The sequence below is a fragment of the Brevundimonas sp. FV1ye4L genome (assembly GCF_058681255.1).
The window spans coordinates 1,189,480-1,296,196 of the sequence record NZ_CM178734.1; the positions used below are offsets into that span (position 1 = coordinate 1,189,480).

Below are 106,717 nucleotides of genomic sequence, written 5' to 3' on the forward strand. Positions count from 1 at the left end.
CGTACAGGGCGATGGCCGGCTTCAGGGCGCTGTTGGTCTCGAGATACAGATGCATCGCCTCCGCCTCGCGGGCCGCCGCTTCGCAGGCCTCCAGCAGACGCCGCGCCAGGCCCAGACCGCGCGCGGCCGGGGTCACCGTCATCTTCGACACTTCGAAGCCGTCGGGAATACGGATCAGGGCGCAGCAGCCGACCGCCTCCCCGTCCCGTTCGGCGATGAAGATCCGTCCGCCGCCGGCGATGAAGACCCCGCGCGGATCGTCGATGGAGCGCCGATCCTTGGCCTCGACGGCGAACCCGCCCTCGGCCAGCCAGGCCTCGTTCAACCGAGCCCAAGCGGCGGCGTGGTCAGGGCGGTAATCGACGATGAGAGCGGACATCCGCGCCTCTTGCCCCATGTCCGGTCAAAGCAAAAGGGCGGCCGGATCGCTCCGGCCGCCCTTTCGAACATCAGTCTCGTCAGAGACGCGAGGCTTAAGCCTCGTCGTCGCCTTCGAAGGCCAGGACCGGACCGGAGTCCTTGCCCTTGGCTTCGACGTCGCGATCGACGAACTCGATCACGGCCATCGGGGCGTTGTCGCCGTGGCGGAAGCCCGCCTTCATGATGCGGATATAGCCGCCGTTACGCTCGCTGTAGCGCGGGCCGAGCGTTTCGAACAGCTTGCCGACTTGCGGCACGTCGCGAACCTGGCTGATGGCCTGACGACGAGCGTGCAGATCGCCCTTCTTGGCCAGGGTGACCAGCTTCTCGACGAAGGGACGCAGTTCCTTCGCCTTGGGCAGGGTCGTGGTGATTTGCTCGTGCTTGATCAGCGAGGCGGCCATGTTCGCGAACATGGCGGTGCGGTGGCTGGTCGTGCGACCGAGTTTACGATGGGCGGCGCCGTGGCGCATCTGGGTCTCTCCTACTCCGAGCCCGGTATCTCCTGGGGAGACCTAGGCTCGTAATCTTCTAACCGCCCCGTCATTCTCCCCGAGAGGAGACGGGCGGAGGGTTGAACTTAGATCTGGTCGTCGAACTTCTTGGCCAGGTCTTCGATGTTTTCGGGCGGCCAGTTCGGCACGTCCATGCCGAGGCTGAGGCCCATCGTCGCGAGAACTTCCTTGATCTCGTTCAGCGACTTGCGGCCAAAGTTCGGGGTGCGAAGCATTTCGCCCTCGGTCTTCTGGATCAGGTCGCCGATGTAGACGATGTTGTCGTTCTTCAGGCAGTTGGCCGAACGGACCGACAGCTCCAGCTCGTCCACCTTCTTCAGCAGCGCCGGGTTGAAGGGCAGGTCGGGCTTGCCGTCCGACTGCTCGACAGCCTTCTTGGGCTCTTCGAAGGTGATGAAGATCTGCAGCTGGTCTTGCAGGATGCGCGCGGCATAGGCCACAGCGTCAACCGGCGTGACCGCACCGTTGGTTTCGACTTCCAGCAGCAGCTTGTCGTAATCCAGCGACTGGCCCTGACGGGTCGGCTCGACGCGATAGGCGACGCGCTTGACCGGCGAATACAGGGCGTCGACGGCGATCAGGCCGATCGGCGCATCTTCCGGACGGTTCAGCTCGGCGGCCACATAGCCCTTGCCGTTCTGGACGGTCAGTTCCATGCGGACCGACGCGCCGTCGTCCAGGGTGCAGATGACGTGATCGGGGTTCAGAACCTCGATGTCCGCCGGCACGTCGATCTGGCCGGCGGTCACGACGCCGGGGCCCGTGGCGCGCAGGGTCATGCGCTTGGGGCCTTCAGCGTGCATGCGCAGCGCCAGTTGCTTGATGTTCAGGACGATGTCGACCACGTCTTCCCGAACGCCTTCCAGCGACGAGAATTCATGAACAACGCCGTCGATCTGGATGGCGGTGACAGCCGCGCCTTGCAGCGAGGACAGCAGAACGCGACGGAGCGCGTTGCCGAGCGTCACGCCGAAGCCACGCTCGAGGGGTTCGGCCACCAGGCGCGCCTTGCGCTGGGCGTCGGAACCGATCTCGATCTGCGGCTTCTCGGGACGGATCAGCTCTTGCCAGTTTCTTTCGATCATTTTGTCCCTCGAACGGGTTTCGTCGGCTCCGGCCTTGTCGACGAGGCCATGGTGGAGCCGACGGAGATGGGGGTGCTTTAGGCGGTGTCGCTTAGACGCGACGACGCTTGGGCGGACGGCAACCGTTGTGCGGCATCGGGGTGACGTCGCGGATGGTCGTGATCGTCAGACCGACCGACTGCAGCGCGCGCAGGGCCGATTCACGGCCGGAACCCGGACCCGAGACGTTCACTTCCAGCGTCTTCACGCCGTGTTCCTGCGCCTTCTTGCCTGCGTCTTCAGCAGCCATCTGAGCCGCATACGGGGTCGACTTACGCGAGCCCTTGAAGCCCATGTGACCGGCCGACGACCAGGAAATCGCATTTCCCTGCGCGTCGGTGATGGTCACCATGGTGTTGTTGAAGCTGGCGTTCACGTGGGCGACGCCCGAGGTGATGTTCTTGCGCTCGCGCTTCTTTACGCGACCCGGTTCCTTGGCCATGTGTCTGTCTTACTTCTTCTTGCCGGCGATCGGCTTGGCGGGGCCCTTGCGGGTGCGGGCGTTGGTGTGCGTGCGCTGACCGCGGACCGGCAGGCCCTTACGGTGACGCAGGCCGCGGTAGCAAGCCAGGTCCATCAGGCGCTTGATGTTCATCGACGTCTCACGGCGCAGGTCGCCCTCGACGGTGTGATCCTTGTCGATGGTTTCACGGATCGACAGGACTTCGGCGTCCGTCAGCTGGTTCACCCGGCGAGCCGGCTCGATGCCGACCTTTTCGGTGATGTCCTTGGCGGCGGCGGGGCCGATGCCATGGATGTACTGAAGCGCGATTTCAACGCGCTTGTTGGTCGGGATGTTGACGCCAGCAATACGGGCCACGAAATTCTCCAGATACGCGTTAGTCAGACGCAACAAACGCTCCGGTTAACAAACCAGGAGCGTGGCGCCCTTCGCGGGAAGGCGCCCTTATACAGATGATTCACATCGCGTCAACGCCTGGGTGGATCGAAGACAAGCGAAGGCCGCTGCGACTTGAATGCCCGGTGTGCGCGAGGACGTCAACGCGGCCGATTGCCGAAGTCGATACCCACCACCAGCCTCTGGCCCTCCACCGGACGGCCGCCCTCGGTCGGCGGCTGGACGCGGAACTGATCGACCAGCCGCAGGGCCGCCTCGCCGAAGCCCAGACCCGCCGGGGTCTCGCTGATCACCCGGCAGTCTTCCAGCCGCTGGTCCAGGCGAACGACGCAGGACAGGGCCGCATTGCCGTATCGGCTGCGCGCCGCCCGCGGGTGGTTGGCGCGGATTTCCGACACAGGCGGAGAGCGGAGCACCCGCGCCCGGGTCGAGCCGGCGCCCGGCCCTGATCCCGATCCCACGCCGGATCCGCTGCCGCTGCCCTGCCCGCCCTGGCCGAAACCGGGCGCAGGCGATGGCGCGGGCGCAATCCCGACGACCGGGGCGGGCTCGGGCGCCTGTTTGGGCGGGGCGGGTAGTTCGACAGGACGCGGCTGTTTCGGCGGCGGGGGCGTGTGAATGCGCGAGGGCGCCGCCGGGGCGCCCCCGCCCGTCTCCGGCAAGGGCGGCTCAAACGAGATCGGCGGCGGCGGCTGATAGAGCAGGACATCGACCGGTCGGGGCTGCGTCCCCAAGGTCTGGGGCGCCCTGCCCTTCACCTGGCCCAGCAGGAGGGCTAGGCCCAGCTCGGCTCCCGCTACGCCGACGAAAACGGCGAAGGCGCGCCAGCGTTTGCGGGCGCGCCTTCGGTCATGCTGGAGTTCCGCGTCGGGCATCGGTCGTCTAACGCCCGACGTCCGGTTTGGTCACGCTAGGGCTTCGTCGATCGCCTTGGCGACGGACTCGATCGAGCCCATGCCGTCCGCCTCGGTCAGCTTGCCCTGGGCTTCGTAATAGGGAAGCAGCGGGGCGGTGTTGCGGTTGTAGGCGTCCAGACGCACCACGAAGGTGTCGGGATTGTCGTCGGGACGGCCCTGTTCGGCATAGCGTTTGGCGATCCGCTCCAGCAGGGCCGAGTCGTCGACCTTCAGCCGCACGACGGCGTCGATCTGGGCGCCGCGCTTGGCCAGCATCGCGTCCAGGGCCTCGGCCTGGGCCACAGTGCGGGGGAAGCCGTCGAAGATGGCGCCGCCGGCGGCCTCGGCCTCGGGCAGGCGGTCCTCGATCAGGGCGATGACGATCTCGTCCGTGACCAGATCGCCGCGCGCCAGCACGTCCTTGACCTTGAGCCCTAGTTCCGAGCCCGAGGCGATGGCGGCCCGCAGCATGTCGCCGGTCGAGAGCTGGACCATGCCCCGCTCTTCGACCAGCCGCTTGGCCTGTGTCCCCTTGCCCGCCGCCGGCGGTCCGAACAGGATCAAGTTCACGCTTCAGCCCTCCCCTTAGGCTTTGTTCTTGGACTTAGCGACGAACGGGCGTGGGCGCGCCACGACCGCCGCGACCGCGCAGCTTGGCCTTCTTGATCAGGCCCTCGTACTGGTGCGCCAGCAGTTGGGACTGGATCTGGGCCACAGTGTCCATCGTCACCGACACCACGATCAAGATAGACGTTCCGCCGAAGTACAGGCTGTTGCCCATCTGGGCGACCATGAACTCGGGCAGCAGGCAGACGGCGGTGATATAGGCCGCGCCGATCACCGTCAGACGGGTCAGGACATAGTCCAGATACTCGGCCGTGCGCTTGCCCGGACGGATGCCCGGAAGGAAGCCGCCGTATTTCCGCAGGTTCTCGGCCGTGTCCTCCGGGTTGAAGGTGATCGAGGTGTAGAAGAAGCAGAAGAAGATGATCAGGGCCGCATACAGGGCCATGAACAGCGGCTGCCCGTGGGTCAGCTGCGCCGTCAACAGCGGCAGCCAGCTCAGATAGCCGGGCAGGTCCGCATTGGCGGTCAGGCTGGCCACCGTCGTCGGCAGCATCAGCAGCGACGAGGCGAAGATCGGCGGGATGACCCCGGCGGTGTTCACCTTGAGCGGCAGGAACGAACGTTCGCCCCCGGCCATGCGGTTGCCTTCCTGGCGCTTCGGATACTGGATCAGCAGACGACGCTGGGCCCGTTCCATGAAGACGATGAAGACCACGGTCGCCACGGCCAGAACGGCGATGAAGAACAGGGCGAAGGCGGACATCTGACCCTGCTGGGCTAGGCCCAGCATCCGGGCGATGGTGGACGGCAGAACCGCCACGATGCCGGCGAAGATGATCAGCGAGATGCCGTTGCCGACGCCGCGCGCCGTCACCTGCTCACCCAGCCACATCAGGAACATGGTGCCGCCCGTCAGGGTCACGACGGTCGAGACCAGGAAGAAGATCCCCGGATTGTCGACCAGACCCGGCTGGGCGTTCAGGCCCGCCGCGATGCCCAGCGACTGGGCCAGGGCCAGGAACACCGTCAGATAGCGGGTGTACTGGTTCAGCTGCTTGCGGCCGCTCTCGCCGCCTTCCTTCTTCAGCTTCTCCCAGGGCGGATACACGGTGCCCATCAGCTGCACGATGATCGACGCCGAGATATAGGGCGCGACGTTCAGCGCGAAGATGGCCATCCGCTCGACCGCGCCGCCCGAGAACATGTTGAACATGTCCAGGATGCCGCGCTGACCCGACGGGTCTTGGAAGAACTGCAGGAAGGCCTGCGAATTGATGCCCGGGATCGGCACATAGGTGCCGATGCGATAAACCAGCAAGGCGCCCAGCGTGAACAGCAGGCGCTTGTGCAGCTCGGTCGCTTTCGCGAACGAGCCCATGTTCATATTGGCGGCGAGTTGTTCTGCGGCCGAAGCCATTATGCGTCCCCACGACTGACTGAGTCGTCAGATAGGCGGAAAGCGGCCCTCATGCGAGGGCCGCTTCCGTTGTTTCGTCGTCGCAGGTGTAATCAGGCCACGGCCTAGTCCAGCCGCGACGACGCGTTGCTTAGGCCTTGGCGGCGGCGCGCTTGGTGCGGGCCGAGATCTTGTTCTCGTCGCCGCGCGGGGCCTTCGGAGCCGGAGCCTTGCCCTTGGCGGCGTTGCGCTTCTCGACGCGCGCAGCGGCCTTGGCTTCGGCTTCGATACGTTGTTCCAGCACGGTGCCGCCAGCGGCTTCGATGGCCTTCTTGGCGCCGGCGGTGGCCGACCAGACGACCAGGTTCAGGGCTTGCTTGACTTCACCGGTGCCCAGCAGACGCACGCCGTCCTTGACGCGACGGATCACGCCGGCGGCGACCAGGGCGTCGCCCTTCAGTTCCGACTTGGCGTCCAGCTTGCCGGCGTCGATGGCGTCTTGCAGGCGCCACAGGTTCACTTCGGCCAGCTTCAGGGCGTTCGGGTTGTTGAAGCCGCGCTTGGGCATACGCATGTACAGCGGCATCTGGCCGCCTTCGAAGCCCAGCAGGCTGACGCCGGTACGCGACTTCTGACCCTTGACGCCGCGGCCCGAGGTCTTGCCCTTGCCCGAACCGGGGCCACGGCCGACACGCATGCGCTTCTTGTGCGCGCCTTCGTTGTCGCGGATTTCGTTCAGTTTCATATGCCTGATCCTTTCGGGTGCTAGCGCCCGGACAATCGTCCGGACTCGGCGGTGAAAAAATGAAGGGCCGCTTCTAGGCGGCCCCTCGGGTATTCGCAAGTGCAGAAACGCCCTCCCCCGGGTTCGGGAGAGGGCGAAACGGCTTACTTTTCGACGATCTCGGTCAGGTGGGCGACCTTGGCGATCATCCCACGAACCGAAGGCGTGTCTTCCAGGGTCGATTCACGACCCAGGCGGTTCAGACCCAGGCCCACCAGGGTGGCGCGCTGGTCGTTCTTGCGGCGGATCGGCGAACCGGTCTGCTTGACGGTGACGGTCTTTTGCTCGGCCATGATTAGGACTCCACAGCTTCGGGCGCCGAGGCGCCGTCGTTGCGACGGCCCATCAGATCCGCGACCTTCTTGCCGCGCTTGGACGCGACTTGACGGGGCGAGGACTGGACCTTCAGCGCTTCGAACGTCGCGCGGATCATGTTGTAGGGGTTCGACGAGCCGGTCGACTTGCCCACGACGTCCTGGACGCCGAGGGTTTCGAGCACGGCGCGCATCGGACCGCCCGCGATGACGCCGGTCCCGGGAGGGGCGGCGCGCATCATGATCTTGCCGGCGCCCCAACGACCGTTGCCGTCGTGGTGCAGGGTGCGGTTCTCGCGCAGCGGAACGCGGATCATCGTCTTCTTGGCTTCTTCGGTCGCCTTGCGGATGGCTTCCGGCACTTCGCGCGCCTTGCCGTGACCGAAGCCGACGCGGCCCTTGCCGTCGCCGACGACCATCAGGGCTGCGAACGAGAACCGGCGACCGCCTTTGACGGTGGCGGCGACGCGGTTGATGTGGACCAGCTTCTCGACGATGTCGGAATCCGGACCATCGACAGCGGGACCGTTGCGGTTGTCACGACGGTTGCGATCGTTGCCGCCGCCGCCGCGCTGGGGTTGATGCGCCATGCTTCGCGTCCCTTAGAAGTTCAGGCCGGCTTCGCGCGCGGCTTCCGCCAGCGCCTTGACCCGGCCGTGATAGATGTACTCGCCACGGTCGAAGACGACGTCCTTGACGCCCTTCTCGATGGCGCGTTCGGCGATCAGCTTGCCGATTGCGGCGGCCGCAGCCGTGTCCGAACCGCGCTTGCCCTTGCCGCCTTCCAGCGACGAGGCCGACGCGACGGTCACGCCTTGGGCGTCGTCGATGATCTGGGCCGAGATGTTCTTGTCCGAACGGTACACCGACAGGCGCAGACGGCCGTTGGCGACGGCCTTCAGGCGGCGACGGGTGCGCTCCGAGCGGCGCTTGGCTTGTTGTCGAAGAGAAAGAGCCATGACTTACTTCTTCTTGCCTTCCTTGCGACGGACCTTTTCGCCCGCGTAACGGACGCCCTTGCCCTTGTAGGGCTCAGGCGGACGCAGCTTGCGGATGACCGCGGCGATCTGACCAACGGCTTGCTTGTCCGAACCGAGGATCTTGATCTCGGTTTGCTTCGGAACCGCGAAGCTGACGCCGGCCGGCGGATCGATGTCGACTTCGTGCGAGAAGCCGAGCTGCAGCGACAGGGCGTTGCCCTTCATCGCGGCGCGGTAACCCACGCCGACCAGCTCAAGCGACTTCTCGAAGCCGGTGGTGACGCCGGTGACCATGTTGTCGACCAGGGTGCGCGACAGGCCCCACATCGCGCGACCGCGTTGCGTGTCCGTGCGCAGGCCCAGCGACAGCTCGTCGCCTTCTTGCGTGACTTCGATTTCCTCGGCGACGGTCCAGGAGCTCTCGCCCTTGGGGCCCTTCACGGAGACGGTCTGACCGTTGAGCGTGACAGTCACGCCCTTCGGCACAGCGATGGTTTTCTTGCCAATACGGGACATATCAGTAGACCCTGCAGAGGACTTCGCCGCCGACGTTAGCGTCGCGAGCGGCGGCGTCGGACATGACGCCCTTCGAAGTCGAAAGGATCGAGATGCCGAGGCCGTTCTTGACCGGCTTCAGATCGCCGATCGCCGAATAGACGCGGCGGCCCGGCTTGGACACGCGTGCGATCTCGGCGATGACGGGCTGACCGTCGAAGTACTTCAGCTCGATCTCGAACTGCGGAAACTCACCCGGGTTCTGAACCAGGTTGTAGCCGCGGATGTAGCCTTCGTCCTGCAGCACGTCGAGGACGCGCTGACGCAGACGGGAAGCGGGGGTCAGCACCTTGGAACGCTTGCGAGTCGCCGCGTTCTTGATGCGAGCGATCATGTCGCTCAGGGGATCGTTGATCATCATGTCTGTTCGCTCCCCTTACCAGCTGGACTTGGTCAGGCCAGGGATCTGGCCCTGGTTGCCGAGTTCACGCAGCGCAATCCGGCTCATCTTGAGCTTGCGATAGAACGCACGCGGACGACCGGTGACTTCGCAACGGTTGCGAATACGGGTCGGCGCGGAGTTGCGCGGCAGTTCAGCCAGCTTCAGGCGCGCGTCGAAACGCTCCTCAAGCGGCAGGTTTTCATCGTTGGCGGTCGCCTTCAGGGCGGCCCGCTTCGCGGCATACTTCGCAACCAGGGCCTTGACGGCTTCGTTGCGGTTTACGGCGCTCTTCTTAGCCATTGTTCTCTTCCCTTCCCGCTCAGTTCTTCACGAACGGGAACTTGAACTCGGTGAGGAGAGCCTTGGCTTCCTCATCGGTCTTGGCCGTGGTGCAGACGACAATGTCCATGCCCCACATCTGGTCGATCTGGTCGTAGTTGATTTCCGGGAACACGATGTGTTCCTTCAGACCGGTGGCGTAGTTGCCGCGACCGTCAAACGACGTGCCCTTCAGACCACGGAAATCCTTCACGCGCGGCAGCGCGATCGTGATGAACCGGTCCAGGAACTCGTACATCTGGTCGCCGCGCAGGGTGACCTTGCCGCCGATGACCATGCCTTCACGCAGCTTGAAGCCGGCGATGGAGTTACGGGCCTTGGTGGCGACGGCCTTCTGACCGGCGATGGCCGTCAGATCCTTGAGGGCGGCGTTCGCCTTCTTGGAGTCAGCAACGGCTTCGCCGATGCCCATGTTCAGGACGATCTTGTCCAGCTTGGGCACCTGCATTTCGTTCGTGTAGCCGAACTTTTCCTTCAGCACCTGGCGGATACGCGCCTGGTACTCGCCCTTGAGGCGCGGAGTGTACTTCTCGGTAGCCATCAGATGACGTCTCCCGTCGTCTTGGCGATGCGGACCTTGGTGTCCCCATCGATCTTGAAGCCGACGCGGGTCGCCTTGCCGTTGGCGTCGGCGATCGCGACGTTCGACAGGTGAAGCGAGGCTTCCTTGTTCTTGATGCCGCCCTGCGGGTCAGCCTGGCTCGGGCGCGTGTGGCGCTGAACCATGTTGACGCCTTCGACGAGGACGCGGTTTTCGGTAGGCAGGACCTTCAGCACGTTGCCCGTGCGGCCCTTGTCCTTGCCGGTGAGGACGACGACGCGGTCGCCCTTCTTGATCTTGGCGGCCATGTTACAGGACCTCCGGAGCCAGCGAGATGATCTTCATGTGGTTCTTGGCGCGCAGTTCGCGGGGAACCGGGCCGAAGATCCGCGTGCCGACAGGCTCGTTCTGCTTGTTGACGATGACGGCGGCCGACTTGTCAAAACGAATGACCGAGCCGTCCTTGCGTTGGATGTCCTTGGCGGTGCGCACGACGATGGCGCGAACAACGTCGCCCTTCTTCACGCGGCCACGCGGGATGGCTTCCTTCACGGAGGCGACGATTGTGTCGCCGATCGAGGCGTAGCGGCGCTTGGAGCCGCCCAACACCTTGATGCACATGACCCGGCGGGCGCCCGAATTATCGGCCACTTCCAGGTTAGTTTGCATCTGGATCATAAGATCAGATCCTTCTGATTACGAGGCGGAGGCGTTGGAAAGGACTTCCCAGCGCTTCAACTTGGACTTCGGGGCGCACTCGACGATGCGAGCAATGTCGCCGACTTTGAGCGCGTTGGCTTCGTCGTGGGCGTGATACTTCTTCGAAAGACGAACGATCTTCTTCAGAACCGGGTGCAGCAGCGTGCGCTCCACCTTCACGACGACGGTCTTGTCGCCCTTGTCGGACACGACCACGCCTTCAAGAATTCGCTTGGGCATATTCGTTTCCTTACGAGGCCGCACGCTTCTCGCGCAGAAGCGTCGAGATGCGGGCGATGTCTTTGCGGACTTCACCAACGCGGTGAGTCTTTTCCATTTGGCCGGTGGCCGCCTGGAAGCGCAGGTTGAACTGTTCCTTCTTGAGCTTCAGCAGCTCGTCGGACAGTTGGTCGGTCGTTTGCGACCGCAGATCGGCGATCTTGGTCATTAGGCGGCTACCTCGACATGGGCGATGCCGGCGTCGATGCGGGTCACGACCTTGGTGCGGACCGGCAGCTTGGCGGCGCCGAGACGGAGGGCTTCACGGGCGACTTCGTCCGTGACACCGTCGATTTCAAACAGGATGCGGCCCGGGTGGCAGCGCGCGGCCCAGTGGTCCACGGCGCCCTTGCCCTTACCCATCCGGACTTCGGCCGGCTTGCCCGTGACGGGCAGGTCGGGGAAGACGCGGATCCAGACGCGGCCCTGGCGCTTCATCTGGCGGGTGATCGCGCGGCGAGCCGCTTCGATCTGACGCGCCGTGATGCGTTCCGGCTCCAGCGTCTTCAGGCCGTACGACCCGAAGTTCAGCGAGAAGCCGCCCTTGGCCGAGCCGTGGATGCGGCCCTTGAAGGCCTTGCGGTACTTGGTCTTCTTCGGTTGCAACATGACTTAGTTCTCACGTCCCCGGTCGCGACGCGGACCGCGGTCGCCACGGGGGCCGCCGCGTTCGCGGCCTTCGTTCGAGGACGGACCCGACGCTTCCTGGGCCCAACGCTTGTCCTGGGCCATCGGATCGTGCTCGAGCACTTCACCCTTAAACACCCAGACCTTCACGCCGATGATGCCGTAGGTCGTCTTGGCTTCGTAGAAGCCATAGTCGATATCGGCCCGCAGGGTGTGAAGCGGCACGCGACCTTCGCGATACCATTCCATCCGCGCGATTTCGGCGCCGCCCAGACGACCCGAGACATTCATCCGAATGCCCTTGGCGCCCAACCGCATCGCCGACTGCATCGACCGCTTCATTGCGCGGCGGAATGCAACACGACGTTCCAGCTGCTGCGCGATGTTCTCGGCGATCAGCTGCGCATCGGTTTCCGGCTTGCGGACTTCGATGATGTTCAGGTGAACTTCACCTTCGGTGCGCGCCGAGATGTCCTTGCGGAGCTTCTCGATGTCAGCGCCCTTCTTACCGATCACGACACCCGGACGGGCGGCGTAGATGGTGATGCGGCACTTCTTGTGAGGGCGCTCGATGATGATGCGCGACACGCCGGCGGCGGCCAGACGTTCCCGCAGCCACTCGCGCAGCTTCAGGTCCTGGTGCAACAGGCGGGAGTAGTCGGCGCCGGCGGCGAACCAACGGCTGTCCCACGTACGGTTCACGCCGAGGCGCAGACCGATCGGATTGATTTTCTGACCCATCAGGCGGCCTCGCCGGCTTCACGGACCACGATGGTGATCTCGCTGAACGGTTTCAGGATGCGCGACGAACGGCCACGAGCACGGCTCGCGAAACGCTTCATCACCAGGTTCTTGCCCACGAAGGCCTCGGCGACGACGAGGTTGTCGATGTCGAGGTTGTGGTTGTTCTCAGCGTTCGAGATCGCCGAATACAGGACCTTGCGGACGTCAGTCGCGATACGCTTACGGCTGAATTCCAGCTCGTTCAGCGCCTTCTGAACCGGCATGCCGCGAATCGATGCGGCGACCAGGTTCAGCTTTTGCGGGCTGATGCGCACGTTGACCAGCTTGGCGCGGGCCTCGGTCGGGGCGACCCGACGAATGTTCTTGGTCTGGGCCATCAGTTACTTCCTTTTGGCCTTCTTGTCCGCCGCGTGACCCGGGAAGTTCCGGGTCGGGGCGAACTCGCCGAGCTTCATGCCGACCATCTCTTCCGAGACCGACACGGGCACGTGCTTCTGACCGTTATGGACGCCGAACGTCAGACCGACGAACTGCGGCAGGATGGTGGAGCGGCGCGACCAGGTCTTGATCACGTCCTTGCGGCCCGACGTTTGAACGGCGTCGGCCTTCTTGAGCAGATACCCGTCGACAAACGGGCCTTTCCAGGAGGAGCGGGCCATTCTTAGCGAGCCTTCTTAACGTGGCGGGTACGGATGATGTACTTGTCCGTAGCCTTGTTCTTGCGGGTACGGGTGCCCTTGGTGTCCTTACCCCACGGCGTGACGGGGGTGCGACCACCAGAGGTCCGGCCTTCACCACCACCGTGCGGGTGGTCGATCGGGTTCATGGCGACGCCGCGGACGTGCGGGCGGAAGCCCATGTGACGCTTGCGACCAGCCTTGCCGAGGTTCTGGTTCATGTGGTCGGGGTTCGAAACCGCGCCCACAGTGGCCATGCAGCCGTCCAGAACCATGCGCAGCTCGCCCGAGCCGAGGCGGATCTGGGCGTAGCCCTGGTCGCGACCCACCAGCTGGGCGTAGGCGCCGGCCGAGCGGGCCAGCTGAGCGCCCTTGCCCGGCTTCATCTCGATGTTGTGGATGATCGTACCCACCGGCATCGAACGAAGCGGCATGGCGTTGCCCGGCTTCACGTCGGTCTTTTCGCCCGCGATCACCACGTCGCCGGCCTTAAGGCGTTGCGGCGCGATGATGTAGGTCTTCTCGCCGTCTTCGTAGGTCACGAGGGCGATGAAGGCCGTGCGGTTCGGATCGTATTCCAGACGCTCGACCGTGCCGACCATGTCCCACTTGCGACGCTTGAAGTCGATCTTGCGGTACAGGGTCTTGGCGCCGCCGCCGCGGAAGCGGACCGCGATGCGACCGCCCTGCCCGCGTCCGCCCGACTTGGTCAGGCCTTCGGTCAGCGACTTTTCCGGACGGCCCTTGTGGAGCTCCGAACGGTCGACCAGCACGAGGGCGCGACGGCCCGGCGAGGTCGGATTGTAATGTTTCAAGGCCATCTGATCAGAGCCCCGTGGTCACGTCGATCGACTGGCCGTCGGCCAGGGTCACGATTGCTTTTTTGATGTCCACGCGACGGCCCAGGATACCCCGGAAGCGCTTGGTCTTGCCCTTTTGAACCAGGGTGTTGACCTTCAGGACGTTGACTTTGAACAGGCTTTCGACCGCCGCGGCGATCTCGTCCTTGGTCGCCGTGTCGGCGACGCGGAAGACGACCTTGTTCTGCTCGGACAGGATCGTGGCCTTTTCGGTGATCACCGGAGCCAGGATGGTGTCGTAGTGCTTGGCGGTAGGTTGAGCGGCCATTACGCGGCTTCCTTATCGCTGAAGCGGGCTTCGATCGCCTCGATGGCGGCCTTGGTCAGCACCAGCTTGTCAGCCCGCAGGATGTCATAGACGTTCAGGCCGGCGTTCGGCAGCACGTCGATGTGCGGGATGTTGCGTGCGGCCAGGCCGAAGTTCGTGTCGACTTCCGGACCCGCGATGATGAGAGCCTTGGTCCAGCCCAGCTTGCCGAGCGTCTCACGCAGCGAGGCGGTCTTGGCTTCCTTGACCGAGACGGTGTCGACGACGATCAGGTCGCCCGACTTCACCTTGGAGGACAGGGCGTGACGCAGAGCAAGCGCGCGGATTTTCTTCGGCAGTGAGAAGCCGTGGTCGCGAACGACCGGACCGAAGGCGCGCGAACCGCCGACAAACTGCGGTGCACGGCGCGAACCGTGACGAGCGCCGCCGGTGCCCTTTTGCTTGTACATCTTCTTGCCCGTACGAGAATTCTCGTTGCGGGTTTGAACCTTGTGCGTACCGGCGCGGCGCTTGGCCAGTTGCCAGTTGACGGTGCGGGCCAAGATGTCGCCGCGGATGTCGGAGATGCCGAAGACGGCGTCCGACAGCTCCACGTCGCCAGCGGCCTTGCCGTCGAGTTGGATGACAGAGAGTTTCATTACGCTTCACCGCCTTCGGTCGCTTCGACGGGGACTTCTTCAGCCGGGGTCGAGGCGGGTTGAGCAGCAGACTTGCTCGACTTCAGCGCACCGGGGAACGGAGCGTCAGCCGGGCGAGCCTTCTTGATGGCGTCGCGAACCTTGACGTAGCTGCCGTCATGACCAGGGACAGCGCCCTTGATCAGGATCAGGCCACGCTCGGCGTCCACGCGGACGACGGTCAGGTTCTGGGTGGTGACGGTTTCGGTCCCGTAGTGACCGGCCATCTTCTTGCCAGGGAAGGTGCGACCCGGGTCCTGACGGTTACCCGTCGAACCGTGCGAACGGTGCGAGACCGAAACGCCGTGGGTGGCGCGAAGGCCGCCGAAGTTCCAGCGCTTCATGGCGCCGGCGAAACCCTTACCGATGGTCTCGCCCTGGATGTCGACCTTCTGGCCCACCAGGAAGTGTTCAGCCGACAGTTCGGCGCCCACGTCCAGCAGACCGTCCGCATCGACGCGGAACTCGGTCACATAGGCTTTCGGTTCGACTTCCGCCTTGGCGAAGGTCTCGCGTTGAGCCTTGTTGGTGTTCTTAGCCTTCTTCGTGCCAGCGCCCAGCTGGAGAGCGACGTAACCGTCACGCTCCTGGGTACGTTGGCCGACGACCTGGCAGCCGTCGAGCTGCAGCACAGTGACCGGTACGTGCGCGCCGTCATCGGCGAACACGCGGGTCATGCCCAGCTTCTTGGCGATCACGCCCGTGCGCATCGGATCCCGCCTCTTTCTACTTTAAATCTTGATCTCGACGTCCACACCGGCGGACAGGTCGAGCTTCATGAGCGCGTCCACGGTCTGCGGGGTGGGGTCGATGATGTCGAGCACGCGTTTGTGCGTGCGGATTTCAAACTGCTCACGCGACTTCTTATCGACGTGCGGCGAGCGGTTCACGGTGAACTTCTCGATCAGGGTCGGCAGCGGAATCGGACCGCGAACGGTCGCGCCGGTGCGCTTGGCGGTATTAACGATCTCGCGCGTCGAGAAATCGAGGACGCGGTGATCAAAGGCCTTGAGCCTGATGCGGATGCTTTGATCCATATCGGTGCTTACTTCCAATGCGGTCGGAGGACCGCGTCCCTGTGAACCATTTCAAAGACCGAAGGCCTTCGGGCAAAAAGCCCTCAGGGAACGCAAATCCGCAAAAACGATCGGCCCACGCAGTCGCCCGCGAAGGCCGTTGAAATCCCAAGAAGCTGCAAAGAACAGTGACTTAGGTCGTTCCTGCGGACCGCGTTTGCAGCGAACTGCACAGCCGGTCCAACAAGAGTGGTGGCTTATGCCTATCGATTCTGATTTCGTCAAGCGCGCAAACCCCGGCTGAGACAGGATTTCGTCACGCGGGTTCCAGCGCCGGCGACGCCCCGGAAATCGCCCGGGGGCGCCCGGCTTCATCGACCGCCACCATGACGAACTCCGCCGCTGCAGACCGCCGCCGGTCGCCCGTCAGCAGGCCCTCGGCCCACAGTTCAACCTCTATAGTGACGGAGGAACGGCCGACCCGCGTCGCGCGCGACGCCAGCTCGATCATGTCGCCTTCTCTTATGGGAGAAGAGAAATCGATGCGGTTCGACGCCGCCATGACCATGACGGCCCTGGCCTTGCGTGTGGCGCAGACGAAGGCCGCCTTGCCCATCAGCTTCAGGGCGTCGCCGCCGTAGAGGGTGCCGTAGTGATTGGTCCAGGTCGGGAAGACCATCTCCACCGCCCGCAGCCAGCCGTCGTCCCGAGGCGTGCCCTCCATCAGAGGCGGCAGGTCGCCCTGCCCTTCCTCTCGCGGCGCCACCATGTTGAAGACGCCCCGCGTGCACAGCCGCCGCTCCCCGCTGACCGGCGCCTCAGCCCAGAGCTCGACCTCGACACCCATCGAGGTGCGCCCCACACGTACAATCTGACCCCTCGCCTCGACCATCTCGCCGATCCGGGCGGGGGCGGCGAAGTCGATCCGTTCGCATCCGGCCGTCACGGTCGGCCGCCGCGCATGACGCGCAGCGGCCAGGAAGGCGACCTTGTCTAGGTGCGCCAGTCCGACGCCCCCGAACAATGTCCCGTGGTGATTGGCATCCCCCGGGAACACCATATCTATAAGCGTGACGCTCACGCCGCGATGGCCTCCAGACGCGCGGCCTTGGCGGCCGACACCATATTGGCCAGCGCCGCCTTGGTTTCCGGCCAAGCGCGGGTCTTCAGGCCGCAGTCCGGGTTCACCCACAGCCGATCCGCCGGCAGCTTGCCCGTCGCCGCCGTCAACAAGGCCGCCATCTCATCCACCGACGGCACGCGCGGCGAGTGGATGTCATAGACGCCCGGTCCGATCTCGGCCGGATAGCGATAGTCGGAGAAGGCGTCGAGCAGCTCCATCCTGGACCGCGAGGTCTCGATGGAGATGACGTCCGCATCCATGGCCCCGATGGACTGGATGATGTCGTTGAACTCGGAGTAGCACATGTGGGTGTGGATCTGGGTCTCGTCCCGGACGCCCGAGGCCGTGATGCGGAAGCTTTCGACGGCCCAGTCCAGGTAGTCCGCCCAATCCGCCCGGCGCAGGGGCAAGCCCTCGCGCAGGGCCGCCTCGTCGATTTGGATCACGGCGGCGCCGGCCGTCTCCAGATCCGTCACCTCGTCACGGATGGCGAAGGCGATCTGACGACAGGTCGTGTTGCGCGGCTGGTCGTCGCGCACGAAAGACCAGTTCAGGATGGTCACCGGGCCGGTCAACATGCCTTTCATCGGACGGTCGGTCAGGGATTGGGCGTAGCGCCACCATTCCACCGTCATGGCCTTGGGCCGCGAGACGTCGCCATAGATGATCGGCGGGCGAACGCAGCGCGAGCCATAGGATTGCACCCAGGCCGCCTTGGTGAAGACGAAACCCGACAGTTGCTCCCCGAAATACTGGACCATGTCGTTGCGCTCGAACTCGCCGTGCACCAGCACGTCCAGGCCCAGATCCTCCTGCCATTTCACCGTCCGCGCCGTTTCCTCGCGCAGGAAGGCGGCATAGGCCGCATCGTCGATGACGCCCTTGCCGTGGTCGGCGCGGGCTTTGCGGACTTCGGCCGTCTGGGGGAAGGAGCCGATAGTGGTGGTCGGATAGGCGGGCAGGTTCAGACGCCGCTGCTGGACCTGGCGACGGATTTCGAAGCTGGAAGTCCGGCTGGCCAGGGCTGGGTCGGCATCCGCCGCACGAGCCTGAACCTTCGGATCATTGATGCGGGGCGAGGTGCGACGCGAGGCGACGGAAGCGGTCGAGGCGTCCAGCGCCGCCTTTACCGCAGCGCGTCCTTCGTTCAACGCCCGCGCCAGGGTCGCCAGTTCGGCCACCTTCTGAACAGCGAAGGCCAGCCAGTCCTTGATCTCGGGATCGAGGGCAGTCTCGCGTTCCAAGTCGATCGGCGTGTGCAGCAAGGAGCAGGACGGGGCGATCACCACCTTACGTCCCGCAGCGACCAAAGGCTCGACCTTGTCGAGCACGGCGTTGAGATCGGCCTTCCAGACATTGCGGCCGTCGATGACGCCCAACGAAAGCACCTGATCGACCCGCGTCGCCGATGCGACTTGCGCCAGTTGCTCCGGCGCCCGGATCAGATCGATGTGCAGGCCGTGAACCGGCAGGCGCAGCGTCGTCTCCAGATTATCGCCCAGGGCCCCGAAATAGGAGGTCAGCATCAGTTTGATCGGCGGCGTCACATCCGTCAGCACGCGGTAGGCGTGGTCATAGGCGGCCTTCGCCTCGTCGCTCAGGTCGGTGACCAAGCAGGGTTCGTCCATCTGGACCCAGGTGGCGCCCGCGCGGGCCAACGACCGCAGCACCTCCGCATAGACCGGCAGCAGGCGTGGCAGCAGGCTGAGCACGTCGAACGTCTCGCCCCGCGTCTTGCCCAACAGCAGATAGCTGACCGGGCCCAGCAGCACGGGCCGGGTCTCGATGCCCTGGGACTTGGCTTCCAGATATTCATCCAGCGCCTTGGTAGAGCCGAGGCGGAACACCTGGTCGGCGGTGAACTCCGGCGCGAGATAATGGTAGTTGGTGTCGAACCATTTGGTCATCTCCATCGCCGGCGTCCCCTCGCCGCTCGCATGGACATGGCCGTGTGCGCAGACCTCGTCGTCGCCGCGCGAGCCGCGGGCCATGGCGAAATAGGTGGCCAGATCGACCCGTTCCCCGCTCCAGCCATAGGCGGCCGGCACGCCGCCGACCATGGCGGTCAGATCCAGCACCTGATCATAAAGAGAGAAGTCGTTGGACGGCACGATGTCCGCCCCCAGGTCGCGCTGGCGCGCCCAGGTCAGGCCGCGCAGCTCAGCGGCGGTGGACAGCAGGGCCTCGGAGTCCAGCTTCCCGGCCCAGTAGGCCTCTAGCGCGGTCTTCAGCTCTCTCTTTGGGCCGATGCGGGGAAAGCCGAGGGTGGCGACCTGGACGGTGTGGCGGGTCATGACGTTCGAAACCTGTGTTGTGGCCAGGTTTCGGACAGGGTCGCGCGGACGCCGACGCGGACGTGCAGGGTCCGGCGGCGCGCATGCGGCCTGACCGGGCACCCCGCCGGAGGACGTTATCTGTCGGGGCAGGTCTCCTGGCTCACGGGTCGACGCCTCGGGCCCGGCCTTCCCGGCGCGAACGCCAGTGACACGAGATGGACCCTCAACTCGCCGCTTACAGTTGCGGGGGCAGCGCCGGTTTCACACCGGCTTCCCTCTTAGCTCTGGGCGCCAAACGACGCACAGAGACCACGACGGATGCAAAGAACGGCATAAACCCAGCTTCGTCAATACACATAAGGATATGCTTATATGATTATGTGATTGCTCGATCTTAACCCTTTGCCTCGAGATACGCGCACCCCTGACACATTGCAGCCACAAGGCGTGGCCGATGGGCCACATGGCAGTTTCAAGACACTTATATAACGGCGATTTAATGCTCAGCTTGGCCGCGTCCTGATAGCAGCCGCCCTCCCCGGACCCCCATCCGGGTCAAGACTGCTAAGGACAAAAGAAAATGAAGACGATCCTCCTCGCATCGGCCGCCGCCGCCCTGTTCGCCGCTCCGGCCTTCGCCCAAGACGCCATCGGCTCGGTCGGCGTGACCTACTCCAACCCTTCGATCGAAGTCGCAGGCAATGACGTTGACGCCGACGTGTGGACCGTGGACGGCACGGTCGCCCTGCCGGCCGCCGACTGGACCGTGACCCTGAACGGAGCCGTCGACTACACCAAGGCCTTTGGTGAAGAAGACGTCACCGGCGTCGCCGCCGCCCACCTGACCAAGATGTGGACCGCAGACGTCCGCGCCGGCGCCTTCGTCGCCGCCAACGACATCGGTTCGGGCAACGATCCCGTCTGGACCGTCGGCGCCGAAGCCCAGAAGTACCTGTCCAACGCGACCCTGACCGGCCTGGTCGCCTACACCACGGCTGACGATGTCGACGCCGACATCTGGACCGTCGGCGGCGACGCCGCCTTCTACGTCATGCCGAACCTGCGCCTGAACGCCGGCGTCAGCTACAACAACGTCGACGTCACCGGCGGCGACGTGGACGCCTGGACCTATGGCGTGGGCGCCGAGTACGAAATCGAAAACACCCCGTTCTCGGTCGGCGCTTCCTACACCCGCGCCGACGTCGACTCGATCGACGTCGACACCTGGTCGCTGGGCCTGCGCTACAGCTTCGGCGGCGGTCTGCAAGCGCGTGACCGCGCCGGCGCCGGCCTGAACGTCTCGTCGATCACGAGCGTCCTGGGCGCCTTCTAAGCCCTTCAGGTTTTCCTGAAAGCAGAGGCCCCGGCGGAGCGATCCGCCGGGGCTTTTTCTTTGCTTCTGACACAAAAAGGCCCCCGGGGTTCCACGACCGGGGGCCTTTCCTCTCGCGGCGAGAGACGGGTCTTAGCGCCCGATATGAACCGTTCCGGATCCGACGATGGAACGGGAAACTGCGCCGGTCGCGGCGGCGACGCGGACATCGCCCGATCCCGCGATGGCGACGCTGAGGTCTCGCGTGGTTCCGCCGAAACGGACGTCGCCGGAGCCGCCGATAGCCACCGACAGCTTGTCCATTCGGCCTTGCCGGATGTTGACGCCCCCGGAACCGCCGATGGACACGTCGCCGCGACCGTTGACGCCGGCCACCTCGACGCTGCCGGAACCACCGACCGCCGTCTTGAGGTTTCCGGTCGCTCCGGCGGAGATCGAACCCGATCCGCCGACGTTGGCTTCGAGCGAACGGGACGTGCCGGCGCGAACCGACCCTGACCCGCCGACGCCCAACTCGAGCGGGCCGTCCACATTGGCGATGGTCCAGGTCCCGCATCCGCCGCTGTCGAGTTCAACGGAACGCGCACCGCGTCCCACGGAGCCGAAGACGGCGCCGCCCGCGCTGACGTCCACATTGCGGGGGGTCCGCACCACGATCATGGGGGCGTCCTCCAGACGGATGCGACCCAGATCCCGCACCTCGACGGTGGCGCCCTGACCCGGCTGGGCGGCGTCGGCGCGGCCGGAGTTGCAGTTGCGTATGCCGTCGCTTCGCCCCCAGAAGCCGTTGCGGCGAAGCCCGCCGTCGATCTCGACGTCGCGGCCGTTGCGGCGCACCTGGATGGCGGGCAGGCGCGAACGGCCTTGCGTCACCTCGACGCCGATGTCCTGACGATCCTCGACGATGACGATCACGCGCGCCACGGCGTTGCGGATCTCGACCTCGCCGGCGGAGGCGGGCGCGGCGGCCGCCAATCCGAGCAGTGCGGAGACTCCGGCGGCGGCGATCAATGCGGTCTTCATGTGCGGCCTTCCCTTTCCCGATTACGAGAGGAAGGTGCGCGCTCGGCCGGCGGGAGTCATTTTAACTCGAGGTCATGAACTCGAATTAACAGGGCCGTCCAGCGCGCCCACGCCGTCCGCGACGCCGAGCCGAGGTTCGAAATCGCGTTCGAACCTCGCGATCCGGCTCTTCATCGCCCCCGCCCGCTTCAGCGCGAGGGACGCGGCCCAGCGGGCCGCCAGTTCAGGGGTCGTCATATGGTCGGTGAAGCGCGGCCGACCACCCAGGCTGCGGAGCACCGCATTGGTGAACAGCGCCCCGTTGCGAAAGCGCGAGGGCCAGGTCTGGAAGTCCATCGACAGGCTGACGCAGAAACGGTCGAGGTTCTCGACCCGGTGCGGGGCGTACAGCGGCCAGGTCAGGGCGCGGCCCGGCTCGAGATCCATGACCTGAGCGTCGTTTTCAAAGGACAGAGTATAGGGCAGTTCCTCGGTCGTCTGACGGGCAACGACCTGTTCCATATTGTGCTCGGGCAGGTGCGCCTCGTCGCCCGGATAGACGAACAGCCGTTTGCGACCGCGCAGATGGAACAGCACCACGCCGGCGGCGTCGAAATGATACGGCACCCGCGCCTTCGGCGACGACAGGATCAACTGGCCCGCATTGCGGACGGCGCGCATACCCGGATAGGTCGCCTGGATCGCGCGGAAATCCTTCATCGCGGCCTGCCACAGCTCGGGCCAGCCGATCTCGACCCGGCGCAGATTCACCCAGAGGCGGCCCTGTTTGATCGCCTCCAGCAGTTCATCGCCCGACAGACCACCGCGCGCGCCCGTCCGCAGGGACACCTGGCCCGCGTCGTCGTAGTCGTACAGGTTGATGTCGAACAGTTCGGGCGGATAGCGATCCAGCACAGCGGCCAGAGCCGCATCCTCGGCGAAGCCCTGATCGACCAGGCTGTGCGGATGGATCTGGGCCTCCCCGACGGGGCCGAGATAGCGGGTGCGGCGGGCGCTCATGTTCAACCCTAGACGTGAGCGACGCGCGCCGGCGTCCTCTTGCGGGCGGCGGCCTTGTGAACGGCCGAGCGAACGGCGACGGCCGCGCCGCGCAGTCGCCCGACCGGCGACGCCTCGCAGGCTTCGATGGTGGACCAGCGGCGTCGCAGCGACGCGCGCAAGGCCTCGCCGCGCGTCCCGGTCCGATCCAGCACGCCGACGGCCGCCTCACCCAGAACCTGGGCGAAGCCCGGCCGCATCACCACCGCCTCGCGCACCGTCTGCCGGGCGTTGACGAAATACTTCTTGTAGCTCTCGCCCTCGAAACCGAAGTCGAAGACGCGGAAACCGTCGGCCGCCGACAATCGCATCGTGTCCATGCTCAACAGGATGCCGGGCGAACAGCGCGCCAGACTGGGCTCGTAGACCGGGAACCAGAAATGGTGGTGACGCCCCGCATGGAGAGAGAATTCGACCGCCACCAGTTTCTCGCCCGCGTACATGGCCGCCATCGACGCGCCGAAGTCGGACGCCGGCGTCGCCATTAGGGCATGGAGCAGATCACGGGTCCAGCCGCAGGCGAAGATGTCGTGGAGCCCCGACCGGCGGTACTGCGCCGCCTTCAGGTCGATCAAATGATCCAGCAGGGCCGGATCCCGCAGGCCGTGTTCGACACGGACAGGGCCCAGTTCGTTCTCCAGGCTGCGGCGCGCCCGTTCCTTGTCCTTGAAGTATTTGCCGTAGGTCGATCGGCGCTCGGCGTACCAGGCGTCGAAGCCCGTTTCCGGCATGGCGACCTGCACGGTCTCGCGCGCCTGTCCCGTCTCACCGGCGCCGATCCATCCCGGCACGTTCAGCCGGCGCGCCTTCAGCAGATGCGCCACCTCTTCCAGGGTGATGACCTCGCCTTCGGCGGCGATCACGCCGTGATAGTCGTTCATCGGCGCGCCCAGCGGCTGCACCGATCCACCGCGCTTCTGGAACGGGAAGAACCCGACGACCCTGCCGCCACGCCGAAAGACCGCAACCGCGGCGCCGGGGCAGACCCGCGCCGCGATCTGCGTATAGTCCCACCGGAAATACGGACTTTGCAGAGACGGGTTGGTCGCCGTCCAGTCGCGCCACAGGGCGATAGCGACAGCGTCCATCGCCTCCGCCTTGATGATCTCGACCTGTAGCGTTTCGGGCATGCGCGTCCTCATGGGGCCTTGTGCAGCAAGGCCCGGTCCAGACGCGACCCTGCACCCCGTCCCGTTGCGGTACGGTTCATCGGAATGGTGAACGGACGTTGAAACCATTGATCAAGCGGAGCCCTGCGGCTTCGCATGCGTTGGCTGAGGGCGGAGACCTGCTTCGCTGGAGACATGCACATGACCGACGCCCGACCAGACAACCGCAAGGTCGAGAACGAAAACCTACGTCCCGACCGGGACGGCGAGCCACCGCGCCCCGCCACCGAACCCAAGGGCGCAGAAGGCTCCAGCAACTCCGGCGAAACCGCGACCGACCCGGCAACCGGCGAAGAGAACTAAAACTTGAACCGCTTCATCTGCCTTGCCCCCAGTCTGCTGATCCTAGGTCTGGCGGCCTGTTCGCCGCCGGCTGAAGACCGAACGTCCGCGCCGACCGCCGAGGTGCGAAACGAAGGCCCGCTGTCTCGCGACGCCATTGAGAACAGCGCCTATTCGCCGCCGCCTCCCGACGGCGCCCCGACCAGCGCACAAAACCCCGCCCGTCCCGACCCCGCGCTGATCCGCGCCCAAATCCTGCTGGAACGGGCGCGCTTTTCGCCCGGCGCCATCGACGGTCTGGCGGGGTCCAACATGCGCCAGGCGGTCGCCGCGTTTCAGAAAGCCCAGGGTTTGCCGGCGACGGGCGAGTTGGACGCGGACGTGATGGGCCGTCTGCGGGCGGCCGGCATCGGCGCCGTGACCTCGACCTACAGGATCACGCAGCAGGATCTGGCCGGGCCGTATCTGGGCCAAGTTCCGACAGAGTTGAAGGCGCAGGGCGAGGTGTCCTTCATGGGCTACGCCAATGTGGTGGAGGCTTTGGCGGAACGCTTCCATGTCACCGAGGACCTGCTGCGGGCCATGAACCCCGGCGCGGATTTCAATCGGGCTGGGCAGGCCCTGCTGGTTCCGGCGGTGAACACCACGCCCCTGCCCGCCGAGGTGGATCATATCGACGTCGACAAGGCCGAGGGAGCGGTCAAGGCTTTCGACGCCGACGGCAAGCTGATCGCCTATTTCCCGGCCACCATCGGCAGCGGCGAAAACCCCACGCCGACCGGCACGGTCAAGGTCAACGGCGTCGCCCGCAATCCCGACTATACCTATGACCCGTCCAAGCTCAGCTTCGGCGACGTGGACAGCAAGGTGGTGGTCAAGCCGGGGCCCAACAATCCCGTCGGCGTGGTCTGGATTGACCTGAACAAGCCCAGCTATGGCATTCACGGCACGCCTGACCCGCATCTGGTGGGCAAGACCGCCTCGCACGGCTGCGTCCGCCTGACCAACTGGGACGCCTGGACCCTGGCCGACAAGGTCAAGCCGGGCGTGACGGTGCGGTTCCTCTGACTATTGGACGGCGCCGAAGGCGGTGCCGTCCCAGAAGTCGCAGTGGTGGCGGTCGAAGAAGTCGGCGTCCAGCTTGTCGCCATCGGGGCTGAACACCCGGACCGGCCCGGAAACCTCGACGCGGGGCCAGTCGGGGCCAAAGTCTTTCTGGCCGAAACTGGCCCACAGGCTCTGCATCCGCTCGGACAGGGCCTTCTGCTCCGGCGTGAACCGTTTCACATCGGCGAACACCCAGCTGGTCCCGAACACATAGGCCAGCTCGCTGGCGTGATAGGCGCCCAGATCCAGTCCCACGATCCAGTCGGGCAGGACGAAGGGCGCGCCACGATCCGCGAACTCGTAACCCCAGACCGGGACGAAACGAGACAGCTGGCGACGCAGGGCTTGGGACGGACAAGCGAACCTCTGGTCGGTGAAGTTGGCGGCGATGGCGTAGGCTGGGCCGTCGGGACCGACCGGATAACGGTCCAGCACGCGGGGACCGACGTCGCCGTACATCCAGATTGTCTCCTTCTGGTAGCGATCCATGTCCTTGACCTCATTGGCGAACAGCCGCCCTTCGTCCAGGTTTGTGCCGACGATGACGGGCACGCGGGTGAACCGGCCCTCATGGATCGCCAGCGCAGGATTTTCAGGCACGGTCGCGTCGGTATGGACAGGTCCCCACGACCCCGGCCCGTTGATCCCCGCCCTCAAGGACGGCGCGCGTGACAGCCGCCAGGCCGGCAGGGCCTTGAGGCAGGCGACCTGATCTGCGCCGGTGCAGCCCAGGCGTTCTGCAAACAAGGGGCCCGAGGCCGCCGCTTCCTGAGCGCTGACCAGGGATGACGGCTCCAGGCAGCCACTGCTTTGCAGGATGACGCGTTGGTACAGGCCTTCTGACTTGGGCGAAGCCATCAGGTAGCAGGCCGACCACGCACCCGCGCTCTCGGCGAACAGGGTCACATTAGCCGGGTCGCCGCCGAAGGCCGCGATGTTCCGATGCACCCACCGCAAGGCCGCCTGCTGGTCCATCAGGCCGAAATTGCCGCCGAAACCCTCGCCCTTCGCCTGGAACTGCGGGTGGGCCAACCAGCCCAGGGCGCCGAGGCGGTAGTTCAGGGTCACGACCACCCGGCCTTGCTCGGCAGCCAGTTTCGACGGGTCGTAGTTGGCCCCCGACCCGATGGTGAAGGCCCCGCCCGGGATATAGACCATCACGGGTCGCGGCTGTGCCGTCTCTCCCGATGGGGCGTAGATGTTCAGGTAAAGGCAGTCCTCGGACCCGACGACCAGCCCGCCGCCGCCGCCCAGAATAGCCTTGCGGCCGATGGCCTGAGTGCAGTCCGAACCGAGACGGGTCGCATCGCGCATGCCGTCCCACGACTGGACCGGCTGGGGCGCTCGCCAACGCAGATCCCCTACTGGAGCTTGAGCAAACGGCACGCCCAGAAAGGCGCGCACGCCCGCCCCCTCGATCCCGCGCACGGTTCCAGCCTCAGTCGTCGCCAGAATGCGCGCGGCGTCCGGTGCGAAACGGACATGATCGACCTTGCCGGGATGGGTGGCGCAGGCGGCCAGCAGCAGGGACGCGAACAGCAGCGAGAGAAGACGCATCGAAAACCTTGGCCGTGGCGAGACGGGCTTAACGCGGGCGAAGCCTGAGCGTTTCGTTCGCGCCTGACGGCCGCGACATCAAGGCCAGAGGCGTTCGCGAGTCCAAGCGTCGCTTTCGCGCACAAAGCGCAACCGGTCGTGCAGACGGAAAGGACGGTCGCGCCAGAACTCGACGCTTTGTGGGACGACGCGCCAGCCGGTCCAGTGTTCGGGGCGCGGCACCTCGCCGCCCTCGAACCGTGCGGTTTCGCGCGCCACTGCCTGCTCGAGCGTCTCGCGGGCATCGAGTGGTCGGGACTGATCCGAGGCCCAGGCGCCGACCCGGCTTTCGCGGGCCCGGCTGGCGAAATAGGCGTCGGCCTCCTCCACCGTGACCGGCTCGACCCGTCCCCGCACCCGCACCTGACGCCGCAGGGATTTCCAATGGAAGGTCAAGGCGGCGACAGAACGCTGGGCCAGTTCCACGCCCTTGGCGCTCTGGCTGTTCGAATAGAAGGTGAAGCCCCGATCATCGACGTCCTTGAGCAGGACAATCCGCGCATCGGGCATGCCGTCGCCATCGACGGTCGATAGGGTCATGGCGTTGGAGTCGTTGACTTCGTGCGCTCTCGCCTCGGCTAGCCATTCGACAAACAAGCCGATGGGCTCGGAGCGATCGAAGATGGTTTCGTCGCCATTGGCGGCCAGGGCGGCGGCATAGTCGCGGGCGTATTCTTCGCGAGACGGGCTGGGCGGGATCACAGGGGCGTTCATGACAGTTGTCTAGCCCGCAGCGCGGCACGAGGAAATGATCGGGATCAAAACGGCCAAGATCGAATCGCAGTTAACCGCGCATTGACCCTATCGCGCGAACGGTAGGGGAATGAGCGCCATCCGCCCCACATCCGACGCCGCCGCCGTTCGCGAGGCCCTGGCCACGCTGGGCCTGCACGGCGCGGCCGACGCCGAGGCGTTGAAGTCCGCCTTCCGCGCGGCGGTGAAAGAGGCGCGCCCTGACCAGCCCGGCGGGGACGCGGAAAGTTTCCGGCGTGTCATCGCCGCCTATCGCCTGATCCAGGCGCACGCCCCGGCGCGGCCCAGCCTGGCGTCGCCCGATGAGGCTCCCGCCCCCGCGCCGGTCCTGGTTCTGAGTCCCATGCAGGCGGTCGCCGGGGCCAAACTGGATCTGAAGCTGGGCGAGCGCACCATAAGGGTCGCAGCGCCCGCCGGCCTTCGGACGGGCGAGCATCTGCGCCTGCGGGGCGGCGGGGCGGACGGCGCGGACCTCTATCTGGCCGTTCTGATCCGGCCTGAAGACGGAATTTCGGTCTTGGGCGACGACCTGTTCATGAGTTGGCCAACCTCGTCGCGGCTGCTTCAGGAAGGCGGCCGAGTGGAAGTCGAGACCCATGCGGGGCCGCGATCCGCCTGGATCACTCCGGAAATGGCCGCACCTGCGCGCGTGCGGTTCAAGGGTCTGGGATTGCCCGCACGAGGCGCACGCCCACAGGGCCACCTCTTCGTGACGCTGACCCCGTCGTCGGAAGCGCCCTCCCCCGCCGAAGACCTGCTGGTCCGGTTCACCCGCGCCTGGGCGCCGGAGCGGCTGGCGGCCTGACCTTGCACATCGGCGTCGCCGAGCGCATCATCTGGTGATGTTTTTGATGAGGCTGGTTATGCGGACCACCGTAACCCTCGACAACGAACTAATGGAAAAGGCAGCGGAATATTCCGGTCTTTCCGAACGATCCGCCATCATTCGCGAAGCCTTGAAAGCGTTCGTGGCCCGCGAGGCGGCCCGTCGTTTGGCCGCCATGGGCGGAAGCGACCCCACGGCGACGGCCGCTCCTCGGCGGCGCTCCGAGTTGGTTGAAGAGTGATCCTCGCCGACAGTTCGGTATGGATCGGCCATCTGCGGTCCACAGACGAGACCCTGCTCAAGCTGCTATAACGAGGAAGTCCTGTGTCATCCCACAGTCGTTGGCGAACTCGCGGCTGGAAATCTCGCCAACCGCAGGAATTTCCTCAGCCAGCTGTCGCACCTACCTGCTGCTGTTCCGGCCTCCCATCAGGAGGTGCTGACTTTGATGGATAAGAACCAGCTTTTCGGAATCGGCGTCGGCTATCTGGATCTGCATCTCCTCGCTTCCACCCGCCTGACGCCCGGCGCCCGGCTGTGGACACGAGATCGACGGCTGCACCACGCCGCGCAGACACTGGACCTCGCCGCCGTCCTCGACCATTAGGGTCGGCCATGTCGCACAATACCTTCGGCCATCTGTTTCGCGTGACCACCTGGGGCGAGAGCCATGGGCCGGCTATCGGCTGCGTCGTGGACGGCTGCCCGCCGATGATCCCTCTGACCGAGGCCGATCTTCAGCCCTGGCTGAACCAGAGAAAGCCCGGCGGATCGCGTTTCGTGACCCAGAGGCGCGAGAGCGACAGGGCGCAGATCCTGTCCGGCGTATTCGACGACGGCGCAGGTCCCGTCACCACCGGCACGCCCATCTCGATCCTGATCCAGAACGAGGACCAGAGGTCCAAAGACTATGGCGAGATCGCCCGCGCCTATCGCCCCGGCCATGCCGACTTCACCTATCAGACCAAATACGGCGTGCGCGATCCGCGCGGCGGGGGGCGGTCGTCGGCGCGCGAGACCGCCAGCCGGGTGGCGGCGGGAGCGGTGGCGCGCAAGGTGCTGGGCGACAGCGTGAAAATCCGCGCTGGCGTCGTGCAGATCGGCACGCACCGGATTGCGCCGGAAGCCATCGATTTCGACGCCGTGCACGACAACCCCCTGTTCGCCGCCTCCAGCGCTGTCGTGGCGGAATGGGAGGCCTATCTGGACGAGGTCCGCAAGGCCGGCTCGTCCATCGGCGCCGTGGTCGCCCTGGAGGTTACGGGCGTGCCCGCCGGCTGGGGCGCGCCGCTTTATGGCAAACTCGACTCCGAACTGGCCGCCGCCCTGATGTCGATCAACGCCGCCAAGGGCGTCGAGATCGGCGCCGGCTTCGACGCCGCAGAACTGTCGGGCGAGGAGAACGCCGATCAGATGCGGCTGGACCTGAACAAGCAGCCGGTCTTCCTGTCCAACCATGCGGGCGGAGTGTTGGGCGGGATTTCCACGGGGCAGCCGGTGACGGCGCGGGTGGCGTTCAAGCCCACCTCCTCGATCCTGACGCCGCGCCAGACCATCACCCGTGACAGCGAGGAAACTGATCTGCGGACCAAGGGCCGCCACGATCCGTGCGTGGCCCTGCGCGCCGTACCGGTGGTCGAAGCCATGGCCGCCTGCGTCCTGGCCGACGCCTTCCTGCGGCACCGCGCCCAGGTCGGCTGACAGCCGACGACCGACGAATGAGGCGATCAACCCGGTCGAGCGCGCGGCTTTTGATTGTCTAAAATCACTGAAGGACGGACGGGCGCGCGCTCCTGCGCCGGAGCCACAGTCTTCTCATCCTGTCGCATCAGAGCCATCAGGCCGGTCAGACCCGTCGTCATCACGATCATCACCCGACTCCCTGCAACTGCGAACCGTTTGCAGGTTTGCGCAGATCAGGGCGGCGTGCAAGACAGGTTCGTCGGTGGCGCCGCACTCCAGGAGATCAACCGTGCGTGAAGACGGAAAACTGGACTACCTCGAACTGCCCGCCGCAGACCTTCCCGCCACCAAGGCGTTCTACAGCCAGGCCTTCGGCTGGACCTTCATCGACTACGGCCCGACCTATGCCGCCTTTGACCAGGGGCTGGACGGAGGGTTCGACGCCGATCAGGCTGATCGGACGAAGACACCCCTGCCCGTTCTCTACGCGAACGACCTGGAGGCCATGCAGGCCAAGGTCGAGGCGGCGGGCGGCGCGATCCTGAAGCCGATCTATGCCTTCCCCGGCGGACGCCGCTTCCATTTCGCCGATCCGGCCGGGAGCGAGATGGCGGTCTGGTCCGCCAACTGATCCCTAGCGGGCGTCGACCGACTGGGCGATCCGCTCACCCAGTTCACGGTCGGCGCCGTCTGCGGCGGCCACCCAGACGTGGATTTCCTCAGGCGATGACGACCGTTTGAAGAGATGCTCCAGCGCCAGACGACGCCCGCCCTCGGTCACGACGATGGAGGCGCGCCCCGCAGCCTGAACCACCTGGCCATCGTAGACGGGAAACTGAGACGCCGGGCCGGCATAGATCATGGCCAAGAGCGTTTGCCCGCGGCGAACAGCGTAAATCCGTGCGTCGGCGCCGGCGCGCGATTGAGTCAGGACCGTTCCGGACGGAAGCTCCAGCCTAAAGGGCAGGGCCGCTATAGCTGCGGCGTCCAGGCCTTGCGAAGCGGAGGCTGGCGCGGGAGCAGGCGTAGCGGTCGCAGGAGTCGTTGGGGCCGGCGCCCTGGAGGGTGAAGCCGGCGGCGTTTGGGTTTGAGAAGGCGCTGCCCCCTGAACCGAGCTGGGGCGCGAAGGGGCCGGCTGCGGCTCCATAGGCCTGATGCCCGTCTGGGGCGGAACTGCAGTAGGTCGGGTCACCGCTGGGGGTGTAGCGGATGGCGGGGGCTTCGTTGCCGGTGCAGAGGGTCTGACGGCCGAAGGCGGCGCGCTGTTCAGATCACGCGTCAAGGTCGATGACGAAGGAGCGACGCCCTCAGTTTGCGAAGCTGTAGTCTGGCTAGGCCTCGCCGGCACGGAGACCGGGGCCGGGGTTGGGGCCGGAGTTGGGGCTGTAGTTTGCGCCGGCGCGGGTTGCTGAACCGAGGGCGCAGGATTGAAGGGCGGCCCACTGTTGAGGTCGCGTGTCAGGTCCGAAGCAGGACGCTGGCTTGACGTGTCCTGTCCAGAAAAAAGGACGGCGGCTAGAGCGATCACGAACATGTCGGGACCATTACGCGGCGCCAGAGGAACCGCAAGAGTGGTCAGGCGTGCGGCAAGGTCAGCCAGAAGGTCGCGCCCTGCCCTGGCGTGGAATCCACCCCAATCGCGCCGCCCTGAAGTTCCACCAACCGCTTGGCGATGGCGAGCCCAACCCCGTGCCCTTCAATGCTGGATCGCTCCAACCCCAGGCGGTTGAAAGGCTCAAACAACTGCGCCTGTTTCTCCAGCGACAGGCCGGGCCCGAAGTCGGTCACCTCGATCCTGACATGGTCGTCCATGCTCAAAGCCCGGAGCACCACTCCTCCACCTGAAGCCCCATATTTCAACGCATTACTGGTCAGGTTGTCGATCACCTGCATGAGGCGCTGAGAGTCCGCGATCGCGATCAAGTCCTCGCTCTCACACACCAGTTGCAGATCGACCCCTTGGGCCTCCGGCCTGAGCCTGGTCGAACGTCGGACGTCTTCAAGCAGGCCTGATATCTCCGTTGGTCGTAAGTCCACCTTGACCGCACCTGATTCCGCCCGCGCCAAGTCCAGAAGGTCATGAGCCAAGGCTTCGACCTGCCGCGCCGTCTTGACCAGCATATCCGCCATTTCTGTCTGCTGAGGCGTTACAGGACCCAGTTGGCCGGTTGACCAAAGATTGCCTATCCCGATCACACCGGCGACCGGACTCTTGATCTCATGCGCGACATTGGCCAGCAGTCGCGACTTGGATTCGGACGCCTGCTCAGCACGAATCTGACCCGTGCGGGCACGATCAGCAAGCCGGTCACGCTCTTCCAGCAGGGCCGCAACCAGAAGGATGGGCATATAGCCGGCCAAGACCTGTATCTGAGCCATCGTCACATGCTGGGTGCGGGTCATGTCATCGGTGTGAGGCCCGTAACCCATCATCGCCCCGCCCACCGACAGCAGGGTGACCACCAAAAGACTGAAGGCTGTTCCCGCGACGCCGGTCCGGACGGCCACGCAAAGCAACAGGGGGATCATAAAGACGCCTACGGCCGACTGCCCAAATAGACCCATGAATTGAATAGCCAGCACGGCAGCCAGCAAGCCGCCCGCCTCCACAAGAGCGCCAGGTCGAGCGAGACGCGCCAATGTAGCCGGGGTCAGCGACAGCCCAAGCGTGCCGATCACGGCTAGGCCCAAGGCGTGACCAAACCACCATGTCTTGAAGGTTTCGAAGACGTCGCCCGATCCGAATGGCGAGAGGGCCGCAGCAGCAAAGAGGCCGGCCGGGATAGGCGCAAGAACGGCGGCGAAGACCAGGAAGCGGGCCGCGCCGCCCAGACTCGAGACATCGAGGTTTGGGACGAACCGACGCGCCAGCAGAATCGCCCCGATGATCTCCACCATGTTCGCCAAGGCGAGCGTTAAAGACAGGGCCGGACTATAACCCGCGATCAGTTCTCCAATCAGGATGCTGATGCTCAGCACAACGGCGAAGGCTGTGTCGTGGCGCCGCCCCCATCCGGTGCGTAGCCACACTGCGACGGCCACTCCGCAGACGCCCCAAAGCCCTGAAATAAGGCCCAGACTGCGCGCCCAACCGATCGAAGTCGCCGCGAGAATAGCGATGCAGACGCCAGCGATTACGGGAACCAGCGGGTGCGCGAAGACAGCCTCGCCCTTCCAATCTGGCGCGCGCATCCGCACGGCGACGCGCGGCGACGACGTTGGCGACTTCGCAGCGTCTATATCGAGCACGGGGCTCATGGTCATACATGGTCTCGGTGCGGTTGGTTCGCACGATCAAACCATAGGGTTCCTAATATCCCCTGAAATATGCGGAAAGCTTACCGTTTCAATCTAAGATTGAACGCCTTCACCGCATTTGCGGGGCCGTCCTCATAAGCCCATACGCCCGCGCTCACCGCCACGAAGTCGGCGCCCGCCCCCGCGACCTCTTCCGCCGTTTCGACGGTGATGCCGCCGATGGCGACGCAAGGGACCTCCACCGTTTCCTGCCAGACAGTGAGAATGTCCAAGTCCGGCCGGTGCGCCGTTTCCTTGGTCCCAGTTGGATAGAAAGCACCGAACGCCACGTAGTCAGCGCCTCCTTCGGCCGCGTCCCACGCAAGGTCGCGGTCGCCGTGACAGGTGACGCCGATCATGGCGTCAGGCCCCATAACACGCCGCGCGTCGGCCAGAGACCCGTCCTGCTGACCGATGTGGACGCCATCGCAGCCGGTCGCCCGGGCCAGGTCGGGTCGATCGTTCAGCAGCACCGCCACGTCATGACGGCGCGCGATCGGCGCCAGCCGTTCGACGGCGGCGACAATGACGGCGTCGTCTGCGGGCTTGAGCCTTATCTGCAGAGCAGCGACATCGCCCGCGCCGAGGGCCTCATCCAGCATGGCGGCGAAGGCGTCCAGATCGGGGATCGCGGAAGGCGTGATGAGATACAGCCGACAGGGCGGGCGATCGGAAACAGCGGGAGGTCTGGCCATAGGCTGACTTCCCTCCCCTGCGACCATTCGTCAACGGCCCAATGGCGGAACCGCCGTGCGAACGACTTGCAATCACCTTAAGGGCTGCTATAGCGAACCATTCTCAGTCGGTGAGTTCGAGATTCTCGTGTACGTCTGCAACTGCAACGGTCTTCGCCAGCGTGACGTCGCCCAGGCCATCGAGGCCGGCGCTTGCAGACCGCGCGACATCTTCGCCAATCACCAATGCCAGCCGCAGTGCGCCAAATGCGTATGCGAAATGCGCCAGATGATCCAGGACAGCCGCGAAGCCTTCGCCATTGCGGCTGAATAGGTTTTCGGCTTGAAGCGCCTGGAAATCACTCGCACTATCAATGTAGTGATAAAAACTCGCAAATAAACAATGCGGGTTTTACTGTGGTATCGCAGAGCTCGAAGGACGGCGAAGGCGCCGCCGAGAGACTAAGGACCATGGCCATGAAGGGCGACCCCGCAATCCTCCGTACGCTGAACGCGGTGCTGACCAACGAACTGACGGCGGTGAACCAGTATTTTCTGCACGCCCGCATGTTCGAAAGCTGGGGGCTGGCCCACCTCGGCAACGTAATCTACGAAGAGTCGATCGGCGAGATGAAGCACGCCGACATGCTGATCAAGCGCATCCTCTTCCTCGACGGCCTGCCGAATCTGCAGGACCTGCACAAGCTGAAGGTCGGCGAAGATCCGATCGAATGCCTGGGCGCTGACCTTCAGCTGGAAATCGACAGCCGCGCCACCACAGCCGCCGCCGTGACCCAGTGCGAGGAAGCCCGTGACTACGTCAGCCGCGACCTGCTGATGAAGATCCTGGCCGACACCGAGGAGCATATCGACTTCCTCGAGAACCAGCACAAGCTGATCGAACTGCTGGGTCCGCAGAACTATCTGCAGTCGGCCATGAAGGAAATCGTCACCGACAGCGCCGCCACCGGCGGCTAAGGGAACTCCGGTCCGCTCCGGTCATTAGCTTTCGGCGGGCAAGCTGGAGCGGACCATGACTGATATCGACGAAGCCATCGACGACGTGCGCGACGCCGCCGTGGACTTGCTGAACAGCGAGGGGCGGAGTGCGGCGCATGTCGCGATGGGCGTGGCGCTGACGGTGGGGTTCGCCTTGTTGGCCACTGGGATCGCATCGGGTACGCTGACGCCGAAGCGCAAGCTGAAACATATCCGCGACAAGGACTTGCCGATCACCGAGAAGCCGCACGGCGCCTTCAGCCTGATCCTGCCGGCGGTGTTTTCGGCCACCACCCTGTCGGCGGTGCGGGTTTGGAACGCGCCGTCCCGGCCGGAACGGACGCGGGCCATGGGCCTGTGGCTGGCGGCGCAGACGGTGAACGCGGTCTGGCTGGGCCTGAGACCATCCTCGATGTGGAAACAAGTGGCGGCGGCCATGTCCTCGGCCGGGCTGGCGGCGGCATTCGCCCACGAGGCCCGCAAGCTGGACGAAGGGGCCGGCAAGATGGCCGCGCCGACCGGCGGCGGCGTGCGGCTGGGCAATCGGCTGCACCGCAAGATGGACGAGGCGTCGGACACCCGGAATTAGGCCGCCTTGCCCTTTGCCGGGGCTTCCTCTAGGGATCGCGCCCTATTCGCCACGCCCCATTCGGACGCGTGGGCGCAACTCCATCCCCGATGTGACCCCATGAAGATCAACGGCAACACCATCAAGCCCGGCATGGTCCTGCAGCACAATGGCGGCCTGTGGGTCGTCACCAAGGCCAGCCACGTCAAGCCCGGCAAGGGCGGCGCCTTTGCCAACGTCGAGGCCAAGAACCTCGAGACCGGCAACAAGCTGAACGAACGCTTCCGGTCGGAAGACAAGGTCGAGCGCGTGACGCTGGAGCAGAAGGACTTCTCCTATCTGTTCGACAATGGCGACAGCCTGGTCTTCATGGACGACGCCACCTACGAGCAGATCGAACTGCAGAAGGACTGGGTCGGCGAAGAGCGGATCCCCTATCTGCAAGAGGGCATGAAGGTCATCATCGAGATGCACGAAGAGCGTCCGATCGGCCTGGAACTGCCGGATCAGGTCGTGCTGGAAGTCGCCGAGACCGAGCCGACCGTGAAGGGTCAGACGGCCTCGTCCTCCTACAAGCCCGCCATCGCCTCGAACGGCGTGCGGATCATGATCCCGCCGTACATGTCGGCGGGTGAGCGCATCATCGTCGACACGACCAGCGGCGAATACGTCCGCCGCGCCGACTAAGACCCCCTAAGGCCGGCCCTGGTCCAGGGTCGGTTCCCTTCTTGAACTTCTCCGCTTGTCCGGGCCCCAATGAATGGGCCTTTTCAGGACATGCGGACCAGGAGATCCGCCGATGGCCCTCGCTTCCGCCCTGCTCCAAGTCATGCTCGACGCGGTGCGCAAGACCGCCCGCCCCATGCTGCGCGACTTCGGCGAGGTCTCCCAGTTGCAGGTGTCGCGCAAGGGGCCCGGTGACTTCGTCACGGCGGCCGACCTGAAGGCCGAAGACACCCTGTACGAACTGCTGATGAAGGCCCGCCCCGGTTATGGCTTCCTGGGCGAGGAACGCGGCATGATCGAGGGGACCGACAAGTCACACACCTGGATCGTCGATCCGATCGACGGCACCACCAACTTCATGCACGCCATGCCCCACTTCGCCATCACGGTGGGGCTGGAGCGGCGCGCGCCCGACGGGTCGAGCGAGATCGTCGCCGGCGTGACCTACAACCCCGTCATGAACGAGCTGTTCTGGGCCGAGAAGGGCAAGGGCTGCTATCTGAACGACCAGCGCATCCGCGTCTCCGGACGTCGTGATCTGTCGGAGAGCCTGATCGCCACCGGCCTGCCCTTCATCGGCAAGTCGGGCCACGCCCAGGCCATCAAGGACATCCACGCCATCGGCCAGCGGGTCGCCGGCATCCGCCGCCTGGGCTCGGCCGCCCTGGACTTCGCCTGGGTCGCGGCCGGTCGCTATGACGCCTTCTATGAGCGGGGCCTGAAGCCCTGGGACGTGGCGGCGGGCATCCTGTTCGTCACCGAGGCCGGGGGTTCGGTGACGACCATCGAGGCGGACGGCGATCCCAAGACGGGCGTGTCGATCCTGGCCAGCAACAGCGATCTGCATCCGCAGCTGCGCAAGGTGCTTCAGGCGTCCTGACGGTCACGGCGCTGTCGCGCCCCTGCTCTATCCAAGGAGCATGATCCGAGCCATCGTCACCGCCCTTGTCCTGCTGACCGGAACGCCTGTCGTGGCCCAGCCGCTGATCATCGCCCATCGCGGCGCCTCGGGCGAACGGCCAGAACATACGCGGGCGGCCTATGAACTGGCGGTCGAACAGGGGGCGGACGTGATCGAGCCGGACCTGGTCCTGTCGAAAGACGGGGTCTTCATCGACCGGCACGAGAACGAGATCGGCGGCACGACCGACGTGGGCGAGCGGCCGGAGTTCGCGGATCGCAAGACCACCAAGACCATCGACGGTGTCCCGACCACAGGCTGGTTCACCGAGGACTTCACCCTGGCCGAGCTGAAGACGCTGCGAGCCAAGGAGCGGCTGCCCGCCTTTCGGCCCGGCAGCGCCGCCTATGACGGGCAAGAGACGATCCTGACCTTTGACGAGGTGGTGGCCATCGCCCGCGAGGCCTCGGCGCGGACGGGACGGACCATCGCGGTGGCGCCCGAGTTGAAGCATCCGACCTATTTCGCCGAAATCGGCCTGCCCATGGAGGACGGGTTCGTCGCCGAAGTGGAGCGGCTGGGCCTGAGCGGCGCCGACGCCCCGATCATCATCCAGTGTTTCGAGGTCGGGCCGCTGGAGCGGCTGGCGACACGGATCGACGCGCCCCTGGCCCAGTTGGTCAGCAGCACGGGTGGACCGGCGGACCGGCCGGACGTGAGCTACGCCCAGATGATCACGCCGCAGGGTTTGCAGGCCATGGCCGCCTATGCCGATTGGGTCGCGCCGGAGATGACCCTGGTCCTGCCGCGCGACGCCCAGGGCCGCACGACCGCGCCCAGCGCCCTGGTCACGGAGGCCCATGCGGCGGGGCTGAAGGTGGTGATCTGGACCCTGAGGGCCGAGAACGCCTTCCTGCCCGTCGAGCGGCGGCGAGGCGAAGGCTTTGCCGAGCACGGCGACATGGCGGGATACGCCGCCGTCTTCGCCGAGGCCGGGGTGGACGCGGTGTTCAGCGACTTTCCGGCCGTGGCGCGACAGGGCGCGGCTGAGAAATAGACTCAATCCACTGCGAAAAAAATGAGTCTATTTTCGTCTATTCTTCGCGGGCGCGGTGAAATTGCACAGGCCGGAAAAAGCGGTGCAATGTGCAAAAGAGTGCAATTTCCAGGCGGCGCGGGACTGAGCGGGGATTTGGTTTTCAAAGACCGTGCCGACACTATCTCACGGTTTTGGGGCGTGCTGACTTGAGCGGCGTTTTCGGACGTCAAGACATTGAAAAGTCAGTTATTCGGCAGAAAAATTAGGAGCGCCGGCAGGTTGTTGGACCTCCCCTTCCCCCGTCATCCTCGGGCTTGCCCCGAGGATCGAAGGTTCCACACGCGGTGAAGAGACGTCGGGCGCCGCCTCAGCCCTACGCCGGATCCTCGGGTCAAGCCCTGAAATGAGGGGGATAGACCGCGACCGACAAAGCCGGTCGCTGGCGCAGAAAGCGGACATCCCGAAGGTCGGTTTGGGGTGGACAGCGGACCTAAGCCCTAATCCTCATCGGATGATGGGGATTTCGCTGGATGAAGGCGTCAACCTCTCGCACTCCCTCTGGATACCGCTCCGCGTCGGGGAAGCTACGATAGCTCCAAAAACGGAACCCGGCATCCCAAAGTCGGCGCACCTTTTCCCACTGAACCTCATCAGCCTTCGGCGGGGCCTTGAAGCTTCTCCCCATCAACGCCAGTGACCCTCGGCACTGCGGGCACGTTTGTACTCTATCGCCATTCCGCTTCCATGAAGTCCGACAATCAAAACATGCATGGGCGATCAGGTAATCTGGTCCTCGATGATATGGCGGGACGTGCGGCCCCGACACCTCGCGGTTACCAAGGGATCGACGTAGTTCCATGCGCTCGGATTTGCTTGGCGGGTTGCTCATTGCGCGATCTTGAGACAGGCGGCCAACGTCCGCAACGGGTCGAAAGCGCGCCTTGGCTTCTGACCGACAAGCGGACGTTCAGATTGCCTCTGCCAGCCATTGTCGGGTCCGGTGAATACCCGCCCGAGGATGAGGGAGGGTGCGAGGAAGACGGAAGGCGACGGCGGGACCGAGTACGACGGAAGTTGGGGGCGAACCCGAGGACGGAAGGTGGAAGCCTCAACCCGCCCGGAACTGCAGTTCCGCCAGACGCGCATAGAGACCGCCCTTGGCCACCAGTTGGTCGTGGGTCCCCTCCTCCACCACGCGGCCGTCGTCCATGACGACGATGCGGTCGGCGCGGAGGACCGTGGCCAGGCGGTGGGCGATGACCAGGGTGGTGCGTTCTTGCATGGCCTGGTCGAGGGCGATCTGGACCAGGCGTTCGCTTTCGGCGTCCAGGGCGCTGGTGGCCTCGTCCAGCAGCAGGATGGGGGCGTCGCGGACCAGGGCGCGGGCGATGGCCAGGCGCTGGCGCTGGCCGCCCGACAGGCTCTTGCCGCGTTCGCCCAGCGGGGTGTCGAAGCCTTCCGGCAGAGCGTCGATGAAGCCCAGGGCCTGGGCCTTGTCGGCGACGGCGCGGGCCTCGTCCAGGGTGGCGGTCTCGCGGCCGAAGCGGATGTTTTCCAGGGCCGAGCCCGAGAACAGAGGGGTTTCCTGAGACACCCAGGCGAAACGGTCGCGCACGGCGACGGGATCGGCCTGGCGCACATCGACGCCGTCGACCGAGACCACGCCGGTCTGGGGGTCATAGAAGCGCAGCAGCAGGCGGAAGACGGTGGACTTGCCGGCGCCCGAGGGACCGACCAGGGCGACGGTCTCGCCTGGCCGCACGGTCAGGCTGAACCCCTTCAGGGCCGGCAGGTCGGGACGGCCGGGATAGGAGAAGCCGACGGCGGACATCGACACTTCGCCACGCGGCGGCGACGGAAGGGCCGTAGGCTGGGCCGGAGGGGCGATGTCGGGCGTGGCCCGCATCAGCTCCTCGATCCGCTCCATGGCGCCGGCGGCCTTTTGCACATCGCCCCAGCTTTCGCCCAGGGCGCCGACGGCCCCGGCGGCGAAGACCGACAGGAGAACGAATTGAAGCAGGGCGCCCGGCGTCATGACGCCCGCCACCACGTCCTGGGCCCCCAGCCACAGCACCAGGGTGACGCCGCCGAACATGACGACGATGATCAGGGCGGTCATCCAGGCCCGCGCGCGCATCCGGGTGAGCGAGGCGGAAAAGGCGTCCTCGACCGCCGCGCCGAAGCGGGCGATGGCGCTGCGTTCCCGGCCGAAGGCCTGGACCGTCTCTATGGCGTCCACGCTCTCGCCGGCGAAGCCGACGGCGTTGGCGAACCGGTCCTGAGACGCGACGGTCAGTTTGCGCACCCGGCGCCCGAAGATGAAGATCGGGCCCAGCAGGAAGGGCACGATCAGCAGAACGAAGCCGGTCAGCTTGGGGCTGACGAAGAACAGCAGGATCACCCCGCCGATCAGGGTCAGGAAGTTCCGCAGCGCATAGGAGACCGAGGTGGTCATCAGGGTCTCGACCAGGGCGATGTCGGTGGTGAGACGCGACAGCACCTCGCCGGTGCGCATCTGGGCGTAGAAGGACGGGTCCAGGGTCAGGATGCGGCCGAACAGACCTTTGCGGACATCGGCGATGACGCGCTCGCCCGTGCGGGTGACGTAGAAATAGCGGGCGGCGGTGGCCAGGCCCAGGAACAGGGCGTTGGCGCCCAGCAGCAGGAACCACAGGTTCAGATTGGCGCCGCCGGCTTCGAATCCGTGGTCGATGGCCCCGCGGGCCAGGACCGTCAGCCCCAGCGACGCGGTGGTGGACAGCAGCAGCCAGAAGACCGCCATCAGCGCGTGGCCCTTGTGGCGCATGGCGTAGGGGATCAGCCGGGCCAGGGGGCGAATGTCGCGGCGTTTGGCGCGTTTCTCGCCCGCCTCGGACATCTGCTCCATCAACAGGGCGCCGGCGCTGGGGCGGCCTTCAGCCGTTCCGACGCCGGAAGCGCGCCCCGGAACAGCGGCGGAACGGGCGGAGGCGGCGGTTTGATCGGTCATTGCGCCCGCCTCTTGCCCCGGAACGCCCCCCGGTGTAAACGCCCCGCTCTTTCCCGCTGAATCTTTCGGCGGGATTCTCAATTTCATGCGCAGCGACGGTCGGCATCGTCATCGCGCCAGAGACCGGACGACGACCATGAAAGCGGACACGCACCCCGATTACCACTTCATCAATGTGGTGATGACCGACGGCACTTCCTACCAGACCCGTTCGACCTACGGTAAGGAAGGCGACACGCTGAACCTGGACATCGACCCGACCACCCACCCGGCCTGGACCGGCGGCAACGCCCATCTGATGGACCGCGGCGGTCGCGTTTCGCGCTTCAACAACAAGTTCGCCGGCTTCATCAAGAAGTAAGCGCGTCCTGGCTGCGACACATCGCGGCAATCGGATCACGAAGAGCGCCGGTCGGATGACCGGCGCTTTTTGTTTGCCCGGAACGCCGGTAACGTAGACGGCGTTCGGATACGGCAGTACCGGCGTCGATTCACGGGAATCGACCCATCGAGAAGCGGACAGGTTATGAATAGACGGGAAATGGGTCTGGGCGTCGCAACGGCGGCCATGGCCCTCGCCTCAACAACGCGCGCACAGCAGGTGACCGTGCAGCGCGGACCGCAGGCGACCGCCTTCTACAACAGTTTCAACGACCAGATTTCCCGCCTGCCCGAGACCCAGCAGGCCGACGTCCGCGCCTTCTATGAAATGAACGGCTGGCGGCCGGTGTGGAACGCCGAGCGGATGCGGATGCTGAACGCCGTCGCGGGCCGGGCCGAGCGCCACGGTCTGTCGGGTGGAGACTATTTCGACTTCGTCGGCCTGGCCGCCGACCCCGCCTCGTCGGATCTGCGCGCCACCGCCGCGGCCCTGGCCTATGGGCGGATCCTGGCCGAGGGCAAGGTTCGGCCGGAGACGGTCGAAGATCTTTGGGAGATGCAGAAGAACCGGGTCGATCTGCCACGCGGCATGAGCGACGCCCTGGCGCGTAATGTTCTGCTGGACTGGTTCGAGGGGCTGGCCCCGACCGACATCGGCTATCAGAACCTGTCGGCGGGCTATGTCCGCTATCGCCGCCTGGCGGCCCAGGGCGGCTGGCCCGCCTTCCCGGCCGGGCCTACCATCGAACCGAACATGAGCGATCGCCGCATTCCAGCGCTGATCGACCGGCTGACGGCGGAAGGCGACCTGACGGCGGCGGACGGCGCGCGACTGAAGGCCCAGGGCCTGACCTATGGCGCCGAACTGCAACGGGCGGTCCAGGGCTTCCAGGTCCGGCACGGCCTGGGGGCCGACGGGCGGATCGGAACGGGGACCCAGCGGTCGCTGTCGGCCTCGGCCGAGGATCGCGCGCGCCAGATCGCGCTGAACCTGGAACGCCGCCGCTGGCTGAAGCGCGACGTCGCGCCGGAACGGATCGAGGTCAACACCGCCGCCGCCATCATGGTCTATTGGAAGGACGGCAAGCCGGTCCATTCCAACCGGGTCGTGGTCGGATCGGCCGAGAACCAGACCCCCAGCCTCGAGAAGCCGTTCGCCTCGGTGGTCGCCAATCCGCCCTGGTATGTGCCGGCCGGGATCGCGCGTCGCGAGATCCTGCCCAAGGGACCCGCCTATCTGGCCGCCAACGACATGTTCGTGCGGGATGGAACGGTCATTCAGCGGGCGGGCCCTAAGTCGGCCCTGGGCTATGTGAAGTTCGAGCTGCGCGACAGCTACGCCATCTTCCTGCACGACACCCCGTCGAAGGCGGCCTTCAATCTGTCGATGCGCCAGCGCAGCCATGGCTGTGTGCGGGTGCAGAATGCGGTGGAGTTCGCCCGGCTGCTGCTGTCGCCCGACCCGGTCAAACTGGCCGAGTTCGACATGGCCCAGGACAGCCGCGAAACGACGCGAGTGACGACGGGTCGCGAGATTTCGGTGCGGCTGCTGTACTGGACGGCCTTCGTCGATGGTCAGGGCCGGGTGGCCTTCCGCGAAGACATCTATGGCCGCGACGACAAGCTGGCCCAGGCCCTGGGCATCGCCGTCAGCCTGCCCAAGCCGGTGGACGACGGCCGCCGCGACGCCAACGACGTCGGGCCGTAGGGTGACAATCTTCTCCCTCCCCGTGCGGGGGAGGGAGAAGGGAAGTATATTCAGATCTTGAAGGCAGCTTCCAGCAGGCCGTGCTGGCTGAGAACCGGATTCTGCGGCTGCTCCTCCTGGGCGTCCAGGTACATGCGGCGGTCCAGGTACAGGGTGCGGTCGAACAGTTTTTCGGACCGGACCAGATATTCGACCAGGGCGATGGGCAGTTCGGCGTGGCTGGGCTCACTCTCGATCTTGCGATCGTTCAGGCGATAGCGCGGCTCGCAGGCGGCTTCCGGCGTCATGTCGTCCTCGCGCACGGCCCGCTGGACCAAAAGCCAGGACGCGATCTGCATCAGGCGCGTGGTCAGCTTCATGCTCTCGGCCGCATAGGCCAGGGCGGCGCTGCGGGACAGCATCTTGGAATCGCGGCGGCCTTCGCCGTCCAGATAGGCGGCGGTTTCCTCGACAAGGTCCATGCCCTCACGGAAGGTGCGGTCGAACAGCTCCGAGCGGGAAAAGTCCCGAACGACGCGGGCCCTGTCAGGCGTGGAGCCCGTGCTCTGGTTGTCGCTCAGGGTCATGGTGGACATCATCATGAGAATTGGACGCTCGTTACGACTTTGGGCCAAGACGCGGCCTTTGTCGTGCCGACTGCAACCGTCATGCCATGGATTTGGCGCGGGCGCGATTCATGAGCGGAAGTTGAACAGGGCGTCGGCGGCGCTCTTCTTGGCCGTCTTGGAGTCTATGGCGGCGCGGGCGCGGCGGATTTCGTCTTCCAGGGCCTGAATCCGTTCCTGCAAATCCTCGATCGAATAGGCGTCCAGATCTTCGCGACCCAGGGCGGTCAGGGCGTCTCCGCGCCGGGGGCGGGGCTCGAGATCTTCGAACATCGTCATCGCCTTTCTGCGTCAGGTCATGGCCGCGCGCGGCCGGGACGCCTATCTGAACGCCCGGATACGGACGATTGCAAGCGGAGGCGACATGCGGGTCATCGAGATCGAAGGCGGTTCAGGACCGGCCGAAGCGCTGCGGATCTCAGAACGGCCGGACCCCGTGGCCGGCGCCGGGCAGGTGACGATTCGGGTTCACGCGGCGGGAATCAACCGACCCGACCTGTTGCAGCGAAACGGCGGGTACCCCCCTCCCCCCGGGGCGTCGGACATCCTGGGGCTGGAAGTCGCCGGCGAGATCGAGGCGGTGGGCGAAGGCGTGACGCGCTGGGCTATCGGCGACCGGGTCTGCGCCCTGCTGGGCGGGGGCGGCTATGCCGAGCGAGTGGTGGTGGACGCCCGCCACGTGCTGCCGATCCCGGATGGTCTGGACTACGCCCAGGCGGCGGTCCTGCCCGAGACAGTCTTCACCGTCTTCGCCAATGTGTTCGAGGCGGGCGGGCTGAAGGCGGGTCAGACGCTACTGATCCATGGGGCGACCAGTGGGATCGGGGTGACGGCGATCCAGATGGCCAAGGCGGCGGGCGCCAAGGTGATCGCCACCTCGCGCGGGCCTGAGAAGGCCGCAGCGGCCAAGGCGTTGGGGGCCGATATCAGCCTGGACGCCAAGACGGACGATATGGCCGCCGCCATCGCCGAGGCGGGCGGCGCCGACGTGCTGCTGGACATGGTAGGGCGCGACTACGCCGATCTGAACCTGAAGGCGCTGAACCCCGGCGGGCGGTGGGTGGTCATCGCCTCGCTGTCGGGGTCGAAGGTCGAGGTGGATCTGATGCGGATCATGCTGAAGCGGTTGGTGCTGACCGGTTCGACCCTGCGGAGCCGCCCGGCGGACGAGAAGGCCAGGTTGACCGCCGCCGTGGAGGCGACGGTCTGGCCCTGGGTCGCGTCTGGCGCGGTCCGGCCGCCGATGCAGGCGACCTTCCCGCTGGCGCGCGCCGCCGACGCGCATCGCGCGCTGGAGGCGGGCGACCACGTCGGCAAGTTCGTACTGACGGCCTAGTAGCGGCCGCCGCCCCGCACCGGACGCAGCGACGAGATATTGTCGTTGAAGCCCGTGCTGTTCAGGTTGCGGACGTCGCCGTCGATGATCCGGCAACGACCGCCGAACTGGGCGTCGGTGCAGATCTCCCAACGGCCACGCACGCGGATCGAGCTGATCCGGTCGTTGAACGGGGTGTTGCCCAGATTGCGGTCCTCGCTGGTGAACTCGCGCGAGGCGCCGCGATAGCTCGAGTTCTCGTAGACGATGATCGAGGACCGACCCCAGCCGCCGCCATTGTCCCAACCACCGCCGTTGCCATTGCCGGGGCCATTGCCGTTGCCGGGGCCCCAACCACCGCCGTTGCCCGGACGTCCCGGCTGGCGGTCTTCATAGTCGCCGCGGAACCGACCGCAGACCAGCAGGCCGTTGTCATTGTTGATCTCTTCATTGCCGCAGCGCGCAAGCTCGATGGAGGTGCCGCGAATCTGCCCCCGCATGTCGCGGCAATCCGCGTAGAGGCGACCGCGATGGGTATAGGCCTCGGTGCAGGACCGGGCGTAGCTGCCACGCGGCGCGACACGCTGGGCGGTGATATCCTGGCCCGAAGCCAGGGCTGCGGCCATGGCGGCCCCAAGCAGAATGGACATGATGTTTCTCCTCTCCCAAAGGCGAAAGCCTCTATTAGCGCGAAGGTTGCCCCAGCTCACATGAACCTTGGCTGTACGTGATTGTTCGGCGGCGTTTTCTTTTCGGGCGAATAGGCCTATATCGAAACCATAAGCGCCCGGTCGAAAGGCCGGGCGCCGTCGTATCCAACGCCAGCCGAACCCCTATTCGGCGGCCCCACCATTCCGGGACGAACGCCCCATGAGCGACATTCTGATGCCGAAGGCCACTGCGGTCTGGCTGGTCGACAACACCTCCCTCAGCTTTGAGCAGATCGCGGACTTCTGCGGTCTTCACCCGCTGGAAGTGCGCGGCATCGCCGACGGCGACGTGGCCCGCGACATCCGCGGCGTCGATCCCGTCACCGGCGGTCAGCTGACCCGCGAAGAGCTGGACAAGGCGCAGGCCAACGAGAACTATCGTCTGAAGGCCATCGTCAGCCGTCACGCCGAACTGATGAAGTCGGCCAAGCCGGCGCCGAAATACACCCCGGTCTCGCGTCGTCAGGACCGCCCGGACGCCATCGCCTGGTTCGTCCGCAATCACCCCGAGGTGACCGACGCCCAGATCGCCAAGATGCTGGGCACCACCAAGTCAACGATTGAGAGCGTGCGCAACCGCACCCACTGGAACAGCGCCAACATCAAGCCGGTCGATCCCGTGACCCTGGGCCTGGTTGGTCAGCTGGCCCTGGACGAGATCGTCAAGAAGGCCGCCGACAAGAAGACCAAGGACGACCTGAAGAAGGGCGGCGGCGTGCTGCAGCCCGTCGAGGAGGTCGAGGCCGAACCCGAGTTCGTGCCGGAAGCCCGCCAACGCCCCGGCGCGGAACCGACGGCGGAGTCGGTGTTCGGCACCAAGGACTGATCTCTATCCGCCCCCCTCGGGCTTGACCCGAGGGCCGAGTGCGGATCGGGCTGTGCGACTGCGTCCTCGCAGGAGCGGCGGATGCCCCGGTCCTCGGGTCAAGCCCGAGGATGACGACTTATAAAAACGGCCCCGGAGAGCGATCTCCGGGGCCGTCGTCATTTCTGGAGGTCGTGCGCCTCTAGTGGGCCCGCGCCTCCAGGCTGGTGATCTGTTCCTTCAAGCGGAGCTTCTTCTGCTTCAGCTCCCTGACCTGCAACGTGTCCACGGACGGACGGGTGAGCTCCTTCTGGATCGTCTGATCCAGGGTGCGATGACGATTACCCAGTTCGCGAATACGAGCCTCGATGGTCATGGCTTGCGCCTCCTCAGGTTAGGGACCAGTAGAGTGAGCGCCCGGTTTGGCGGGCTGTGGAATCACATTCCGGTGACGGCCCGCCTGGCCGAACCCGATGGAGGCTGACCCCAAAAATGGTCGATGATGTGAACGGAGCCATACGCAAGCTTCCCTATCGAATGGTCGTCGGAATTTCAGGGGCTTCCGGAGCAATCTACGGCGCGCGAGTACTGGACGCCCTGAACGACCTGGGCGTCGAGAGCCATCTGGTCGTCACCAAGGCGGCCCTGCTCACATTGTCGCAGGAGACGGATCTGTCGCCCGCCGACCTGACTGCCAAGGCGTCGGTGGTTCACAAGCTGGCCGACGTCGGCGCGACCATCGCCTCCGGCTCGTTCAAGACCCTGGGCATGATCGTGGCCCCCTGCTCCGTCAAGACGATGAGCGAGATCGCCACCGGCGTGACCTCGTCCCTGCTGACGCGGGCCGCCGACGTGACGCTGAAGGAACGTCGCCCCCTGGTGCTGATGGTGCGCGAGACGCCCTTCCACCTGGGACATCTGCGGACGATGACCGCCCTCGCTGAGATGGGGGCGACCATCGCCCCGCCCCTGCCCGCCTTCTACGCCCGGCCGGATTCGATCATGGAGATGGTGGACCAGTCGGTCGGCCGGACCCTGGATCTGTTCGGTTTGGACTGGAGCGGAGTGCGACGGTGGGAAGGCCTGAAATGACCCGGCTCTGGGATTGGGCGGTCGCGGCCTATGGCGCGCCCGGCGTCGGGGACGCCTGCGTGGCCTTGCAGGACAACCACGAGCAGAACGTGCCTCTGCTGCTTTGGTCCGCCTGGACCGCCGCCGTCGGCTTGAAGCCGGACGCCGAGACAATCGAGGCGGCGTGCGACACCGCCCGCGCCTGGGACAGCGTCGTCGTCGCGCCTCTGCGCGCCGTCCGTCGCACACTGAAGGCGCCGATCCCCGACATCGACGACGGCCCGCGCCAGGCGGTGCGGGACCGTGTCAAGGCGCTGGAGCTGGAAGCGGAACGCCATCTGCTGGAGGCGCTGGAGGCCCTGGTTTCATCCGATGGCGCACCACAGACCGCCGGGACGCCCCGCCCCTTCGTAGAGGCGCTGGTCGGGACTGCGCGGGTGTGGGCGCAGGTGACGCCGCGCCCGGCCTTGATCCGTCTTGCGGACGCCCTTCCGGCTTGAGGCGCGGCTGGTTATAAGCGCGCCGGGGATTGCACAATGAATGACGACGCACCGGAAATCAGCAAGGAAGAGGCGATCCTTCAGGCTCGCCTCAAACTGCTGCGCCTTGAGCACGCCGACCTTGCGGCCTCCATAGAGGCCCTGTCCGAGGCCGCCATTCCCGATCAGCTGATGATCGCCCGGCTGAAGCGCAAGAAGCTGGCGATCAAGGACGAAATCGTGAAGATCGAAGACCAGATCCTGCCGGACATCATCGCCTGAAACATCCCGTGGCTTGAAGCGCTCCGGCCCAGATGATAACGATTCTCAAAAATTGGAGAAGCGGTATGGCGACGCCGGGCACAGGCTGGGATGCGCGCTACGCGGCGACGCAGGACTATGTGTTCGGCACGAGCCCGAGCCGTTTTCTGCTGAACCACGCGACGATCCTGCCGGCGGGCAGCCATATCCTGGCGCCGGCCGATGGAGAGGGGCGGAACTCCGTCTATCTGGCGTCTCTGGGCCACCAGGTTGTGGCGACCGACATTTCTCCTTCCGGTCAGGACAAGGCGCGACGACTGGCCCACGACGCGGGGGTGGAGGTCGACTTCAGGATCCAGGATCTGCAGGGCTGGGACTGGCCGCAGGCGGAGTATGACGTCGTCGCGGCGATCTTCATTCAGTTCGCGGAACCGGCGTTTCGCGACGCGATCTTTGACGGCATGAAGCGGGCGGTGAAGCCGGGCGGGTTGATCCTGCTGCACGGCTATACGCCGCGCCAGCTGGAGTACGGCACGGGCGGGCCGCCGCAGATCGATCAACTCTATACCGCCGAACTGCTGGATGCGCGCTTCGGCGATTTCGACGTCCTGACCCTGGACGCCTATGACGCGGAACTGAACGAAGGTTCGGGGCATCACGGCATGTCGGCGCTGATCGATCTGATCGCGCGCCGGCCGGCGGCCTGACAAATATGGCCCTCCATGGCCGGATAGCGGCCTAAAACTCGCCCCAGCCTGTAGGCATAAGCCGGTCTCTCTCGGGACGCCCGGCAGGCTTCGGTCGCCGCCTCCCACCATTCCAGAGCGTGAACACGCTGGAGACGCCGCCGAATGCGACGCCTGCTGACCGATGCGCCCCTGGCGCGCTGCAAGACCCTTTTGATCCACTCCGGCCAGACGGCCGCCTTCGCCGCCGTGGCCTTGCTGGCCGCCGCCGCCGCGCCCGCCGTAACGCGCGAAACTCCACCGCCCGCCCTGGCCGCCGCCCCCGTCGCCCCGCCCGTCAAGGCCGAGGTTGAGGCCGCCGGTCCGGTGATGCGTCAGATCGAATTCTCGGCCCCGGTACGCGGCTATGCGATCAACTCGCCCTTCGGCCTGCGCAAGCTGGCGATCGAGGCCCGCGCCCGCGCGCACAAGGGCGTCGACATCGCCGCCCCCCAGGGAACGTCCGTCTTCTCGGCAGCCGAGGGCCGGGTCATTCGCACCGTCTATGACGCTGGCGGATACGGCAATTTCATCGAGGTGCGCCACCCCAACGGACTGAGCACCGTCTATGGCCATCTCAGCCGGATCGACGTCGCCAGCGGCGATGCGGTGGCGCACGGCCAACGGATCGGACTGGTCGGCTCCACCGGCTATTCCACCGGCCCGCACCTGCATTTCGAGGTTCGGCGCGGCGACGGCCAGGTCAACCCGACCAAGGTGCTGGATCGGCATTTCGCCGTGGCGGTCAAAAGCGCGAACTGACCCAGAGCGCGTGTTGCGGCCGGGTCCGGGATCGGCCTAACTTCCGCCTTCGAGAGGGACCCGGATATGAACAGATTTGTCGCCGCCGTCGTCGCGGCCGTACTGGCGGCTGCGCCCATTGCGGCCTCGGCCGAGAACTATAACCGCTACAGCGACGCGGCGGCCCAGACTGAACTGTCCCGCATCGCCGATGTCGAGATGGCGGTGCTGGTCCCGATGCGGGACGGCGTGGGCCTGGCGACCAATGTGTACCGCCCCAAGGGCGCCAAGGGGCCCCTGCCCACCGTCTTCGTCAGGACGCCCTATAACGAACTGGCCAATAACGCCCGCACGACGCGTAGCGCCCTGACCTGGGTCAGCCGGGGCTACGCCTTGGTGATGCAGAACGAACGGGGGCGCTACTTCTCGCAGGGCGATTACGAAATCCTGGGCTATCCCCAGACCGACGGCTATGACGCCCTGACCTGGATCGCGGCCCAGCCCTGGTCGAACGGCAAGGTCGGCACCCTGGGCTGTTCCTCCTCAGCGGAGTGGCAGCTGGCCCTCGCCGCCCAGAACCACCCGGCCCACGCCGCCATGGTCCCCCAAGCGTCCGGCGCCGGCATCGGCAAGGTCGGCCGGTTCCAAGAACAGGGCAACTGGTACACCGGCGGCGTGCCCCGCAACCTGTTCTTCGTCTGGCTGTACGGCGTGGACAATCCGCAGCGGGCCCAGATCCCCGGCGATATCGATCAGGAAACCCGCGCCCGGCTGGTCCGCTACAACGATCTGGACGCCAAGAAGCCGGAGGTGAGCTGGCCCAGCCAGATCCGCCACCTGCCCGTCAACGAGATGCTGAAGGATCTGGGCGAACCGCCGGCGACGTTCGAGGAACTGATCGCGCGCACGCCGAACGATCCCGCCTGGCGCGAAGGGGGCCTGTATCACGACGACATGGGCTGGGGCGTGCCGTCGCTGTGGTTCAACAGCTGGTATGACGTGTCCATCGGCCCGAACATGGAGCTGTTCAACCACGCCCGCTCGACCACCCAGGACCGCGAAGCGGCAGAGAACCAGTATGTGGTGGTGGGGCCGAACAACCACTGCGCCTTTGGCGGGCTGGGACCGAACTTCCGTTCGGGCGACCGGGACCTGGGGGACGCGAGCTTCGACAGCGACGCTCTGGTCGCCGCCTGGTTCGACCGTTGGCTGAAGGGCGAGGCGCGCGCCTTCCCCGCCACGACCCCGCACGTCCAGTATTTCAACATGGGCGAAAACAAGTGGCGCACCGCCGCCCAGTGGCCACCCCAGGGCGTGGAGACTGTGCGGATGTATCTGCGCTCGGGCGGCGCGGCCAACAGCCTGAACGGCGACGGCCGCCTCAGGCTGGAGGCGCCGCCGGCCGGAGAAGCGGCCGACCGCTATCGCTATGATCCGATGAACCCGGTCCAGACCATCGGCGGCGGCGACTGCTGCAACGGCGGGCTGGTGACGGCCGGCGCCTTCGATCAGCGCCCGATCGAGGCGCGCAATGACGTGCTGGTCTATACGTCAGAACCGCTGACCGCGCCTATGCAGGTGACGGGCTTCATCGACGCGGTGCTGAAGGTGTCGTCGTCGGCGCAGGACACGGACTTCGCGGTCAAGCTGGTGGACGTGGCCCCGGACGGGACAGCCTATATCCTGGGCGACACCATCATGCGGGCGCGTTACCGCGACGGCTATGCGCGGCCGATGCCCCTGGTCCCCGGCCAGGTGGCGACGGTGCAGCCCACGCCGATGACGGTCAGCAACACCTTCCAGCCCGGCCACCGTATCCGCGTGGAAGTGGCCAGCTCCAACTTCCCGAAATTCGTCCGCAACCTGAACACGGGCGGCCCGAACGAGACGGAAACCCAAGGCGTGATCGCCGACAACGCCATCCACCACGCGGGCGAGGACGCCTCCTATATCGACCTGCCCGTCCTGAAGTAGGAGCGCGACGCCGAAGCGGCTGGCGTGGACCGCTTCGGCCTTGCTAGGTTCGCCGCAACTGTGGGGGGAGACGAGATGACGGCTGCGTTGACGCTTGAGGGCGTGAGCAAGCGGTACGGCGGGTTCGACGCCGTGCGCAATCTGAGCTTCCAGGTGCCCAAGGGGTCGATCTGCGGCTTCCTGGGGCCGAACGGGGCGGGCAAGACCTCAACCCTGCGGATGATCCTGGGGCTGCAGGAGGCGACGGCGGGGCGGATCGATATTCTCGGCGCGCCCAATGGACGGTCGGTGCGGGATAGGATCGGCTTCCTGCCCGAGGAGCGCGGTCTCTACAAGAAGATGACCCCGGTGGAGGCGATCGCCTTCTTCGGCGCCCTGAAGGGCCTGTCGACGCACGAGGGCAAGAAGCGGGCGAAACTGTTGCTGGAACAGCAGGGCCTGGGCGCGGCGCAGAAAAAGAAGATGAAAGAGCTGTCCAAGGGGATGGCCCAGAAGGTCCAGTTGATCGCGGCCGTGGTCCACAGGCCCGAGTTCGTCATCCTGGACGAGCCCTTCTCGGGCCTGGACCCGATGAACCAGCAGGGGTTGGAAGAGATGATCCGGGGGCTGGCGGCGGACGGGGCCACGGTACTGTTCTCGACCCATGTGATGCAACACGCCGAGCGGCTGTGCGACAAGGTCGTGCTGCTGGCGCGAGGCAAGAAGGCGTTCGAGGGGTCGGTCGACGAGGCCAAGGCCACCTCGCCGCGCTTTCTTGATCTGGACGGCGCCATCACGCCCGAAGCGGCGGCGGCCTTGCCCGGCGTGGCCGGAGTCGAGACCCTGTCCGACACAGACGGGGTGCGGCGGCTGAAGATCGCCCTGGTGGCCGGCGCGGGCGGTCAGGAGACGCTGAAGGCGGCCTTCCTGAACGGGCTGGACGTGCGCGGCTTCGCCCTGAAGGAGCCCACGCTGCACGACGCCTTCATCGGCCTGACCGGGGACAATCCCGATCAAGCGGTCACCCCTTCGGAGGCGAGCCAATGAAACGCACTTTGCTGATCGCCCGGCGCGAATATGTCGCCTATGCCAAGACCGTGGGCTTCTGGCTGTCGCTGCTGGCCTTTCCGCTGTTCGCCGTGCTCGGCGGCGGCATTCCGCTGCTGATCCGCTCGGCCGAACCCATCAAGGTCGTAGCCGTGATCGAGGAAGGTCCGGCCGCCACTGGCCTGGCCGCCGCAGTGCGCGCCTCGCTGCAATCCGATCTGGACCGCCAGAACGAACGGCTACGAGAAGCCGCCGAAAAGGGACAGGCCGGCGCGGGCCGCGCCGTCGCCTCCATCAGCGGCCCCAAGATCCGTCTGGTCGCCCCGCCGCCCGCCATCGCCGAGGCGACCGGCCCGGCGCGCGACGCCGCCATCAAGACGGCGCTGGACAAGGAGACGCCGAAAGACCGCCGCCTGGACGCTGTCGTCTTCCTGAGCCGCATCGACGGCAAGCCAACCGCCCAGGTCTGGACCAGCCGCGCCAATGACGGCGACGTGGCCGGCTTCGTCCGCGGCGCCCTGCGCGACGCCCGACGGACGGAACTGCTGACCGCCGCCGGGGTCGCCCCGGCCGTGGCCCAGGAGGTGCAGAATTTCCGACCCGAGGTGAAGGCCTTCTCGCCCAACGCCGCCAGCGGAGGCGAGATCTCGATGCGCGACCGCATTCCCTCCTTTATCGGCCTGGGAGCCGGCTTCCTGCTGTGGTCCCTGGTCATCACCGGGGCCTCCATCCTGCTGAACAGCGTGATGGAGGAGAAGTCGAACAAGATCCTGGAGGTGCTTCTGTCCTCGGCCTCGGCGACCGAGATCCTGACCGGCAAGGTGCTGGGGGTGGCGATGCTGACCCTCAGCGTGCTGGTGGTCTGGGGAGGGATCGGGACATTCGGCCTGGTGTCCGCCTCGCCCGAGACGGCGGCGACCGTGGGCCAGGTGCTGCTGGATGACGGCCTGGTCTTCTATTTCATCGCCTATATGGTCGGCGGCTATCTGATGTACGCTGTACTGTTCGCGGCCATCGGAGCCTTCTGCGAGACGCCCCGCGACGCCCAGACCCTGATGGGGCCGATCATGATGGTTCTGGTCGTGCCGATCATCGTCATGCAGATGGCCCTGACCAGCCCCGATGCGCCGGCGGTCAAGGTTCTGTCCTGGATCCCCTTCTTCACGCCCTTCCTGATGAGCGCCCGGGCGCCCAGCGATCCGCCGCTGATCGAGATCGTCCTGACCCTGGTCGGCATGTTCGCCACCGCAGGCTTCATGGTCTGGATCGCCGGGCGGGCCTTCCGCGCCGGAGCCCTGTCGGACGTCAAGCTGAGCTGGAAGAGCTTCGGGCGGGCTATAACCGGGCGCTGACGCCACACAGCGCCGGTTCGGTCAGGGCTTCTTCAGCAACCGGTCGCGCGCCGCGTTGACGCGGGTCGCCAGGCCTTCCGTGCCGCCTTGATCGGGGTGGGCGCGGCCCATTGCCTTTTTCCAGGCGGCGCGGATTTCGGCCTCGGTCGCATTGCGGCCGACGCCCAGCACGGCGCGGGCGTCCACCTCGCTGATCGGCTCGGATCGAATTTGCGTCCGTATGCGTGACGACCAGGCCAGATAGAGGCCCGCCGCCGCGAGGACCGCCGCCCACAGCCAGGCGCCCCTGAAGGCCGCAAGGGCGCCCCCGGCGAGCAGCACCGATCCCAGAAGGGTCGCGGTGACGCGCCAATGGGCCCGGCCTCGCCGCTCCGTCTGACGGCCCAGCCGCACCAGGGCCCAGACGGCGATGGCCGCCAGGGCCAGTCCGATCAGACCCACGAGATCATCCGGGCTTTCAGGCCGCCACGTCCAGCGGAGCCAAAGCCTGCTCCAGACCCATGGCCTTCATCAGATTGCGCATCTCCTGGCGCGCCGCGACGTGCGCCAGTGACACCGCCACCGGACGAATGTCGTTCGACAGGTCCGCCACCGTCAGGCCGAACGGGAACAGCTCGCGATAGATGACGCGGTCGCGCAGGCCCGGCCCGACGCGGAAACCGACCCGTTTGGCCAGCTTGTTCATCCGCTCTTCCAGGCGTTTGCGGTTACGCGCCTCGGCGACGGCCAGGCGGTTGGTCACCACCAGCCAGTCGATGGTGGCGTTCCGGCCCTGGCTGATCGCCCGGACCTTGCGCGCCTCCCAGACGCTTTCGGAATAGATCGAGGGTTTCAGCAGATCCAGGGTCACCGGATCGACCTCGCCCAGCAGGTCGAAGTCGACGAAACTGTCGTTCATCGGCGTGACGATCTGGTCGGCGCGGGCGTGGGCGGCGTTGGACACGGCCGTGTCGCCGCCTGGGGTGTCGATCAGGATGGCGTCCACGCCCGCCGCCACGGCCTCGTCGAAGGCGCGTTCGAAGGCGGCGATCTGCTCGGCCGTCCCGCCCTTGGCCAAGGCCTTGCCGTCGCCCATGTCAGGCATGAACGGCTGGGGCAGTTGCTGATTGTTAGCGGCCAGCCAAGCCAGGCGATTGGTGAAGAACCGTTGCATCGACCGCTGGCGCAGATCCAGGTCGATAATCGCCACCGTCCGGCCCGCATGCAGCAGGCCCGTGACGATGTGAATCGCCAGGGTGGACTTGCCTGCCCCGCCCTTTTCGTTGCCGAGGACGATCACGTGAGGCTGCGTCATGGAGGAAACCCTCTTTGGCGACCGACGCGACTCAACACAGCGCGGCCCTTGGACGGGTCAGAGTCGGCCCACCGAGGCCAAAGGTCAACGAGGCGTTAACGCGTATCTGTGGACTTCGGTCCGGCGGCTTAACCGGCGCGGCGGCACCAGGGGTCCGCCACCTGGGCGGCGGCGCACAGAGCAGAGGCCGCCTCGGTCGGGATCGGGCCGACCTTCAGACGGGTCAGGCTGCGGCCATCGACGTCAACACGCTCGAACACCGGCGACAGATTGGACAGGTCGGCCCTGGCCTTCAGCCGGGCCCAGGCCGCCTGAGCCCCGGCGGGACTGGAAAAGGCGCCCAGCTGGATCATTCTTCCGACAGGGCGAGGCTCGGTCCGAACCACGGCGGGACGAAGCCGGGGCGTTTCAGCGCCCCCCCCGCGTTCGGCGACCGCCTTAGTCACGACAGCAGGGGCCGCTTCCACAGCGGTTTCGACTGCCGGTCGGGCCATCCGCACCACGGCGTCGCGAAGCCCATCACCGTCGGAATTGGTCGAGATCATGGGGGTCCCGCCGCTGAGCGCGTCGCGGGCGTCCCACATTTCATGCGGCGTCATTACGGCCACGTGGGCAGGAGAGAATTTGACCTGTCGCAGCCCCCGGCCCTCGCGTGAGGGACGTTCGGGGCCCGACTTCGCGGCTTGAGGATCCATCGGAATGTCGATGGCGGCGACGCGCTCGGCCATGGCGCGGAAGCTCTGTGGCGCGCCTTCACCGGCCCCGCATCCTGCAAGGGCGAGGGCGAGCGTGATCAGAACTGGACGGGTCGCTCGTGCTGGCGTCATAAGCACGACCCTAGCCGCCAGGGTTTGAGGTCTGGTGCATCAACACGCTTAAGCCGAAGGGTTAACCGCTTCACCATGACCGAGCCTGCGTCCCTCCCCGTCGTCCGCACCGTGGCGGATCTACGCGCCGTCGTGCGCGACTGGAAAAGACAAGGCCTGACCGTCGGCATGGTTCCGACCATGGGCGCCCTGCACGAAGGCCATCTGACCCTGGTGCGCGAAGCCGGCCGCCGGGCGGACCGCGTGGTGGCCTCCAACTTCGTCAATCCAACCCAGTTCGCCGCCCACGAGGACCTGGGTCGCTATCCCCGCCGCCAGGAGGAGGACGCCCGTCTGCTGTCCGGGGCGGGCTGCCATCTGATGTTCGCCCCGACGCCGGAGGAAATGTACCCGCAGGGCTTCGCCACCAGCATCGCCATGACCGGGCCGGCGCTCGGGCTTGAGGGCGATTTTCGCCCTCAGATGTTCGGCGGGGTCGCTCTGGTCGTGACCAAGCTGTTCAACCAGGTGCAGCCGGACCTCGCCGTGTTTGGCGAGAAAGACTACCAGCAGCTGATGGTCATTCGTCGCTTCGTCCGCGATCTGGACCTGCCGGTCGAGATCGTCGCGGCGCCGACCGAACGCGACGCGGCTGGCCTCGCCCTGTCTTCCCGCAACGACTATCTGTCCGAGACCGATTTAGGCGTCGCGCGCCGCCTGAACCAGATTCTGGCCGAGGCCGCCGCGGCCGCAGCCGCCGGCCGTCCCCTGCCCGGCGTGGAACGGGACGCCTATTCCGCCATCCTCAAAGCCGGGTTCGAGCGGATCGATTATGTGGCGGTTCGCCACGCCGAGGATCTGTCGCCGTTCCGCGACGGCGTGGTCGATGCCCCCGCGCGCATTCTGGCCGCCGCCTGGCTGGGCAAGACCCGGCTGATCGACAACATGGGCGTCTGAACGGGCCAAAAAAAAAACCCGACGCGAACGCCGGGCTTTGAAAAGGTTCGGTGATGGTGCGTCCCAAAAAGGGACAGTTCCTTCATTGGGCGCTTCGGTTAACAATGTCTTACGAACGTCGATCCGGCAGCCAGACGGTCTGACGGCCGCTCGGGCCGGTGGGCCAGGTCAGCCGCCAGCCCTCGCCGGCGCGGACCGGCGCATAGTCCGACTGCGACCCGAAACCGGGAAAGGCGAACCGGGCGCCGTTCACTTCGATGACGGCTGCGCCGCCGCCCGGCGCCATGGCGCGCCAGGCGCCCGCAGGCCCTCGCATGACGGAGGTGCGCGCCCCGTCGATCGATACACTCGGCAGATCACCGGCGGTTCGCCCCGACAGAATGACGGCCGCCCCGTCCGAATCGACAGCGTCCAGAACGCCCAGGCCGTCCAGACGCCGCGTCGGTTCGCCTGACGCGATCAGTAACAGCGGGCCGGCTCCGCCCCCAATAAGCACAAGCGTCTCCGGAGATGGCGCGGCGTCCTCGCCCACCTGAACCTCGGGCGTCAGGCGAATATCGCCCGTCCCTGCCGGAACGCGCAGTTCGAAACGCCCCGCCGCATCGGCGGCGACGGCCACGGCGGCGCCGTCGCCTCCGCGCAAGACGACGCGGGCGTCCGGCCCGGCCCGCCCGCGCACGACGACGCCGGTCCCATCCCGCATCGCCGCATCGACCTGGGGCGGCTGGACCCAGACGGACGCCGTCGGCTCATCCATGGCCGTGGCTGCGCCTTCGCCCTGTCTGGAGCAGGCGGTCACCGCCGCGACTAGGGTCGCGGCCAAGACGACCGTGGCTGTGATCCGGCGTTTCATCCTGCGCCTCGACGATATATGGCTGACAGCCAAGCGGCTCGGGAATCTGTTACCCCGCCCGCCGCCGGTTTGGCCATGGGTCGACCGCGCAATCGTTCAGTCCGAGGCTCCATGTCCCTGCCACCCGTTTCATTCCTTCCCTTCGACGGCCCGTCCGTCTGCCTGTTCTGCGGCTCTTCCGACCGCGCCGACCCCGCCTACACAGAGGCCGCGCACGCCTTCGGCAGGGCGACGGCGCAAGCGGGTTGGCGACTGGTCTATGGCGGCGGCGGGGTCGGACTGATGGGCGCCTCGGCGCGCGGCGCGCACGAGGCCGGCGGCCGCGTGGTCGGCATCATGCCCGCCTTCCTGCGCAGCCGCGAACGCCTGTTCGACGAGGTCGAGACCGTCGTGGTCACCTCGATGCACGAGCGCAAACAGCTGATGTACGATCAATCCGACGCCTTCGTGGTCGCGCCCGGCGGCATCGGCACCCTGGAAGAGGTCGTTGAGCTTCTGTCTTGGAAGCGGCTGGACCTGCATCAGAAGCCAGTCGTTTTCCTCAATCTGAACGGCTTCTGGGACGGCTTCTTCGCTCTGATGCGCCACAGTGTCGAAGAGGGCATGACCCCCGCCGCCTTCCTGGACGCCTGGACCGTCGCCGATACGGTCGAGGAGGCGATGGTTCAGATCCAGGCCAATGACAGCGCAACCGAAAGGAAATATGATCGTCGATAGGTTATCGCCGCTCATAAATATTTTTCAGGTCGGGTTGACAGTTTTTATCGAAAACTGACATTGGCCGCGACGGCACGACGCCGTTCTTCAATCCGGAGAGTTATCATGCGCGTCCTGCTCGTCGCCGCAGCCCTGTTCGCCGCCGCCCCCGCGATGGCCGAAGCCCCCGCCGCCACCCGCCTGACCCTGGCTGACGCCGCCACCGCGCCCGCGCGCGCCACCATCATCGACGGCGCGCGCTGGTCCTGCGAAGGCGCGACCTGCACCGCCGCCGGCGGGACGGAACAGCCGGCGACGCGCGCCTGCCGTCGCGTGGTTCAGAAGTTCGGCCGCGTGACGGCCTTCTCCTACAAGGGCGTCGAACTCCGCGCCGAAGAACTGGCCGTCTGCAACGGTTGATCCCGGTCGAGGCGGCTTAGGCCGCCTCGCCTTTCAGACGCCGCTGGATGGTTTCACGGCCGATCAGCGGCGCCATGGCGGCCATGTCGGGGCCATGCGCCTGACCCGTCAGCGCCAAACGCAACGGCATGAACAGCGACTTGCCCTTGGCGCCGGTCTCGGCCTTGACGGCGTTGGTCCAGGCGGACCAGGCAGTCTCGTCGATCACTTCAGGCAGCAGGGTGGCGGCGGCGTCGATGAAGGCGGCGTCTTCGATCACCGGCTGGATCGGGCCACGCACGATCTTCGCCATTTCAACCACATCGGCGAACTTGTTCAGGTTGCCCCGCACGACCGACCAGAACGTCTCGCCCAGATCGGCGTCAAGCGCCTGTAGCCGCGGTTGGGCGGTGGCGTAGTCCATGACGTGCAGCGCCTGGGCGTTGAGGCGGTCCAGATCCGCGGTATCATAGCGCGCCGGCGAACGGCCCATCTTGGTGAAGGCGAAGCTGGCGCCCAGAGCCTGGACCGACTCGCCGACTTCCAGCGGATCCGAGGTGCCGATCCGGCCCAGGTGGCTGGTGATGGCGATCGGCTCATAGCCCTGGTCGCGCATGTCGCTGATCGACAGCGAGCCCAGGCGTTTGGACAAGGCCGCGCCGTCTGCACCGACCAGCAGCGGCATGTGGGCGAAGCCGGGAACCGTGGCGCCCAACGCTTCGAAGATTTCGATCTGCGCGCCGGTGTTGGTGACGTGATCTTCGCCCCGGATGATGTGGGTGATGGCCATGTCGATATCGTCGACCACGGACGGCAGGGTGTAGAGGAACAGGCCGTCCTCGCGGATCAGGACGGGGTCCGACATAGAGGCGGTGTCGACCTCGGCATGACCGCGCGCCAGGTCTTCCCAGGCGACCCGCTTGCCCTCCAGCTTGAAACGCCAGTGCGGACGGCGGCCCTCGGCCTCATAGGCGGCCTTCTGGTCCTCGGTCAGTTCCAGCGCGGCGCGGTCATAGATCGGCGGCAGGCCGCGCGACAACTGCACCTTGCGACGGCGATCCAGTTCGTCGGCGGTCTCATAGGCGGGATAAAGTCGGCCGGACGCCTTCAGCTTGGCGGCGGCCTCTTCGTAGCGGTCGAACCGCTTGGACTGGTTGTAACGTTCGTCCCACGGCATACCCAGCCAGGTCAGATCGTCCTCGATCCCCTGTTCGAACTCGGGCGTGGAGCGCGCCAGGTCGGTGTCGTCGATCCGCAGCACGAACGAACCGCCCTGCCCCTTGGCGAACAGCCAGTTCACCAGTGCGGTGCGGACATTGCCGACGTGCAGCTTACCCGTGGGCGACGGGGCGAAACGGACCTTGACGGACATAGGGGAGCGACCTTGAAAGCGAGGCGGCTAGGTCGCGCCGCAACCCGGCGAAGTCAAGGCCGCAGGGCCGCAAGCGCCGTCAATAGCACGATCAGTCGTCGCGGTGGACGCGTTCACGGCGTTCGTGGCGTTCCTGGGCTTCGACCGACAGGGTCGCCGTCGGACGGGCCTCGAGACGCCCCAGACCGATCGGTTCACCGGTGTCCTCGCAATAGCCGTACGACCCGTCCTCGATCCGACGCAGCGCGTCGTCAATCTTGGAGATCAGCTTTCGCTGACGATCCCGAGTGCGCAACTCCAGCGCGCGATCCGATTCCGACGACGCCCGATCCACCAGATCGGGGTGATTCTCGGTCTCGGCCTTAAGGTTGACCACCGTGCCCTTGGACTCGCGAAGGATGTCGTCCTTCCAGTCCAGCAGCTTCTTCTTGAAATAGGCAAGCTGCCGTTCGTTCATGAACGGCTCATTGTCAGACGGCCGATAAAGACCGGATTCGTCGGACACAACGGACGCCAAAGCGTTCATCGCACTCACGCTCTCTAAGCACGCCCCCCTGTGGCGTAAGGGCCGTATAGTCAGCCCGGAGAGTCCCGGCAACGGCGCTCGCGATTCCGTGATCACGATTAGGCGAAGGGCGGGGCTCGCGTGACATTTGGCGCGCAGTTTCGGCCGTAAATTTTGAAAACCCGAAGTTTTTAGGTTCAGGCGCCGCCGCGCCTAAGCTCTGCCTTGGCCAATTCGACCGACGCCCTCAGGTCTATCTGGTCAAGCAGGGCGTTCAACTCGGGGTTCCCGTCATCCGGCCGCTCTTCGCGCAACGTCCGAGCGAGTCGGTCAAGAGTCGCGTCGTCCGGCTCACCGGACAGCAGGGCCATCTTCATTTCGTCGAGACGATCGAGCAGACCCGTGCCCCGCTTAACTGCGCGACGTCGCTTTTCAAGCGGTCCCTCGACCCCCTGCAGCGCCATCAGGGCCGAGACGTCCGCGACGGTCGAGGCTGCAGCGCTGGCCGCCGGGGCGGCTGCCCCGGAAGCCGCTGAAGTCTGGCCCAACGAAAAGCCGGACGCGGAACGTGCAGCCTTGCCGCCGGCAGGGGCGCTGGGGCCCGTCGTCCCTGTGACCTTCATCGGCGCGTGCTCCGGCTCATGCTCGCATCCTTGGCGAACGGAATGACCGTTTGGTTAACGGCCCGGCAAATACTGCCGAAAGCAAGACGCTGCGCGGCCATTCACCCCATTATTTTCAACATCTTAGCTCGCGGCACGATCTTCGCACTACATCGATCGAAACGCCGTAAGGACGTCCGACCGATGCAGAATCTGCTTGCCCGCCTTGTCGCCCCTCTCGCCGTCTTTGCCGCTATGGGCGTCGTGGCGTCCCCGGCGCTGGCCCAATCGCGCATCAAGGATATCGCCGCCGTCGAAGGCGTGCGCGGCAACCAACTGGTCGGCTATGGCATGGTCATGGGTCTGAACGGCACCGGCGACAGCCTGCGTAACTGCCCCTTTACCCGACAGTCGCTGGAAGGCATGACCGAGCGTCTGGGCGTCAACATCCGCGGCGCCAACGCCAATACCAAGAACATGGCTGCGGTCATGGTGTCGGCCGAACTGCCGGCCTTCGCCACACCCGGCTCGCGGATCGACGTCAATGTCTCATCGATGTGCGACGCCAAGAGCCTTTTGGGCGGATCACTGGTCGTGACCAGCCTGCAGGGCGCCGACGGCCAAGTCTATGCGGTGGCCCAAGGCTCGGTTCAGACCGGCTCTGTCTCTGCCGGAGGCGGAGCAGGATCTTCGATCACGCGGGGCGTGCCGACCGCCGGCCGGATCGCGTCCGGCGCCTCGGTTGAGCGCGAGACCGGCTTCCAGATGGCCAATATGAACGAGGTGCGTCTGAACCTGCGCAACCCCGACTTCACCACGGCTCAGCGGGTAGCCGCCGCCGTCAACGCCGCCTATCCGGGCTCGGCTCTGGCCGAGAACGGAACGGTCGTGGCCCTGCGCGCACCGGGTCAGATGGGCATGGCCGGCTTTATCAGCCGGGTCGAGAACCTGCCAGTCACGGTGGACTCCCCGGCCAAGGTCATCATCGACGAGGTCAACGGCGTCATCGTCATGGGCGACGCGGTTCGGATCTCGCGAGTCGCCATTGCCCAAGGCAACCTGACCATATCGGTCGATGAACAGCCCTTTGTCAGCCAACCGGCGCCGTTTGGTCAGGGACAGACCGTGGTCGTTCCGCAAGCCGACATCACGGTCGAGGAAGACCTTGGCACGCAGATGCGCCTCGTCGGCGGCGGAACCAGCCTGTCGACCCTGGTCAACGGCCTCAACGCCCTGGGTGTCAGTCCGCGCGACATGATCAGCATCCTTCAGGCCATCAAGGCGTCCGGCGCCCTGCAGGCCGACATCGAGGTGATGTGAGCATGACCGACCTCGCCGTCTCCGCCGACTTGCTCCGCCCCGCTCAGGGCCTGACCGCCAACACGGCCGGCGCGTCCAAGGACAAGGTCAAGGAAACCGCCGAAGCCTTCGAGGCCTCCTTCCTGTCGCAGATGCTGAAGCCGATGTTCGAGGGCCTTTCCACCGACGGCCTGTTCGGCGGCGGTCAAGCCGAGGCGACCTGGCGCAGCTTCCTGCTGGACGAAATGGCCAAAAAGACAGTCGCAGCGGGCGGCATCGGCCTGTCCGGTTCAGTCATGGACGAGATGCTGAAAATGCAGGAGGGCGCGCAATGAGTGATGCCGACCTCGCCACCGCTCGGGTTCGTCAACTTCTCGAACTGACTCGACGCCTGACGGATCGGCTGGCGACCGAAACCCGCGCCTTCGAAGAAGGTCGGCCTCAAGCCGTCGCCGCGAGCCTGGCGGAGACACAGGAGATGGCCAACCTGTATCGTCGCGACTCCGGCCATGTGAAAGCCAACCCCGCCCTGCTGGCCGGCGCTCTCGCAACCGAGCGCATGGCCTTGATCGAGGCGACCCGCGCCTTCGAAGCGGTTCTGGCGCGCCATGCCAGCGCGGTGGACGCGGCCCGCAAGATCTCCGAAGGACTGGTGCGCGCGATCGCCCATGAGGTCGCCGCCGCCCGGACGCCCGCTTCGGCCTATGCCGCAGACGGCCGCCCAGCCCAGGGCGACGGCCGCGCGGTCGCCTTCAACCGCAAGGCCTGAAGCCAAAAGATCGGCGGCCTCAAAATCGCGCCGGTGTTGCCGATTTTTTAAGCGGCGAGAGGCATGGTGGCGACATGTCGATGACAACTCGCCTTCTCGGTCTGGCCTTCGCATCTGCGGATGCCCTGGTCGAAATTGACGCCGAAGGCCGCGTTGCCTTTGCGCTCGGCGCAGGGCCTTTGCCGGGTACGGATGTCGGGGCGCTTTGGACGGGCAAGCCCCTGGTGACCTTCCTTCATGAAGGTTACGGCGCGCTCGAGCTTCTGCTGCAGACCAAGCCTGGCGCACGCAGCCCCGCCGCCCAAATCCTGGTCCAGGCGGGGCCCGGGCGCGTGCGACGGGCCTCCCTGAGGGCCTTCATCCTCCCCCAGCTGGCGCCGGCCATTTCCTGCTCGATCGCCTATGAAGGCCCCGCCATAGCGGTGGATTCGCTTGAGACCCCCCCGCTTTTGGACGCCGAGGCCTTCCTGGCGGACGCCGCTCGCGTCGTGGCGCTATCGCCCAGTCTTTCACTCGCCTTCCTTGATATTCGCGGGCTCGAAGACCTGGCTGGAGAGGTCGCAGAAAAGGTCCAGCGCAGGATCGAAGCCACGCTTCAATCTGCGGCCGCGCAAGGTTCGTCGGCTGCCCAGATCACCTCGGAGCGGTACGCCCTGTTCCGCTCCCCCGGCGACACCCGCGACCTAGCCGCCGAAGTCGTTGAAGCCGGCCGCGCGGAAGGGGTGGACCTCGACGCCGAGTCTTTCGCCTCCAAACTCCCCGGAGGAGACACCCTGTGCGTCCTGCGCGCCATGCGGTACGCGATCGAGGCCTGCCTAAAGGACGACGGTCTCGCCAACCCGCAAGTCGCCTTCTCCGAGGCGCTGAAACGGACCTTCCGCGACGCCGAGGCTTTCCGCTCCGTCGTCAAATCGCGCGAGTTTGAAGTCCACTACCAACCCATTGTGCAACTGACCTCGCGTGCGGTTCACCATTTCGAAGCCTTGGCGCGCTTCAACGCCAGCGCCGGCCCCGCCAACGCCATTCGCATGGCCGAGGAGTTGGACATGATCGAATCCTTCGATCTGGCGGTGGCCGAGAAGGTGCTGAAGCGGATGCGCGCGCCGGGCGCGGGCCTGCTGAAGATGGCGATCAATGTGTCCGGCGCCTCGCTGGGCGACGACACCTATGTCGAACAACTGCTGCAGATGACCGCCGGTTCGCCTGTGGACCGCAAGCGGCTGATCGTCGAGATCACAGAAACCTCCGCCCTGGCGGACATCGGCGCCGCCAACCGACGCCTGGCGGCCCTGCGCGAAACAGGCATCAAGGTCTGTATCGACGACTTCGGCTCAGGCGCGGCCTCGTATGACTACCTGCGCAAGCTGTCGGTCGACGCCGTCAAGATCGACGGCGCTCTGGTCCGGGAGGTCCAAACCGACGAGGTGGTGCGCAATATGGTTGGCAACATCGTCGAGCTGAGCCGGTCGCTGAAGCTTGAGACCATCGCCGAGATGATCGAGACCGAAGAGGTGGTCACCGAACTCAAGGCGTTGGGCGTCGAGTACGGCCAGGGCTGGCTGTTCGGCCGCGCCGAGGCGGAGCCGCGCACCCAGCTGGCCAGCGCCGCGCCGGTCCGTCGCCGCGGCGCCGTTGAAGCCTGGGGCTAGTGGGCGGCGCCTGCGGGCAGATGCTCCTTCTCGAAGCGGCCCACCCGATCGACTAGCGTCCGGGCGGCCTGGTTCATGCCGATGACGTCCACCTCCGCGCCCTGGCGGCGATAGCGGAAGACGACCTTGTCCACGGCGGCGACGCCGGTTAGGTCCCACAGATGGGCCTCGGTCATGTCGATCTCGACCCGCTTGGGGTGGCCGTGGTGCTCGAAACTTGCGGCGAAGAGGTCGGCCGAGGCGAAGAACAGCTGGCCGGTGACGCGATAGCGCAGCACGCCCTCCTCCGGCGTCTCGATCTCGGTCACGGCGATGGTCTTGCCGACCTTGCGCATGAAGAAGACCGCCGACAGCAGCACGCCCAGGATCACGCCCTTTGACAGGTCATGGGTGGCGACCACGGTGACGGTGGTGGCGACCATGACGACCGACGACTGGAACGGGGTCGAGCGCAGCTTCAGCACCGAGCCCCAGTCGAAGGTGCCGATGGAGACCATGATCATCACGGCGACCAGGGCAGCCATAGGGATCTGAGCGACCCAGTCGCGCAGCACCAGGATCAGGAACAGCAGGAACAGGCCGGCCCAAAGAGTGGACAGCCGCCCCCGCGCGCCGGAGGTGACGTTGATGATCGACTGGCCGATCATGGCGCAGCCCGCCATGCCGCCGAACAGGGGCGACAGGATGTTGGCGATTCCCTGGCCGCGCGTCTCGCGATCCTTGTCCGACGGAGTGTCGGTGATGTCGTCCAGCAGATTGGCGGTCAGCAGGCTTTCCAGTAGACCGACGAAGGCCAGGGTCGCCGAGATCGGGGCAATGATGGCCAGGGTCTCCCAGGTCAGGGGCACGGACGGCAGGTGGAAGACCGGAAGCGTCGAAGGCATCTGGCCCATGTCGCCGACGGTGCGGACGTCCAGGCCCGTCATCATGACGAAGACGCTGATCAGGATGATGGCGACCAGGGGCGACGGCACGGCCTTGGTCAGGCGCGGGAAGCCGTAGATGACGACCAGGGCGGCCCCGACCAGGGCGAAGGTCTGCCAGTTGGCGCCGATCAGCTCGGGCATCTGGGCCAGGAAGATCAGGATCGCCAGGGAGTTGACGAAGCCGGTCATCACGCTGCGGCTGACGAACTTGATGTAGCGGCCCAGTTTCAGCAGGCCGATGACGATCTGGAACACGCCGCACAGGATCGAGGCGGCGAACAGGTATTCCAGCCCGTGGTCGCGGACCAGACCGACCATCAGCAGGGCCATGGCCCCGGTGGCGGCCGAGATCATGGCGGGACGGCCGCCGACGAAGGCGATGGTCACGGCGATGACGACGCTGGCGTAGAGGCCCACGGCGGGATCGACGCCGGCGATAATGGAGAAGGCGATGGCCTCGGGGATCAGAGCCAGGGCGACGACGGTCCCCGCCAGCAGGTCGCGGCGAGGGTTGGCGAGCCATTGCTGGCGCGCGGAGGCGATAAGGGACATTTGGGGTTCATCTGGGGTCTGCCGCCGACCTGGCGCGCGGCCATGGGTCGTATGCGGCGGGTTTCCCGGCGGATCGGCGGCCGGGATAGCCACCCGACGCTTCAAACAGGCCGGGTCCAAGGTGAGGCGCGCCTGATGCCCGGTCCCGGCCCGAAAGGCAAGGCCGCCTATCCGGCGGTCGGCTTGGCCAGCGACGGTCGCTCGGACGCCTTGGCGGCGGCGGTGGCTTCTACCGCGCGCATGACGCGCAGGAGGTTCTCGCCGGCGATCTTGCGAATGTCGGCCTCGGTCCAGCCGGCGTCCATCAGGGCGGCGAGGATGCGCGGATAGGCGTCCACGCCGGTCATGCCCTCGGGCAGGCTGCCGATGCCGTCGAAGTCGGCGCCGAGGCCGACGTGGTCGATCCCCGCGACCTGACGCACATGCTGGATGTGGGCGACGACGTCGGCCAGGGTCGCCTCTGGCGTCGGATGGGCGGCGGACCAGGCGGTCAGACCGGCCTCGACGGCGGTGGGATCGCCGGGGTTGAGGGTCTTCAGCCGCGCCTCCTCGCCCGCGCGGTCGGCGTTCCAGGCGCGGACCCGTTCGGAGACGAAGCCGGGGGCCAGGTTGATCATCACGATACCGCCGTCTTCAGGCATCATCCGCAGCACCCGGTCGGGGACGTTGCGGGGATGGGCCGTGATCGCCCGCGCCGAGGAGTGGGAGAAGATGACCGGGGCGTCGGACACCCGCATGGCGTCCAGCATGGTGTCCTCGGACACGTGGCTGAGGTCCACCATCATGCCCAGACGGTTCATCTCGCGCACCACGTCCTCGCCGAAGGGGCTGAGCCCGCCCCATTTGGGGGCGTCGGTCGCGCTGTCGGCCCAGGTGGTGGTTTTGGAGTGGGTCAGGGTCATGTAGCGGGCGCCGGCACGGTGGAACTCGCGCAGCAGGGCCAGGGAGTCGTCGATGGAATAGCCGCCCTCCATGCCGATCAGGCTGGCGATCCGGCCCGAGGCGAAGACGGCGTCGACCTGGTCCGCCGTGGTCGCCAAGCCGAAGACGTCGGGGTGGGCGGCGATGATCCGCTTGGCCGTGTCGATCTGTTCGAAGGTCTCCTCCACCGCCTCCAGCGGGGTCAGGCTGGCAGGGACATAGACCGACCAGAACTGGCCGCCGACGCCGCCGGCGCGCAGGCGGGCGATGTCGGTGTGGAGCGGGGTCGTGGCCTCGAGATCGGTCGTCAGATCAACGGCGTAGACGTCGTTTCCGTACTGCTGGCGCAGGGCCCAGGGCAGGTCGTTGTGGCCGTCGATCAGGGGGGTGGTCTTCAGGATCTCCAGCACGCGGGCCTCGCCGGCGGATTGGGCGTTAGCGGCGGTGGCGAAAGCGGCGACGGCCACGCCGGCCAGCAAATGACGGATCATGATGCGACTCCCTGATGTTGCGACGCACACTGACAGACGGACCGCGAGAAAAGAACCCTCTCCCGCTTGCGGGAGAGGTGGCCCGGCGTTCGCGCAGCGAACCAGGGTCGGAGAGGGGAGTATCGCTCAGTAGAAGACTTCCCCCATCGTCAGGCGTGTCGCTTCGCGCCACGACCTGCCACTTCCCCCGCAAGCGGGGGAAGGTCTAAGAGACGGCATGAGCGACGCCGTCTTTTCCGATCCGCTCGACCTGAAGAAGGTCGAGACCCGCGCCTGGTTCGAGCATCTGCGCGACCGTATCCACTCCGCCTTCGAGGCGCTGGAGGATGCGGCGCCCGATGATCTGTTTCCGGGGGAGCCGGGGCGGTTCGTGCGGACGCCGTGGGACCGCGAGGCGGGCGGCGGGGGCGTCATGGGGATGATGCACGGCCGGCTGTTCGAAAAGGTCGGGGTCCATGTATCGACCGTCCACGGATCGTTTCCGGCCGACTACGCCAAGACGGTGCCGGGCGCGGCGGAGGATCCCCGGTTCTTCGCCACCGGGATCAGCCTGATCTGCCATCCGGTCAGCCCCAGGGTTCCGGCGGTGCATATGAACACCCGCTTCATCGCCACGACCCAGAGCTGGTTCGGCGGCGGGGGCGATCTGACGCCGGTGCTGGACGCGGATCGGCGCCAGGACCACCCGGACACCCTGGCCTTCCACGCCGCGATGAAGGCCGCCTGCGACGCCCATGATCCGGACTGGCACGCCAAGTACAAGGCCTGGTGCGACGAGTATTTCTTCCTGCCGCATCGGCAGGAGCCGCGCGGGACCGGCGGCATCTTCTATGACCACCACGACAGCGGCGACCATGACCGGGACTTCGCCTTCACCCGCGACGTGGGTCTGGCCTTCCTGGACATCTATCCGAAGATCGTGGCCGGGCGGATGGGCGAGGCCTGGACGGCCGACGAGCGCGAGGAGCAGCTGGTGCGGCGCGGGCGGTATGTGGAGTTCAACCTGCTGTACGACCGTGGCACCATGTTCGGCCTCAAGACCGGCGGCAACGTCGATTCGATCCTCAGCTCCATGCCCCCGGTGGTGAAATGGCCGTGACGTCCCCCCTTGCGAAGATCCTGCTGCGGCCCCTGGCCACCTCGGCCCTGTTCACCGTGCTGTATGGGATCTATCTGGTCCTGGCGAAGCAGCCGCAGATTCCGCTGACCCTGTTCGTGGTGATCGGCTTCTACTTCGCGGCGTCGCTGCTGCTGGAGCGGTTCGTGTTTCCCCGGATTGGACTCTGATCGAAAAAAGACCGTCTGAATTGTCTGAATAGTCTGAAATCCGGCGACGCTCGCGCCTTTGAAACCGCGTCCCCAAATTGCACTGCACAGGCGAAATCGGTGCAATATGCAAAAGAGTGCAGTTTGACGGCGTGTTTTCCATTCGATTGTCAAAGACCTGGCGCCCAGTCTAACCCCGCCCGGAGGGGTGATAGGTCGATTGTCGAAATTTCTTCGATATCCCTTAGAATTCAAAATGCGGTTGTCCGGAATTAGGGGCGCAGCCCCTCTCCGCTCATCCCCGCGAAAGCGGGGACCCAGTGTTTTCGTTCGCACGGGCGCGGGCTCAGCGGCGCGGGCCGCCTTTGAAAACTATCGCCCAAAGGACTGGGTCCCCGCTTTCGCGGGGATGAGCGGACCAAGGTGCAGCGGGACCTCACCCCATGGGCGCGACGAAGGCGTCGCCGGCGCGGCTGCGGTAACGTCCGCGATGCCGCAACAGACGGAAGGGGCGCTCCGGCAGGCTGAAGGCGGCGGTGACCAGACGGCCGGCGGCGACCGATCCATAGGCCACGCTTTCGGACAGGGCCGTGGCCCCTGCCCCTGCCTCGGCCGCCGCCAGCACCGCCTCGTTCGACGGCAGGGTCATGGCGATGGACAAGGCGGCGGGGTCCACGCCCGCGTTTCGTAGGGCCGTTTCCAGGGTCGAGCGGGTGCCCGAGCCCGCCTCGCGCAGGACCCAGGCCTGGGTCGCCAGGGTCTGGGCCTCCAGTCGGCGCAGCCCGGCCCAGGGATGGTCGGGCGTGACCAGGACCGCCAGCCGGTCCGAGCCCACCACCGTCTGATCCAGCAAGGGCTGGTCGATCTCGCCCTCGACCAGACCCAGTTCGGCCGCGCCGCTCAACACCCCCTCGGCCACCTCACGCGTATTGCCGATGGCCACGTCCAGTTCGACGCCGGGGTGGGCCGCGTGAAAGGCGGCCAGCCGGCGCGGCAGCCAGGCGCTGGCGATGGTCTGGCTGGCGAAGATGGTCAGGCGGCCGCGCCGCAGGGCGCTCATGTCCGCCAGCGCCGCCTCGGCCGCCGCCGCGCGGGCCAGCACGGCCTTAGCCTCGGGCAGGAATGCCAGACCGGTCTGGTTCAGAACCACGCCCCGGCCCACCCGGTCGAACAGATGGACGTCATGTTCGGCCTCGAGCGCCGCGATGGCGTTGGAGACCGCCGACTGGGTCAGGTTCAGCGCCCGCGCCGCCGCCGTCACATGCTGACGCTCGGCCACGGCGACGAAGATGCGGAGGCGTTCAAGGGTCACAACCAATCTCCAAATCAGATTGAAACGACCATAACAATCCGTTGGACCGGGGTCGAGGGGCGGCGCATCAAGCGGGACAATGAAGTCCGCCGCCCCTGCCGCCGTTCTGAGCCCGCCCCTGCCCCGCATGATACGGTTGGGCGCGTTCGGGCGCGCGGTCTGGCCCGGCCTGATGATGAGCCTGGTCGTCGCCCTGGCGGCGGTGGGCCTGGGCGGCCTGGAACGCGAGGCGGTCGGCAAGACCTGGCTGGAGCCGCTGGTGCTGGCCATCCTGCTGGGCGCCGGCGTGCGGGCGGCGTGGACGCCGGGCGCCCGATTCTCGCCCGGGATCGATTTTTCGGCCAGAATCCTGCTGGAGGTGGCGGTGGTCCTGCTGGGCGCCTCGGTCAGTGCGGCGACCCTGTCGTCGCTGGGGCTGGGGTTCGTGGCCGGCGTCTTCGCCCTGGTCGCCGCCGCCATATTGGTCGGGTTCGGGATCGGGCGGGCCCTGGGGCTGAACCCGCGCATGGCCCTGCTGGTGGCGTGCGGCAACGCCATCTGCGGCAACTCGGCCATCGCCGCCGTGGCCCCGGTGATCGACGCCGACGGCGAGGAGGTCGCCGCCTCCATCGCCTTTACGGCGGTGCTGGGGGTGGTGGTGGTTCTGACCCTGCCGCTGCTGGGCGGACTGATGTCCATGAGCGGCCTGCAATACGGCGCCCTGGCGGGACTGACCGTCTATGCCGTGCCCCAGGTGCTGGCCGCCGCAGCTCCGTTCGGCGCGGTCGCGACCCAGACGGGGACGGTGGTCAAGCTGGCGCGGGTGCTGATGCTGGGGCCGGTGATCCTGGTGCTGTCGGTGATTTTCCGGGATCGGGCGGAGGGGGCGAAGGGGCCGGGTCTGCACCGGCTGCTGCCGTGGTTCATCGTCGGTTTCCTGGCGATGATCGCCCTGCGGAACCTGGAGCTGATCCCGCAGGCGGCGCTTTCGCCCATGGCGGCGGCGTCGGGCCTGCTGACCGTGGCGGCCATGGCGGCGCTGGGGCTGCAGACCGATATCCGGGCGGTAGCGCGGGCCGGCGGGCGGGTGGCGACGGCGGTGGTGTTGTCGCTGGCGGCGCTGGTGGGGCTGAGCCTGGGGCTGATTGCGGTGTTGGGGGTTTAGCCCTTCACTTTCGTCATTCTTCGGCAAGCCGCGCCTTCGCGGCGCAGACCGGGGAACCCAGCGGCGCCGAAGGCGATGTGGCCGCCGCACGATGCTCGATATCTCGTCCGCGACAGGTTCGCGCTATCGCGCGCCGCTGGGTCCCCCGGTTCCGCTTCGCGGCCCGGAGGATGACGAAAGTAAGGAAGCTAGATCCCGCTGCCCTGATCCTCGACCGGCGGCGGGGTCAGCAGGAGGAAGGCGCGGATCCAGGCGGTGAGGACGGCGCGGTCGTTGGGGCGTTTCAGGCTGTCGAGCGCGGCGTCGGCCAGGGGTTCGGGGATGCGCGAACCGCGCCGGACCTCGACCAGGGCGGCGGCGTAGTCGGGCTGGAACTCCGGATGGCACTGGAAGGAGATGGCGTCCTGGCCCCAGGCCAGGCCGGCGTAGGGGGTGAAGCCGCTGGAGGCGATGACGCGCGCATCGGGCGAGATGGCTGTCACCTGATCCTGGTGCGAGACGGGGATGGCGAGGGTGCGGGCGCGCGGCTGCATCCACGGCTCGTCGGCATGGACGTCATAGCGGTGCAGGCCGACGCCCCAGCCCTTGTCCGACTTCTCGACGGCGCCGCCAAAGGCGTGGGCCAGGACCTGATGGCCGAAGCAGATGCCGACGATCCGGGTCTGGCCGCGCGCCGCGCGCAGCCAGTCGATCAACTGGGGAATCCACGGCAGGTCGTCATAGACGCCGGCGGCCGAGCCGGTGACGATCACGCCCTGAAAGGCGGCGGGGTCTGACGGCAGATGGCCGGACTGGACGTCGAAACGGGTGGTCGGGACGTTTTCGCCCAGCAGGGCGCGGAACCGGGCCGGATAGTCGTCGAAACTGTCCTTCAGGGCCTCGGGCGGGTGGCCGGTTTCCAGGATGGCGATACGGGTCATGGCGCCAACATAGGGGCGCCGCGCGCGGATCAGAAGGACCAGATTTCAGCCCGGCCGCCCGGATCGCCCAGACGGTCGGCGACCCAACCGCAGATCTGCTGCGCCGCGTCCTCGGCGCCCGGCGGCGGATTGACGATCACCAGGGCGCAGCCGTTCATCTTCATCGGATTGGTCAGGGGACGCAGGCGGGCCTCGGCGACCAGGGTCGAGCCGGCCTTGGTCTGGAGCCGGCGGATGAAGCCGTCGAAGGTCTCCAGATCCTTCAGCGGGGTCCAGACGGCGACGGTCGCGGCGGGGTCGCGGCGGACCACCGCCAGGGCGGTTTCGGCCGAACGGATATAGTCGTCGGGCTTCTCGAACGGCGGGTCGATCAGGATCAGGGGCGCCTTGGCCCGCGCCGCCTCGGCCGTGGCCAGGGCGTAGCCGTCGCCCTCGCGCGCCTCGGCGTTGGCGCGGTCAGCCAAGGCCTGGGCCAGGAGGGCGCGGACAGGCGGGTTCAGTTCGTAGCCGACATAGTTTCCGCCCGCCCCGAGGGCGTCAGCGATCAGCAGGGGCGAGCCGGGATAGAAGCGGGCGCCGCCGTCGGGGTTCAATGCCGCCACTCGGTCCGCCAGGGCCTGCATCAGGGGCGGCAGGTCCGGGTCGGTCATCAAACGCGCGACCCCGGCCTCGGCCTCCTTCGACCGCGCGGCGTCGCCGGACAGGTCATAGAGGCCGGCGCCGGCGTGGGTGTCGACCACCGTCAGCGGGCCCGCGGCCGCGCGGGTCTTCACCAGCCACAGGACCAGGGCGTGTTTGACCAGGTCGGCGAAGTTTCCGGCGTGGAAGCTGTGGCGATAATTCATGCCGCCTCGTGTCGCGCCGGGCGCGCGGGGTCAAGGGGAACTCGCGGGCGCGACGCCGCGTTGGTCGCCGGTCTAAGGCAAGCCGCTGAAAGATCAATGAAAAGGAAACGCCGGGATGGCGGACGGATCGCACGGCGTGGATATTGCGGCCGAGATTCCGCAGGGGCTGAGCTGGTGCAGCGACGAGGCCCCCGGCATCCGGCGGCGGCGCGCCGGCAAGGGCTGGTCCTATCGCGACGCCAAGGACCAGCCGGTCAAGGACGCCAAGGTTCTGGACCGTATCCGCGCCCTGGCCATTCCGCCGGCCTGGACCGACGTCTGGATCTGCCCCAAGGCCAACGGCCATATCCAGGCGACAGGCCGCGACGTGAAGGGGCGCAAACAGTACCGCTATCATGACGGCTGGAGCGCAGCCCGATCCGAGAATAAGTTCGACAAGCTGCCGGCCTTTTCGCGCGGCCTGCCCAAGCTGCGCGCCCAGGTGGAGCATGATCTGGGCCTGAGGGGGCCGGTGAAGGACAAGGTGCTGGCCACCGCCGTGCGCCTGCTGGAGATCACCTTGATCCGGGTCGGCAACGCCGCCTATGCGCGGGAGAACCGCAGCTATGGGCTGACCACCCTGAACAAGCGGCATCTGGAGGTGGACGGCGCGGCCCTGACGTTCGAATTCAGGGGCAAGAGCGGCAAGGACCACCGGGTCAGCGTCCGCGACCGGCGGCTGGCGCGGGTGGTGCGGGCGCTGGAGGAGCTGCCGGGCCAGCATCTGTTCAAATATCGCACCGCCGACGGGGAGTTGTGCCCCGTCACCTCGGACGATGTGAACGCCTATATCCGCGCGGCCATGGGCAAGCAGTTCTCGGCCAAGGATTTCCGCACCTGGGCGGGCACGGTCTCGGCCGCGCGGGCCTTGCGCGAGATGGAGCCACCGACCTCGCCCACCGACGCGAAACGCAAGATCGCCGTCTGCGTGAAGGCGGTCGCCAGCCTGCTGGGCAATACGCCGACGGTGTGCCGGGCCTCCTATGTCCATCCGAAAGTGATGGAGCTGTACGAAAGCGGTGAGTTGAAGACCGCCCTGCCCGGCCCAGACGCCAAGGGGTTCGAGAAGGCGCTTATTCGCGCCTTGAAGCTTACCCCAATGTAACTTGGACGATCATTGTTCTTCGAATAATGGGTTGCGAGGTCTTTCGGGGAAAACACGCCATGAACCTGTCCACCGCCTTCCTGCGGCTCGCCGTGCTGTTCGCCGCCCTGGGCGTGTCGCTCGGTTATTTCATGGGGGTGACCCATGATTTCACCATTTCGCCCGTCCACGCCCACATCAACCTGTTGGGGTGGGTGTCGATGTTTCTGTATGGCCTGTTCTACCGGGTGTTTCCCGAAGCCCAATCGGGCGCCCTGCCGCTGATCCATTTCTGGCTGGCGGTGATCGGCCTGCCGATCATGATGGCGGCCCTGGCGGTGCAGTTGCTGGGCGTGACTTCGCTGATGCCGTTCGCCGTTATCGGCATCATCGCCGGGCCGACTCTGGTGCTGCTGGGCATGTTCCTGTTCGCCGGCATCGTCTTCTACGGCACCAGTGCCAAGGCCGCCGCAGCCTGAAGTCTATCCCTTCATGCGCCAGGTCGCGCCGTCGGGACCGTCCATGACGACGACGTTCAGGGCGTTCAGGCGGTCGCGGATGCGGTCGGCCTCGGGCCAGTACTTTTCGGCACGCGCGGCGGCGCGTTGCTCAAGCAAGGCCTCGACCTCGGCCTTCAGAGCGGGATCGCCGCCCTCGAACCAGGCATCGGGCGTCAGAGACAGCACGCCGAGCAGGCCTGCCGCTTCGACCAGACTCCAGCGAGCCATGGCGACGTCGTTGATGTCGGTCTCACCGTCGTTGAGCAGATCGCGCAAGGTGTTTCCAAGACCGAACAACTGGGCGATGGCGCCCGGCGTGTTGAGATCGTCCTCAAGCGCGTCGAGAACCGGATCCAGGGCGTTCTCGGCCAGCTCCATCTCGGCTTCGTCCAGCGTGGCCTGATCGAAGTCGGCCAGCGCCGCGTCGGCGTCACGCAAGACGCCGTACAGCCGGTCGAGGTTCTTGCGGCTCTGATCCAGCAGGCCCTGGTTCCAATCCAAGGGCTGGCGGTAGTGGGCCGACAGCAGCGCCCAGCGGACGACCTCGCCCGGCATGGCCTGGACCAGGTCGTGCAGCAGCAGGACGTTGCCGATGGACTTGGACATCTTCTCGGCGTCCACGGTCAGGAAACCGTTGTGCATCCAGTAGCGGGCGTATTCGTCGTGGGCCCTGTCGCCATAGGCATGGCCGTGGGCGCAGACGCCCTGGGCGATCTCGTTCTCATGGTGGGGGAAGACCAGATCGATGCCGCCGCCGTGGATGTCGATGGGCAGGCCCAGGGTCTGTTCGATCATGGCCGAGCATTCGATGTGCCAGCCGGGACGCCCCTCGCCCCAGGGCGACGGCCAGGAGGGCTCGTCCGGCTTGGACGGCTTCCACAGGACGAAGTCGTGGGGGTTCTTCTTGTAGGGCGCGACCTCGACGCGGGAGCCGGCGATCATGTCGTCCAGGTTCCGGCCCGAGAGGGCGCCGTAGGACGGATAGGAGGAGACGTCGAACAGGACGTGGCCTTCCGCCGCATAAGCGCAGCCGGCGTCGACGATGGCCTGGACCTGATTGACGATGGCCGGGATATAGTCGGTGACGTGGGGGGCGAGGTCGGGCGGCGAGACGTTCAGCAGGCCCATGTCGGCGAGATAGGCGGCCTCGTAGCGGGCCGTGACCTCGCCGATGGGCACGCCTTCGCGGGCGGCCTTCTGATTGATCTTGTCGTCCACGTCGGTGACGTTGCGGGCGTAGATCACCTTGTCGGCGCCGTATGTCCGGCGCAGCAGCCGCACCAGGACGTCGAACACCACCGGCGGGCGCGCATTGCCGATGTGGGCGTAGTCATAGACCGTCGGGCCGCAGACATAGAGGGTCACCCGGTTCGGATCGCGCGGTTCGAATAGGCGCTTTTCACGGCGCAGGGTGTCGTGGATGTGCAGCGGCATAGATAAGTCTTCAGCAGGTTTTCTTGCGGGACGGAGGGTCCGTCCCATATAGCGGCCTGATATACAGTCCCGACGGATTGTAGAAGCTATACCGGGCGGCCCCGACCGCCTCGGCCGGAAAATCGAGTTCATGAGCGTCATCCCTGCCAAGCCCGTCCTCGTCAGCGACGAAACCGTGCAGCGTCCCAGCCGCGAACAGGCGCTGGAGGCCGTACGCACCCTGATCGCCTGGGCCGGGGACAATCCCGATCGGGCGGGCCTGATCGACACACCCAAGCGGGTGGTGGACGCTTACGGGGAATGGTTCGACGGCTATGACGCCGACGCGGCCAAGGAGTTGAGCCGCACCTTCGAGGACGTGACCGGCTATGACGACATGGTCATCCTGCGTGAGATCGAGGTGGAGAGCCATTGCGAGCACCATCTGGCTCCCTTCCTGGGCAAGGCCTATGTCGCCTATCTGCCCGGCGAGAAGGTGGTCGGCATCTCCAAGCTGGCGCGGGTGGTCGAGATCTTCGCCCGGCGTCTGCAGAATCAGGAAACCCTGACCAACGACATTATCGAGGCCATCGAATCGCACCTGCAGCCCAAGGGAGTCGCGGTGATGATCGACGCCGCCCACCAGTGCATGACCACGCGCGGGGTGCACCACCGGCATGTTTCGACCGTCACCACCCGTTTCACCGGCGCCTTCAAGGACGATCCTGCCCTGATGGACCGGTTCCTGAAGCTGGCGAAGGCGTAAAGCCCTCGCCTGTCGCGGGTAATTGACGTTCAGGAACGCCGGATCGTTTAGAACCGCTTTACAAGCGCGCATCGGGACGCCAAGAACCGATCAAGCCCTTCGGGGACCCATGGGATGTGCCGGCGCGAAGCGCGGCGGCGAGTAACGGAGACGATGCATGGCTGCCAAGCTCGGTGGTTCCGGCGGGGACAAGCACACGATCGAACAAACGGCGGATATCAACATCACGCCGTTCATCGACATTCTGCTGGTGCTGATGATCATCTTCATGGTCGCCGCGCCGATGGCGACGGTGTCGATCCGACTCGACCTGCCGCCGGCGCAGCCGCCGGTGAACCCGACCGAAGAAAAGGAACCGGTGTACATCACCATCCAGGACACCGGTCAGCTGTTCATCGCCGAGAAGCAGACCTCGATCGATAATCTGGCTGCTGACGTCTGCACCGCCCTGGGCGGTGGTTCCTGCCAGGAAGAGCGCGTCTTCGTCCGCGCCCAGCCGGAAGTGAAATACTCCCAGTTCATGGAAGTCATGAACAAGATGCAGGAGAACGGCTTCTTCAAGGTCGGTCTGCTGAACGAAGACATCGAATAGGACCGAGGTCCTTTCCAAGATTTGGGCCGCGTTCCGACAGGGACGCGGCCTTTTTCTTTGCGGCAAGGCTTGCCCCCCACGCGCGCTCACCCCCTTGATGGCGGATCGGCTATTCGAGGAGTCCGCCCATGCGTCGCCGCACCTTCCTGTCCGCCCTGCCCGTCGGCGTGCTGGCCACGACCGCAGCCCAGGCGCAGCAGCCGGCGCCGGCGTCCGCGCCGCCCTCGCCGGCTCGCCCCGCCGATCCCTATGCCGGCATCGGCATCGGCGACCGGGTTACGGGACCGAAGTTCATGGGCCGCTCGACCGTCTGGGGTGCAAACGGGGCGGCGGCGACGGCGCATCCAGCGGCCAGCCTGATCGGGATCGACACCCTGAGGCGGGGCGGATCGGCCATCGACGCGGCCATCGCCATCAATGCGGCCCTGGGCTTTCTGGAGCCGGTGGCCAACGGCATCGGCGGCGACGCCTATTGCATGCTCTGGGACCCGAAACAGAAGAAGGTGGTCGGGCTGAACGGTTCGGGCGCCAGTCCGCGCGGCCTGAGCCTGGAGACGGCGCGGTCCAAGGCCATCGACGGCTATCTGCCCCGCTATGGCGCCGTGACGGTGAACGTGCCGGGCACGGTGGACGCCTGGTGGAGCGCGCATCAACGCTATGGGAAGCTGCCGTGGAAGGATGTCCTGCTGCCGGTCGCCGAGCTGTGCGAACAGGGCGTCCCCATGCCCCAGGTCATCGCCTATTATCTGGAACGCAACATGGCCGCCTTCGACCGGGGGGTGATCCCGATCGAGGAGAACGACAACCGCAAGCGCATCTGGGCCGCCGGCGGGGCGACGCCCAAGGTGGGCGAGGTCTTCGCCAACCCGTATCTGGGCAAGACCCTGCGGATGATCGCCGAGGGCGGCCGCGACGCCTTCTACAATGGCCCCATCGCCGATCAGATCGAGGCCTATTTCAAGCGGATCGGCGGCTGGATGACCCGCGCCGACATGGCCGCCCACCACACCGAATGGGTCGAGCCGATCCGGACCAACTATCGCGGGGTGGACGTCTTCGGTCTGGGCCCCAACACCCAAGGCCTGTCGACCAATCAGATCCTGAACATCTGCGAACAGTTCGACCTGAAATCCATGGGCTTCCAGTCCGCCGCCTCGCTGCACGTCCAGGCCGAGGCCAAGCGGCTGGCGTTCGAGGACCGGGCGCGCTGGTTCGCCGACGACCGTTTCTCCAAGACCCCGGTCGAATGGCTGAACTCCAAGGCATACGCCGCCGAACGGGCCAGGCTGATCCGGCCGGACCGGGTCATGGACCGCGTCATGCCCGGCGACGCCCCGCACCATGGCGACACCACCTATTTCAGCGTCGCCGACAGCGACGGAATGATGGTCAGCTGGATCCAGTCCAACTATCGCGGCATGGGCTCGGGCCTGGCGCCGGACAATGGTTCGGAGCCGCTGGGCTTCATGTTCCAGGACCGGGGCGAGCTGTTCGCCCTGAGCGACGGCCATCCCAATGTCTATGCGCCGGGCAAACGACCGTTCCAGACCATCATCCCCGGCTTCGCGGTCAAGGACGGCGAGCCCTGGATGGCGTTCGGCGTCATGGGCGGCGCCATGCAGCCCCAGGGCCAGGCCCAGATCATCATCAACATGGTCGACTATGGGCTGGAGCCCCAGGCGGCGGGGGATGCGCCACGCTGGCAGCACTATGGCTCGTCCGAGCCGACCGGCCAGCCGCAGGAAGGGACCGGAGTGCTGCACCTGGAGAGCGGCGTGCCCGAGGCGACCAAGGCGCAGCTGCGGGCCATGGGTTGGACCCTGGGCGAACCGGACGGCGGGTTCGGCGGCTATCAGAACGTCATGAAACAGATGAACCCCGGCGGGCGCTGGACCTATGGCGCGGCGACCGAGATGCGCAAGGACGGCATCGCGCTGGCTTATTGAGATTGGCGTGCTGACATGACCCATGACGAGGTGCGCGCGCTGCTGCTGTCCTTCCCCGGCGTCGAGGACGGCGTGTCCTATGGGGAGCCGCCGTTCAAGGTGGCGGGGAAGTTCTTCACCTGGCTGCGTCCGAAGCTGGACGACAGTATCGTGGTGCATCTGGATAATCTGGATGAGCGCGATTTGCTGATCGAGATGGACCCGGCCGCCTTTCACTTCACCGACCACTACCGCGACTATCCGATCGTGCTGGCGCGGATCGCGGCGGTCGATCCCGTCTGGCTGAAGGCGGCGCTGGAAAAGCGGTGGCGCAAGGTGGCGCCGAAGCGGATGGTGAGGGCCTACGACGCCGCTTGACCTGACGTTGGGGAAACCATGCAGGGTCCGTTTAAAATAAGAACGGACAGGGAAGCGACATGGGGCTGGCGGTCGAGGATCGGGTCATCAAGGCCGTGGACAGCTGGCCGCTGGAAGCGACGCTGTTCCGGGGCGATGCGCCGAAGATGGCGGTGCTGGTCTCGGCGGGCACGGGGTTTCCACGCGGCTTCTATGCGCGGTTCGCGCGCTGGATGGCCGAGCGCGGCTGCGTGGTTCTGACCTATGACTATCGCGGCATCGGCGGATCGCGACCCGAGAATCTGGCGGCGATGGAGATGGACTATCCCGACTGGGGTCGGCTGGACATGCCGGCGGCGCTGAAGGCGTTGAAGAAGGCGGCGCCCGGGCTGCCGGTCTTCCATGTGGGACATAGTGTCGGAGGCCATTTCGTCGGCTTCATGCCGAACCAGTCCGAGATCGGGCGGCACGCCTTCGTCTCGGTCGGGACCGGATGGTGGGGCGGACATCACCGGACCTATAATCCGATGGAGCTGTTCTTCTGGTTCGGCTTCGGGCCGCGTCATCTGCGCCTCCACGGCTATGTCCGGGCCGGCAGGCTGTGGCGGGGGACCGACCTGCCGCGCGGGGTGTTCGAGACCTGGAAGCGGTGGTGCCTGAAGCCCGCCTATTTCCTGGACGAGCTGAAGTCCGGCGCCTTGGAGCCCCAGGCGTTCGATCAGGTGCGGGCGCCGATCCGGTCCTGGATCTTTCCGGACGACCCCATCGCCACGCCAGGGACGGGGGCGGCGCTGCTGAAGGCCTATTCCAACGCCCCGTCCGAGATCGTGGTGCGTCGTGCCGGCGACTATGGCGCGGGGCGGATCGGCCACGAAGGCGCCTTCCGCAAAGGGCTTGAGCCGCTGTGGCAGGAAATTCTGGATTGGTTCGATGCGGGGGTTTCGAAGACCGGACCCGGCGCCTAACTGTGCTGCTCCCCGAGTAAAAAGGATTTCCCCATGGCTTACGGCGATCAGCCCACAATCACCGTCGATGGCGTCGAGATCCCCCTGCTCGGTTTCGGCACCTGGCAGCTGGAGCCGACGGACGCCCGCCGAATGGTCGCCGAGGCGCTGCGGATCGGATATCGCCACATCGACACCGCCTGGATCTACAAGAACGAGAAGGCGGTCGGCGAAGGCATCCGGGATTCGGGCGTGGCCCGCGAGGACATCTTCCTGACCACCAAGATCTGGGTCGAGCATTTCACCCACGACGCCCTGCTGAAACAGGCCAAGGAATCGGCCGAGAGCCTGGGGACGACGCCGGACCTGCTGCTGCTGCACTGGCCCAAGCCGACGCCGACGTTCGAAGAAACCTTGGGCGCGCTGAACGAAGCCAAGGAGCAGGGCCTGACCAAGTCGATCGGCCTGTCGAACTTCCCGTCCAAGGAGTTCAGGCAGGCGCAGAGTCTGTCGAAGGCGCGGTTGCTGACCAACCAGGTCGAGCACCACCCCTATCTGGGGATCGACCCGCTGGTGGCGACGGCGACCGAGCTGGGGTCGTCGATCACCGCCTGGTCGCCCCTGGCCCAGGGCAAGATCGCCGACGACAAGACGATCTCCGAGATCGCCGAGGCCCACGGAAAGACCAACGGCCAGGTCACCCTGCGCTGGCTGATCCAGAACCGGATCATCGCCATTCCCCGCACGACCAAGGAAAGCCGCGCGCGCGAGAATTTCGACATCTTCGACTTCGAACTGTCGAGCGAGGAGATGCAACGGATGGACGCCCTGGATCGCGGCGAGCGCCTGGGGCAATGGCTGGACGACGCCTACGAATGGGACAAGGCCGCCGCTTGATCGCCCGCTGATCGAAAGAGACGCGCATGTTGCGTGAACGAGATCGACCGCGCCTCTGGCGCGCCGCCTTCGCCGTGATCGGCTGGGCGGCGCTGGCGCTGCAATATCTGCTGATGGTGGCGCCGGCAGACGGTTGGGCGGTTATGACGCGGACCATCCAGTACTTCAGCTTCTTCACCATACTGAGCAATATCCTGGTCGCGGGGGCCCTGACCGGGCCTTTGCTGAAACCGACAAGGCCGCTGGCCCGCTGGGCGGCGTCGCCGGCCTTCCGCGCCGCAGTGACGACCTACATCCTGATCGTCGGGGTGGTATATCATTTCATGATCGCCCCCTACTGGCGGCCGGAGGGGCTGACCCTGGGCGTCAATCTGGTGCTGCACTACGTGATGCCGGTCGCCTTCCTGCTGGACTGGCTGTGGTTCACGCCGAAGGGGGAGCTGCGGTGGATCGACCCGGCGAAGGCCCTAGGCTTCCCGCTGATCTTCGGCGTGTGGACGCTGGTTCACGGGCTGGCGACCCATTGGTGGCCCTATGGGTTCGTCAATGTTGACACCCTGGGTTTGGGCCGGGTGCTGGCGACCTTCGCCGGCCTGCTGGCCGTCTTCCTGCTGTTCGGACTGGCGCTGGTCGGGACGGATCGGGCCTTAAGTCGAACGAGGCGTGACAGTTCGGCCCCGGCGCTTTAGGCGAAGGCATGGCCTACAAATCCCTGCGTGACTTCATCGACCAGCTGGAAGCCGAAGGCGAGCTGGTGCGGGTTTCCGAACCTGTCTCCACGGTGCTGGAGATGACCGAGATCCAGACCCGGCTGCTGCGCAACGGCGGCCCGGCGGTCCTGTTCGAAAAGCCCGTCATGCCGGACGGGACGATCAACCCCATCCCCTGCCTGGCCAATCTGTTCGGCACGGTGAAGCGGGTCGCCATGGGTGTGACGCTGGAGGGCAAGAACCGGACGACGGCGGGCGAGCTGCGCGAGGTCGGGGAGTTGCTGGCCTTCCTGCGCAATCCGACGCCGCCACGCGGCCTGAGCGACGCGATGGAGATGCTGCCCCTGGCGCAGACCGTAATGTCGATGCGACCCAAAACGGTGAAGAAGGCGCCGGTGCAGGAGGTGGTGCTGAAAGGCGACCAGATCGACCTGACCGCGCTGCCCGTTCAGTCGTGCTGGCCCAGGGAACCCGCCCCCCTGATCACCTGGGGCCTGGTCGTGACCAAGGGGCCGAGCGAGGACCGCGAGGACGACTTCAACCTGGGCATCTATCGGATGCAGGTGCTGGGCAAGGACAGGGCCATCATGCGCTGGTTGGCCCATCGCGGCGGGGCGCAACACTATGCCCGGCACAAGAAGGCCCGACCCAAGGAGCCCCTGCCCTGCGCCGTGGTCCTGGGCGCCGATCCGGGCACGATCCTGGCGGCGGTGACGCCCGTGCCGGACACCCTGTCGGAATATCAGTTCGCCGGCCTGATGCGGGGGGCCAAGGCCGAGCTGGTCCCGTGCAAGACCGTGCCGCTGATGGTGCCGGCCCAGGCCGAGATCGTGCTGGAAGGCCATGTCCTGCTGAACGAGTTCGAGGACGAGGGGCCGTATGGCGACCACACCGGCTATTATAATTCGGTCGAGAAGTTCCCGGTCTTCCAGGTCAGCGCGATCACCATGCGCAAGGACCCGATCTATCTGACAACCTTCACCGGCCGACCGCCGGACGAGCCCAGCGTGCTGGGCGAGGCGCTCAACGAGGTGTTCATTCCCCTGTTGCGCCAGCAGTTCCCGGAGATCGTCGACTTCTGGCTGCCGCCCGAGGGGTGCAGTTACCGGATCGCGGTGGTGTCGATGAAGAAGGCCTATCCGGGCCATGCCAAGCGGGTGATGCTGGGCGTGTGGAGCTATCTGCGCCAGTTCATGTACACCAAATGGGTCATCGTGGTGGACCACGACATCGACGCCCGCGACTGGAAGGACGTCATGTGGGCCATCTCGACCAAGATGGATCCTGCGCGCGACATCACGGTGATCGAGTCGACGCCCATCGACTATCTGGACTTCGCCAGCCCTGAGAGCGGCCTGGGCTCCAAGATCGGCCTGGACGCCACCGACAAATGGCCGCCCGAGACCAAGCGCGAATGGGGCGAGGAAATCCGCATGGACGAGGCGGTGGTGGAGCGGGTCAACGACCTGTGGGGCCGGCTGGGTCTGCCGGGCGACGGGACGCCGATCTGGAAGTAGACGGCCTGCGAATGCTGACAGCATTTGGCAGTTGGGCGCTTTAGGGATGCGGCATAGCTGGAGCTGCCGCCATGATACGTTCACACATCCATGACTTCGACTTCCTGTTTGGCCACTGGGAGGTTGAACACCGCAGACTGGTAAGCCGGGGCGTCGGCTCAGATGATTGGGACATCGCGCACGGGACGGCGTTCACAGAGCCCCGCATGGGTGGAATCGCCAACATCGAACAGCACGACTGTCCCGAACGCGGTTGGCGTGGCGTTTCTCTGCGAACGCTAAATCTGGCGACCGACGAGTGGTCGATCTACTGGATAAGCGACCGCGATGGCCGGTTGGCGCCGCCGGTCGTTGGCCGGTTTCACGACGAGGGCTGCCGCCTCGAAGGACCCGACATAGACGGCGAGCGGCCGATCCTTGCACGCTTCGAGTGGTCGCGTGTGAACACGGAGACGCCGCGCTGGGCCCAACATTTCTCGTACGACGACGGACGGGCTTGGGAGCTGAACTGGGTCATGGATTTTCGGCGAGCAGCTTAAGATTCGCGCTCGGCATGGCGCGGTGAATTTGGGAGCGACAGGCCGCTGAGCTGGCAATAGGTTAGCACGACTCAGCCGGGGGCCATGTGAGCGCGTTCGAATTCTTCTTCAGCTTTTACGGCCTGCTGCTGGGCCTGTCGGTCGCTGAACTGGTCGGCGGATTTGCGCGAGTCCTGCATGAGAAACGGCGAATCCGGTTCGGCTGGCTGACGCCGCTGCTGGCCCTGTTCGTGGCTATCGACATCGCCACCTTCTGGAACCAGGCCTGGGTGATCTTCCGAGGCGCGCCGTTCAACACCTTCGTCCTGCTGGTCTCGCTGAGCATTGCGGCGACCTTCTATGTGGCGGCCGGCGTGACCTTTCCGCGCGTTTCGGCCGAGGGCGGCGACGAGCGGATCGACCTGGACGACCATTTCTGGGCCCATCGGCGGCTGGTGTTCGGCTGTGTTCTAGCGGCCAATCTGATCGTGGCGGTGGTGGTGATCATCCTGGCGCAGATGAATGCGGAGTTCGCGCGGTTGGCCGGCTCGCTGCGGCTTTGGGTCGGGGTGACGATCTTCGTGACCGGGACGGCGACGGCGGCGTTTGCACCGTGGCGCAAGGTCGCCGTCGGCGCCCTGATCGTGGTGCTGCTCTACAGCCTATGGGGCGCCGCGAGCTCGGCCGCCCTGCTAGTCAAGGCCGGTGGGTGGGCGCCCGCGTTGGGCGGCGGCGGTTGACGCCTTGTCAGGCCGAGGCAATCGGCTCACGAAAGGCCATGCGATCCACTTCCCTGATTTCGGCCCTTCTTGCCGCCCTAGCCTGTAGCGTGAGCCCCGCCATGTCCCAGACGCTTCCCAACACCGCGCCGTGGGACCAAGCCTTCCTGCCGCCGGCGCCCGCCTGGAACGGGGCGTCAAAGGCCTTGCTGCGCAGCGCGAGCGATCCGTGGGTCACGGCGTTCGAGGCCGATCCAGCGCATGACTTTTCACCGAACTACGCCGACACCCGCGCCTGGTTCGACCGTCTGGACGCCGCCAGCGACCTGATCCGCATCGAACAGTTCGGTATGTCGCCCGAGGGGCGGCCCATCTATGCGGTGATCGCGTCCAAGGACGGAGCCGCTTTCGATCCGGCCAAGCCGGTGCTGATGATCCAGGCCGGCATCCACCCCGGCGAGATCGACGGCAAGGACGCAGGGATGATGGTGCTGCGCGACATCGCCTTCTACGGCAAGGACGCCCTGTTGGACCGCGTCAATCTGATCCTGATCCCGATCCTGAGCGTGGACGGGCACGAGCGTTCCGGCCCCTATTCCCGCCCGAACCAGCGCGGGCCGCGCATCCAGGGCTGGCGGAATACGGCGACCAACCAGAACCTGAACCGCGATTATCTGAAGCTAGATCAGCCCGAGATGCGGGCGGTGCGGGGCCTGATCCTGAAGTACCGGCCGGACCTGTATGTGGACGTCCACGTCACCGACGGCCTGGATTACCAGTATGACGTCACCTACGGCTTCAACGGCGAAGACGGTACGTTCAGCCGGTCGCCGAACAGTTCGGCCTGGCTGGATTCGGTGTTCAAGCCGGCGATGAATGCGGCGCTGGAGCGGGAGGGTCACATCCCCGGCGAGCTGGTGTTCGGCATCGACGATGACGAGCCCAAGAAGGGCCTGTCGGACGGCGGGCTGGGCGAGCGGTTCTCGAACGGCTGGGGTTCGGCGGCCCATGTGCCGACGATCCTGATCGAGAACCACAGCCTGAAACCGCATGAGCAGCGGGTGCTGGGGACCTATGTCTTCATTGAAGAAGCGATGCGGCTGCTGGCCGATCAGGGCGCGGCGCTGAAGGCGGCGACGGACCAGGATCGGGCCCTGCGGCCGGCGCAAATCGCGGCGAATTTCGAGGCAGAGGAGACCCCCTCCTCCATCCGTCCGTTCAAAGGCGTGCTTTACGAGATGTATCACAGCCCCGCCTCGGGCCGCGACGAGGTGCGCTGGCTGGGTCGACCCGATCCCGAGCTGTGGCAGATGCCCTTCTACGGATCCAAGCCGACGCTGAGCCTGATGCGGCCGGCCGCCTATTGGGTGCCGAGCTATCGCACCGACATCATCGAGCGGCTGAAGATTCACGGCGTCGAGATGGAGACGGTGGACGCGCCGCGCACGGTGAACCTGTCGATGCTGCGTCTGGTCGAGCCCAAGCTGGCGACGCGGGCCAACGAGGGCCACGTCCAGGCCTCGGTCAAGACGGTCGAGGTCGAGCGCCGCGACTGGACTTTCCCGACCGGCTCGGTGCGCGTGCCGACCGATCAGCCGCTGGGCGACATCGTCGTGCTGCTGCTGGAGCCGCAGTCGAGCGAGAGCTTCTTCGCCTGGGGCATGTTCCCCGAGGTCATGAGCCGGGTCGAATATATCGAGGCCTACGCCATCGCACCGCTGGCCGAAAAAATGCTGGCCGCCGATCCGGGGCTGAAGGCAGAGTTCGAGGCCAAGCTGGCGGCAGAGCCTGAATTTGCGGCGAACTCGCAGGCGCGCCTAGCCTGGTTCTATGAGCGGACGCCCTTCTATGACGACCATTATCTGCTGTATCCCGTCGGCCGCGAGGACTGATCGATGACCACACCCCTGATGCAAGCCGTCCAGGCCGCCGCCCTGTGGAGCGGTCTGCTGATCCTGCTGATGCTGGTGCTGTCGGGCATAGTCGTCAGCGGGCGGCGCAAGCACATGGTCTCGTTCGGCGATGGCGGGAACCCGGATCTGCTCGCCGCCACCCGCGCCTTCGGTAACTGCGCCGAATATGCGACGCCGGGCATGGTGGCCTTGCTGCTACTGGCCGCCGTCGGCACGCCCGCCTGGATGGTTCATGCCGTGGGGGCGACCCTGCTGGTCGGTCGCGTCGTCCATGCCCTGGGTCTGCTATTCCAAACCGGGCCGTCGCTGGGTCGGGTGATCGGCATGCTGCTGACATGGGTGGCGCTGTTGACGGCCGCCGTGGCGCTGATCGCCTTCGCCGTCGTCTGAGGCGCAAGGTTGCGGCGCAGCAAAGGGTCCGCCATATCGGGGCATGACTGAAACCCTGTACGCGCCTGTTTCCACCGATCTTCTCAATGATATCGTCCAGGCCGCGCTGAAGGCCGGGGCGGACGCCGCCGAGGCGGTCAGCGCGGATCGCAGCTCCATGTCGGTCGGGGTGCGCAACGGCAAGCTGGAAGACGTCGAGCGCGAGGAATCGCGCGACCTGGGCCTGAGGGTCTTCGTTGGGCAGCGTCAGGCGTCGGTGTCGGCCTCGGACCTGTCGCCCGCCACACGGGATCGCCTGGTCGAACGGGCCGTGGCCATGGCCCGGCTGGCGCCGGAAGATCCTCATGCCGGTTTCGCCCCCGTGGATCGGCTGGCGCGGGGCCCCTTCGCCGAACTGGACCTGTTTGACCCCAGCGAACGCAGCGCCGAAGCCCTGGAACAGGTGTCGGCCGAGGCCGAGGCGGCGGCCCTGGCGGTGGAGGGCGTAGCCAGGTCGGAGGGCGGGCATGCGTCCTGGTCGTCCAGCCGGTGGCGGCTGGTGACGTCGCACGGGTTCGACGGCGACTATCAGGGATCAGCCTTTTCCCTGGGCGTCGGCGTCATCGCCGAGAAGGACGGGGCCATGGAGCGTGGCGGCGAAAGCCGCTCGACCCGGCATCTGTCGGACCTGCCGGGCGCCGAGATCATTGGTCGGAAGGCCGGTGAGCGCGCTGTCGCTCGAACGGGCGCGCGCAAGATCGCCTCGACCACCGCCCCCGTCATCTTCGACAACCGCATGGCCGGCCAGATCGTCTCGCCGGCCATCGGCGCCATTTCGGGGCCGTCCATCGCGCGCGGCACCTCCTTCCTGAAGGACCGGATGGGTCAGAGGGTGTTCGCCGAAGGCGTGACCTTGATTGACGATCCGTTCCGGCCGCGCGGACTGGCATCGACGCCTTTCGATGATGAAGGGGTCGCCGTGGAGCGTCGCGCCCTGTTCGACGACGGCGTCCTGACCACCTGGCTGCTGAACAGCGCCTCGGCGCGGCAACTGGGGCTGCAGTCCACCGGCCACGCCTCGCGCGGCCTGGCGGGACCGGCGGGGGTCGGAACCCATAATCTGCATATGGAGCCGGGGGAGCGCGATCTGGCGGGGCTGATGGCCGATGCGGGGACGGGCCTTCTGGTCACGTCGATGTTCGGACCGTCGTTGAACGGAAACACCGGCGACTGGTCCGCGGGGGTGTCCGGCTTCTGGTTCGAGAACGGCGAGATCGCCTATCCGGTCAACGAGGTCACGGTGGCCGGCAAGCTGCCCGAGCTTTATCTGCGCCTCCAACGGGGGTCGGACCTCGAGTTCCGAGGCGGGTTCAATGTGCCCAGCCTGATGTTCGACGCGGTGGCCATAGCGGGCAAATGATCGATCTAGCCTCAGATCTGGAGCTGATCCGCCAGGCGGCGATCGACGCCGGGGCGCTGGCGGTCGCTGAACGTGAGGCGGGCCTGAAGATCGAGGCCAAGGTCGGCGGGTCGCCCGTCACCAGCGGCGACCTGGCGGTGGACGCCATGCTGAAGGACCGGCTGCTGGCCGCCCGCCCCGACTATGGCTGGCTGTCGGAAGAGACGGCGGACTCGCCCGAGCGACTGTCGAAGCGCCGGATCTTCGTGGTCGATCCGGTAGACGGCACGGTGGCCTATATGAAGCGCCAGCCCTGGTGGTGCGTGCCCATCGCGGTCGTCGAGGACGGCCAGGTGGTCGCCGCCGTCATCCACGCGCCGGAGGTTCAGGAAACCTATGTGGCGGCGCGCGGCGGCGGGGCGCGGCGTAACGGGATTCTCGTGCGGGCGTCCGACGCCGAGACACTGGACGACGCCTCAGTGCTGGGCGACGCCCGGATGATCGAGGGGTCGCACTGGGACGAGCCGTGGCCGGCGCTGCGGTTCTCGAAACGCAACGCCCTGGCCTATCGGATGGCCCTGGTCGCCGCAGGGGCGTTCGACGCCGCCCTAGCCCTTACGCCGAAATGGGATTGGGACGTGGCGGCGGGCAGCCTGATCGCCGAGGAGGCCGGGGCGCGGGTCAGCGACCACCATGGACGTCCCTGGGGCTTCAACCGGCCCGACCCGCGTCAGGCCAGCCTGGTCTGCGCCGCCCCGGCCCTGCACCCGCTGATCGTGCGGCGCTGTAAAAACGTACCGCTATCGACCTGAGGCTTGGGTTGAAAAACCCTGTCATACATTGATCCTTAGGCGTTCTGGGCCTATGCCCCGGCAAAAGCCCTCCCCAGCCCTCAAGGACATCCGATGGTCGATCAATCCTCCGTCCCGCCCCAGCTGCTCCACCTCGTCATCGGCGGCGAACTGCGCCACCTGGGCGAGCCGACGTTCCGCGATCTGTCGCAGGTCGAATTCGTCGGCGCCTTCGGCAGCTATGACGAAGCCAAACAGGCCTGGAAGGCGCGCGCCCAGGCGACCGTGGACAACGCCCACATGCGTTATTTCATCCTGCACGCCCACAAGCTGATCGACCCGCGCGGCGACGTCGCCTAAAAATCGGGCCTGACCCTGCGACACCAGGGAGCCGAACCGGCTCCCTGGTCACACGTTGAAGTCTGGATGCGAGGAAGAAAATGAACCTGGAACCGCAGCAGATATTCCAACTGGTCAGCCTGCTGGCGGTGCTGGTCCTGTTCAGCTTTTCGCTGCGGGGACAGATCGGCTATGCGCGCTGGTTCAAAAAGTGGGAAGCCGACCGCAAGGCGCGACGCGACGCCGAGCTGGAGGCCGAAGCCCGCGAACGCGGCGAGGATACGCCGCGTGGCCCCTGGGGCTGAGCCCTATTCCCGCTTCAGCAGCTTCTCGGTCAACAGCGTGCCCCACCAGGCGGCCTTGAACTCGGCGCGGATCGTTTTGGGATCGTAGTCGGGGCTGTCGACCCATTCGATGAAGCTGATCCCACGCGGCTCGATCTCGTTGACGTATTTCTCCAGCGTATAGTCCAGCACGCCGGTCAGACCCTCGCGCGAGTGCAGGTATTTCTTGGACAGCTGGTTCATGGCGACCGAGATCGGTTCGCCCAGATGGAAGTGGCGATAGAAGACGGCCATCATCCCCGCCCGGTCCGCGCCGGACTTGCAGTGGATCAGCACCGGATATTCGATGGTCTTGAACAGGTCGCGAGCGCGGTGGATGCGATCGGTCTGAGGCGGATCGCGGGAGTCCAGCGGAGCGTCGATCAGGGTCAGGCCCAAGCGCTCGCAGGCTTCTTTCTCCAGCCAGTAGTAGCCCTCGTCGCGCTGTCCACGCAGATTGATGACGGTGCGGACGCCTTTCGTCTTCCAATAGGCCAGTTGGCGCGGGGACGGCTGATTAGTGCGCACCAGGTCGGGACCCAGCCAGTGGGCGTTGGAAAACGCCAGGCGCAGAAAGGCGTGGTCCGCCCAGAAATAGTGCCAATGCGCCCGGAAACGGCCCATCGCGGTCGAAAGATCAAAGCGCGCCATGGCCGCCAGATAGCGACACTGAGCCGCCGCGTCACCTGTCCCGGCTTGACTTGAACCGCAAGCCGTCCGACCGAGAGCCGATGACGACCGCCGCTTCAGAGACCATGCCCCTGCGCGCCCTGCTGGCGCGGATCTGGCGCGACTACCTGTCCCGGCACAAAGGATCGTTGATCCTGTCGGTGCTGTGCGCGGCGATGACGGGCCTGCTAACGGCGGCTCTGCTGAAGTTGCTGGAGCCGGCGGTGAACGGTCTGTTCCTGGGCGGGACCGAGCCGATCAGCCTGTTTGGAGTCGTCAGCTTCCCGGCGGACAAGGCGATTGTCTGGATCCCGGCCGCCATCCTGGCGGTCGCGGTGATGCGGACCCTGGCGGCGATCGGCCAGGCGGCCCTGGTCAACCGTCTGGGCCACACCATCGTCGGCGACATCCAGATCCGTCTGTTCGGGGCCATGATCCGGGCCGACCTGGCCCGGCTGCGGAGCCAGCATTCGGGCGGCTTCGTCTCGTCCGTGCTGTTCGACGCCAATATGGTGCGCGAGGCCTTCACCTCGGGCGTGGTCAACTACACTCAGAACCTGCTGACCCTGATCGCGGTGCTGATCTATATGGGGTTCATCGACTGGCAGCTGACGATCGTCGTGCTGCTGGGCGTGCCGCTGGTGGCGCTGGTGCTGCGCCGGTTCGGACGCAAGACCCGCAAGGCGGCGCGCGGGGCGATGGCCGAGACCGAGAATCTGTCCACCGCCCTGATGGAGAACCTGGACGGGGTTCGGCTGATCAAGATCGAGAACCGCGAAGCCGCCGAACAGGACCGCGTCGCCGAGGTGGTGGCCCGTCGCCAGCGCCACGTCATCAAGGGCGCCAACGCCCGCGCTTTCGCCGGTCCGTCCAGCGACATGGTCGCCTATGTCGTGGTGGCGGCGGTCATGGCCTACGCCGGCTGGCGGTCGCAGGCGGGCGAAATGACGGTGGGCGGGTTCGCCGCCTTCATCGGCATGCTGCTGGCCGCCGGCCAAGCCCTGCGCCAGGTGACCAATCTGGCCACGGTAATGGCCGAAGGCTTTACCGCCGCACGCCGCCTGTTCGGCGCCCTGGACATCGAGGCCGAGATCCGTGAGGCGCCGGACGCCGCGCCCCTGGCCCCCGGGCCGGTCGAGGTGGTGCTGGACCAGGTGTCGTTCGCCTACGCCCCCGGCGGGGCCCCGACGCTGGACGGCGTGTCGCTGCGGGTCGCGCCGGGCGAGACCGTGGCCCTGGTCGGGCCGTCGGGCGGGGGCAAGAGCACGATCCTTAGTCTGCTGCCGCGCTTCTATGATGTGACGGACGGGGCGGTGACGATCAACGGCGCCGACGTGCGGTCGCTGCGGATCCACGACCTGCGCGACCATATCGCCCTGGTGACGCAGGAGCCCTTCCTGTTCGACGACACCATCGCCGCCAACATCGCCTATGGCCGCCCCGGCGCGACCCAGGCCCAGATTGAGGAGGCCGCACGTTCGGCCGCCGCCCACGACTTCATCACCGCCCTGCCCGAAGGGTACGAGACGCGCGCCGGCGAAGCGGGGCTGCGGCTGTCGGGCGGGCAACGCCAGAGGATCGCCATCGCCCGCGCCTTCCTGAAGGACGCGCCCATCCTGTTGCTGGACGAGGCGACCAGCGCCCTGGACACCGAGAGCGAAGCCCTGGTCCAGGCGGCGCTGGAGCGGTTGATGGAAGGCCGCGCCACCCTGATGATCGCGCACCGTCTGTCCACCGTGCGCAACGCCGACCGAATCTATGTGATCGAAGCCGGACGGGTGGTGGAGCAGGGCTCGCACGACGTGTTGGTCGCCAAGGGAGGGCTCTATTCCCGTCTGGCCCGACAGCAGTCGCTGGACGGCGGCGCCACGACTGTCGAGGCTGTCGCTTGAGGCCGCTGCGCAATCCGATAATCCAGTCTGCCCTGGCCTGGGTCCTGGCGCAGTGGATGCAGTTCTGTTTCGCCACCATCCGATGGACCCATGAAAACCAATCGGTCGCCGAAGAGATCTGGGCCAGGGGCGGCGGGGTCCTGTGTGTTTTCTGGCACTCACGGATAGGCCTTGCGCCGGCGTCATGGCCGCTGGACCGGGCGCAACCGGCCAAGGGGCTGATCTCGCTGTCGGCCGATGGGGAGTTCATCGCCAAGGCCGTGGCGCGCCAGGGTTTTCCCGCCGTGCGGGGGTCCTCCGCCAACAAGGACAAGGCTGACCGGGCCAAGGGCGGGTCGCAGGCCCTGCGGGACGGGCTGAAACAGTTGAAGGTGGGCGCGCTGGCTCTGACGCCGGACGGTCCGCGAGGGCCGGCCCGAGTTATGGCCGAAGGCCTGCCCCTGATGGCCAAGTTGTCGAACGCGCCGGCTCTGTTCATCGGCCTGTCCTGCAATCCCGCGATCCGGTTCAACAGCTGGGACCGGGCGGTGCTGCCCCTGCCGTTCGGCAAGGGCGCCGTGGTCTGGGACCGGGCCGACTTCCCCGAGGGCGCCGACATGGCGGCCGTGGTCGCAGACTGGACGGCCCGCCTGACCGCTGTCGAGGCGCGCGCCGACGCCATTACGGGCCTGAAGCCGTGACGCCCCTGCCGTTGCTGGCCTATCGGCTGCTGACGCGGACGCTGGAGCCGTTTGCCCCGCGCCTGCTGGACGCCCGCGCGGCCAAGGGCAAGGAGGACCCCGTACGCGTCGATGAGCGGATGGGCTTCACCGACGTGGAGCGGCCGCAAGGGGATCTGGTCTGGCTGCACGGCGTCAGCGTCGGCGAGACCCTGTCCCTGTTACCGCTGGTCGAGCGGTTCGTGAGGACGCGGCCGGACCTGACGGTGCTGGTCACCTCGGGCACGGTGACCTCGGCCCGGATTCTGGCCGACCGTCTGCCGAAGGGCGTCACCCATCAATATGCGCCGGTCGATGGGCCAGGCGTCGTCGCGCGCTTCCTGGATCACTGGCGGCCCAGTCTGGCGATCTTCGTCGAGAGCGAGCTGTGGCCCAATATGCTGCTGGAGGCGCATCGGCGCGGCATGAAACTGGCGCTGGTCAGCGCGCGCGTGACCGAGAAGACGGTCGAGGGCTGGGCGCGGTTCCCAGCCTCGGCGCGGGCGGTGGCCGGCGCGTTCGACCTGGTGCTGCCGCAGGATCAGTTGTCGGCACAGCGGCTGGAAAGCCTGGGCGCGCGGATCGACGGCCTGGTCAATCTGAAACTGGCGGGCGAGCCCCTGCCCCATGATACGGCCGCCTTCAGCCGCCTGAGCGCCGCCATAGGGGACCGACCGGTCGTCGTGGCCGCCAGCACACACGAGGGCGAGGAGATCGCCATCGTCCGCGCCCTGGACAAGCTGCCCGACCGCGCCTGTCTGATCCTGTTGCCACGCCATCCCGAGCGGGGGCCGCACATCGCCACAGCCCTGCAGCGCGAGGGCGTGGTCTTCGCCATGCGGTCGCGGGGCGAGACCATCGGGCGCGACACCGACGTCTATCTGGCCGACACCCTGAACGAGATGGGCCTGTTCCTGCGACTGGCGGACGTCGTGGTGATGGGCGGGTCGTTCGCTCCGGCCCTGGGCCTGCCGGCGGTGGGCGGGCACAATCCGCTGGAGCCCGCGCGGCTGGGCCGACCGACCGTGACGGGGCCGGACGCCTCGAACTGGGCGACCGTCACCTCAGCCCTGGCCGAGGCCGGCGGACTGATCCTGGTCCAGGCTCCGTGGGATCTGCCCGAGGCGGTGGCGCCCCTGCTGGCCGATCCGGCGGCGGCCAAGGCCATGGGCGAGCGCGCCCGCCGGGCGGCGGCCGAGGCGGGGGGCGGTCTGGACCGGCTGTGGAACTGGCTGTCGCCGCTGACGCCGCAAAAGAGGCCCCGGCGATGAAACTCAACACGCCACGCTGGTGGTATGTCCGCGACCGCGACCATGCGCGGGTGACGCGCACGGTGCTGAAGCCGCTGGGCTGGATCTGGGCCGGCGTGACGGCGCGCCGGATCGCACGGACGGTCCCGGTCGAACCGGGCTGCGCAGTGATCTCGGTCGGCAATCTTACCGTCGGCGGATCGGGCAAGACGCCGGTTGCGCGGGAGGTGCTGCGACTGCTGCGCGCGGGGGGCGTGGACGCGCAAGGCCTGTCGCGGGGCTACGGCGGCAAGCTGGAAGGCCCGGTGCAGGTCGATTTGGGGGCCCACACGGCGGCGGCTGTTGGCGACGAACCCCTGATGCTGGCCCAAGACGCCCCCGTCTGGATTTCGCGCGACAGGGTCGCCGGAGCGCGGGCCGCCGTGTCGGAAGGCGCGCGTGCGCTGGTGCTGGACGACGGACATCAGAACCCCGCCTTGAAGCAGACCGTCAGCCTGATCGTCGTGGACGGCGAGACACGGGGCGACGAATGGCCGTTCGGCGACGGCTCGGTCTTTCCGTCAGGTCCGATGCGTGAGCCGCTGAAGGCCGGACTGGCCCGCGCCGACGCCGTGGTGGTGATGTTGCCGACCGATCTGGAGACGGCCGATCCCGAACTGCTGGCCGTGTTCGACGGCCTGCCCATCTTCGTCGCGCGCCTGACGCCCGAAGGGCCGCCTCCGCCTGGGCCTCAGGTCGGGTTCGCCGGCATCGCCAAGCCGTGGAAGGTCGAGCGGTCGTTGAAGGCGGCAGGGTGCGACCTGGCGGACTTCGTCCCCTTCCCCGACCATGCGGCCTATAGCGCCGACGACATCGCGTTCCTGATGGATCGGGCCGCGGTCTATGACGCCGGTCTTGTGACCACGGAAAAGGACTGGGTGCGGCTGACGCCAGACCAGCGCACGCGCGTGACGGCATGGCCGGTCGTCGCCCGGTTCGAGGATGAGGCGGCTTTCGCCGCCTTCCTAACGGACAGGATTCAGTCGGCGCGGTAGACCACGCCGGACTTCATCACGAACTTCATCCGCTCCAGTTCGGTGACGTCGGTCAGAGGATCGCCCTTCACGGCGATGATGTCGGCGGGCATGCCCGGCGCAATCCGCCCGGCCTCGCTGGAGATGCGCAGGTGTTCGGCGGCGCCCACTGTGGCGGCCTGAACGGCTTCCAGCGGAGTCAGGCCGGCGCGGACCAGAAGGGCGAACTCCTTGGCGTTGTCGCCGTGGGCCGAGACGCCGCTGTCGGTGCCGAAGGCAATCTTCACCCCGTTCTCATGGGCGCGCCGCGCCATGTCCAGCATCTTGGGGCCGACCTCCAGCGCCTTCGCCGTCTGGGCCGGGGTGAAGAAGTTGTCCGGCCCGGCGGCGATGCGGGCGACGAAGTCCCCGGCCAGCAGGGTCGGCACCAGCCAGGCGCCATTGGTCTTGAACAGGCGGATCGACTGGTCGTCCAGATAGGTGCCGTGTTCGATGGAATCGCCGCCCGCGCGCAGGAAGGCGTTGATCCCGTCCACGCCGTGGGCGTGGGCCGTCACCTGACGGCCCATGCGGTGGGCGCTTTCGACGATGGCGGTCAATTCGGGATCGCTGAACTGCTGGTTCAGGCCGGCGGCGGTGTTGGACAGGACGCCGCCCGTGGCGGTGATCTTGATGATGTCGGCGCCCGAGCGGACCTGGGTGCGGACCGCGCGCATGCAGTCCTCAGGCCCCGAACAGACGCTTTCCGGCGACAGCAGATGCAGGACGTCCTCGCGGAAGCCATTGGCGTCGCCGTGGCCGCCATGGATCGAGACCGAGGATCCGGCCGCGATGATGCGCGGGCCGGGCACGTCGCCGGCCTTCACCGCCTCGCGCAGGGCGAAGATCGCTTCGTTGCTGGCGCCCAGGTCCGCCACCGTGGTGAAGCCGGCCATCAGGGTGCGGCGGGCATAGCGGGCGCCGACCATCGCCTGGGTGGCATCCGACTGGGTGACTTCCTCAAGGCGGGAATTGGGGTTCTGCTGACCTGTCAGATGGACATGGCTGTCGATCAAACCCGGCAGAACGAAGGAATCGCGGAGATCAACTACCGCACCCTGAGACGGGTCGCCGACGAAGCCGTCGCGGATCTCGACAACTTGGTTCCCTCTGATCACGAGAGTTTTACCGCGCTGCACAACGCCGTTCGACGGATCCACGAGCAGTCGGCCAGCTTCGACAAACGTCGTCCCCTGGGTGGAGAAAACCGTAGGCCCAGCGGGGCTTTGCTGCGCAACCGCGACCGTGGCCGAGGCCATCAGAGCCGCCAGCGCCAGACCGAAACGCATCATCGATGTCTCCCCTGCGGCGCAGCGCCGCAAAAATGCCCCACAAGGCTCAGGTTGCCTCGCCCGTAACCATTTGAAACAACCATCTCCGAAGATAAACCGCAACGAGGGCGTCGCATGCGGCTTTCAAGACGAGGACTCATTCTGGGCGGGTCGGCCATGCTGGCCGGTTGCGCCAGCGCTGGAGCGTCGGCTCCGGTGACGACGCTGGCGGCGGCCAAGCCGGTCGCACCTCCGTCCCCCGCCCCCGTCGTCGAGGCCCTCGTCGTCAACCCTCCGCCTCTCGATCCGCGCGGTCATGTTCGCAAGGACCTGATGGAGCGAGCGATGGCGGCCCTGGACATCCACCACAAGAAGATCCCGCTGCGTGACCGGATGTACCTGGTCGACTTCAAGAAATTCTCGGGCGAAGAGCGGCTGTACGAAGTCGATCTGGTCGGCGGCGAGGTCAAGGTGCTGCGCACCTGCCACGGGCGAGGTTCGGACCCCAGCCACACGGGCTACGCCCAGCGCTTCTCCAACACGCCGGATTCCAACATGTCTTCGGTCGGGGCCTACGCCACCGCAGGGGCAGGCTGGGGATCCCAGCAGGGGCCGAACGTCCTGTTGGACGGGTTGGAATACACCAACGACAAGGCGCGCGAGCGGGCCATCATCATCCACGGGGCCGACTACGCCGACCCGGACTTCCTGGCGCGCGAAGGCAAGCTGGGCCGCAGCTACGGCTGTTTCTCGGTGGCCCACACCGATCTGCCGGAACTGCGCGAGCGAATGGGCGAAGGGCGGCTGCTGTTCGCCTGGGCGTAGGCGCCCGCCCCTCAGCCCCGGCCCAGGGCCCGCCAGCCGATGTCGGAGCGGTTGAAGCCGCCGGGCCAGTCGATCTTGCGGATGGCGTCATAGGCGCGCTCGCGGGCCTGGGCGATGTCGTCGCCCTCGGCGCAGATGTTCAGGACGCGGCCGCCGGCGGCGCATAGTTGGCCGTCGTCGCGGCGTCGGGTTCCGGCGTGGAAGACCTGGACGTGGGGGCCGAAGTCCTGGTCCACGCCGCGGATGATCGAACCTTCCAGCGGGCTGTCGGGATAGCCCTTGGCCGCCATGACGACACAGATCACCGTCTGGGGCTTGAAGGCCGGAGACGGCAGGCCCGAGACGTCGCCCCGCGCGCAGCCCAACAGATAGGGGACGATGTCACCGGCCATCCGCATCATCAGCACCTGGCATTCGGGATCGCCGAAGCGGGCGTTGAACTCGACCACCTTGGGACCGTCGGCGGTGGCCATCAGGCCGGCGTAGAGGACGCCGCGATAGGGGGCGCCCTCCTCGGCCATCTTGCGGATGGTGGGCTGGACGATCCGTTCGTCGGCCTGCTGCACCAGGTCGGCGGTGAAGACCGGGGCCGGAGAATAGGCGCCCATGCCGCCGGTATTGGGGCCGGTGTCGCCGTCGAAGGCGCGCTTGTGGTCCTGGGCGCCGCCGAACAAGACGGCGCGCTGGCCGTCGCACAGGGCGAACAGCGAGCCCTCCTCCCCGTCCATGAACTCCTCGATCACGACGCGAGCGCCGGCGGCGCCGAAACGGCCGCCCAGCATGCGTTCGATCTCGGCCTCGGCGTCGGGACGGTCGGGGCTGATGGCCACGCCCTTGCCGGCGGCCAGACCGTCGGCCTTGATGACATAGGGAGGCTTGAACACGTCCAGGGCGGCCTTGGCGTCCTTGACCGTGTCATAGACGCCGTAGCCGGCGGTGGGGATTTCGTGGCGTTCCAGGAAGGCCTTGGAGAAGGCCTTGGACACCTCCAGCTGGGCCGCCTTGGCGGTGGGGCCGAAACAGGGGATGCCGGCCGAGGCCAGACGGTCGGCGAGACCGGCGGCCAGGGCCACTTCAGGCCCGACCACGACCAGGTCCGCCTTGATCTCGCGGGCCAGGGCGGCGAGCCCCTCGGCGTCGTCAGCCTTGACCGGACGAAGCTCGCACAGTTTCTCGATGCCGGGATTGCCGGGGGCGGCGACGAGGCGGGTGACCAGTGGCGACTGGGCGATCTTCCAGGCCAGGGCGTGTTCGCGCCCGCCCGATCCGACGAGAAGAATAATCATGAAGTCGGCAATGACGGGCCTGCGTCGGACCGTCAAGCGTCCGACGGGCTGAAGCGTCAGAACAGGGCGGAAAGGACGTAGACGACCAGACCGACCAGGGCGATCCCGCCGATGATCAGCCAGGGGCTCATGGCCCCGCCGGCGCCGCTGCGACGCATCAGGCCGCGTTCGCGTGGATCGCGGTCGTCCGGATCGGTTCCTCGGGGGGCGGCGGCCATGAAAGGCGAACGGCGCGGCGTCGATCCTGTTCCCGCAAGAGGCGACGCAGGCTAGGATGGCCCGATGAGCGACGACTCCTATGTGTTCGAGGGCCCGGCAGAGGCCGCCGCCCCGCGCGACAACAATCCCCCCCTGTCGATCTCCGAACTGTCCTTCGCCCTGAAGCGGACGCTGGAGGAACGATTCGGCCATGTGCGGCTGAGGGGCGAGGTGTCGAAGGTCAATCGTCACGCCTCGGGCCATATCTATCTGACCCTGAAGGACGACAAGTCGGCCATCGACGGGGTGATCTGGAAGGGATCGGTGCGCGGCCTGGGGGTCCAGCCTGAGGCGGGGCTGGAGGTCATCGTCACCGGCAAGATCACCTCGTATCCGGCGCGGTCGTCGTACCAGATCGTGATCGAGAGCATGGAGGCGGCCGGAGCCGGCGCCCTGCTGGCGCAGTTGGAGCGGCTGAAGGTCCGGCTTCGCGAAGAAGGCCTGTTCGAGCCGGGGCGCAAGAAGCCCCTGCCCCAGTTTCCCCGCACCATCGGTGTGATCACCAGCCCTACGGGTGCGGTGATCCGGGACGTCCTGCACCGGATCGCCGAACGCTGGCCCTGCCGGGTGATCGTCTGGCCCGTCGTGGTCCAGGGCGAGGCGGCGTGCGGCCAGGTGTCGAACGCCATTCGCGGCTTTGACGCGATGACTGTCGATGGGCCGATCCCCCGCCCCGACCTGTTGATCGTGGCCCGTGGGGGCGGCTCGGTCGAGGACCTGTGGTGCTTCAACGACGAGGCCCTGGCGCGCACGGTGGCGGCGGCGCGGATCCCGATCATCTCGGCCGTGGGGCATGAGACGGACACCACCCTGATCGACTTCGTCTCGGACCGACGCGCGCCGACGCCGACGGGGGCGGCCGAGATCGCGACGCCGGTGCTGGCGGACCTGAGGTATGCGGTCGCCGACCTGGACCGGCGCATGGTCCTGGCGGGGGGGCGGCTGATCGAGGATCGGCGCACCCGGCTGAGGGCTGTGGCGCGCGGATTGCCGGCGCGGCCGGAAGACCTGCTGGCCCTGGCGCAGCAGCGGCTGGACCATGTGTCGAGCCGGCTGGGATCGGGGCTGCAACGCAATGTCTCGGTCCACGAACGGCGGCTGGCCGGCGTCGGCGGACGACTGGGGCGCGGGCTGCTGGACCGGGCGCTGGAGCGTCGGGGCGACCGACTGTCCGCCATCGCAGCCCGGTTCAAGCCCACGGTCGAGCGGCGGCTGACCCGCGACCAGGACCGGTTGAACGCCCTGTCGCGGGCGCTGGCGACGCTGGATCCCGGCCGGCCCAAGCCCGGATTCGCCCGGGTCGAGAACGCCAAGGGCGACTGGATCACGGCGGCGGCGGGACTGGAGCCCGGCCAGGCGGTGCGGCTGGTGTTCGGCGACGGCGCGCGGGGCGCGACCATCGACGGGGGGGATGGACGGGTCGCGTCGCCCCCTCCGCCCAAGCCCGCGCCAAGGCCCAAACCGCCGACGCCAAGCCAGGGCGACCTGTTCTGAATCCGTTGGCGCTTGTCGTAAAAACAGGGTGACAAAGCGCCAACCTGCCAATCGGCGCTTGGCGCGAAAACAGGGTGACAGGGCGCCAATCGTGCCAAGCCTAGGGCCCGGCATGTTCTCTGACGGCACGGTTTCGACATCAATGAGCGGCGGCCGGATCATGGCTCCATTCTAACCGGTCCTCATCTCAGGCGAGTTGATCGCCGTTTTCGCCCGGCAAACGCCGATGGCCGCACGAATCGTCCTGCGCGCCATTTTTCTTTTCCGACCGTGAATTCGCCGACGTGAAGTTCGGGCCTCAGTGGTTTTCCGCTTCGCCCCGGCGCAGCTTCCTGCTAACCGCCGCCGCATGAAGATCACTCGCATCGCCCTGGCCGCCTACGGCATCGCCCTTCTGATCATCGTTCTGGACCAGCTGACCAAGGCTTGGATTCTGAGCCTGCCGGACGTGGCGTCGGTCAGCCAGATCCCGGTCGGCTATGTGTTCGCCGAGGTGATTCCGCCGATCCTGCGCTTCACCTTCGTGCAGAACACCGGGGTCAGCTTCGGCCTGTTCGGCGGGGGCGAGGCGCGCTGGGGGCTGACGATCTTCTCGGTCATCGTCTCGGCCGGCCTGGCCTGGTGGGCGACCCAGTCGGATCGTCGCCTGTTGATCACCGCCATAGGTTTCGTCATGGGCGGCGCCCTGGGCAATGTGATCGACCGAATCCGGTTCGGCTATGTCGTCGACTTCATCGACGTGTCGGGCACGGGCGTCTTCCCCTGGGTGTTCAACATCGCCGACAGCGCCATCACCATCGGCGTCGTTCTGCTGATTCTGGACAGCTTCCTGTCCGACCGAGCCGCGAAAGCCTGAGCCCGGCTTTCGTCCGATCCAGAGCCTGATTCACGGCCTCGGCGGGATCGCCGTCTCCGCCGATCAGGCTCGAAGGTTGGCGCGGCCCCCGAAAAGTCGTAATCACCCCCTCTTCACTATGCCAAGAGCGCCCGTAGAGGCGTTTCGAGCATCAGCCGATCAGAGCCTGAACCCATGCGTATTCGCAGCGTCGCCGTACTGACCCTCGCCGCCACCGCCGCGCTCGCCGTTTCGGCCTGCGGCAGCATCAAGCAAGGCATCGGCCTGACCAAGGTCGTGCCGGACGAGTTCGTGACCGTCTCCACCGCGCCGCTGAGCGTGCCGCCCGAGTACGGCCTGCGCCCGCCGGCGCCGGGCCAGCCGCGCCCGCAAGAGCTAGCGCCCGAGAGCGCCGCCCGCCAGATCCTGCTGGGTCAGCGCCAAGCCATCACCCGCACCCCGGGCGAGCAGGTCCTGGTCGCACAGGCCGGCGCCGAACAGGCCGACCCTCTGGCCCGCTATGTCATCGACGACGAGTTCGGCGACATCGCCCACAAGGACGAGAGCTTCGCCAACCGCGTGATGTTCTGGCGCAAGGACGATGCTTCGACCCAGGCGCCGACGGTGCGCCAGACGGCCGACGGCCAGCAGACGATCGACGCCTCGACAGAAGCCGCCCGGCTTCAGGCCCTGACCGGCGGCCAGCAGGCCATCACGATCCAGCCGCGCCGCAGCGGCGGTTTCAAGCTGCCGGGTCTGTAAGACCCTTCGCCCCTGTTCCAAGGACGCCTGCCACGGCGTTGGTCCTCTCGCTGTCGGAAGATAACTGATGCGTCGCGTGCTTTCCGCCCTGGCCGCCGTCTCCATCGCGGCCTCCATCCTGCCCACCGCCGCCCAGGCGCAGATGTCTCCTGGACAGTCGGGACAGCGGGATCGCGGTTCCAGCGGCCAGCAGGCCGATGCGCCCTCCGAGCGCGCGCCGCGATTCGCTCCGCTGCGCCGTCGCGCCAACGCCGGCCCCTGCCCCTTCGTGAAGGTGCTTTACGACGCCGCCCGCTATGTCGAGCTGGAAGGCGGCCGCGCGGCCATCTCCAACGTCGGCTTCACCGGCGAGATCGAGGGCGTCTCGGCCGACTGCGAATATCGCGAGGACGACCCCATCAAGCTGGACATGGACATCCTGTTCGAGCTGGGCCGGGGCGAGCAGGCGAACGAAGATCAGAAGACCTATCGCTATTGGGTCGCCGTGACCGAGCGCAACAGCGCCGTCCTGGCCAAGGAATATTTCGACCTGCCGGTGAAGTTCGACGGTCAGCGCACCGCCTCGGTCCACGAGGAGCGCAGCATCGTGATCCCGCGCGCAGATCTGGAAACCAGCGGCGGCAATTTCGAAGTTCTGATCGGCTTCGACGTCACGCCTGAAATGGCCGAATTCAACCGTTCGGGCAGCCGCTTCCGCGTCACCGCCGGAACGGCCCAAGCCACTACGCCGAGCCAGTAATGTCTGACCTGAAGACCGTCCTCAGCGAAGCGGTCGCCGCCGCCTTCGCCGCCGAAGGCGTGGATGCGGCCCTGGCGCGCGTCACCCCGTCGGACCGTCCCGACCTCGCCGACTTCCAGTCGAACGGCGCCCTTGCCGCCGCCAAGGCGTTGAAGGCCAATCCGCGCGAGCTGGCGGGCAGGATCGCCGAACGGCTGACCGCCGATCCCCGCTTCGCCTCGGTCGAGGTGGCGGGGCCGGGCTTCATCAATCTGAAGCTGGCCGATGCGCTGCTGGCCGAGCGCGCTGCAGAGGTCGCGGCCGACGCTGACCATGCAGGCGCCGCACTCGTGGCCGATCCCCGCAAGGTGGTCATCGACTACGGCGGTCCGAACGTGGCCAAGCCGATGCACGTCGGCCATCTGCGCAGCGCCATCATCGGCGAGAGCCTGAAGCGGCTGTTCCGCTTCCGCGGCGATCACGTGACCGGCGACGCCCATTTCGGCGACTGGGGCTTCCAGATGGGGCTGCTGATCGTGGCCTGTGGCGACGAGGGTCTGGCTGAAGGTTTCCTGGTTGAGGGCGACGGGCCCTTCCCGGCCGAAAGCCCGGTGACCCTGGCCGACCTCGACCGGCTGTATCCGCTGGCCGCCGGCAAGGCCAAGGAAGACCCGGCCTTCCGGGACCGCGCCCGCAAGGCGACGGCGGAACTGCAGAACGGACGTCCCGGCTATCGCGCCCTGTGGGCTCATTTCGTGGCGGTCAGCCGCGAGGCGCTGAAGCGCGAATACGGCGATCTGTCGGTCGATTTCGACCTGTGGAACGGCGAGAGCGACGCCGATCCGCAGATGCCGGAAATGCTGGCGCATCTGAAGGCGACCGGCCTGCTGGTCGAGGACGACGGCGCCCAGGTGGTCCATGTCGCCAAGCCCGGCGAGACGCGCAAGAAGAAGCTGGCCGACGGTTCGGTGATCGAGGCCCCGTCGCCCCCGCCCCTGCTGGTGATCAGTTCGGAAGGCTCGGCCATGTACGGCACGACCGACCTGGCCACGATCCTGGACCGCAAGAAGGCCCTGGCGCCGGACCTGGCCCTGTATGTGGTCGACGAACGCCAGGCCGAGCATTTCGAACAGGTGTTCCGCGCCGCCTATCTGGCCGGCTACGCCGCCGAAGGGGCGCTGGAGCATCTGGGCTTCGGCACCATGAACGGGCAGGACGGCAAGCCGTTCAAGACCCGCGCGGGCGGGGTGCTGAAGCTGCGCGACCTGATCGATCAGGCGACGGACAAGGCGCGCGAGCGGCTGCACGAGGCCAAGCTGGGCGACGACCTGTCGCCGGAAGAGTTCGAGGCCATCGCGCACAAGGTGGCCATCGCCGCCCTGAAGTTCGCCGACCTGTCGAACGCGCGGACCACCAGCTACGTCTTCGACCTGGACCGGTTCATGAGCTTCGAGGGCAAGACCGGCCCCTATCTGCTGTACCAGTCGGTGCGGATCAAATCCCTGCTGAGGAAGGCCGCCGAACAGGGGGCGGCGCCGGGGCCCATCGTCATCGCCGAACAGGCGGAGCGCGATCTGGCCCTGACGCTGGACGCTTTCTCGACCGCCGTGTCCGACGCCTATGACAAGCGGATGCCGCATCTGGTGGCCGAGCATGCCTATCGGGTGGCGCAGTCGTTCTCGAAATTCTACGCCGCCTGCCCGGTGCTGGTCGCGCCGGATGAGGCGACGCGGGCCTCGCGCCTGGCCCTGTCGGCGGCGGCCCTGCGTCAGCTCGAGACGGCCCTGACCCTGCTGGGGATCGAGACGCCCGAACGGATGTGACCGGCGTTATGTGACCTGAAAGACGCGGACTCCGCTTCTCGGCTCTGGTTAAGCTTTGCCAGGGACAGGGAGCGGACGACGGATGGGGAAACCCGACGGTCAGCAGTCGAAGGGGCGCAAGGCCTGGGGGCAGCATCGGGGTCGTATCCGCATGGCGGACGCGGCCTTGCGCCCCTTTGGTCCGGGCGACCTCACGCCGCCGTTCCTGAAACGCCGCGCTGTGCTTTATGTCGACGGCTACAACCTGTTTCACGCCTTGCTGGATCAGAAGCGGCGCGAATGGCTGTGGCTGGACTTGCAGGCCCTGGGGCGAGGCCTGATCGATCCGATGGAGCGGCTGACCGGCGTCGTCTGGGTCAGCGCACACAAGCCCCAGGCCCGGGCGCGGATGGAGGCCCTGTTCCGTTATGAGGCCGCGCTGAGGGCCCGACGCGTGCGTTGTCTGATGGGCCATTTCATCGTCCATGGCGAACACTGCCGCGCCTGCGGCCACGGCTGGAGTTCGGCGACGGAGAAGCAGAGCGACGTCAATCTGGCCCTGGCGGTGGTGGACGATGTGGCCGCGAACCGGGTCGATAGCGTCTATCTGCTGACCACCGACGGGGACCATGCGGCGACCGCGCGGTTCGTGCGCGAGGCCTATCCGAACAAGCGGATCGTCAGCGTCGCCCCGCCCGGCCGGCTTCATAACCGCCAGATCGCCAACTGGACCGACGAACTGGTGGGGATCGGCCCCAATCTGGTGGCCCGATCCATGCTGCCCGACCGGCTGAAGACGGCCAAGGGCTGGATCGAACGGCCCGAGGCCTGGAGCGCCCGGCCCAGCCTGCCCCCGCCGCCCGATCCACCGCCCAACGACGACGCGGGGAAGACCAAGGCTGGACATCTGCGGCTGGTGGTGTCGAATTGACGCCTTCTCTCCGAAGGATGCCCCATGTCGTTAGACGCCTATATCGCCGGCCTGCCCAAGGCGGAGCTGCACTTGCACATCGAGGGCTCGCTGGAGCCGGAGCTGATGTTCGAACTGGCGCAGCGCAACGGGGTGTCCATCCCCTATGACAGCGTCGAGGCGGTGCGGGCGGCCTATGATTTCTCGAACCTGCAGGATTTCCTGGAC

General features: G+C 66.6%; 128 protein-coding genes, 1 riboswitch and 1 other annotated feature (2 of these 130 running past the window's edge). Of the genes, 66 read left to right on the plus strand and 62 right to left on the minus strand.

Features of this window, described 5'->3' with window-relative positions:
- The 31 genes from ACW17X_RS05630 to metE form a co-directional block, all read right to left on the minus strand.
- Window positions 1-379, minus strand: partial view of a GNAT family N-acetyltransferase gene (locus ACW17X_RS05630; RefSeq protein WP_492100044.1) — the 5' portion only. It extends 80 nt beyond the left edge of the window; only the first 379 of its 459 coding nucleotides appear in the window; the start codon lies at window positions 377-379; its stop codon lies beyond the left edge, outside the window.
- A gap of 94 nt (window positions 380-473) precedes the next feature.
- Window positions 474-893: a 50S ribosomal protein L17 gene (gene rplQ, locus ACW17X_RS05635; protein WP_035307159.1), complete on the minus strand. Its 420-nt coding sequence runs from the start codon at window positions 891-893 to the stop codon at window positions 474-476.
- A gap of 107 nt (window positions 894-1,000) precedes the next feature.
- Window positions 1,001-2,020: a DNA-directed RNA polymerase subunit alpha gene (locus tag ACW17X_RS05640; RefSeq protein WP_267516149.1), complete on the minus strand. Its 1,020-nt coding sequence runs from the start codon at window positions 2,018-2,020 to the stop codon at window positions 1,001-1,003.
- Between the two features lie 91 nt (window positions 2,021-2,111).
- Complete coding sequence (gene rpsK / locus ACW17X_RS05645; RefSeq protein WP_008264180.1) at window positions 2,112-2,501, minus strand: 30S ribosomal protein S11; 390 nt, start codon at window positions 2,499-2,501, stop codon at window positions 2,112-2,114.
- Window positions 2,502-2,510: 9 nt separating this feature from the next.
- Window positions 2,511-2,879, minus strand: coding sequence for a 30S ribosomal protein S13 (rpsM, locus tag ACW17X_RS05650; protein WP_026108555.1), 369 nt, complete (start codon window positions 2,877-2,879; stop codon window positions 2,511-2,513).
- 179 nt (window positions 2,880-3,058) lie between these two features.
- Window positions 3,059-3,793, minus strand: coding sequence for an energy transducer TonB (locus tag ACW17X_RS05655; protein WP_492100045.1), 735 nt, complete (start codon window positions 3,791-3,793; stop codon window positions 3,059-3,061).
- 30 nt (window positions 3,794-3,823) lie between these two features.
- Window positions 3,824-4,384 (minus strand): adenylate kinase, encoded by a 561-nt coding sequence (locus tag ACW17X_RS05660; protein ID WP_492043208.1) that lies wholly within the window; start codon window positions 4,382-4,384, stop codon window positions 3,824-3,826.
- Between the two features lie 34 nt (window positions 4,385-4,418).
- On the minus strand, window positions 4,419-5,798 hold the full coding sequence (gene secY / locus ACW17X_RS05665) for a preprotein translocase subunit SecY (protein WP_492100046.1): 1,380 nt from the start codon (window positions 5,796-5,798) through the stop codon (window positions 4,419-4,421).
- Between the two features lie 130 nt (window positions 5,799-5,928).
- Window positions 5,929-6,522 (minus strand): 50S ribosomal protein L15, encoded by a 594-nt coding sequence (gene rplO, locus ACW17X_RS05670; RefSeq protein WP_008260404.1) that lies wholly within the window; start codon window positions 6,520-6,522, stop codon window positions 5,929-5,931.
- Between the two features lie 143 nt (window positions 6,523-6,665).
- Window positions 6,666-6,854, minus strand: a complete 189-nt coding sequence (rpmD, locus tag ACW17X_RS05675) for a 50S ribosomal protein L30 (RefSeq protein ID WP_183194946.1) — start codon at window positions 6,852-6,854, stop codon at window positions 6,666-6,668.
- A 2-nt stretch (window positions 6,855-6,856) separates the two neighbouring features.
- Complete coding sequence (rpsE, locus tag ACW17X_RS05680) at window positions 6,857-7,465, minus strand: 30S ribosomal protein S5 (protein ID WP_008262674.1); 609 nt, start codon at window positions 7,463-7,465, stop codon at window positions 6,857-6,859.
- A 12-nt stretch (window positions 7,466-7,477) separates the two neighbouring features.
- Window positions 7,478-7,834: a 50S ribosomal protein L18 gene (gene rplR, locus ACW17X_RS05685; RefSeq protein WP_154726238.1), complete on the minus strand. Its 357-nt coding sequence runs from the start codon at window positions 7,832-7,834 to the stop codon at window positions 7,478-7,480.
- A 3-nt stretch (window positions 7,835-7,837) separates the two neighbouring features.
- Window positions 7,838-8,371 (minus strand): 50S ribosomal protein L6, encoded by a 534-nt coding sequence (rplF, locus tag ACW17X_RS05690; protein WP_492086520.1) that lies wholly within the window; start codon window positions 8,369-8,371, stop codon window positions 7,838-7,840.
- Window position 8,372: 1 nt separating this feature from the next.
- The gene (rpsH, locus tag ACW17X_RS05695) at window positions 8,373-8,771 is read right to left on the minus strand and encodes a 30S ribosomal protein S8 (protein WP_054765468.1); all 399 of its coding nucleotides are present in this window, start codon (window positions 8,769-8,771) and stop codon (window positions 8,373-8,375) included.
- Between the two features lie 15 nt (window positions 8,772-8,786).
- Window positions 8,787-9,092: a 30S ribosomal protein S14 gene (rpsN, locus tag ACW17X_RS05700; protein WP_008259854.1), complete on the minus strand. Its 306-nt coding sequence runs from the start codon at window positions 9,090-9,092 to the stop codon at window positions 8,787-8,789.
- Between the two features lie 19 nt (window positions 9,093-9,111).
- Window positions 9,112-9,672: a 50S ribosomal protein L5 gene (gene rplE / locus ACW17X_RS05705; protein ID WP_154726240.1), complete on the minus strand. Its 561-nt coding sequence runs from the start codon at window positions 9,670-9,672 to the stop codon at window positions 9,112-9,114.
- Window positions 9,672-9,980, minus strand: a complete 309-nt coding sequence (gene rplX / locus ACW17X_RS05710) for a 50S ribosomal protein L24 (RefSeq protein ID WP_008263379.1) — start codon at window positions 9,978-9,980, stop codon at window positions 9,672-9,674. Before rplX ends, rplE begins: the two co-directional genes overlap by 1 nt.
- 1 nt (window position 9,981) lies before the next feature.
- The gene (rplN, locus tag ACW17X_RS05715) at window positions 9,982-10,350 is read right to left on the minus strand and encodes a 50S ribosomal protein L14 (RefSeq protein ID WP_003164378.1); all 369 of its coding nucleotides are present in this window, start codon (window positions 10,348-10,350) and stop codon (window positions 9,982-9,984) included.
- 18 nt (window positions 10,351-10,368) lie between these two features.
- Window positions 10,369-10,611, minus strand: coding sequence for a 30S ribosomal protein S17 (gene rpsQ, locus ACW17X_RS05720; RefSeq protein WP_267516110.1), 243 nt, complete (start codon window positions 10,609-10,611; stop codon window positions 10,369-10,371).
- A gap of 10 nt (window positions 10,612-10,621) precedes the next feature.
- Window positions 10,622-10,819, minus strand: coding sequence for a 50S ribosomal protein L29 (gene rpmC, locus ACW17X_RS05725; RefSeq protein WP_008263673.1), 198 nt, complete (start codon window positions 10,817-10,819; stop codon window positions 10,622-10,624).
- Window positions 10,819-11,259, minus strand: a complete 441-nt coding sequence (rplP, locus tag ACW17X_RS05730) for a 50S ribosomal protein L16 (RefSeq protein ID WP_267516103.1) — start codon at window positions 11,257-11,259, stop codon at window positions 10,819-10,821. Before rplP ends, rpmC begins: the two co-directional genes overlap by 1 nt.
- Window positions 11,260-11,262: 3 nt before the next feature.
- A complete protein-coding gene (gene rpsC, locus ACW17X_RS05735) occupies window positions 11,263-12,018 on the minus strand; it encodes a 30S ribosomal protein S3 (RefSeq protein WP_183194940.1) in 756 nt (251 codons plus the stop codon).
- Window positions 12,018-12,398 (minus strand): 50S ribosomal protein L22, encoded by a 381-nt coding sequence (gene rplV, locus ACW17X_RS05740; protein ID WP_008262904.1) that lies wholly within the window; start codon window positions 12,396-12,398, stop codon window positions 12,018-12,020. Before rplV ends, rpsC begins: the two co-directional genes overlap by 1 nt.
- 3 nt (window positions 12,399-12,401) lie before the next feature.
- Complete coding sequence (gene rpsS, locus ACW17X_RS05745; protein ID WP_008262211.1) at window positions 12,402-12,680, minus strand: 30S ribosomal protein S19; 279 nt, start codon at window positions 12,678-12,680, stop codon at window positions 12,402-12,404.
- 2 nt (window positions 12,681-12,682) lie between these two features.
- Window positions 12,683-13,519, minus strand: coding sequence for a 50S ribosomal protein L2 (rplB, locus tag ACW17X_RS05750; protein WP_267516094.1), 837 nt, complete (start codon window positions 13,517-13,519; stop codon window positions 12,683-12,685).
- A 4-nt stretch (window positions 13,520-13,523) separates the two neighbouring features.
- Window positions 13,524-13,826 carry a 50S ribosomal protein L23 gene (locus ACW17X_RS05755; RefSeq protein ID WP_008260292.1) on the minus strand — a complete coding sequence of 101 codons (303 nt, stop codon included), beginning with the start codon at window positions 13,824-13,826 and terminating at the stop codon, window positions 13,524-13,526.
- A complete protein-coding gene (gene rplD, locus ACW17X_RS05760) occupies window positions 13,826-14,464 on the minus strand; it encodes a 50S ribosomal protein L4 (RefSeq protein WP_271164726.1) in 639 nt (212 codons plus the stop codon). Before rplD ends, ACW17X_RS05755 begins: the two co-directional genes overlap by 1 nt.
- Window positions 14,464-15,213 carry a 50S ribosomal protein L3 gene (rplC, locus tag ACW17X_RS05765; protein ID WP_409718696.1) on the minus strand — a complete coding sequence of 250 codons (750 nt, stop codon included), beginning with the start codon at window positions 15,211-15,213 and terminating at the stop codon, window positions 14,464-14,466. Before rplC ends, rplD begins: the two co-directional genes overlap by 1 nt.
- Window positions 15,214-15,234: 21 nt before the next feature.
- Complete coding sequence (rpsJ, locus tag ACW17X_RS05770; RefSeq protein WP_105563630.1) at window positions 15,235-15,540, minus strand: 30S ribosomal protein S10; 306 nt, start codon at window positions 15,538-15,540, stop codon at window positions 15,235-15,237.
- A 295-nt stretch (window positions 15,541-15,835) separates the two neighbouring features.
- Window positions 15,836-16,600: an acyl-CoA thioesterase gene (locus tag ACW17X_RS05775; RefSeq protein ID WP_492100047.1), complete on the minus strand. Its 765-nt coding sequence runs from the start codon at window positions 16,598-16,600 to the stop codon at window positions 15,836-15,838.
- Window positions 16,597-18,936, minus strand: a complete 2,340-nt coding sequence (gene metE / locus ACW17X_RS05780; RefSeq protein WP_492100048.1) for a 5-methyltetrahydropteroyltriglutamate--homocysteine S-methyltransferase — start codon at window positions 18,934-18,936, stop codon at window positions 16,597-16,599. The genes ACW17X_RS05775 and metE overlap by 4 nt, the downstream gene beginning before the upstream one ends.
- A 110-nt stretch (window positions 18,937-19,046) precedes the next feature.
- Window positions 19,047-19,247, minus strand: a riboswitch (cobalamin riboswitch).
- A 251-nt stretch (window positions 19,248-19,498) separates the two neighbouring features.
- Between metE and ACW17X_RS05785 the strand changes: the two genes are divergently transcribed.
- Complete coding sequence (locus tag ACW17X_RS05785; RefSeq protein WP_492100049.1) at window positions 19,499-20,251, plus strand: porin; 753 nt, start codon at window positions 19,499-19,501, stop codon at window positions 20,249-20,251.
- Window positions 20,252-20,383: 132 nt separating this feature from the next.
- On the opposite strand, the gene ACW17X_RS05790 is transcribed toward ACW17X_RS05785, so the two are convergent.
- From ACW17X_RS05790 to ACW17X_RS05800, 3 genes are all read right to left on the minus strand, one after another.
- Window positions 20,384-21,274 (minus strand): head GIN domain-containing protein, encoded by an 891-nt coding sequence (locus tag ACW17X_RS05790; protein ID WP_492100050.1) that lies wholly within the window; start codon window positions 21,272-21,274, stop codon window positions 20,384-20,386.
- A 72-nt stretch (window positions 21,275-21,346) separates the two neighbouring features.
- Window positions 21,347-22,273, minus strand: a complete 927-nt coding sequence (locus ACW17X_RS05795; RefSeq protein ID WP_492100051.1) for a transcriptional regulator — start codon at window positions 22,271-22,273, stop codon at window positions 21,347-21,349.
- 8 nt (window positions 22,274-22,281) lie between these two features.
- Window positions 22,282-23,442, minus strand: a complete 1,161-nt coding sequence (locus ACW17X_RS05800) for a GNAT family N-acetyltransferase (protein WP_492100052.1) — start codon at window positions 23,440-23,442, stop codon at window positions 22,282-22,284.
- Between the two features lie 180 nt (window positions 23,443-23,622).
- On the opposite strand from ACW17X_RS05800, the gene ACW17X_RS05805 reads away from it, so the two are divergent.
- Window positions 23,623-23,784 (plus strand): hypothetical protein, encoded by a 162-nt coding sequence (locus ACW17X_RS05805; RefSeq protein WP_492086513.1) that lies wholly within the window; start codon window positions 23,623-23,625, stop codon window positions 23,782-23,784.
- A gap of 3 nt (window positions 23,785-23,787) precedes the next feature.
- Window positions 23,788-24,831 (plus strand): L,D-transpeptidase family protein, encoded by a 1,044-nt coding sequence (locus ACW17X_RS05810; RefSeq protein WP_492100053.1) that lies wholly within the window; start codon window positions 23,788-23,790, stop codon window positions 24,829-24,831.
- Here the strand turns inward: ACW17X_RS05810 and ACW17X_RS05815 are convergent, their stop codons facing one another.
- The gene (locus tag ACW17X_RS05815; protein ID WP_492100054.1) at window positions 24,832-26,427 is read right to left on the minus strand and encodes a carboxylesterase/lipase family protein; all 1,596 of its coding nucleotides are present in this window, start codon (window positions 26,425-26,427) and stop codon (window positions 24,832-24,834) included.
- A gap of 78 nt (window positions 26,428-26,505) precedes the next feature.
- A complete protein-coding gene (pdxH, locus tag ACW17X_RS05820; protein WP_492100055.1) occupies window positions 26,506-27,180 on the minus strand; it encodes a pyridoxamine 5'-phosphate oxidase in 675 nt (224 codons plus the stop codon).
- Between the two features lie 109 nt (window positions 27,181-27,289).
- Between pdxH and ACW17X_RS05825 the strand changes: the two genes are divergently transcribed.
- The 4 genes from ACW17X_RS05825 to aroC all read left to right on the plus strand — a co-directional run bounded on the left by ACW17X_RS05825 (window position 27,290) and on the right by aroC (window position 29,746).
- Window positions 27,290-28,024 carry a DnaJ C-terminal domain-containing protein gene (locus tag ACW17X_RS05825; RefSeq protein WP_492100056.1) on the plus strand — a complete coding sequence of 245 codons (735 nt, stop codon included), beginning with the start codon at window positions 27,290-27,292 and terminating at the stop codon, window positions 28,022-28,024.
- A gap of 58 nt (window positions 28,025-28,082) precedes the next feature.
- Window positions 28,083-28,286 (plus strand): type II toxin-antitoxin system VapB family antitoxin, encoded by a 204-nt coding sequence (locus ACW17X_RS05830; RefSeq protein ID WP_492100057.1) that lies wholly within the window; start codon window positions 28,083-28,085, stop codon window positions 28,284-28,286.
- Between the two features lie 207 nt (window positions 28,287-28,493).
- Complete coding sequence (locus tag ACW17X_RS05835; protein WP_492100058.1) at window positions 28,494-28,652, plus strand: hypothetical protein; 159 nt, start codon at window positions 28,494-28,496, stop codon at window positions 28,650-28,652.
- An 8-nt stretch (window positions 28,653-28,660) separates the two neighbouring features.
- On the plus strand, window positions 28,661-29,746 hold the full coding sequence (gene aroC / locus ACW17X_RS05840; RefSeq protein WP_492100059.1) for a chorismate synthase: 1,086 nt from the start codon (window positions 28,661-28,663) through the stop codon (window positions 29,744-29,746).
- Window positions 29,747-29,772: 26 nt separating this feature from the next.
- On the opposite strand, the gene ACW17X_RS05845 is transcribed toward aroC, so the two are convergent.
- On the minus strand, window positions 29,773-29,916 hold the full coding sequence (locus ACW17X_RS05845; RefSeq protein ID WP_492100060.1) for a hypothetical protein: 144 nt from the start codon (window positions 29,914-29,916) through the stop codon (window positions 29,773-29,775).
- Between the two features lie 101 nt (window positions 29,917-30,017).
- On the opposite strand from ACW17X_RS05845, the gene ACW17X_RS05850 reads away from it, so the two are divergent.
- Window positions 30,018-30,359: a VOC family protein gene (locus ACW17X_RS05850; protein ID WP_492100061.1), complete on the plus strand. Its 342-nt coding sequence runs from the start codon at window positions 30,018-30,020 to the stop codon at window positions 30,357-30,359.
- Window positions 30,360-30,362: 3 nt separating this feature from the next.
- Here the strand turns inward: ACW17X_RS05850 and ACW17X_RS05855 are convergent, their stop codons facing one another.
- The 3 genes from ACW17X_RS05855 to thiE form a co-directional block, all read right to left on the minus strand.
- Complete coding sequence (locus tag ACW17X_RS05855; RefSeq protein WP_492100062.1) at window positions 30,363-30,590, minus strand: hypothetical protein; 228 nt, start codon at window positions 30,588-30,590, stop codon at window positions 30,363-30,365.
- 713 nt (window positions 30,591-31,303) lie between these two features.
- Window positions 31,304-32,992: a sensor histidine kinase gene (locus ACW17X_RS05860; protein WP_492100063.1), complete on the minus strand. Its 1,689-nt coding sequence runs from the start codon at window positions 32,990-32,992 to the stop codon at window positions 31,304-31,306.
- Between the two features lie 74 nt (window positions 32,993-33,066).
- Entirely contained in the window at window positions 33,067-33,720 is a 654-nt protein-coding gene (thiE, locus tag ACW17X_RS05865) for a thiamine phosphate synthase (protein ID WP_492100064.1), read from the minus strand.
- A gap of 127 nt (window positions 33,721-33,847) precedes the next feature.
- Here thiE and ACW17X_RS05870 point away from each other — a divergent pair, with 127 nt between their 5' ends.
- The 6 genes from ACW17X_RS05870 (at window position 33,848) to ACW17X_RS05895 (ending at window position 37,950) form a co-directional block, all read left to right on the plus strand.
- Window positions 33,848-34,033 carry a (2Fe-2S)-binding protein gene (locus ACW17X_RS05870; protein WP_492086503.1) on the plus strand — a complete coding sequence of 62 codons (186 nt, stop codon included), beginning with the start codon at window positions 33,848-33,850 and terminating at the stop codon, window positions 34,031-34,033.
- A gap of 143 nt (window positions 34,034-34,176) precedes the next feature.
- Window positions 34,177-34,677, plus strand: a complete 501-nt coding sequence (gene bfr / locus ACW17X_RS05875; RefSeq protein WP_492100065.1) for a bacterioferritin — start codon at window positions 34,177-34,179, stop codon at window positions 34,675-34,677.
- Between the two features lie 55 nt (window positions 34,678-34,732).
- Entirely contained in the window at window positions 34,733-35,287 is a 555-nt protein-coding gene (locus ACW17X_RS05880) for a tryptophan-rich sensory protein (RefSeq protein WP_492100066.1), read from the plus strand.
- A 99-nt stretch (window positions 35,288-35,386) separates the two neighbouring features.
- A complete protein-coding gene (gene efp / locus ACW17X_RS05885; RefSeq protein WP_008264088.1) occupies window positions 35,387-35,953 on the plus strand; it encodes an elongation factor P in 567 nt (188 codons plus the stop codon).
- 112 nt (window positions 35,954-36,065) lie between these two features.
- Window positions 36,066-36,872, plus strand: coding sequence for an inositol monophosphatase family protein (locus ACW17X_RS05890; RefSeq protein ID WP_492100067.1), 807 nt, complete (start codon window positions 36,066-36,068; stop codon window positions 36,870-36,872).
- 40 nt (window positions 36,873-36,912) lie between these two features.
- Complete coding sequence (locus ACW17X_RS05895; protein WP_492100068.1) at window positions 36,913-37,950, plus strand: glycerophosphodiester phosphodiesterase; 1,038 nt, start codon at window positions 36,913-36,915, stop codon at window positions 37,948-37,950.
- Between the two features lie 1,090 nt (window positions 37,951-39,040).
- Here the strand turns inward: ACW17X_RS05895 and ACW17X_RS05900 are convergent.
- Window positions 39,041-40,921: an ABC transporter transmembrane domain-containing protein gene (locus ACW17X_RS05900; RefSeq protein WP_492100069.1), complete on the minus strand. Its 1,881-nt coding sequence runs from the start codon at window positions 40,919-40,921 to the stop codon at window positions 39,041-39,043.
- A 136-nt stretch (window positions 40,922-41,057) separates the two neighbouring features.
- On the opposite strand from ACW17X_RS05900, the gene rpmE reads away from it, so the two are divergent.
- Together rpmE and ACW17X_RS05910 are read left to right on the plus strand one after the other, a co-directional pair.
- On the plus strand, window positions 41,058-41,282 hold the full coding sequence (gene rpmE / locus ACW17X_RS05905; protein ID WP_271164754.1) for a 50S ribosomal protein L31: 225 nt from the start codon (window positions 41,058-41,060) through the stop codon (window positions 41,280-41,282).
- A gap of 165 nt (window positions 41,283-41,447) precedes the next feature.
- Entirely contained in the window at window positions 41,448-43,010 is a 1,563-nt protein-coding gene (locus ACW17X_RS05910; RefSeq protein ID WP_492100070.1) for a L,D-transpeptidase family protein, read from the plus strand.
- Between the two features lie 50 nt (window positions 43,011-43,060).
- On the opposite strand, the gene rcdA is transcribed toward ACW17X_RS05910, so the two are convergent.
- Window positions 43,061-43,591, minus strand: a complete 531-nt coding sequence (gene rcdA, locus ACW17X_RS05915; RefSeq protein WP_492100071.1) for a protease adaptor protein RcdA — start codon at window positions 43,589-43,591, stop codon at window positions 43,061-43,063.
- Window positions 43,592-43,684: 93 nt separating this feature from the next.
- Complete coding sequence (locus ACW17X_RS05920; RefSeq protein WP_492086491.1) at window positions 43,685-43,888, minus strand: DUF1192 domain-containing protein; 204 nt, start codon at window positions 43,886-43,888, stop codon at window positions 43,685-43,687.
- Between the two features lie 91 nt (window positions 43,889-43,979).
- Between ACW17X_RS05920 and ACW17X_RS05925 the strand changes: the two genes are divergently transcribed.
- Complete coding sequence (locus tag ACW17X_RS05925; protein WP_492100437.1) at window positions 43,980-44,951, plus strand: NAD(P)H-quinone oxidoreductase; 972 nt, start codon at window positions 43,980-43,982, stop codon at window positions 44,949-44,951.
- Here ACW17X_RS05925 and ACW17X_RS05930 read toward each other — a convergent pair.
- A complete protein-coding gene (locus tag ACW17X_RS05930) occupies window positions 44,948-45,580 on the minus strand; it encodes a beta/gamma crystallin-related protein (protein ID WP_492100072.1) in 633 nt (210 codons plus the stop codon). The two genes, ACW17X_RS05925 and ACW17X_RS05930, sit on opposite strands and share 4 nt — an antisense overlap.
- A 220-nt stretch (window positions 45,581-45,800) precedes the next feature.
- Between ACW17X_RS05930 and ACW17X_RS05935 the strand changes: the two genes are divergently transcribed.
- The gene (locus ACW17X_RS05935) at window positions 45,801-46,466 is read left to right on the plus strand and encodes a DUF1013 domain-containing protein (RefSeq protein ID WP_492086488.1); all 666 of its coding nucleotides are present in this window, start codon (window positions 45,801-45,803) and stop codon (window positions 46,464-46,466) included.
- A gap of 181 nt (window positions 46,467-46,647) precedes the next feature.
- On the opposite strand, the gene ACW17X_RS05940 is transcribed toward ACW17X_RS05935, so the two are convergent.
- Entirely contained in the window at window positions 46,648-46,821 is a 174-nt protein-coding gene (locus ACW17X_RS05940; RefSeq protein ID WP_267516034.1) for a YdcH family protein, read from the minus strand.
- 116 nt (window positions 46,822-46,937) lie between these two features.
- On the opposite strand from ACW17X_RS05940, the gene ACW17X_RS05945 reads away from it, so the two are divergent.
- The 8 genes from ACW17X_RS05945 to ACW17X_RS05980 all read left to right on the plus strand — a co-directional run bounded on the left by ACW17X_RS05945 (window position 46,938) and on the right by ACW17X_RS05980 (window position 54,074).
- Entirely contained in the window at window positions 46,938-47,537 is a 600-nt protein-coding gene (locus tag ACW17X_RS05945) for a UbiX family flavin prenyltransferase (protein ID WP_492100073.1), read from the plus strand.
- A complete protein-coding gene (locus tag ACW17X_RS05950) occupies window positions 47,534-48,016 on the plus strand; it encodes a TIGR02444 family protein (RefSeq protein ID WP_492100074.1) in 483 nt (160 codons plus the stop codon). Before ACW17X_RS05945 ends, ACW17X_RS05950 begins: the two co-directional genes overlap by 4 nt.
- Before the next feature lie 36 nt (window positions 48,017-48,052).
- Complete coding sequence (locus ACW17X_RS05955; protein WP_492086484.1) at window positions 48,053-48,277, plus strand: YdcH family protein; 225 nt, start codon at window positions 48,053-48,055, stop codon at window positions 48,275-48,277.
- 65 nt (window positions 48,278-48,342) lie between these two features.
- Complete coding sequence (locus tag ACW17X_RS05960; RefSeq protein WP_492100075.1) at window positions 48,343-48,963, plus strand: SAM-dependent methyltransferase; 621 nt, start codon at window positions 48,343-48,345, stop codon at window positions 48,961-48,963.
- Between the two features lie 144 nt (window positions 48,964-49,107).
- A complete protein-coding gene (locus ACW17X_RS05965) occupies window positions 49,108-49,743 on the plus strand; it encodes a M23 family metallopeptidase (protein ID WP_492100076.1) in 636 nt (211 codons plus the stop codon).
- 66 nt (window positions 49,744-49,809) lie between these two features.
- Window positions 49,810-51,696: a CocE/NonD family hydrolase gene (locus ACW17X_RS05970; RefSeq protein WP_492100077.1), complete on the plus strand. Its 1,887-nt coding sequence runs from the start codon at window positions 49,810-49,812 to the stop codon at window positions 51,694-51,696.
- Between the two features lie 75 nt (window positions 51,697-51,771).
- Window positions 51,772-52,722: an ABC transporter ATP-binding protein gene (locus ACW17X_RS05975; protein ID WP_492100078.1), complete on the plus strand. Its 951-nt coding sequence runs from the start codon at window positions 51,772-51,774 to the stop codon at window positions 52,720-52,722.
- Window positions 52,719-54,074 carry an ABC transporter permease gene (locus ACW17X_RS05980; protein ID WP_492100079.1) on the plus strand — a complete coding sequence of 452 codons (1,356 nt, stop codon included), beginning with the start codon at window positions 52,719-52,721 and terminating at the stop codon, window positions 54,072-54,074. The genes ACW17X_RS05975 and ACW17X_RS05980 overlap by 4 nt, the downstream gene beginning before the upstream one ends.
- 21 nt (window positions 54,075-54,095) lie before the next feature.
- Here the strand turns inward: ACW17X_RS05980 and ACW17X_RS05985 are convergent, their stop codons facing one another.
- The 3 genes from ACW17X_RS05985 to ACW17X_RS05995 form a co-directional block, all read right to left on the minus strand.
- Window positions 54,096-54,515: a J domain-containing protein gene (locus ACW17X_RS05985; protein ID WP_492100080.1), complete on the minus strand. Its 420-nt coding sequence runs from the start codon at window positions 54,513-54,515 to the stop codon at window positions 54,096-54,098.
- Window positions 54,516-54,531: 16 nt separating this feature from the next.
- The gene (locus ACW17X_RS05990; protein WP_492100081.1) at window positions 54,532-55,368 is read right to left on the minus strand and encodes a division plane positioning ATPase MipZ; all 837 of its coding nucleotides are present in this window, start codon (window positions 55,366-55,368) and stop codon (window positions 54,532-54,534) included.
- Window positions 55,369-55,496: 128 nt separating this feature from the next.
- Window positions 55,497-56,096, minus strand: coding sequence for an SPOR domain-containing protein (locus tag ACW17X_RS05995; RefSeq protein ID WP_492100082.1), 600 nt, complete (start codon window positions 56,094-56,096; stop codon window positions 55,497-55,499).
- 174 nt (window positions 56,097-56,270) lie between these two features.
- Between ACW17X_RS05995 and panC the strand changes: the two genes are divergently transcribed.
- Window positions 56,271-57,131, plus strand: coding sequence for a pantoate--beta-alanine ligase (gene panC, locus ACW17X_RS06000; RefSeq protein ID WP_492100083.1), 861 nt, complete (start codon window positions 56,271-56,273; stop codon window positions 57,129-57,131).
- Between the two features lie 109 nt (window positions 57,132-57,240).
- On the opposite strand, the gene ACW17X_RS06005 is transcribed toward panC, so the two are convergent.
- Window positions 57,241-57,984, minus strand: a complete 744-nt coding sequence (locus ACW17X_RS06005) for a hypothetical protein (RefSeq protein WP_492100084.1) — start codon at window positions 57,982-57,984, stop codon at window positions 57,241-57,243.
- Between the two features lie 111 nt (window positions 57,985-58,095).
- Here ACW17X_RS06005 and ACW17X_RS06010 point away from each other — a divergent pair, with 111 nt between their 5' ends.
- Together ACW17X_RS06010 and ACW17X_RS06015 are read left to right on the plus strand one after the other, a co-directional pair.
- A complete protein-coding gene (locus ACW17X_RS06010) occupies window positions 58,096-58,701 on the plus strand; it encodes an LOG family protein (RefSeq protein WP_492100085.1) in 606 nt (201 codons plus the stop codon).
- 105 nt (window positions 58,702-58,806) lie between these two features.
- Window positions 58,807-59,100 (plus strand): DUF8200 family protein, encoded by a 294-nt coding sequence (locus ACW17X_RS06015; protein ID WP_492086472.1) that lies wholly within the window; start codon window positions 58,807-58,809, stop codon window positions 59,098-59,100.
- 16 nt (window positions 59,101-59,116) lie between these two features.
- On the opposite strand, the gene gltX is transcribed toward ACW17X_RS06015, so the two are convergent.
- The 3 genes from gltX to ACW17X_RS06030 form a co-directional block, all read right to left on the minus strand.
- Complete coding sequence (gene gltX, locus ACW17X_RS06020) at window positions 59,117-60,451, minus strand: glutamate--tRNA ligase (RefSeq protein WP_492100086.1); 1,335 nt, start codon at window positions 60,449-60,451, stop codon at window positions 59,117-59,119.
- Window positions 60,452-60,542: 91 nt separating this feature from the next.
- Entirely contained in the window at window positions 60,543-60,977 is a 435-nt protein-coding gene (gene dksA, locus ACW17X_RS06025; RefSeq protein ID WP_492086470.1) for an RNA polymerase-binding protein DksA, read from the minus strand.
- Window positions 60,978-61,153: 176 nt separating this feature from the next.
- Complete coding sequence (locus tag ACW17X_RS06030; protein WP_492100087.1) at window positions 61,154-61,579, minus strand: flagellar assembly protein FliX; 426 nt, start codon at window positions 61,577-61,579, stop codon at window positions 61,154-61,156.
- A gap of 183 nt (window positions 61,580-61,762) precedes the next feature.
- Here ACW17X_RS06030 and ACW17X_RS06035 point away from each other — a divergent pair, with 183 nt between their 5' ends.
- The 4 genes from ACW17X_RS06035 (at window position 61,763) to ACW17X_RS06050 (ending at window position 65,275) form a co-directional block, all read left to right on the plus strand.
- Window positions 61,763-62,878, plus strand: coding sequence for a flagellar basal body P-ring protein FlgI (locus tag ACW17X_RS06035; protein WP_492086468.1), 1,116 nt, complete (start codon window positions 61,763-61,765; stop codon window positions 62,876-62,878).
- A 2-nt stretch (window positions 62,879-62,880) separates the two neighbouring features.
- Window positions 62,881-63,192 carry a rod-binding protein gene (locus ACW17X_RS06040; protein WP_492086467.1) on the plus strand — a complete coding sequence of 104 codons (312 nt, stop codon included), beginning with the start codon at window positions 62,881-62,883 and terminating at the stop codon, window positions 63,190-63,192.
- On the plus strand, window positions 63,189-63,626 hold the full coding sequence (locus tag ACW17X_RS06045) for a flagellar basal-body protein FlbY (RefSeq protein WP_492100088.1): 438 nt from the start codon (window positions 63,189-63,191) through the stop codon (window positions 63,624-63,626). Before ACW17X_RS06040 ends, ACW17X_RS06045 begins: the two co-directional genes overlap by 4 nt.
- A gap of 80 nt (window positions 63,627-63,706) precedes the next feature.
- Window positions 63,707-65,275, plus strand: a complete 1,569-nt coding sequence (locus tag ACW17X_RS06050) for an EAL domain-containing protein (RefSeq protein ID WP_492086465.1) — start codon at window positions 63,707-63,709, stop codon at window positions 65,273-65,275.
- Here ACW17X_RS06050 and ACW17X_RS06055 read toward each other — a convergent pair.
- Together ACW17X_RS06055 and ACW17X_RS06060 are read right to left on the minus strand one after the other, a co-directional pair.
- Window positions 65,272-66,753 (minus strand): SulP family inorganic anion transporter, encoded by a 1,482-nt coding sequence (locus ACW17X_RS06055; RefSeq protein WP_492086464.1) that lies wholly within the window; start codon window positions 66,751-66,753, stop codon window positions 65,272-65,274. The two genes, ACW17X_RS06050 and ACW17X_RS06055, sit on opposite strands and share 4 nt — an antisense overlap.
- Before the next feature lie 59 nt (window positions 66,754-66,812).
- Window positions 66,813-66,874: a sequence feature (sul1 is cis-regulatory element that is thought to sense ions involved in sulfur or methionine metabolism; They are found in Alphaproteobacteria), on the minus strand.
- 46 nt (window positions 66,875-66,920) lie between these two features.
- Window positions 66,921-68,165: a dipeptidase gene (locus ACW17X_RS06060; protein WP_492100089.1), complete on the minus strand. Its 1,245-nt coding sequence runs from the start codon at window positions 68,163-68,165 to the stop codon at window positions 66,921-66,923.
- Between the two features lie 217 nt (window positions 68,166-68,382).
- Here ACW17X_RS06060 and hemF point away from each other — a divergent pair, with 217 nt between their 5' ends.
- Together hemF and ACW17X_RS06070 are read left to right on the plus strand one after the other, a co-directional pair.
- Window positions 68,383-69,264 (plus strand): oxygen-dependent coproporphyrinogen oxidase, encoded by an 882-nt coding sequence (gene hemF / locus ACW17X_RS06065; RefSeq protein ID WP_492100090.1) that lies wholly within the window; start codon window positions 68,383-68,385, stop codon window positions 69,262-69,264.
- Entirely contained in the window at window positions 69,261-69,452 is a 192-nt protein-coding gene (locus ACW17X_RS06070; protein ID WP_492100091.1) for a hypothetical protein, read from the plus strand. The genes hemF and ACW17X_RS06070 overlap by 4 nt, the downstream gene beginning before the upstream one ends.
- A gap of 415 nt (window positions 69,453-69,867) precedes the next feature.
- On the opposite strand, the gene ACW17X_RS06075 is transcribed toward ACW17X_RS06070, so the two are convergent.
- Window positions 69,868-70,743 carry a LysR family transcriptional regulator gene (locus ACW17X_RS06075; RefSeq protein ID WP_492100092.1) on the minus strand — a complete coding sequence of 292 codons (876 nt, stop codon included), beginning with the start codon at window positions 70,741-70,743 and terminating at the stop codon, window positions 69,868-69,870.
- Between the two features lie 79 nt (window positions 70,744-70,822).
- On the opposite strand from ACW17X_RS06075, the gene ACW17X_RS06080 reads away from it, so the two are divergent.
- Window positions 70,823-71,887 (plus strand): YeiH family protein, encoded by a 1,065-nt coding sequence (locus ACW17X_RS06080; RefSeq protein ID WP_492100093.1) that lies wholly within the window; start codon window positions 70,823-70,825, stop codon window positions 71,885-71,887.
- A 188-nt stretch (window positions 71,888-72,075) separates the two neighbouring features.
- On the opposite strand, the gene ACW17X_RS06085 is transcribed toward ACW17X_RS06080, so the two are convergent.
- The gene (locus ACW17X_RS06085) at window positions 72,076-72,807 is read right to left on the minus strand and encodes a glutamine amidotransferase-related protein (protein ID WP_492100094.1); all 732 of its coding nucleotides are present in this window, start codon (window positions 72,805-72,807) and stop codon (window positions 72,076-72,078) included.
- 29 nt (window positions 72,808-72,836) lie between these two features.
- The gene (gene rlmJ, locus ACW17X_RS06090) at window positions 72,837-73,652 is read right to left on the minus strand and encodes a 23S rRNA (adenine(2030)-N(6))-methyltransferase RlmJ (protein ID WP_492100095.1); all 816 of its coding nucleotides are present in this window, start codon (window positions 73,650-73,652) and stop codon (window positions 72,837-72,839) included.
- 115 nt (window positions 73,653-73,767) lie between these two features.
- Here rlmJ and ACW17X_RS06095 point away from each other — a divergent pair, with 115 nt between their 5' ends.
- Window positions 73,768-74,796, plus strand: a complete 1,029-nt coding sequence (locus ACW17X_RS06095) for a DNA topoisomerase IB (protein ID WP_492100096.1) — start codon at window positions 73,768-73,770, stop codon at window positions 74,794-74,796.
- A 59-nt stretch (window positions 74,797-74,855) separates the two neighbouring features.
- Window positions 74,856-75,254, plus strand: a complete 399-nt coding sequence (locus tag ACW17X_RS06100) for a hypothetical protein (RefSeq protein WP_492100097.1) — start codon at window positions 74,856-74,858, stop codon at window positions 75,252-75,254.
- Between the two features lie 3 nt (window positions 75,255-75,257).
- On the opposite strand, the gene cysS is transcribed toward ACW17X_RS06100, so the two are convergent.
- On the minus strand, window positions 75,258-76,709 hold the full coding sequence (gene cysS, locus ACW17X_RS06105; RefSeq protein WP_492100098.1) for a cysteine--tRNA ligase: 1,452 nt from the start codon (window positions 76,707-76,709) through the stop codon (window positions 75,258-75,260).
- 130 nt (window positions 76,710-76,839) lie between these two features.
- Here cysS and folE point away from each other — a divergent pair, with 130 nt between their 5' ends.
- From folE to ACW17X_RS06185, 16 genes are all read left to right on the plus strand, one after another.
- Window positions 76,840-77,454 carry a GTP cyclohydrolase I FolE gene (folE, locus tag ACW17X_RS06110; RefSeq protein ID WP_492100099.1) on the plus strand — a complete coding sequence of 205 codons (615 nt, stop codon included), beginning with the start codon at window positions 76,840-76,842 and terminating at the stop codon, window positions 77,452-77,454.
- Window positions 77,455-77,611: 157 nt separating this feature from the next.
- Window positions 77,612-78,046: a biopolymer transporter ExbD gene (locus ACW17X_RS06115; protein WP_271164793.1), complete on the plus strand. Its 435-nt coding sequence runs from the start codon at window positions 77,612-77,614 to the stop codon at window positions 78,044-78,046.
- Window positions 78,047-78,174: 128 nt separating this feature from the next.
- Complete coding sequence (locus ACW17X_RS06120) at window positions 78,175-79,992, plus strand: gamma-glutamyltransferase family protein (protein ID WP_492100100.1); 1,818 nt, start codon at window positions 78,175-78,177, stop codon at window positions 79,990-79,992.
- Between the two features lie 15 nt (window positions 79,993-80,007).
- Window positions 80,008-80,349, plus strand: a complete 342-nt coding sequence (locus ACW17X_RS06125) for an MmcQ/YjbR family DNA-binding protein (RefSeq protein ID WP_492100101.1) — start codon at window positions 80,008-80,010, stop codon at window positions 80,347-80,349.
- Window positions 80,350-80,408: 59 nt separating this feature from the next.
- A complete protein-coding gene (locus ACW17X_RS06130) occupies window positions 80,409-81,293 on the plus strand; it encodes an alpha/beta hydrolase family protein (protein ID WP_492100102.1) in 885 nt (294 codons plus the stop codon).
- Window positions 81,294-81,326: 33 nt separating this feature from the next.
- Complete coding sequence (locus ACW17X_RS06135; protein WP_492100103.1) at window positions 81,327-82,169, plus strand: aldo/keto reductase; 843 nt, start codon at window positions 81,327-81,329, stop codon at window positions 82,167-82,169.
- A gap of 26 nt (window positions 82,170-82,195) precedes the next feature.
- On the plus strand, window positions 82,196-82,858 hold the full coding sequence (locus tag ACW17X_RS06140) for a Pr6Pr family membrane protein (protein ID WP_492100104.1): 663 nt from the start codon (window positions 82,196-82,198) through the stop codon (window positions 82,856-82,858).
- A gap of 8 nt (window positions 82,859-82,866) precedes the next feature.
- Window positions 82,867-84,396, plus strand: a complete 1,530-nt coding sequence (locus ACW17X_RS06145) for a UbiD family decarboxylase (protein WP_492100105.1) — start codon at window positions 82,867-82,869, stop codon at window positions 84,394-84,396.
- Between the two features lie 71 nt (window positions 84,397-84,467).
- Window positions 84,468-84,935 carry a DUF1579 domain-containing protein gene (locus ACW17X_RS06150; protein ID WP_492100106.1) on the plus strand — a complete coding sequence of 156 codons (468 nt, stop codon included), beginning with the start codon at window positions 84,468-84,470 and terminating at the stop codon, window positions 84,933-84,935.
- 86 nt (window positions 84,936-85,021) lie between these two features.
- Window positions 85,022-85,654: a hypothetical protein gene (locus ACW17X_RS06155; protein ID WP_492100107.1), complete on the plus strand. Its 633-nt coding sequence runs from the start codon at window positions 85,022-85,024 to the stop codon at window positions 85,652-85,654.
- A gap of 38 nt (window positions 85,655-85,692) precedes the next feature.
- The gene (locus tag ACW17X_RS06160; RefSeq protein WP_492100108.1) at window positions 85,693-87,525 is read left to right on the plus strand and encodes a M14 family metallopeptidase; all 1,833 of its coding nucleotides are present in this window, start codon (window positions 85,693-85,695) and stop codon (window positions 87,523-87,525) included.
- A gap of 3 nt (window positions 87,526-87,528) precedes the next feature.
- The gene (locus ACW17X_RS06165) at window positions 87,529-87,936 is read left to right on the plus strand and encodes an MAPEG family protein (protein ID WP_492100109.1); all 408 of its coding nucleotides are present in this window, start codon (window positions 87,529-87,531) and stop codon (window positions 87,934-87,936) included.
- Window positions 87,937-87,979: 43 nt separating this feature from the next.
- The gene (locus tag ACW17X_RS06170; protein WP_492100110.1) at window positions 87,980-89,335 is read left to right on the plus strand and encodes a TldD/PmbA family protein; all 1,356 of its coding nucleotides are present in this window, start codon (window positions 87,980-87,982) and stop codon (window positions 89,333-89,335) included.
- Window positions 89,332-90,126 carry a 3'(2'),5'-bisphosphate nucleotidase CysQ gene (locus tag ACW17X_RS06175; RefSeq protein WP_492100111.1) on the plus strand — a complete coding sequence of 265 codons (795 nt, stop codon included), beginning with the start codon at window positions 89,332-89,334 and terminating at the stop codon, window positions 90,124-90,126. Before ACW17X_RS06170 ends, ACW17X_RS06175 begins: the two co-directional genes overlap by 4 nt.
- A 93-nt stretch (window positions 90,127-90,219) precedes the next feature.
- Window positions 90,220-90,465 (plus strand): DUF4170 domain-containing protein, encoded by a 246-nt coding sequence (locus ACW17X_RS06180; RefSeq protein WP_492100112.1) that lies wholly within the window; start codon window positions 90,220-90,222, stop codon window positions 90,463-90,465.
- A gap of 80 nt (window positions 90,466-90,545) precedes the next feature.
- Window positions 90,546-90,749, plus strand: a complete 204-nt coding sequence (locus ACW17X_RS06185; protein ID WP_492100113.1) for a hypothetical protein — start codon at window positions 90,546-90,548, stop codon at window positions 90,747-90,749.
- Window positions 90,750-90,752: 3 nt separating this feature from the next.
- Here the strand turns inward: ACW17X_RS06185 and ACW17X_RS06190 are convergent, their stop codons facing one another.
- Window positions 90,753-91,418, minus strand: a complete 666-nt coding sequence (locus ACW17X_RS06190; protein ID WP_492100114.1) for a protein tyrosine phosphatase family protein — start codon at window positions 91,416-91,418, stop codon at window positions 90,753-90,755.
- Window positions 91,419-91,498: 80 nt separating this feature from the next.
- On the opposite strand from ACW17X_RS06190, the gene ACW17X_RS06195 reads away from it, so the two are divergent.
- The 4 genes from ACW17X_RS06195 to lpxK are packed head-to-tail and all read left to right on the plus strand — an operon-like array spanning window position 91,499 to window position 96,310.
- Entirely contained in the window at window positions 91,499-93,328 is a 1,830-nt protein-coding gene (locus ACW17X_RS06195) for an ABC transporter ATP-binding protein (protein ID WP_492100115.1), read from the plus strand.
- Window positions 93,325-94,008, plus strand: coding sequence for a lysophospholipid acyltransferase family protein (locus ACW17X_RS06200; RefSeq protein WP_492100116.1), 684 nt, complete (start codon window positions 93,325-93,327; stop codon window positions 94,006-94,008). The genes ACW17X_RS06195 and ACW17X_RS06200 overlap by 4 nt, the downstream gene beginning before the upstream one ends.
- The gene (locus tag ACW17X_RS06205; RefSeq protein WP_492100117.1) at window positions 94,005-95,297 is read left to right on the plus strand and encodes a 3-deoxy-D-manno-octulosonic acid transferase; all 1,293 of its coding nucleotides are present in this window, start codon (window positions 94,005-94,007) and stop codon (window positions 95,295-95,297) included. The genes ACW17X_RS06200 and ACW17X_RS06205 overlap by 4 nt, the downstream gene beginning before the upstream one ends.
- Window positions 95,294-96,310 (plus strand): tetraacyldisaccharide 4'-kinase, encoded by a 1,017-nt coding sequence (gene lpxK, locus ACW17X_RS06210; RefSeq protein ID WP_492100118.1) that lies wholly within the window; start codon window positions 95,294-95,296, stop codon window positions 96,308-96,310. Before ACW17X_RS06205 ends, lpxK begins: the two co-directional genes overlap by 4 nt.
- On the opposite strand, the gene ACW17X_RS06215 is transcribed toward lpxK, so the two are convergent.
- Window positions 96,295-97,620: a metal-dependent hydrolase family protein gene (locus ACW17X_RS06215; RefSeq protein ID WP_492100119.1), complete on the minus strand. Its 1,326-nt coding sequence runs from the start codon at window positions 97,618-97,620 to the stop codon at window positions 96,295-96,297. The two genes, lpxK and ACW17X_RS06215, sit on opposite strands and share 16 nt — an antisense overlap.
- Window positions 97,621-97,734: 114 nt before the next feature.
- Between ACW17X_RS06215 and ACW17X_RS06220 the strand changes: the two genes are divergently transcribed.
- Window positions 97,735-98,424: a murein L,D-transpeptidase catalytic domain family protein gene (locus ACW17X_RS06220; protein ID WP_492100120.1), complete on the plus strand. Its 690-nt coding sequence runs from the start codon at window positions 97,735-97,737 to the stop codon at window positions 98,422-98,424.
- Window positions 98,425-98,435: 11 nt separating this feature from the next.
- Here the strand turns inward: ACW17X_RS06220 and purD are convergent, their stop codons facing one another.
- Window positions 98,436-99,710, minus strand: coding sequence for a phosphoribosylamine--glycine ligase (gene purD, locus ACW17X_RS06225; RefSeq protein ID WP_492100121.1), 1,275 nt, complete (start codon window positions 99,708-99,710; stop codon window positions 98,436-98,438).
- A 56-nt stretch (window positions 99,711-99,766) separates the two neighbouring features.
- A complete protein-coding gene (locus tag ACW17X_RS06230; protein ID WP_492100122.1) occupies window positions 99,767-99,928 on the minus strand; it encodes a hypothetical protein in 162 nt (53 codons plus the stop codon).
- Window positions 99,929-99,992: 64 nt separating this feature from the next.
- Here ACW17X_RS06230 and xseA point away from each other — a divergent pair, with 64 nt between their 5' ends.
- The 7 genes from xseA to ACW17X_RS06265 all read left to right on the plus strand — a co-directional run.
- A complete protein-coding gene (xseA, locus tag ACW17X_RS06235; RefSeq protein WP_154725552.1) occupies window positions 99,993-101,462 on the plus strand; it encodes an exodeoxyribonuclease VII large subunit in 1,470 nt (489 codons plus the stop codon).
- 349 nt (window positions 101,463-101,811) lie between these two features.
- On the plus strand, window positions 101,812-102,318 hold the full coding sequence (gene lspA, locus ACW17X_RS06240; protein WP_492100123.1) for a signal peptidase II: 507 nt from the start codon (window positions 101,812-101,814) through the stop codon (window positions 102,316-102,318).
- A gap of 174 nt (window positions 102,319-102,492) precedes the next feature.
- Window positions 102,493-103,059, plus strand: coding sequence for a DUF3035 domain-containing protein (locus ACW17X_RS06245; protein WP_492086427.1), 567 nt, complete (start codon window positions 102,493-102,495; stop codon window positions 103,057-103,059).
- A 67-nt stretch (window positions 103,060-103,126) separates the two neighbouring features.
- On the plus strand, window positions 103,127-103,798 hold the full coding sequence (locus ACW17X_RS06250) for a Tat pathway signal sequence domain protein (protein WP_492100124.1): 672 nt from the start codon (window positions 103,127-103,129) through the stop codon (window positions 103,796-103,798).
- Window positions 103,798-105,600, plus strand: a complete 1,803-nt coding sequence (gene argS, locus ACW17X_RS06255) for an arginine--tRNA ligase (protein WP_492100125.1) — start codon at window positions 103,798-103,800, stop codon at window positions 105,598-105,600. The genes ACW17X_RS06250 and argS overlap by 1 nt, the downstream gene beginning before the upstream one ends.
- Window positions 105,601-105,682: 82 nt before the next feature.
- Complete coding sequence (locus ACW17X_RS06260; RefSeq protein WP_492100126.1) at window positions 105,683-106,510, plus strand: PIN domain-containing protein; 828 nt, start codon at window positions 105,683-105,685, stop codon at window positions 106,508-106,510.
- A 24-nt stretch (window positions 106,511-106,534) separates the two neighbouring features.
- Window positions 106,535-106,717, plus strand: partial view of an adenosine deaminase gene (locus ACW17X_RS06265; protein ID WP_492100127.1) — the beginning only. 834 nt of this gene lie beyond the right edge of the window; the window shows 183 of its 1,017 coding nt (coding positions 1-183); it begins with the start codon at window positions 106,535-106,537; its stop codon lies beyond the right edge, outside the window.

Bases quoted from the DNA above. Each gene is read 5' to 3' on its own strand.
- rplQ (WP_035307159.1), bottom strand. From the start codon at position 893: ATGCGCCACGGCGCCGCCCATCGTAAACTCGGTCGCACGACCAGCCAC.
- ACW17X_RS05640 (WP_267516149.1), bottom strand. From the start codon at position 2,020: ATGATCGAAAGAAACTGGCAAGAGCTGATCCGTCCCGAGAAGCCGCAG.
- rpsK (WP_008264180.1), bottom strand. From the start codon at position 2,501: ATGGCCAAGGAACCGGGTCGCGTAAAGAAGCGCGAGCGCAAGAACATC.
- ACW17X_RS05655 (WP_492100045.1), bottom strand. From the start codon at position 3,793: ATGCCCGACGCGGAACTCCAGCATGACCGAAGGCGCGCCCGCAAACGC.
- secY (WP_492100046.1), bottom strand. From the start codon at position 5,798: ATGGCTTCGGCCGCAGAACAACTCGCCGCCAATATGAACATGGGCTCG.
- rplO (WP_008260404.1), bottom strand. From the start codon at position 6,522: ATGAAACTGAACGAAATCCGCGACAACGAAGGCGCGCACAAGAAGCGC.
- rpmD (WP_183194946.1), bottom strand. From the start codon at position 6,854: ATGGCCGAGCAAAAGACCGTCACCGTCAAGCAGACCGGTTCGCCGATC.
- rpsE (WP_008262674.1), bottom strand. From the start codon at position 7,465: ATGGCGCATCAACCCCAGCGCGGCGGCGGCGGCAACGATCGCAACCGT.
- rplR (WP_154726238.1), bottom strand. From the start codon at position 7,834: ATGGCTCTTTCTCTTCGACAACAAGCCAAGCGCCGCTCGGAGCGCACC.
- rplF (WP_492086520.1), bottom strand. From the start codon at position 8,371: ATGTCCCGTATTGGCAAGAAAACCATCGCTGTGCCGAAGGGCGTGACT.
- rpsH (WP_054765468.1), bottom strand. From the start codon at position 8,771: ATGATGATCAACGATCCCCTGAGCGACATGATCGCTCGCATCAAGAAC.
- rpsN (WP_008259854.1), bottom strand. From the start codon at position 9,092: ATGGCTAAGAAGAGCGCCGTAAACCGCAACGAAGCCGTCAAGGCCCTG.
- rplE (WP_154726240.1), bottom strand. From the start codon at position 9,672: ATGGCTACCGAGAAGTACACTCCGCGCCTCAAGGGCGAGTACCAGGCG.
- rplX (WP_008263379.1), bottom strand. From the start codon at position 9,980: ATGGCCGCCAAGATCAAGAAGGGCGACCGCGTCGTCGTCCTCACCGGC.
- rplN (WP_003164378.1), bottom strand. From the start codon at position 10,350: ATGATCCAGATGCAAACTAACCTGGAAGTGGCCGATAATTCGGGCGCC.
- rpsQ (WP_267516110.1), bottom strand. From the start codon at position 10,611: ATGCCCAAGCGAATTCTTGAAGGCGTGGTCGTGTCCGACAAGGGCGAC.
- rpmC (WP_008263673.1), bottom strand. From the start codon at position 10,819: ATGACCAAGATCGCCGATCTGCGGTCGCAAACGACCGACCAACTGTCC.
- rplP (WP_267516103.1), bottom strand. From the start codon at position 11,259: ATGTTGCAACCGAAGAAGACCAAGTACCGCAAGGCCTTCAAGGGCCGC.
- rpsC (WP_183194940.1), bottom strand. From the start codon at position 12,018: ATGGGTCAGAAAATCAATCCGATCGGTCTGCGCCTCGGCGTGAACCGT.
- rplV (WP_008262904.1), bottom strand. From the start codon at position 12,398: ATGGCCCAGACCAAGAACATTCGTCGGGTCGCCCCGACCGAGGCCCGC.
- rpsS (WP_008262211.1), bottom strand. From the start codon at position 12,680: ATGGCCCGCTCCTCCTGGAAAGGCCCGTTTGTCGACGGGTATCTGCTC.
- rplB (WP_267516094.1), bottom strand. From the start codon at position 13,519: ATGGCCTTGAAACATTACAATCCGACCTCGCCGGGCCGTCGCGCCCTC.
- ACW17X_RS05755 (WP_008260292.1), bottom strand. From the start codon at position 13,826: ATGGCCGCTCAACCTACCGCCAAGCACTACGACACCATCCTGGCTCCG.
- rplD (WP_271164726.1), bottom strand. From the start codon at position 14,464: ATGAAACTCTCTGTCATCCAACTCGACGGCAAGGCCGCTGGCGACGTG.
- rplC (WP_409718696.1), bottom strand. From the start codon at position 15,213: ATGCGCACGGGCGTGATCGCCAAGAAGCTGGGCATGACCCGCGTGTTC.
- rpsJ (WP_105563630.1), bottom strand. From the start codon at position 15,540: ATGGATCAAAGCATCCGCATCAGGCTCAAGGCCTTTGATCACCGCGTC.
- metE (WP_492100048.1), bottom strand. From the start codon at position 18,936: ATGACCCGCCACACCGTCCAGGTCGCCACCCTCGGCTTTCCCCGCATC.
- ACW17X_RS05785 (WP_492100049.1), top strand. From the start codon at position 19,499: ATGAAGACGATCCTCCTCGCATCGGCCGCCGCCGCCCTGTTCGCCGCT.
- ACW17X_RS05790 (WP_492100050.1), bottom strand. From the start codon at position 21,274: ATGAAGACCGCATTGATCGCCGCCGCCGGAGTCTCCGCACTGCTCGGA.
- ACW17X_RS05795 (WP_492100051.1), bottom strand. From the start codon at position 22,273: ATGAGCGCCCGCCGCACCCGCTATCTCGGCCCCGTCGGGGAGGCCCAG.
- ACW17X_RS05800 (WP_492100052.1), bottom strand. From the start codon at position 23,442: ATGCCCGAAACGCTACAGGTCGAGATCATCAAGGCGGAGGCGATGGAC.
- ACW17X_RS05805 (WP_492086513.1), top strand. From the start codon at position 23,623: ATGACCGACGCCCGACCAGACAACCGCAAGGTCGAGAACGAAAACCTA.
- ACW17X_RS05815 (WP_492100054.1), bottom strand. From the start codon at position 26,427: ATGCGTCTTCTCTCGCTGCTGTTCGCGTCCCTGCTGCTGGCCGCCTGC.
- pdxH (WP_492100055.1), bottom strand. From the start codon at position 27,180: ATGAACGCCCCTGTGATCCCGCCCAGCCCGTCTCGCGAAGAATACGCC.
- ACW17X_RS05825 (WP_492100056.1), top strand. From the start codon at position 27,290: ATGAGCGCCATCCGCCCCACATCCGACGCCGCCGCCGTTCGCGAGGCC.
- ACW17X_RS05830 (WP_492100057.1), top strand. From the start codon at position 28,083: ATGCGGACCACCGTAACCCTCGACAACGAACTAATGGAAAAGGCAGCG.
- ACW17X_RS05835 (WP_492100058.1), top strand. From the start codon at position 28,494: ATGGATAAGAACCAGCTTTTCGGAATCGGCGTCGGCTATCTGGATCTG.
- aroC (WP_492100059.1), top strand. From the start codon at position 28,661: ATGTCGCACAATACCTTCGGCCATCTGTTTCGCGTGACCACCTGGGGC.
- ACW17X_RS05845 (WP_492100060.1), bottom strand. From the start codon at position 29,916: ATGATCGTGATGACGACGGGTCTGACCGGCCTGATGGCTCTGATGCGA.
- ACW17X_RS05855 (WP_492100062.1), bottom strand. From the start codon at position 30,590: ATGATCTATGCCGGCCCGGCGTCTCAGTTTCCCGTCTACGATGGCCAG.
- ACW17X_RS05860 (WP_492100063.1), bottom strand. From the start codon at position 32,992: ATGACCATGAGCCCCGTGCTCGATATAGACGCTGCGAAGTCGCCAACG.
- thiE (WP_492100064.1), bottom strand. From the start codon at position 33,720: ATGGCCAGACCTCCCGCTGTTTCCGATCGCCCGCCCTGTCGGCTGTAT.
- bfr (WP_492100065.1), top strand. From the start codon at position 34,177: ATGAAGGGCGACCCCGCAATCCTCCGTACGCTGAACGCGGTGCTGACC.
- ACW17X_RS05880 (WP_492100066.1), top strand. From the start codon at position 34,733: ATGACTGATATCGACGAAGCCATCGACGACGTGCGCGACGCCGCCGTG.
- efp (WP_008264088.1), top strand. From the start codon at position 35,387: ATGAAGATCAACGGCAACACCATCAAGCCCGGCATGGTCCTGCAGCAC.
- ACW17X_RS05890 (WP_492100067.1), top strand. From the start codon at position 36,066: ATGGCCCTCGCTTCCGCCCTGCTCCAAGTCATGCTCGACGCGGTGCGC.
- ACW17X_RS05895 (WP_492100068.1), top strand. From the start codon at position 36,913: ATGATCCGAGCCATCGTCACCGCCCTTGTCCTGCTGACCGGAACGCCT.
- ACW17X_RS05900 (WP_492100069.1), bottom strand. From the start codon at position 40,921: ATGACCGATCAAACCGCCGCCTCCGCCCGTTCCGCCGCTGTTCCGGGG.
- rpmE (WP_271164754.1), top strand. From the start codon at position 41,058: ATGAAAGCGGACACGCACCCCGATTACCACTTCATCAATGTGGTGATG.
- ACW17X_RS05910 (WP_492100070.1), top strand. From the start codon at position 41,448: ATGAATAGACGGGAAATGGGTCTGGGCGTCGCAACGGCGGCCATGGCC.
- rcdA (WP_492100071.1), bottom strand. From the start codon at position 43,591: ATGATGATGTCCACCATGACCCTGAGCGACAACCAGAGCACGGGCTCC.
- ACW17X_RS05920 (WP_492086491.1), bottom strand. From the start codon at position 43,888: ATGTTCGAAGATCTCGAGCCCCGCCCCCGGCGCGGAGACGCCCTGACC.
- ACW17X_RS05925 (WP_492100437.1), top strand. From the start codon at position 43,980: ATGCGGGTCATCGAGATCGAAGGCGGTTCAGGACCGGCCGAAGCGCTG.
- ACW17X_RS05930 (WP_492100072.1), bottom strand. From the start codon at position 45,580: ATGTCCATTCTGCTTGGGGCCGCCATGGCCGCAGCCCTGGCTTCGGGC.
- ACW17X_RS05935 (WP_492086488.1), top strand. From the start codon at position 45,801: ATGAGCGACATTCTGATGCCGAAGGCCACTGCGGTCTGGCTGGTCGAC.
- ACW17X_RS05940 (WP_267516034.1), bottom strand. From the start codon at position 46,821: ATGACCATCGAGGCTCGTATTCGCGAACTGGGTAATCGTCATCGCACC.
- ACW17X_RS05945 (WP_492100073.1), top strand. From the start codon at position 46,938: ATGGTCGATGATGTGAACGGAGCCATACGCAAGCTTCCCTATCGAATG.
- ACW17X_RS05950 (WP_492100074.1), top strand. From the start codon at position 47,534: ATGACCCGGCTCTGGGATTGGGCGGTCGCGGCCTATGGCGCGCCCGGC.
- ACW17X_RS05955 (WP_492086484.1), top strand. From the start codon at position 48,053: ATGAATGACGACGCACCGGAAATCAGCAAGGAAGAGGCGATCCTTCAG.
- ACW17X_RS05960 (WP_492100075.1), top strand. From the start codon at position 48,343: ATGGCGACGCCGGGCACAGGCTGGGATGCGCGCTACGCGGCGACGCAG.
- ACW17X_RS05965 (WP_492100076.1), top strand. From the start codon at position 49,108: ATGCGACGCCTGCTGACCGATGCGCCCCTGGCGCGCTGCAAGACCCTT.
- ACW17X_RS05970 (WP_492100077.1), top strand. From the start codon at position 49,810: ATGAACAGATTTGTCGCCGCCGTCGTCGCGGCCGTACTGGCGGCTGCG.
- ACW17X_RS05975 (WP_492100078.1), top strand. From the start codon at position 51,772: ATGACGGCTGCGTTGACGCTTGAGGGCGTGAGCAAGCGGTACGGCGGG.
- ACW17X_RS05980 (WP_492100079.1), top strand. From the start codon at position 52,719: ATGAAACGCACTTTGCTGATCGCCCGGCGCGAATATGTCGCCTATGCC.
- ACW17X_RS05990 (WP_492100081.1), bottom strand. From the start codon at position 55,368: ATGACGCAGCCTCACGTGATCGTCCTCGGCAACGAAAAGGGCGGGGCA.
- ACW17X_RS05995 (WP_492100082.1), bottom strand. From the start codon at position 56,096: ATGGCCGAGCGCGTCGCCGCCATCGACATTCCGATGGATCCTCAAGCC.
- panC (WP_492100083.1), top strand. From the start codon at position 56,271: ATGACCGAGCCTGCGTCCCTCCCCGTCGTCCGCACCGTGGCGGATCTA.
- ACW17X_RS06005 (WP_492100084.1), bottom strand. From the start codon at position 57,984: ATGAAACGCCGGATCACAGCCACGGTCGTCTTGGCCGCGACCCTAGTC.
- ACW17X_RS06010 (WP_492100085.1), top strand. From the start codon at position 58,096: ATGTCCCTGCCACCCGTTTCATTCCTTCCCTTCGACGGCCCGTCCGTC.
- ACW17X_RS06015 (WP_492086472.1), top strand. From the start codon at position 58,807: ATGCGCGTCCTGCTCGTCGCCGCAGCCCTGTTCGCCGCCGCCCCCGCG.
- gltX (WP_492100086.1), bottom strand. From the start codon at position 60,451: ATGTCCGTCAAGGTCCGTTTCGCCCCGTCGCCCACGGGTAAGCTGCAC.
- dksA (WP_492086470.1), bottom strand. From the start codon at position 60,977: ATGAACGCTTTGGCGTCCGTTGTGTCCGACGAATCCGGTCTTTATCGG.
- ACW17X_RS06030 (WP_492100087.1), bottom strand. From the start codon at position 61,579: ATGAAGGTCACAGGGACGACGGGCCCCAGCGCCCCTGCCGGCGGCAAG.
- ACW17X_RS06035 (WP_492086468.1), top strand. From the start codon at position 61,763: ATGCAGAATCTGCTTGCCCGCCTTGTCGCCCCTCTCGCCGTCTTTGCC.
- ACW17X_RS06040 (WP_492086467.1), top strand. From the start codon at position 62,881: ATGACCGACCTCGCCGTCTCCGCCGACTTGCTCCGCCCCGCTCAGGGC.
- ACW17X_RS06045 (WP_492100088.1), top strand. From the start codon at position 63,189: ATGAGTGATGCCGACCTCGCCACCGCTCGGGTTCGTCAACTTCTCGAA.
- ACW17X_RS06050 (WP_492086465.1), top strand. From the start codon at position 63,707: ATGACAACTCGCCTTCTCGGTCTGGCCTTCGCATCTGCGGATGCCCTG.
- ACW17X_RS06055 (WP_492086464.1), bottom strand. From the start codon at position 66,753: ATGTCCCTTATCGCCTCCGCGCGCCAGCAATGGCTCGCCAACCCTCGC.
- ACW17X_RS06060 (WP_492100089.1), bottom strand. From the start codon at position 68,165: ATGATCCGTCATTTGCTGGCCGGCGTGGCCGTCGCCGCTTTCGCCACC.
- hemF (WP_492100090.1), top strand. From the start codon at position 68,383: ATGAGCGACGCCGTCTTTTCCGATCCGCTCGACCTGAAGAAGGTCGAG.
- ACW17X_RS06080 (WP_492100093.1), top strand. From the start codon at position 70,823: ATGAAGTCCGCCGCCCCTGCCGCCGTTCTGAGCCCGCCCCTGCCCCGC.
- ACW17X_RS06085 (WP_492100094.1), bottom strand. From the start codon at position 72,807: ATGACCCGTATCGCCATCCTGGAAACCGGCCACCCGCCCGAGGCCCTG.
- rlmJ (WP_492100095.1), bottom strand. From the start codon at position 73,652: ATGAATTATCGCCACAGCTTCCACGCCGGAAACTTCGCCGACCTGGTC.
- ACW17X_RS06095 (WP_492100096.1), top strand. From the start codon at position 73,768: ATGGCGGACGGATCGCACGGCGTGGATATTGCGGCCGAGATTCCGCAG.
- ACW17X_RS06100 (WP_492100097.1), top strand. From the start codon at position 74,856: ATGAACCTGTCCACCGCCTTCCTGCGGCTCGCCGTGCTGTTCGCCGCC.
- cysS (WP_492100098.1), bottom strand. From the start codon at position 76,709: ATGCCGCTGCACATCCACGACACCCTGCGCCGTGAAAAGCGCCTATTC.
- folE (WP_492100099.1), top strand. From the start codon at position 76,840: ATGAGCGTCATCCCTGCCAAGCCCGTCCTCGTCAGCGACGAAACCGTG.
- ACW17X_RS06115 (WP_271164793.1), top strand. From the start codon at position 77,612: ATGGCTGCCAAGCTCGGTGGTTCCGGCGGGGACAAGCACACGATCGAA.
- ACW17X_RS06120 (WP_492100100.1), top strand. From the start codon at position 78,175: ATGCGTCGCCGCACCTTCCTGTCCGCCCTGCCCGTCGGCGTGCTGGCC.
- ACW17X_RS06125 (WP_492100101.1), top strand. From the start codon at position 80,008: ATGACCCATGACGAGGTGCGCGCGCTGCTGCTGTCCTTCCCCGGCGTC.
- ACW17X_RS06130 (WP_492100102.1), top strand. From the start codon at position 80,409: ATGGGGCTGGCGGTCGAGGATCGGGTCATCAAGGCCGTGGACAGCTGG.
- ACW17X_RS06135 (WP_492100103.1), top strand. From the start codon at position 81,327: ATGGCTTACGGCGATCAGCCCACAATCACCGTCGATGGCGTCGAGATC.
- ACW17X_RS06140 (WP_492100104.1), top strand. From the start codon at position 82,196: ATGTTGCGTGAACGAGATCGACCGCGCCTCTGGCGCGCCGCCTTCGCC.
- ACW17X_RS06145 (WP_492100105.1), top strand. From the start codon at position 82,867: ATGGCCTACAAATCCCTGCGTGACTTCATCGACCAGCTGGAAGCCGAA.
- ACW17X_RS06150 (WP_492100106.1), top strand. From the start codon at position 84,468: ATGATACGTTCACACATCCATGACTTCGACTTCCTGTTTGGCCACTGG.
- ACW17X_RS06160 (WP_492100108.1), top strand. From the start codon at position 85,693: ATGCGATCCACTTCCCTGATTTCGGCCCTTCTTGCCGCCCTAGCCTGT.
- ACW17X_RS06165 (WP_492100109.1), top strand. From the start codon at position 87,529: ATGACCACACCCCTGATGCAAGCCGTCCAGGCCGCCGCCCTGTGGAGC.
- ACW17X_RS06170 (WP_492100110.1), top strand. From the start codon at position 87,980: ATGACTGAAACCCTGTACGCGCCTGTTTCCACCGATCTTCTCAATGAT.
- ACW17X_RS06175 (WP_492100111.1), top strand. From the start codon at position 89,332: ATGATCGATCTAGCCTCAGATCTGGAGCTGATCCGCCAGGCGGCGATC.
- ACW17X_RS06180 (WP_492100112.1), top strand. From the start codon at position 90,220: ATGGTCGATCAATCCTCCGTCCCGCCCCAGCTGCTCCACCTCGTCATC.
- ACW17X_RS06185 (WP_492100113.1), top strand. From the start codon at position 90,546: ATGAACCTGGAACCGCAGCAGATATTCCAACTGGTCAGCCTGCTGGCG.
- ACW17X_RS06190 (WP_492100114.1), bottom strand. From the start codon at position 91,418: ATGGCGCGCTTTGATCTTTCGACCGCGATGGGCCGTTTCCGGGCGCAT.
- ACW17X_RS06195 (WP_492100115.1), top strand. From the start codon at position 91,499: ATGACGACCGCCGCTTCAGAGACCATGCCCCTGCGCGCCCTGCTGGCG.
- lpxK (WP_492100118.1), top strand. From the start codon at position 95,294: ATGAAACTCAACACGCCACGCTGGTGGTATGTCCGCGACCGCGACCAT.
- ACW17X_RS06215 (WP_492100119.1), bottom strand. From the start codon at position 97,620: ATGATGCGTTTCGGTCTGGCGCTGGCGGCTCTGATGGCCTCGGCCACG.
- ACW17X_RS06220 (WP_492100120.1), top strand. From the start codon at position 97,735: ATGCGGCTTTCAAGACGAGGACTCATTCTGGGCGGGTCGGCCATGCTG.
- purD (WP_492100121.1), bottom strand. From the start codon at position 99,710: ATGATTATTCTTCTCGTCGGATCGGGCGGGCGCGAACACGCCCTGGCC.
- ACW17X_RS06230 (WP_492100122.1), bottom strand. From the start codon at position 99,928: ATGGCCGCCGCCCCCCGAGGAACCGATCCGGACGACCGCGATCCACGC.
- xseA (WP_154725552.1), top strand. From the start codon at position 99,993: ATGAGCGACGACTCCTATGTGTTCGAGGGCCCGGCAGAGGCCGCCGCC.
- lspA (WP_492100123.1), top strand. From the start codon at position 101,812: ATGAAGATCACTCGCATCGCCCTGGCCGCCTACGGCATCGCCCTTCTG.
- ACW17X_RS06245 (WP_492086427.1), top strand. From the start codon at position 102,493: ATGCGTATTCGCAGCGTCGCCGTACTGACCCTCGCCGCCACCGCCGCG.
- ACW17X_RS06250 (WP_492100124.1), top strand. From the start codon at position 103,127: ATGCGTCGCGTGCTTTCCGCCCTGGCCGCCGTCTCCATCGCGGCCTCC.
- argS (WP_492100125.1), top strand. From the start codon at position 103,798: ATGTCTGACCTGAAGACCGTCCTCAGCGAAGCGGTCGCCGCCGCCTTC.
- ACW17X_RS06260 (WP_492100126.1), top strand. From the start codon at position 105,683: ATGGGGAAACCCGACGGTCAGCAGTCGAAGGGGCGCAAGGCCTGGGGG.